The 115,343-nt window shown below is 45.0% G+C and carries 104 protein-coding genes, 1 tRNA gene, 1 other RNA gene, 1 pseudogene and 1 riboswitch (1 of these 108 running past the window's edge); of the genes and pseudogenes, 23 read left to right on the top strand and 84 right to left on the bottom strand.

Annotation, left to right across the window (positions count from 1 at the left end):
* The 17 genes from BUC50_RS06900 to BUC50_RS06820 all read right to left on the bottom strand — a co-directional run.
* On the bottom strand, positions 1-706 hold the 5' portion of the coding sequence (locus BUC50_RS06900; RefSeq protein ID WP_286677270.1) for an LrgB family protein. It extends 11 nt beyond the left edge of the window; only the first 706 of its 717 coding nucleotides appear in the window; the start codon lies at positions 704-706; its stop codon lies off the left edge, out of view.
* Positions 693-1,061: a CidA/LrgA family protein gene (locus BUC50_RS06895; protein ID WP_213700563.1), complete on the bottom strand. Its 369-nt coding sequence runs from the start codon at positions 1,059-1,061 to the stop codon at positions 693-695. The genes BUC50_RS06900 and BUC50_RS06895 overlap by 14 nt, the downstream gene beginning before the upstream one ends.
* A 167-nt stretch (positions 1,062-1,228) precedes the next feature.
* A complete protein-coding gene (locus BUC50_RS06890; RefSeq protein ID WP_286677269.1) occupies positions 1,229-2,536 on the bottom strand; it encodes a RidA family protein in 1,308 nt (435 codons plus the stop codon).
* A 64-nt stretch (positions 2,537-2,600) separates the two neighbouring features.
* On the bottom strand, positions 2,601-4,091 hold the full coding sequence (locus BUC50_RS06885; protein ID WP_013048679.1) for a tripartite tricarboxylate transporter permease: 1,491 nt from the start codon (positions 4,089-4,091) through the stop codon (positions 2,601-2,603).
* Positions 4,092-4,114: 23 nt separating this feature from the next.
* The gene (locus tag BUC50_RS06880) at positions 4,115-4,627 is read right to left on the bottom strand and encodes a tripartite tricarboxylate transporter TctB family protein (RefSeq protein WP_013048680.1); all 513 of its coding nucleotides are present in this window, start codon (positions 4,625-4,627) and stop codon (positions 4,115-4,117) included.
* Between the two features lie 134 nt (positions 4,628-4,761).
* Positions 4,762-5,742, bottom strand: a complete 981-nt coding sequence (locus BUC50_RS06875) for a tripartite tricarboxylate transporter substrate binding protein (protein ID WP_273313184.1) — start codon at positions 5,740-5,742, stop codon at positions 4,762-4,764.
* An 86-nt stretch (positions 5,743-5,828) separates the two neighbouring features.
* A complete protein-coding gene (locus BUC50_RS06870) occupies positions 5,829-6,749 on the bottom strand; it encodes a fumarylacetoacetate hydrolase family protein (RefSeq protein WP_013048682.1) in 921 nt (306 codons plus the stop codon).
* 46 nt (positions 6,750-6,795) lie between these two features.
* Positions 6,796-7,791 (bottom strand): isocitrate/isopropylmalate dehydrogenase family protein, encoded by a 996-nt coding sequence (locus BUC50_RS06865; RefSeq protein ID WP_013048683.1) that lies wholly within the window; start codon positions 7,789-7,791, stop codon positions 6,796-6,798.
* 77 nt (positions 7,792-7,868) lie between these two features.
* Positions 7,869-8,555 (bottom strand): GntR family transcriptional regulator, encoded by a 687-nt coding sequence (locus tag BUC50_RS06860; protein ID WP_286677268.1) that lies wholly within the window; start codon positions 8,553-8,555, stop codon positions 7,869-7,871.
* A 13-nt stretch (positions 8,556-8,568) separates the two neighbouring features.
* Positions 8,569-9,744 (bottom strand): iron-containing alcohol dehydrogenase, encoded by a 1,176-nt coding sequence (locus BUC50_RS06855; protein ID WP_286677267.1) that lies wholly within the window; start codon positions 9,742-9,744, stop codon positions 8,569-8,571.
* A 512-nt stretch (positions 9,745-10,256) separates the two neighbouring features.
* The gene (gene larAH6, locus BUC50_RS06850; RefSeq protein ID WP_273312941.1) at positions 10,257-11,564 is read right to left on the bottom strand and encodes a nickel-dependent malate racemase, LarAH6 family; all 1,308 of its coding nucleotides are present in this window, start codon (positions 11,562-11,564) and stop codon (positions 10,257-10,259) included.
* 3 nt (positions 11,565-11,567) lie between these two features.
* Complete coding sequence (locus BUC50_RS06845) at positions 11,568-12,842, bottom strand: TRAP transporter large permease (protein WP_013048687.1); 1,275 nt, start codon at positions 12,840-12,842, stop codon at positions 11,568-11,570.
* A 15-nt stretch (positions 12,843-12,857) separates the two neighbouring features.
* Entirely contained in the window at positions 12,858-13,295 is a 438-nt protein-coding gene (locus BUC50_RS06840) for a TRAP transporter small permease (protein ID WP_286677266.1), read from the bottom strand.
* A gap of 173 nt (positions 13,296-13,468) precedes the next feature.
* Positions 13,469-14,494: a TRAP transporter substrate-binding protein gene (locus BUC50_RS06835; protein WP_013048689.1), complete on the bottom strand. Its 1,026-nt coding sequence runs from the start codon at positions 14,492-14,494 to the stop codon at positions 13,469-13,471.
* Positions 14,495-14,558: 64 nt separating this feature from the next.
* Positions 14,559-15,809 (bottom strand): LeuA family protein, encoded by a 1,251-nt coding sequence (locus BUC50_RS06830; protein ID WP_013048690.1) that lies wholly within the window; start codon positions 15,807-15,809, stop codon positions 14,559-14,561.
* A gap of 30 nt (positions 15,810-15,839) precedes the next feature.
* Positions 15,840-16,805, bottom strand: a complete 966-nt coding sequence (locus tag BUC50_RS06825; protein WP_083775829.1) for a C-terminal binding protein — start codon at positions 16,803-16,805, stop codon at positions 15,840-15,842.
* An 89-nt stretch (positions 16,806-16,894) separates the two neighbouring features.
* Positions 16,895-17,599, bottom strand: coding sequence for a FadR/GntR family transcriptional regulator (locus BUC50_RS06820; protein WP_286677265.1), 705 nt, complete (start codon positions 17,597-17,599; stop codon positions 16,895-16,897).
* Between the two features lie 196 nt (positions 17,600-17,795).
* On the opposite strand from BUC50_RS06820, the gene BUC50_RS06815 reads away from it, so the two are divergent.
* Complete coding sequence (locus tag BUC50_RS06815) at positions 17,796-18,875, top strand: C45 family autoproteolytic acyltransferase/hydrolase (protein ID WP_013048693.1); 1,080 nt, start codon at positions 17,796-17,798, stop codon at positions 18,873-18,875.
* 97 nt (positions 18,876-18,972) lie between these two features.
* Here the strand turns inward: BUC50_RS06815 and BUC50_RS06810 are convergent, their stop codons facing one another.
* On the bottom strand, positions 18,973-20,658 hold the full coding sequence (locus BUC50_RS06810; protein ID WP_286677264.1) for a SulP family inorganic anion transporter: 1,686 nt from the start codon (positions 20,656-20,658) through the stop codon (positions 18,973-18,975).
* Between the two features lie 334 nt (positions 20,659-20,992).
* Here BUC50_RS06810 and BUC50_RS06805 point away from each other — a divergent pair, with 334 nt between their 5' ends.
* From BUC50_RS06805 to BUC50_RS06790, 4 genes are read left to right on the top strand one after another with little or no spacing between them, the layout of a single operon-like run.
* Entirely contained in the window at positions 20,993-21,565 is a 573-nt protein-coding gene (locus BUC50_RS06805; protein ID WP_013048694.1) for a 2-oxoacid:acceptor oxidoreductase family protein, read from the top strand.
* The gene (locus BUC50_RS06800; protein ID WP_013048695.1) at positions 21,562-21,888 is read left to right on the top strand and encodes a 4Fe-4S binding protein; all 327 of its coding nucleotides are present in this window, start codon (positions 21,562-21,564) and stop codon (positions 21,886-21,888) included. The genes BUC50_RS06805 and BUC50_RS06800 overlap by 4 nt, the downstream gene beginning before the upstream one ends.
* Positions 21,889-21,904: 16 nt before the next feature.
* Complete coding sequence (gene porA / locus BUC50_RS06795; RefSeq protein ID WP_013048696.1) at positions 21,905-23,071, top strand: 2-ketoisovalerate ferredoxin oxidoreductase subunit alpha; 1,167 nt, start codon at positions 21,905-21,907, stop codon at positions 23,069-23,071.
* 13 nt (positions 23,072-23,084) lie between these two features.
* Complete coding sequence (locus BUC50_RS06790) at positions 23,085-24,029, top strand: thiamine pyrophosphate-dependent enzyme (protein ID WP_273015318.1); 945 nt, start codon at positions 23,085-23,087, stop codon at positions 24,027-24,029.
* A 141-nt stretch (positions 24,030-24,170) separates the two neighbouring features.
* On the opposite strand, the gene BUC50_RS06785 is transcribed toward BUC50_RS06790, so the two are convergent.
* The 6 genes from BUC50_RS06785 to BUC50_RS06760 form a co-directional block, all read right to left on the bottom strand.
* Positions 24,171-25,091 carry an isocitrate lyase/PEP mutase family protein gene (locus tag BUC50_RS06785; protein WP_013048698.1) on the bottom strand — a complete coding sequence of 307 codons (921 nt, stop codon included), beginning with the start codon at positions 25,089-25,091 and terminating at the stop codon, positions 24,171-24,173.
* An 81-nt stretch (positions 25,092-25,172) separates the two neighbouring features.
* Positions 25,173-26,054 carry an isocitrate lyase/PEP mutase family protein gene (locus BUC50_RS06780; protein WP_013048699.1) on the bottom strand — a complete coding sequence of 294 codons (882 nt, stop codon included), beginning with the start codon at positions 26,052-26,054 and terminating at the stop codon, positions 25,173-25,175.
* A gap of 27 nt (positions 26,055-26,081) precedes the next feature.
* Positions 26,082-27,362 (bottom strand): TRAP transporter large permease, encoded by a 1,281-nt coding sequence (locus tag BUC50_RS06775; protein WP_013048700.1) that lies wholly within the window; start codon positions 27,360-27,362, stop codon positions 26,082-26,084.
* The gene (locus BUC50_RS06770) at positions 27,356-27,877 is read right to left on the bottom strand and encodes a TRAP transporter small permease subunit (protein ID WP_013048701.1); all 522 of its coding nucleotides are present in this window, start codon (positions 27,875-27,877) and stop codon (positions 27,356-27,358) included. Before BUC50_RS06770 ends, BUC50_RS06775 begins: the two co-directional genes overlap by 7 nt.
* A gap of 246 nt (positions 27,878-28,123) precedes the next feature.
* The gene (locus tag BUC50_RS06765) at positions 28,124-29,116 is read right to left on the bottom strand and encodes a DctP family TRAP transporter solute-binding subunit (protein WP_013048702.1); all 993 of its coding nucleotides are present in this window, start codon (positions 29,114-29,116) and stop codon (positions 28,124-28,126) included.
* 107 nt (positions 29,117-29,223) lie between these two features.
* Positions 29,224-29,904, bottom strand: a complete 681-nt coding sequence (locus BUC50_RS06760; protein ID WP_013048703.1) for a GntR family transcriptional regulator — start codon at positions 29,902-29,904, stop codon at positions 29,224-29,226.
* Between the two features lie 896 nt (positions 29,905-30,800).
* On the opposite strand from BUC50_RS06760, the gene BUC50_RS06755 reads away from it, so the two are divergent.
* Positions 30,801-31,997, top strand: a complete 1,197-nt coding sequence (locus BUC50_RS06755) for a CaiB/BaiF CoA transferase family protein (protein WP_013048704.1) — start codon at positions 30,801-30,803, stop codon at positions 31,995-31,997.
* Complete coding sequence (locus BUC50_RS06750) at positions 31,997-32,926, top strand: hydroxymethylglutaryl-CoA lyase (protein WP_013048705.1); 930 nt, start codon at positions 31,997-31,999, stop codon at positions 32,924-32,926. Before BUC50_RS06755 ends, BUC50_RS06750 begins: the two co-directional genes overlap by 1 nt.
* Positions 32,927-33,080: 154 nt before the next feature.
* Here BUC50_RS06750 and BUC50_RS06745 read toward each other — a convergent pair whose 3' ends face one another.
* The 6 genes from BUC50_RS06745 to BUC50_RS06720 all read right to left on the bottom strand — a co-directional run bounded on the left by BUC50_RS06745 (position 33,081) and on the right by BUC50_RS06720 (position 39,440).
* Entirely contained in the window at positions 33,081-34,169 is a 1,089-nt protein-coding gene (locus tag BUC50_RS06745) for an Ldh family oxidoreductase (protein ID WP_013048706.1), read from the bottom strand.
* A gap of 205 nt (positions 34,170-34,374) precedes the next feature.
* Complete coding sequence (locus BUC50_RS06740) at positions 34,375-35,115, bottom strand: outer membrane lipoprotein-sorting protein (RefSeq protein ID WP_273015502.1); 741 nt, start codon at positions 35,113-35,115, stop codon at positions 34,375-34,377.
* On the bottom strand, positions 35,112-36,386 hold the full coding sequence (locus BUC50_RS06735; RefSeq protein WP_013048708.1) for an ABC transporter permease: 1,275 nt from the start codon (positions 36,384-36,386) through the stop codon (positions 35,112-35,114). The genes BUC50_RS06740 and BUC50_RS06735 overlap by 4 nt, the downstream gene beginning before the upstream one ends.
* Positions 36,383-37,555 (bottom strand): ABC transporter permease, encoded by a 1,173-nt coding sequence (locus BUC50_RS06730; RefSeq protein WP_286677263.1) that lies wholly within the window; start codon positions 37,553-37,555, stop codon positions 36,383-36,385. The genes BUC50_RS06735 and BUC50_RS06730 overlap by 4 nt, the downstream gene beginning before the upstream one ends.
* A 1-nt stretch (position 37,556) precedes the next feature.
* Positions 37,557-38,255: an ABC transporter ATP-binding protein gene (locus BUC50_RS06725; RefSeq protein WP_213699953.1), complete on the bottom strand. Its 699-nt coding sequence runs from the start codon at positions 38,253-38,255 to the stop codon at positions 37,557-37,559.
* 27 nt (positions 38,256-38,282) lie between these two features.
* Complete coding sequence (locus BUC50_RS06720) at positions 38,283-39,440, bottom strand: hypothetical protein (RefSeq protein ID WP_286677262.1); 1,158 nt, start codon at positions 39,438-39,440, stop codon at positions 38,283-38,285.
* A gap of 244 nt (positions 39,441-39,684) precedes the next feature.
* Here BUC50_RS06720 and BUC50_RS06715 point away from each other — a divergent pair, with 244 nt between their 5' ends.
* The 3 genes from BUC50_RS06715 (at position 39,685) to BUC50_RS06705 (ending at position 43,723) form a co-directional block, all read left to right on the top strand.
* Entirely contained in the window at positions 39,685-42,072 is a 2,388-nt protein-coding gene (locus BUC50_RS06715; protein ID WP_286677261.1) for a helicase HerA domain-containing protein, read from the top strand.
* Between the two features lie 25 nt (positions 42,073-42,097).
* The gene (locus BUC50_RS06710; protein WP_286677260.1) at positions 42,098-43,267 is read left to right on the top strand and encodes an FprA family A-type flavoprotein; all 1,170 of its coding nucleotides are present in this window, start codon (positions 42,098-42,100) and stop codon (positions 43,265-43,267) included.
* Between the two features lie 99 nt (positions 43,268-43,366).
* Positions 43,367-43,723, top strand: a complete 357-nt coding sequence (locus BUC50_RS06705) for a DUF488 domain-containing protein (RefSeq protein WP_013048714.1) — start codon at positions 43,367-43,369, stop codon at positions 43,721-43,723.
* Between the two features lie 34 nt (positions 43,724-43,757).
* On the opposite strand, the gene BUC50_RS06700 is transcribed toward BUC50_RS06705, so the two are convergent.
* From BUC50_RS06700 to BUC50_RS06660, 9 genes are all read right to left on the bottom strand, one after another.
* Positions 43,758-44,879, bottom strand: coding sequence for a HigA family addiction module antitoxin (locus BUC50_RS06700; protein WP_013048715.1), 1,122 nt, complete (start codon positions 44,877-44,879; stop codon positions 43,758-43,760).
* 395 nt (positions 44,880-45,274) lie between these two features.
* Positions 45,275-45,403, bottom strand: a complete 129-nt coding sequence (locus BUC50_RS06695) for a hypothetical protein (protein WP_273015597.1) — start codon at positions 45,401-45,403, stop codon at positions 45,275-45,277.
* A gap of 75 nt (positions 45,404-45,478) precedes the next feature.
* Positions 45,479-48,538 carry an Eco57I restriction-modification methylase domain-containing protein gene (locus BUC50_RS06690; RefSeq protein WP_286677259.1) on the bottom strand — a complete coding sequence of 1,020 codons (3,060 nt, stop codon included), beginning with the start codon at positions 48,536-48,538 and terminating at the stop codon, positions 45,479-45,481.
* 383 nt (positions 48,539-48,921) lie between these two features.
* On the bottom strand, positions 48,922-52,119 hold the full coding sequence (locus tag BUC50_RS06685) for a helicase-related protein (protein WP_273312955.1): 3,198 nt from the start codon (positions 52,117-52,119) through the stop codon (positions 48,922-48,924).
* Positions 52,120-52,630: 511 nt separating this feature from the next.
* Positions 52,631-53,770, bottom strand: coding sequence for an MFS transporter (locus BUC50_RS06680; RefSeq protein ID WP_041459371.1), 1,140 nt, complete (start codon positions 53,768-53,770; stop codon positions 52,631-52,633).
* A gap of 367 nt (positions 53,771-54,137) precedes the next feature.
* Positions 54,138-54,872, bottom strand: a complete 735-nt coding sequence (locus BUC50_RS06675; RefSeq protein ID WP_013048719.1) for a M15 family metallopeptidase — start codon at positions 54,870-54,872, stop codon at positions 54,138-54,140.
* 12 nt (positions 54,873-54,884) lie between these two features.
* The gene (locus BUC50_RS06670) at positions 54,885-56,174 is read right to left on the bottom strand and encodes a TRAP transporter large permease (protein WP_013048720.1); all 1,290 of its coding nucleotides are present in this window, start codon (positions 56,172-56,174) and stop codon (positions 54,885-54,887) included.
* 1 nt (position 56,175) lies between these two features.
* A complete protein-coding gene (locus BUC50_RS06665; RefSeq protein ID WP_013048721.1) occupies positions 56,176-56,700 on the bottom strand; it encodes a TRAP transporter small permease in 525 nt (174 codons plus the stop codon).
* Between the two features lie 8 nt (positions 56,701-56,708).
* Positions 56,709-57,737: a TRAP transporter substrate-binding protein gene (locus BUC50_RS06660; RefSeq protein WP_041459372.1), complete on the bottom strand. Its 1,029-nt coding sequence runs from the start codon at positions 57,735-57,737 to the stop codon at positions 56,709-56,711.
* A 746-nt stretch (positions 57,738-58,483) separates the two neighbouring features.
* Here BUC50_RS06660 and BUC50_RS06655 point away from each other — a divergent pair.
* Together BUC50_RS06655 and BUC50_RS06650 are read left to right on the top strand one after the other, a co-directional pair.
* Positions 58,484-59,050, top strand: a complete 567-nt coding sequence (locus BUC50_RS06655) for a C45 family peptidase (RefSeq protein WP_013048723.1) — start codon at positions 58,484-58,486, stop codon at positions 59,048-59,050.
* Complete coding sequence (locus BUC50_RS06650) at positions 59,047-59,748, top strand: C45 family peptidase (protein WP_013048724.1); 702 nt, start codon at positions 59,047-59,049, stop codon at positions 59,746-59,748. The genes BUC50_RS06655 and BUC50_RS06650 overlap by 4 nt, the downstream gene beginning before the upstream one ends.
* Positions 59,749-59,972: 224 nt before the next feature.
* On the opposite strand, the gene BUC50_RS06645 is transcribed toward BUC50_RS06650, so the two are convergent.
* A complete protein-coding gene (locus BUC50_RS06645; protein ID WP_286677258.1) occupies positions 59,973-60,716 on the bottom strand; it encodes an SPL family radical SAM protein in 744 nt (247 codons plus the stop codon).
* A gap of 548 nt (positions 60,717-61,264) precedes the next feature.
* Between BUC50_RS06645 and BUC50_RS06640 the strand changes: the two genes are divergently transcribed.
* The 4 genes from BUC50_RS06640 to BUC50_RS06625 are packed head-to-tail and all read left to right on the top strand — an operon-like array spanning position 61,265 to position 64,935.
* Positions 61,265-61,873, top strand: a complete 609-nt coding sequence (locus BUC50_RS06640) for a TetR/AcrR family transcriptional regulator (RefSeq protein WP_013048726.1) — start codon at positions 61,265-61,267, stop codon at positions 61,871-61,873.
* Positions 61,870-63,021 (top strand): efflux RND transporter periplasmic adaptor subunit, encoded by a 1,152-nt coding sequence (locus tag BUC50_RS06635; RefSeq protein WP_273015443.1) that lies wholly within the window; start codon positions 61,870-61,872, stop codon positions 63,019-63,021. The genes BUC50_RS06640 and BUC50_RS06635 overlap by 4 nt, the downstream gene beginning before the upstream one ends.
* Entirely contained in the window at positions 63,018-64,223 is a 1,206-nt protein-coding gene (locus BUC50_RS06630; protein ID WP_013048728.1) for an ABC transporter permease, read from the top strand. The genes BUC50_RS06635 and BUC50_RS06630 overlap by 4 nt, the downstream gene beginning before the upstream one ends.
* A 1-nt stretch (position 64,224) precedes the next feature.
* Complete coding sequence (locus BUC50_RS06625; protein WP_013048729.1) at positions 64,225-64,935, top strand: ABC transporter ATP-binding protein; 711 nt, start codon at positions 64,225-64,227, stop codon at positions 64,933-64,935.
* A 169-nt stretch (positions 64,936-65,104) separates the two neighbouring features.
* Here the strand turns inward: BUC50_RS06625 and ssrA are convergent.
* The 4 genes from ssrA to BUC50_RS06605 all read right to left on the bottom strand — a co-directional run bounded on the left by ssrA (position 65,105) and on the right by BUC50_RS06605 (position 66,807).
* Positions 65,105-65,456, bottom strand: a transfer-messenger RNA (tmRNA) gene (gene ssrA, locus BUC50_RS06620).
* The gene (gene smpB / locus BUC50_RS06615; protein WP_013048730.1) at positions 65,457-65,918 is read right to left on the bottom strand and encodes an SsrA-binding protein SmpB; all 462 of its coding nucleotides are present in this window, start codon (positions 65,916-65,918) and stop codon (positions 65,457-65,459) included.
* Positions 65,919-66,042: 124 nt separating this feature from the next.
* Positions 66,043-66,120, bottom strand: a tRNA-Pro gene (locus tag BUC50_RS06610).
* 42 nt (positions 66,121-66,162) lie between these two features.
* Positions 66,163-66,807 (bottom strand): hypothetical protein, encoded by a 645-nt coding sequence (locus BUC50_RS06605; RefSeq protein WP_273015441.1) that lies wholly within the window; start codon positions 66,805-66,807, stop codon positions 66,163-66,165.
* A gap of 131 nt (positions 66,808-66,938) precedes the next feature.
* Here BUC50_RS06605 and BUC50_RS06600 point away from each other — a divergent pair, with 131 nt between their 5' ends.
* The gene (locus tag BUC50_RS06600; protein WP_286677257.1) at positions 66,939-67,490 is read left to right on the top strand and encodes a hydrolase; all 552 of its coding nucleotides are present in this window, start codon (positions 66,939-66,941) and stop codon (positions 67,488-67,490) included.
* 32 nt (positions 67,491-67,522) lie between these two features.
* Complete coding sequence (locus tag BUC50_RS06595) at positions 67,523-68,764, top strand: NAD(P)-dependent malic enzyme (protein WP_213700102.1); 1,242 nt, start codon at positions 67,523-67,525, stop codon at positions 68,762-68,764.
* Positions 68,765-68,828: 64 nt separating this feature from the next.
* Here the strand turns inward: BUC50_RS06595 and BUC50_RS06590 are convergent, their stop codons facing one another.
* The 9 genes from BUC50_RS06590 to BUC50_RS06550 all read right to left on the bottom strand — a co-directional run bounded on the left by BUC50_RS06590 (position 68,829) and on the right by BUC50_RS06550 (position 76,089).
* Positions 68,829-69,872, bottom strand: a complete 1,044-nt coding sequence (locus tag BUC50_RS06590) for an NAD(P)-dependent alcohol dehydrogenase (RefSeq protein WP_273015438.1) — start codon at positions 69,870-69,872, stop codon at positions 68,829-68,831.
* A gap of 372 nt (positions 69,873-70,244) precedes the next feature.
* Positions 70,245-70,808, bottom strand: a complete 564-nt coding sequence (locus BUC50_RS06585; RefSeq protein ID WP_013048735.1) for a methyltransferase family protein — start codon at positions 70,806-70,808, stop codon at positions 70,245-70,247.
* Positions 70,798-71,850, bottom strand: a complete 1,053-nt coding sequence (locus BUC50_RS06580) for a lysylphosphatidylglycerol synthase transmembrane domain-containing protein (RefSeq protein ID WP_041459635.1) — start codon at positions 71,848-71,850, stop codon at positions 70,798-70,800. The genes BUC50_RS06585 and BUC50_RS06580 overlap by 11 nt, the downstream gene beginning before the upstream one ends.
* 14 nt (positions 71,851-71,864) lie before the next feature.
* A complete protein-coding gene (locus BUC50_RS06575) occupies positions 71,865-72,443 on the bottom strand; it encodes a D-glycero-alpha-D-manno-heptose-1,7-bisphosphate 7-phosphatase (protein ID WP_013048737.1) in 579 nt (192 codons plus the stop codon).
* Positions 72,437-73,039, bottom strand: a complete 603-nt coding sequence (locus BUC50_RS06570; RefSeq protein ID WP_013048738.1) for a DUF8042 domain-containing protein — start codon at positions 73,037-73,039, stop codon at positions 72,437-72,439. Before BUC50_RS06570 ends, BUC50_RS06575 begins: the two co-directional genes overlap by 7 nt.
* A complete protein-coding gene (locus tag BUC50_RS06565) occupies positions 73,036-74,019 on the bottom strand; it encodes a GDP-mannose 4,6-dehydratase (protein WP_013048739.1) in 984 nt (327 codons plus the stop codon). The genes BUC50_RS06570 and BUC50_RS06565 overlap by 4 nt, the downstream gene beginning before the upstream one ends.
* A gap of 16 nt (positions 74,020-74,035) precedes the next feature.
* Positions 74,036-74,770, bottom strand: coding sequence for a nucleotidyltransferase family protein (locus BUC50_RS06560; protein WP_013048740.1), 735 nt, complete (start codon positions 74,768-74,770; stop codon positions 74,036-74,038).
* On the bottom strand, positions 74,763-75,335 hold the full coding sequence (locus tag BUC50_RS06555; protein ID WP_013048741.1) for a D-sedoheptulose-7-phosphate isomerase: 573 nt from the start codon (positions 75,333-75,335) through the stop codon (positions 74,763-74,765). The genes BUC50_RS06560 and BUC50_RS06555 overlap by 8 nt, the downstream gene beginning before the upstream one ends.
* 58 nt (positions 75,336-75,393) lie before the next feature.
* Entirely contained in the window at positions 75,394-76,089 is a 696-nt protein-coding gene (locus tag BUC50_RS06550) for a response regulator (protein ID WP_013048742.1), read from the bottom strand.
* 156 nt (positions 76,090-76,245) lie between these two features.
* Here BUC50_RS06550 and BUC50_RS06545 point away from each other — a divergent pair, with 156 nt between their 5' ends.
* On the top strand, positions 76,246-77,025 hold the full coding sequence (locus BUC50_RS06545) for a tRNA 2-thiocytidine biosynthesis TtcA family protein (RefSeq protein WP_213700160.1): 780 nt from the start codon (positions 76,246-76,248) through the stop codon (positions 77,023-77,025).
* A 68-nt stretch (positions 77,026-77,093) separates the two neighbouring features.
* Here the strand turns inward: BUC50_RS06545 and BUC50_RS06540 are convergent, their stop codons facing one another.
* From BUC50_RS06540 to BUC50_RS06525, 4 genes are all read right to left on the bottom strand, one after another.
* Positions 77,094-78,041: a SufB/SufD family protein gene (locus tag BUC50_RS06540; protein WP_213700161.1), complete on the bottom strand. Its 948-nt coding sequence runs from the start codon at positions 78,039-78,041 to the stop codon at positions 77,094-77,096.
* Positions 78,025-78,798, bottom strand: a complete 774-nt coding sequence (locus BUC50_RS06535) for an ATP-binding cassette domain-containing protein (protein WP_213700162.1) — start codon at positions 78,796-78,798, stop codon at positions 78,025-78,027. The genes BUC50_RS06540 and BUC50_RS06535 overlap by 17 nt, the downstream gene beginning before the upstream one ends.
* Before the next feature lie 72 nt (positions 78,799-78,870).
* Positions 78,871-80,268, bottom strand: a complete 1,398-nt coding sequence (locus BUC50_RS06530) for a phosphoglucose isomerase-related protein (RefSeq protein ID WP_213700163.1) — start codon at positions 80,266-80,268, stop codon at positions 78,871-78,873.
* Positions 80,269-80,317: 49 nt separating this feature from the next.
* The gene (locus BUC50_RS06525; protein WP_013048747.1) at positions 80,318-80,554 is read right to left on the bottom strand and encodes a glutaredoxin domain-containing protein; all 237 of its coding nucleotides are present in this window, start codon (positions 80,552-80,554) and stop codon (positions 80,318-80,320) included.
* Between the two features lie 263 nt (positions 80,555-80,817).
* Between BUC50_RS06525 and BUC50_RS06520 the strand changes: the two genes are divergently transcribed.
* The 3 genes from BUC50_RS06520 to BUC50_RS06510 are packed head-to-tail and all read left to right on the top strand — an operon-like array spanning position 80,818 to position 83,327.
* Entirely contained in the window at positions 80,818-81,654 is an 837-nt protein-coding gene (locus BUC50_RS06520; protein WP_213700164.1) for a sulfide/dihydroorotate dehydrogenase-like FAD/NAD-binding protein, read from the top strand.
* Positions 81,654-83,069, top strand: a complete 1,416-nt coding sequence (gene gltA / locus BUC50_RS06515) for an NADPH-dependent glutamate synthase (protein WP_213700165.1) — start codon at positions 81,654-81,656, stop codon at positions 83,067-83,069. Before BUC50_RS06520 ends, gltA begins: the two co-directional genes overlap by 1 nt.
* A 42-nt stretch (positions 83,070-83,111) precedes the next feature.
* Positions 83,112-83,327: a hypothetical protein gene (locus BUC50_RS06510; protein WP_273015649.1), complete on the top strand. Its 216-nt coding sequence runs from the start codon at positions 83,112-83,114 to the stop codon at positions 83,325-83,327.
* Between the two features lie 113 nt (positions 83,328-83,440).
* Here BUC50_RS06510 and fusA read toward each other — a convergent pair whose 3' ends face one another.
* The 11 genes from fusA to miaB form a co-directional block, all read right to left on the bottom strand.
* Positions 83,441-85,522: an elongation factor G gene (gene fusA / locus BUC50_RS06505; RefSeq protein ID WP_273015647.1), complete on the bottom strand. Its 2,082-nt coding sequence runs from the start codon at positions 85,520-85,522 to the stop codon at positions 83,441-83,443.
* A 164-nt stretch (positions 85,523-85,686) separates the two neighbouring features.
* On the bottom strand, positions 85,687-87,159 hold the full coding sequence (gene gatB / locus BUC50_RS06500) for an Asp-tRNA(Asn)/Glu-tRNA(Gln) amidotransferase subunit GatB (RefSeq protein WP_213700168.1): 1,473 nt from the start codon (positions 87,157-87,159) through the stop codon (positions 85,687-85,689).
* Positions 87,159-88,628, bottom strand: coding sequence for an Asp-tRNA(Asn)/Glu-tRNA(Gln) amidotransferase subunit GatA (gene gatA, locus BUC50_RS06495; protein ID WP_273311890.1), 1,470 nt, complete (start codon positions 88,626-88,628; stop codon positions 87,159-87,161). Before gatA ends, gatB begins: the two co-directional genes overlap by 1 nt.
* Position 88,629: 1 nt before the next feature.
* A complete protein-coding gene (gatC, locus tag BUC50_RS06490) occupies positions 88,630-88,923 on the bottom strand; it encodes an Asp-tRNA(Asn)/Glu-tRNA(Gln) amidotransferase subunit GatC (RefSeq protein WP_213700613.1) in 294 nt (97 codons plus the stop codon).
* A 2-nt stretch (positions 88,924-88,925) separates the two neighbouring features.
* A complete protein-coding gene (ligA, locus tag BUC50_RS06485) occupies positions 88,926-90,980 on the bottom strand; it encodes an NAD-dependent DNA ligase LigA (RefSeq protein ID WP_286677256.1) in 2,055 nt (684 codons plus the stop codon).
* Between the two features lie 17 nt (positions 90,981-90,997).
* Entirely contained in the window at positions 90,998-92,518 is a 1,521-nt protein-coding gene (gene lysS / locus BUC50_RS06480) for a lysine--tRNA ligase (RefSeq protein ID WP_213700615.1), read from the bottom strand.
* Positions 92,503-93,522 carry a tRNA dihydrouridine synthase gene (locus tag BUC50_RS06475; protein WP_286677255.1) on the bottom strand — a complete coding sequence of 340 codons (1,020 nt, stop codon included), beginning with the start codon at positions 93,520-93,522 and terminating at the stop codon, positions 92,503-92,505. Before BUC50_RS06475 ends, lysS begins: the two co-directional genes overlap by 16 nt.
* Positions 93,503-94,270 (bottom strand): type III pantothenate kinase, encoded by a 768-nt coding sequence (locus tag BUC50_RS06470; protein WP_273015663.1) that lies wholly within the window; start codon positions 94,268-94,270, stop codon positions 93,503-93,505. The genes BUC50_RS06475 and BUC50_RS06470 overlap by 20 nt, the downstream gene beginning before the upstream one ends.
* A gap of 35 nt (positions 94,271-94,305) precedes the next feature.
* A complete protein-coding gene (locus BUC50_RS06465; protein WP_286677254.1) occupies positions 94,306-95,730 on the bottom strand; it encodes a ComEC/Rec2 family competence protein in 1,425 nt (474 codons plus the stop codon).
* Positions 95,727-96,359 carry a helix-hairpin-helix domain-containing protein gene (locus BUC50_RS06460; protein ID WP_273311887.1) on the bottom strand — a complete coding sequence of 211 codons (633 nt, stop codon included), beginning with the start codon at positions 96,357-96,359 and terminating at the stop codon, positions 95,727-95,729. Before BUC50_RS06460 ends, BUC50_RS06465 begins: the two co-directional genes overlap by 4 nt.
* Complete coding sequence (gene miaB, locus BUC50_RS06455; RefSeq protein ID WP_273015637.1) at positions 96,352-97,674, bottom strand: tRNA (N6-isopentenyl adenosine(37)-C2)-methylthiotransferase MiaB; 1,323 nt, start codon at positions 97,672-97,674, stop codon at positions 96,352-96,354. Before miaB ends, BUC50_RS06460 begins: the two co-directional genes overlap by 8 nt.
* 154 nt (positions 97,675-97,828) lie before the next feature.
* Between miaB and BUC50_RS06450 the strand changes: the two genes are divergently transcribed.
* Entirely contained in the window at positions 97,829-98,311 is a 483-nt protein-coding gene (locus BUC50_RS06450) for a hypothetical protein (protein ID WP_273015638.1), read from the top strand.
* Between the two features lie 79 nt (positions 98,312-98,390).
* Here the strand turns inward: BUC50_RS06450 and BUC50_RS06445 are convergent, their stop codons facing one another.
* The 16 genes and pseudogenes from BUC50_RS06445 to BUC50_RS06370 form a co-directional block, all read right to left on the bottom strand.
* Positions 98,391-99,146 (bottom strand): transporter substrate-binding domain-containing protein, encoded by a 756-nt coding sequence (locus BUC50_RS06445; protein WP_013048763.1) that lies wholly within the window; start codon positions 99,144-99,146, stop codon positions 98,391-98,393.
* 167 nt (positions 99,147-99,313) lie between these two features.
* Positions 99,314-99,505 (bottom strand): annotated as a pseudogene (gene rd / locus BUC50_RS06440) (rubredoxin); the annotation flags it as partial.
* 66 nt (positions 99,506-99,571) lie between these two features.
* Complete coding sequence (locus tag BUC50_RS06435) at positions 99,572-100,678, bottom strand: M24 family metallopeptidase (RefSeq protein WP_286677253.1); 1,107 nt, start codon at positions 100,676-100,678, stop codon at positions 99,572-99,574.
* A 15-nt stretch (positions 100,679-100,693) separates the two neighbouring features.
* The gene (locus BUC50_RS06430; RefSeq protein ID WP_273015640.1) at positions 100,694-101,674 is read right to left on the bottom strand and encodes an AIR synthase-related protein; all 981 of its coding nucleotides are present in this window, start codon (positions 101,672-101,674) and stop codon (positions 100,694-100,696) included.
* Between the two features lie 5 nt (positions 101,675-101,679).
* Entirely contained in the window at positions 101,680-102,231 is a 552-nt protein-coding gene (locus tag BUC50_RS06425) for an epoxyqueuosine reductase QueH (protein ID WP_273015641.1), read from the bottom strand.
* A 7-nt stretch (positions 102,232-102,238) separates the two neighbouring features.
* Positions 102,239-104,185, bottom strand: a complete 1,947-nt coding sequence (locus BUC50_RS06420) for a transketolase (protein ID WP_273311881.1) — start codon at positions 104,183-104,185, stop codon at positions 102,239-102,241.
* 132 nt (positions 104,186-104,317) lie between these two features.
* On the bottom strand, positions 104,318-105,436 hold the full coding sequence (gene alr / locus BUC50_RS06415) for an alanine racemase (RefSeq protein ID WP_273015746.1): 1,119 nt from the start codon (positions 105,434-105,436) through the stop codon (positions 104,318-104,320).
* 109 nt (positions 105,437-105,545) lie between these two features.
* Positions 105,546-106,937: an alanine/glycine:cation symporter family protein gene (locus BUC50_RS06410; RefSeq protein WP_286677297.1), complete on the bottom strand. Its 1,392-nt coding sequence runs from the start codon at positions 106,935-106,937 to the stop codon at positions 105,546-105,548.
* A 269-nt stretch (positions 106,938-107,206) separates the two neighbouring features.
* A complete protein-coding gene (gene grdD, locus BUC50_RS06405; protein WP_286677252.1) occupies positions 107,207-108,358 on the bottom strand; it encodes a glycine/sarcosine/betaine reductase complex component C subunit alpha in 1,152 nt (383 codons plus the stop codon).
* Between the two features lie 19 nt (positions 108,359-108,377).
* Complete coding sequence (gene grdC / locus BUC50_RS06400; protein WP_273311878.1) at positions 108,378-109,907, bottom strand: glycine/sarcosine/betaine reductase complex component C subunit beta; 1,530 nt, start codon at positions 109,905-109,907, stop codon at positions 108,378-108,380.
* Positions 109,908-109,988: 81 nt separating this feature from the next.
* Positions 109,989-111,296: a glycine reductase complex selenoprotein B gene (gene grdB / locus BUC50_RS06395; RefSeq protein WP_273311876.1), complete on the bottom strand. Its 1,308-nt coding sequence runs from the start codon at positions 111,294-111,296 to the stop codon at positions 109,989-109,991.
* A gap of 25 nt (positions 111,297-111,321) precedes the next feature.
* Complete coding sequence (gene grdA, locus BUC50_RS06390) at positions 111,322-111,798, bottom strand: glycine/sarcosine/betaine reductase complex selenoprotein A (RefSeq protein ID WP_083775795.1); 477 nt, start codon at positions 111,796-111,798, stop codon at positions 111,322-111,324.
* A 49-nt stretch (positions 111,799-111,847) separates the two neighbouring features.
* Positions 111,848-113,134, bottom strand: a complete 1,287-nt coding sequence (locus tag BUC50_RS06385) for a glycine/sarcosine/betaine reductase component B subunit (RefSeq protein ID WP_013048777.1) — start codon at positions 113,132-113,134, stop codon at positions 111,848-111,850.
* Between the two features lie 27 nt (positions 113,135-113,161).
* Positions 113,162-113,479: a thioredoxin family protein gene (locus tag BUC50_RS06380; protein ID WP_213700424.1), complete on the bottom strand. Its 318-nt coding sequence runs from the start codon at positions 113,477-113,479 to the stop codon at positions 113,162-113,164.
* A 79-nt stretch (positions 113,480-113,558) separates the two neighbouring features.
* Positions 113,559-113,966, bottom strand: coding sequence for a GrdX family protein (locus BUC50_RS06375; protein WP_273015656.1), 408 nt, complete (start codon positions 113,964-113,966; stop codon positions 113,559-113,561).
* Between the two features lie 102 nt (positions 113,967-114,068).
* A riboswitch (glycine riboswitch) is annotated at positions 114,069-114,186 on the bottom strand.
* Positions 114,187-114,346: 160 nt separating this feature from the next.
* Entirely contained in the window at positions 114,347-115,225 is an 879-nt protein-coding gene (locus BUC50_RS06370) for a sodium-dependent transporter (RefSeq protein WP_502686063.1), read from the bottom strand.
* Between the last annotated feature and the right edge of the window lie 118 nt (positions 115,226-115,343).

The raw sequence follows: 115,343 nt of genomic DNA, 5'->3' as shown, positions 1-115,343 counted from the left end.
TAAAAAATGGAATAACCCACAAGAGAAGAGGCACCACAATTACAGTAACAACGCCACAAAGGCCTGTAGCAAGGCTGCTGAAGGCACCCTCTGTCTCTCCCATCTCGAAAGCCCGGCTCGTCCCTATAGCATGAGAACTAGACCCAATGGCCAGACCTCGAGCAATCGGATGATGAATCCCAGCTATTTTACAAAGGATGGGCGCCAGAATAGCACCAGTTACTCCCGTAATAATAATAGAAAACACTGTAACAGGAACTATACCCTCAATAATGCGGGCTATTTCGATTCCTATAGGGGCTGTCACAGATTTAGGAACCAGAGACAGAAAAAAATCATTGTTAAGATTTAAAAAACAGCATAAAAACCAAATACAGACAAAAGAAGTGAGAACCCCTGCAACTATAGAAAGCATTATCGGTTTCAGAATAGCTTTTAATCGTGACAATTCACGGTATATGGGCACAGCTAAGAGAACAGTAATCGGACCAAGCAACATAGCGATAATATCTCCACCGCGCCTATATTCTTCATAGCTGTAGTCAGTAAATGTCAGAGTGATACCGATCACTAGAGATGAAAATACTACTGGAGGCAAGAGGACAAATCTTGCTTTGTCACGAATCCAGCACCCCAAAAGATAAGTGCCAATGGTAAGAACTATGGCAAAAAGAGGGGTTAGAAATATTTCTTTAAAGACTGCCACTGGACTTTTCCTCTTTTCTTCGAAGAAGGTACTGTGCTGTTATGCCCGTTGCTACCATAACAAGAGACGTAGAAAGAACAATTATGAAAATTAGCTGTGGAACAACATCAAGTATTTTTTCTTTGGCCGCTACCACACCGACAACAACAGGCACAAAGAAAAACGCGAGATTTCCCAGGCAAAAGTCCGCCAGGTCCTTTAACGATTCAACAGAAATAACGTTACAGTACATAAGGACAAATAAAAGTATCATCCCTATAACACTTCCAGGAATGGGAATACCTGATAAGACCTGAATACTTTGACCAATAAAGAAAATGACGCATACAATGAACATTTGCCGTAAAAGATTCAAGGCAATCCCCCCTTAAACCTAAAATTCTGTCAGATTGTACATATAAATACGTGTCCGCACCATAAAATTTTTCTATGGTTACCGATAAAAATGTTTCCGGGAAGAAAAGTCTCCCCGGAAACATAAAAAAGAACTTTGATCTAAATGTTCTGTCAAACCCCAGAAAATTACGGTGCGTAAACCCAGAGATCAGTCAAAATTGTGCACCCGGGAATTGGCAACGGAGCGGGAACTTCAACTGCTGAAAAAGGCAGGGCCTGCCCTGGTAAACAATTTTGCCAACTCTGGTAAGCAGGGTAGAATTCGTTAAGATCAGTGTGGAACTGTTGGATGCGGACCACATTTTTCAAAGAAGTTCCTGCTGCCTGGCAAATCTTTTCTGCGTTGTTCAGAATATGCTCCATCTGACACTGAGCAGAAGAACCAAAATAGGGCTGTCTGGGATCAATCTCGCATCCTGGAGCAAGACCATTCTCATCAGCGGCCATAAGACCAGTAATAAAGAGAAGATCCCCTGCTCTGATCGCTACTGTCTGATCTTCATATCCTGTAAAGACATCGTGCTTGATGATCTCTTTTTTGGTTTTTCCGCCATCAGCAAGAGCCAAAACTGTAATTTCTATTGCCGCTTCAGAAATTGCGAAGCCTGGAGTAGCTGTAGGAATAAGTGTTGTTACCGGCGGGTTTTCAGGGAAATACTTATTCCAAACTTCTCTAAAGGCGGGGAAATCTTCTATGTCTCGCATATATACCTGAGCCTTAACGATATTGCCAAGGGATGAACCGCTTGCTCGCAATGCTGGCTCTAGTCTGTGCTTAATAATATACTCAGTCTCTAGTTTTATCTGCTTGCCCCGCCAGAGATAACCAGGTACAGGACGTGCTTCCGGCGGTATGCACTCATTTCTTCCTTTACCACTTGTCGCCATCATTCCCGCTACAAAAATAAAGTCACCTGCACGCACTGCCGGAGCATATCCGGAAGAGGCCGGCGCATCTATCTCAGGTGGTTTAATAGCTTCAACAGAGAAATCCTCGCTGGGAACAACCGCGATCATCTCTACCTCTATATCTGCATTATCAATAAGAAGGCCCTTTTGCAAAATAGAAGTGCTTGGAGGAATATAATCACCAAAGGCCGCTTTCCTCCCAACATGATATGGGTCTACTGCTTTCCAGGTAGTATAGTACTGATCTACTCGTACTACGTTAGACATGCCGCTTCCCGCACTAGAAAGCAAGGATTTGAGTCTGTTGAAAATGAAATCCGTTTCCTTTTCATTTTTAGGTTTGCCTGACCTCGGAAGACGAGGGTTGTGTACCTCCGGAGAAAGTCCCTGTTTAAAATCAGTAGCCATATGCCCCGTCGCAAAAATCCAGTTACCGGCTTTTATTGCCTGGGCATACTGTATTTTTCCTTTAGCAATTTCGACAGGGGACAAAAATTCCAATGTTTTCTTCTTTGTGTCATCCATATAAATTCTCCTTTCTCTTGCTATGTGGCAATTTTCAGATGTCAGTAATAATGGAAAGAACCCATCAAGCTGCTTCACATCTCCTACTTTTTATTTCTCGTCTCACACTAAATACTAAGAATAGGATAGCCGTTACTATAAAGGCCAGAGAATAAGGTCTGGTAAAAAATATCTTTATACCAGCATCTGGCAACATCAAAGATGCTCGTAGGCTTTTTTCCATAATTGGACCTAAAACCAGGGCCATTGCCACTGATAGAACAGGGAAACCGCCTTTTTCAAAAAAGTAACCAATGAGTCCGAAAACAATGGAGAGCCAGAAATAGTAAACGTGACCGTAGCTTATAGAGGGACCTACTATTGAGAGGACTAAAACAAAGGGGATCATATATTTGTTATCCACCATCGTGGCTAGCTTGCCTATAAAATTAGCTAAAAACAACCCCATCAACAAAAGCAACACATTAGAGATCATCATCGCTAAAAAGATAACGTAAACCAAATCCAGCTGGTCACGAAACAGGCTTGGTCCTGGGACCAATCCGTGGATCAGCATAGCACCCATCATCATCAGGGTATTGGAATCACCTGGAATTCCCAGTGTTAGCATGGGGACCAAGGCACCACCTGTTACAGAATTATTTGCGCTTTCGCTTGCCACAACACCTTCCTTAGAGCCTTTGCAAAACTCCTCGGGATTTTTAGAAGCCCTTTTAGCCTCACCATAAGCCATAAAAGAAGCCATGGTTGCTCCCAGCCCCGGCAGTATGCCAATTACTGTTCCAATAATACTGGATCTCAAAATATTAAACCACATTTTAGGCAAGTATTTGTACGCAGAGAAAACTCCTGTCACTTTATACCTTACAATATTAGAAGCAGCGGGGCGCCCCACCATTCTGAATGCTTCTGCAACACATAATAACCCTATAGTTGCCGGAACCTCAGGAATACCTATAGTGAGTTCTTGAATGCCGAAGGTAAATCTTGGGAAAGGACAGATTAAGTCTAGCCCAACTGTAGAAAGCAGCAAACCGAAGGACGCTGCAATAAAACCTTTGAGAACCGATTTACATGACATGGTAAATACTACTATTATGGCGAGAAGACAAAGAGAAAAATACTCCGGTCCTGCAAAAAGAGTCGCAATCCGTGCCAACTTTAACGAAAGAAAAATGAGGATAATACAACTGAAAATTCCACCAAAAGATGAACTATATGTAGCTAACCCTAATGCGGTGCCACCCTCGCCTTTTTGGGTCATAGGCCACCCTTCCATCGCTGTCACGGCCGCTGTCGGTGTTCCTGGAATGTTCATTAGAATAGCCGTTATGGATCCTCCATATATGCTGCCGCAATAGATGCCGCACATCATAATGAAAGCCGAATATTTTGACATCGTAAATGTTAATGGAATCAACAATCCGATAGCTATGGTCGAAGTAAGACCTGGAGCAGCACCGACCATTATGCCGGAAAACACCGATCCAACAAGAAGTAAAATTTGGGTTGGTTGAAATATTATTCCTAAAGCCTGTGTGATCATGCCATCCATTTTTAAAAACCTCTCTTCTTAGATCAATTCAAAAAATATTCCCAAAGCTTGCCTGTTGGAAGGTAAACCCCTACGACAATGGCGAAGATGTAATACAAGCCGCCACCTAAAGCGACGCTAAATAAAGTACTATTTAACATCTTGCTGCCAAGCACTCTCATTATGAGGAATATGAAAATGATCGTTGAAGGCAAAAAACCTATGGTGATAATAAGAGCCGGATATATTAAGCAAAGTAAAAAAGCGTAGGCTGTATTACGAATTAGAATCGATTCTTCATCTAAAGCATCTTTTTTCCAGACCACGTTTAGCTTGCTTAAGCTATCTAAAACAAAAGAGAATCCGCCATTATTTTTGAAAAGTGATATCATAAGAAGGAGTGCCCCAGATCCTGTAAAAATGGAAAAAACTCTCGGAAAAAGAGCGAGACCGCCCGGATCTGCGTTAATAACAGGAAAACTAAATGTCTGCACAAAAAATATCAAACTTACAAAGAATGTTAAAAGAGCTACAGCCCACTCCGCGATAATAGTCATGGTAACACCTCATTCTTACCAAGTAGGCCTGCCTATACCTCTGCCAAGGGCAGGCAGGCCTATATAGGTTTACGTACTAAAAGAGATCATTTTTAATCATCGAATCCCCTTTTGTAACTGCTTATTGTCAAAGGCTACTTGCTCTGCATCAAACTTAAAGCCTTGGTTATGTTTTCCTGCATCTTGTAGAGATGCTCTGTGTATGCCACACTATCCTTTTTGTAAACAGACTGTCCCAGCTTTTCAAGTTCTGCTCTGAACTCAGGAATTTCCCATACCTTCTTGTTGGCTTCTTCAAGAATTTTCTTTACGTCCTCAGGAAGTCCCTTGGGACCGCCGATGCCGTAAGGAATTTCCCATACGATGTCATAACCAAGCTCTTTAAATGTCGGAACGTCAGGGAAGTCAGGGTGTCTTTCGCTGCCAAAATAACCGATAAACTTCAGTACACCATCATTAACGTAGGGAATGGCGGGTCTAATGTAAGAGCTGACTACATCCACATGTCCACCCAGTATTGCAGCGTTCATTGCTGGAGAGCCGTCATGCGCTATGGCTTTGGCGCTGAATCCAGCCTGATCCATCCACAACAACAGCGGCTGATGGTGGCTTCCGCCTATATCAGAAACACCCATGGTCATCTTGTCAGGATTCTTCTTTGCTTCTTCAGCGAAGTCCATTGCTGTGTTCCAGTGTGATTTGCTCTGTGCCACTAGAACAGGAGACTGATAGCAGAAACTTCCTATAACATCGAAATCACTGATATCAAGGGGAGCGAGGTTCATTGGCTTATACTTGGGTAAATCTCCCTGGACGACAACGAGGGTATATCCATCAGGTCTGGCATTTTTGGCTGCGGCGTATCCTATACTTCCGCCACCACCAGTGATGTTTTCCACAACAATCTTCTGTCCAAGAATCTGCTCCAGATACTTCGTATAGATTCTGCTAGCAGTGTCTCCACCGCCCCCTGCTTGCCACATTACTATCCACTTTATCGGCTTACTGGGATAATTTGACTTTCCAGCTGCCATGGCAGGCTCAACGCAAACAGCGAACATCAGGGAAAAAACAAACATAACCAATACAGCGACAAATGCTCTTTTCTTTACCATTCTTTATTCCCTCCTTAGTTATTTAGAAGCCTAAAAGCTTTCATAGTAGCCAGGGGAACAAGCTAAATGATCTTATTCGGTTAATCCTATCTTTTCTCCGCAACAATCTTGTTTTCAAGAACGCCAAGGACATCGCATTCTATACGGCAAACATCGCCGGGGAACATGTGGGTGGGATTCTTGCTGAACTTAGCAATTCCGCCAGGGGTTCCAGTTGCGACCACATCGCCTGGTTCAAGGGTGAAAACCTCAGAAAGGAAAGCTACGAGTTTGGGAATTCCATAGAGCAAATTCTTAGTATTGGAACTCTGCAGCTGCTTGTCATTTACCCAGAGTTTAAAGTTCAGATCCATAGGATCAGCTACTTCATCTGGTGTGACAAGGGTAGGCCCCATGGGGGCGAAAGTATCAAAGGTTTTTCCTCTTAAGACCTGTTTGTCGAGGGTGGTAATATCACTGGCCGAAACGTCATTGAAGATGGTGTATCCTGCAATATAGTCATAAGCATCTTCCTCAGATACATAACGAGCAGGTTTGCCGACCACAAAGGCCACTTCAACTTCATAGCCAAGCTCATCTGTGGCATCTGGTTTAATAATGCAATCTTCTGGACCACACACACTGTTCTGATACTTTGAGAAAATTCTTGGCGCTGCAGGTGTGGGAACACCTGTCTCTTCGATAAAATCTACATAGTTGTGGGAAAGGCAAATTATTTTTCCTGGATCAGTGATAGGTGCCATAAGCTTTACTTCAGAACGCTCAAAAACCGCCTTATCATCTATGGTGCCCTCAAGCACTTTACGGGCAAGATCCATACCCCTCTCTTCTCTCGTGAGAAAACGCTTCATATCTGACGGCAAAAGGGCGTCCGCTACTACCTGGGGAGTGGGATCTCCTTCTTTGCACAGCTGTTTGGCGTAGGCAAGATTAAGATCGATAACTTTGTCTCCCACAAGCGCACCTAGTCTGTTGGTATTACATTTCTGGAAAGTTACTAAACGCATGCTCAAACCTCCTAATCGGTATCTTAAATGTCGGCTAGATCACAGATTACAATGCGTGGATTATGGCCTGTGTCATCTCTGATGTTTTCGCAGTTCCACCAAGATCTCGGGTTACAACCTTGCCTTCCCTTATTACGGTGGCCACTGCATTCTCCACTCGGTCTGCTCCTTCGCTATAACCAAGATGGCGAAGCATGAGACAAGCAGAAAGAATCATAGCGGTTGGATTGATTCTGTCTTGACCGGCATATTTGGGAACACTCCCATGCACAGACTCAAAGACAGCGATATCATCTCCGTAGTTCACTCCTGGCCCCACACCAAGGCCACCCACAAGACCTGCTGTAAGGTCGGAAACCATGTCGCCGTAGACATTGGGCATAACCATGACATCAAATGCTTCCGGCATTAGTACCAATCTCATACACAGAGCATCAATGATTACCTCGTCGAATTCGATTTGAGGATAATCTTTCGCAACTTCTCTGGCTGTCTTCAGAAAAAGACCATCAGTAAGTTTTAAGATATTGGGTTTTACTGAAGCCGTTACTTTTTTTCGCCCATTGGCGATGGCATACTCAAAAGCCTTACGAACTACCCGCTCCGAGCCTTTTTTTGTTATGAATTTCAGGGCTACAGCTACGTCGTCACTAAGCATCTGTTCTTGCCCGGCATAGGTGTCTTCCGTGCTTTCACGTACAACGATAAGGTCGAGATCTTTAAAGTTGGAACGTACGCCTTCGTAGTACTTGGCGTGGCGGATGTTGGCGTAAAGATCCAACTTGACTCTTAACGTTACGTTGGGGCTTCTAAATCCCTCCCCCACAATGTTTGTAAGGGGACCCTTAAGTGCAACCTTGTTGCGACGAATAGACTCCAGGGCTTTTTCGGGAACCGGTTCGCCGTATTCCGGCACTGCTACCTGTCCGGCTGCAACTTCTTCCCACTCTATCCCCAGCTTGAGGGCATCAACGACTTGGCGGGCTGCATTAACTACTTCTGGGCCTATTCCATCCCCTGGTATCAAGGTAATACGCGTCATATCGTTCTCCTCTTCTTATGTTTTTCCAAAAACGTTTGCACACATCGTTGTGCGCAAAAGAGCACTAAAACAACAATTTATTTATTTTTCTTGCCGATCTGATGTGTAACGCGATCCATGGCTTCAAAGGCATGCTTGTTTGCCGCTTCAAACGCTCCGACTGCATCCTTATTGAGCAATGCATCATAAATAGCCTTATGGCCATCTATTACATCTCCCCATCGATCAATGTTGCCAAGGGAAAGTTCCGCATATCTCCTGAGATTTTGTGAAATGCTGTTGTAGTATTGAGATAAAAGGCTGTTATCTATTGACTCTATAATCAGGCTATGGAAGGCCGTATTGGCAGAAACCATCCCCTCAAAGTCACCTTCTTCGATGTAACAACGGGATTCTTCGATGTTATTGGCTAGAGTCGCAAAATCCTCTTCAGTGAGCTTCTGAGCTGCTGCATAACAACCGTAGCCATCCAGCATGGCTTTGAGCTGATAATGTTCCTGAACATTTTTAAGGCGTATTACAGAAACCCTTGCGCCACGATAGGGTAAAAGTTCAACAAACCCCTCATGGGCCAACATTCTCAACGCTTCTCTGATTGGTGACCTGCTTACCCCAAACATATCTGCCAAAAACGATTCTGTAAGGCGCTGGCCCTCCTCTATTTCGCCATCAAGGATCTTCTCTCGAGTAACATCTGTAATGCGGCGTGCAATTTGCAAAATCTCAGGAATCTGCTGTGTCCCCATTTTATTACTCCTTATCATTTAAGTTTTTTACTTAAATACGAGCGTCAAAGGCCTCTGTGTATATCTTGGCAATATCCTCAACAGTCAAATCGCGTGCACATCGACCCAAAAGACGACGCTCCTGCCAGCCTGCCTCTGCCCATCTTCCTACTGCGGTGCGATCTGTAATACCCACCTCCGTTAAGCTAATGGGCATTTCCACACTCTTCATAAAGGCAGCCATTGCATCCAGGGCAACTTCTACTCCCTCTCGAACAGAAAACCCTTCCATATTTTCGCCCATAGCTTCTGCGAGAAGCATAAGACGCCTTCCCTTAGAGGCAGAAATGGCATTAAAGCAGGAGGTAAGCAAAACGCTTAATGAAACACCATGAACCACGTGGTACTCTCCGCCGATGGGATAGGCCAGAGCGTGTACCAGGCTTGTCCCGGCATTATTTAATACCATGCCCGCCATAAGGGAACCGAGAGACATCTGGTAGCGCGCATCTATATCATTAGGATCTGACCAAGCAACGCCAAGGGATTTTGTGATAATACGCACCGCTTCAAGAGCCAGTGCATCTGTAATAGGATTGGTTCTCTTGGAAACAAAGGGTTCTGCAGCATGAAGCCAGGCATCAAATCCGGAGGCACTAGTGACATTACGGGGGCTAGATACTGTAAGCATCGGGTCAACAATTGCTACGTTAGGAAGAAGAGCATCGGAAGCTACTGCTTTTTTTACATTGTTCTCCTGGTCTAAAAATATAGCGTGCTTCGTGATTTCAGACCCTGTTCCTGCGGTTGTTGGAATCATAATAGTGGGGCGCCCTTTGTGCTTTACTTTGTTCCGTCCAAAATACTCTCTTGTTTTTCCTGGGTTCGTCGTAAGGGCTGAGGACATTTTAGCTACATCAAGAATACTACCGCCGCCTACGCCGATAACCACATCGAAGCCGCCGTCTGAAACTATCTTTGCAACAGCCTCTGCCAAATCTGTAGTTGGCTCTGTTGTGGAACGTTGGAGCACGTTCACATCATAATCGATTTTTTCACTTTTAATTGGGGCAAGCACCTTATCAAGAATCCCTGCTGATTTTACTGATGGCCCCGTTACAACGAGAACCCTTTTACCATTAAGACTTTTCACTTTTTCTGCGACACTGTTGACGGAATCTATGCCAAAAGCAATGTCAGGCGTCACAAAAGCGATATTTTTCCACATATGAACTCCTCCTTAATTAAATAGTTTTTTAAATAAAATCGTTTTTTGGGGATATTTTTAGATTCCTTTGTTATAAATTTCTCACAGTGCTGCGTTCAACGTGGAATATTGTACATTATGTACGATCTCGTTGTCAAGTTGATGAAGTCTTGCAGAGCCAAGAAGCGTATATAAGAGGGATTACACTACTAATTTACTCAGGAATTTTATTGGGATTGCGCATGCGGAAGCATTGACGTTTAGGAGTTGGCGGCTGCTTTGACATCAAACAGTTTTCCAGATATGCCGTCTCATTATCGGCAAGGATGTATTCAGGTTTGCAACCGGGAGAGTATTCTCCCTGAGGGTTTCTGGAACGCGGGAACAACATAAACCATCTTGGAAAAAAACTTTAAAGAGTTTATAGCTCCTCAGCAAAAAAGGATGGAGTCTTCTGGTGAAACGAAAATCATAGAAGGCTACTCCAGCTCTTTAATAATGGCGTAAACCAGTGCGGAGTGATAGTAATAAAGCTACAACACTCCAATCATAGGGACAGTAAGACTCCCCACAGGCATAACCACACTGCTAAAAGAAAATCCATGTTTGTTTTTTACGAATGAAAGAGCTTCGTCGAGGTCATTGACTTTTTGAGCAAATAACATGGCTGTTTGCTGCTGATCAAAATTGGAAATCAGCAAAATCTCCTTATTCAAAGCAACGCGGGCAATACCAAACGCCTTGTGACCGCCTAAAACAAATTTTTGACGTATTTTCTCTATTACTTCCATTGGCGTACGAGACATCCTCAGAAAATTTTCAAAGGTTTCTTCTCCGAACCCCATGGGACATTCCGCTAACAAAACGATCGTTCCGCCCTTTTTTGTGATGCGGTCTGCATGGTCCAGAGCCTTTTGTGCCTGGTACATGTTTATGTCCCTGGGGAAACCCCCGCAAGAAACAAATGTCACATCTACTTCCTCTGGCAATGGAATCTCGTACATTTCCGCAGAAATTTTTACGCCTTCAAGCCATGCTTTTTCAAAGTCTCCCGCAACTACTTCAACTATTTCTTTTTGGCTGTTTGGAACTACATTAACAATAAAATCCAGACCTGCCAAACGAGCCCCTTCCACCATTTCAATGCTAAGGGGGTTTGTTTCCAACGGCGGCATGGAATCGAGCAGTTCCACCATTCTAGAATGATTTAATTCTATCGTTTCCCTTGAAGCCACTCCTGGCAGAATGGATTTTCTCCCTCCTGAAAAACCTGCAAAATAATGGGGAAGAATTACGCCAACTGAAATAAGAAGATCTGCTTCAAAAACCTCGCTATTGATGAAAATAGGAGTGCCGTAAGACGTCGCTCCAAGGTTTTTTACATTTTCGCTGTCACAATCATGAGAAATAAAACGGTACCTTTCAACAAGGTTTTCTCCGAATATTTGTTTGTTCTGCTCAACGGTGTGCGGTTCGTGTATCCCCGTAGCTACCAAAAAAGTGACCTGGTCTTCTTTCACACCTTCTCTGTGGAGTGTTTCAAGAATAGGGGGAAGAAGTATGTCATTTGGAGTGGGCCGGGTAAGATCATTTACCACAATAACAACCTTTTCAGGCTTTTTGTTTCGCACAATATGGGAAAGAGGCAGGGTTCCCAAAGGAGCCTTAAGTCTCTCACGCACTAATTGAATTGGAGATTTTACGCCTGGCCGTTCATTGGCGGTAATGATGTTAGCTTGAACAAGTTCCTCCATGTTTAAACACAGAGAACCCTTTCCATATTTTAATAACAAGTCTTTCGTCCCCCCTTCTTTATATTTTCCAGATTTCTTTTCTAACACCCTTTAAAAAAGAAGGCTCGGTAAAAAGGTAGTAATCGCCGGAACATAGGCCAAAATAAAAAGCCCTAAAACTAAAACAAGTAAAAATGGAATGACTTTTACTGTAATCTGACCTATAGAAATATCACTAATCGCACAAGTGGCAAAAAGAGAGATGCCAACAGGCGGAGTTGCCATTCCAATAGCCAGCGAAATAACTGTAACGACACCGAATTGAACCATATCGAAACCCAGCTGAGAAGCAATAGGTGCAAATATAGGAACCACAAGGAGTATAATTGCTGCCGTTTCCATAAATGTTCCGAGGATAAGATAGATTATGAGCATTAACGCATAAATTACTATGGGGTTAGTAGAGAAACCAAGAATAGCCGATGAAAAAAGCTGTGGAACTTGTTTAATCGTCATTAGCCACCCAAAAGGGTTGGCTGCGGCAATCAGAATCATGATCATTGCAGAATTGAGAGCGGCTTTATAAAAAATAGGCATAATATCTTTCCATGTCAGCTCTTTGTATATGAAGCAACTGACAAATAGGCCATAAACAACTGCTATAGCTGCGGATTCAGTTGGAGTAAAGATACCCGTCATAATGCCGCCAAGAATAATAACAGGCATTAAAAGCCCCCAGATGGCTTCTACAAAAGAGATTTTTCTTTCGGTCCATGATTTCTTTTCTTCCGTAGGGTACCCTAGCCTTTTTGACTGAATTCTGTTCATACCTAATAAAAGAAGGGAAAGAAAGATTCCTGGAATAATTCCTCCTATTAAAAGCTGTCCTACTGAAACATTCGCCACTGTGCCAAAAACGACCATAGTGATACTTGGAGGAATAATAACTCCAAGACAAGCAGCTGCCGCCACTACCGCTGAAGCGTAAGATTTATCATATCCCCGCTTCTCCATTTCCGGAATCGTCAAGCTACCCACAGCAGCGGCGGTAGCTGGCGTAGACCCGGAAATAGCAGCAAAAAAAGTACAGGCCACGATGGAAACGGCTGCCAATCCTCCCGTAATGTGTCCAACCAAAGTGCTAGCGAGAGATACTATGCGCTTTGACACGCCACCTCGCTCCATTATGGCGCCAGCTAACATAAAGAAAGGGATGGCTAACAAGGGGAAGGAATTCGCTCCGGCTACCATTCTCTGGGGAATAAGCACTATGGGCATACTTCCAGAAGCTATGAGACTCGCCAAGGATGCTATCCCCAAAGAAAAACCTATTGGGACATTGGCAATGAAACAAACAACAAGCGAAATAATTAAAGCAGATAACAAGGTTTTCCCCTCCCTCTACTCGACAATTTGACTGAAGTTTTTGCGCATTTGTTTTAGACAGTAATAAATATTTAAACAACCTGCAACAGGAATGGAAAGATACACCCAGAACATAGGCAGTCCCAGAGCAGGGGATGGCTGATTCTTCGTTGTTAGAGATATTTTCCAGCCGTAGTAAATGAGGTAGCCGGAAAAGACTATAAGGGCCGCATATACAAGAATCTCTACACTTTTCTGTATTTTAGAGGGAAGAAGGTTAACTACTACATCTATTCCTATATGAATTTTTTCTTCTATACCAATAGCTGCTGCTATGAAAGTACACCATATAAACAAAAACCGGACTAATTCTTCTGCCCATGATGGAGCATTATTAAAAACATAACGCATAACAACTTGGTAAAAGGTCAAAAAGGTGATGCCAATCATAAGAATGGCGAGAAACCATTTCACTAGGTAACTCATGCTAAAAGGGAGCCTTTGTTCTCTATGAGACATGGGAAACCACCTCGTAATATTCAGGAACATTGTTTTGACAACCATTTTAGATACAGTAAATAAAAGCGCGGTTAATTAGAAATCAGGGGACTGACACAGTAACGACAGCCCCCTATAAGTGAAATGTTTTACTTCGTGTTGTTGATCTTTTCTATAAGCTCTTTGCCGTAAGCTTCATCCCCGCCCCCTACAACACTGTAATAGGAGGGGTACAGTTTCGTCTGGGCTGTCTCGATGAAATCGGTTTTATCAACTTCATTGATCTCCATGCCTTTTTCTTTCAATACCGTTCTCATGGCTACTTCATACTTTGCCAGCTCTTCTCTCTGAATGTCACATGCGATCTTTGCACTCTCGGCAATAATTTTCTTATGTTCGTCGCTCAGAGTTTTCCACCAATTTTCGGAAGCAATATACTGCCTTGGGTAATAGAAGTGGCCGCTCAGAGAAAGATATTTCTGTACTTCATAGAATCTCTGGCTGAAAATAAGGTTAAGAGGGTTTTCCTGTCCATCAACAACACCTTGCTGAAGAGCCGTATAGAGTTCTCCAAAAGCCATGGGCACGGGAGATGCGCCAAAAGCAGCAAGAGTATCTATCATGACCTTGCTTTCCATAACACGAATCTTGAGTCCTTTAATGTCAGCCATGGTGTTAATAGGTCTTGCATTGTTTGTAAAATATCTGAAACCGCCGTCATTGTAGGCAAGGTGTCTAATGCCTACGCCTACATATTTCTCCTGTACCATCTGGCCAAGTTCGCCATCGAGCACCTTATGGGCATGGTCTATATCACGGAATATAAAGGGTAAATCCCAAAGCATTGCTTCTGGAACAAAACGCCCCATAGGGCCATTCTCAATGTCACCGATCTCAATGGTTCCCATTTGCACGCCTTCAACTATGGTTCTGGCGTCGCCAAGCTGGCCTGCAGGGTAAAGCTCTACCTTAAGGGTTCCGCCTGACTTTTCCTCTACCATTTCCTTAAACTTTGCACAAGCGATATTCTGGGGATCTTCCGGAATAGTATTACCGTTGTGGGCAAATTTGATAGTGATTGTTTTAGCTGCCTCTGCAGCTGTACCCACTGCAAAAACACATACGCAAATAACAAGTACTAAGACTGACAACATACTAATCCCTTTTTTAAACATTACTTCCTCCACCTCCAAGAAATAGTAAAAACGTAGTCCTTTGTACCGTGCTATTACCGTGCTATTACGCCTTATCAATAATGTTCCGTGCTATTTCCTCAAACTCCTGCTCAGTCAAAAGAGCGCTCTTTTCGAAAGCTTTTGCTTTTATGGCATTAACTATTTCCAGCTTCACATCAGCGTCTTTTACATCGAGTCCCAATTTATCAAGATAGATGTCAACAGTTGGAATGCCGCTCATCTTTCCAATAGTAACCTTTGCGTCTGGATGTCCTGTCAAACTGTAGAGATAAGGAGAAAGCTCAAGGGGAGCCTCATCATTGGCATTTTTAAACCATCCCGCCACAATTCCTGATTCAATGTCAGACACATTTTCGCCTACGATTCCCCTGTTCTGACGAACTTTAAGACCAGAAATACTCTGGAGATATTGAGAAAGTGGATAGAATTTATTGTACTTCAAACCTGTATCCACTCCGTACATGGTCAGAAGGGAGAGAGCCACATCTTCGTAAGGAGCGTTCCCCGCCCGCTCTCCGATGCCGGAGATAGTTGTATGGGCAATATCTGCTCCAGCTGCAAGGCCGGCAAGGGTATTCGCTGCACCAAGGCCAAAATCATCATGAAAATGGATGCCTATGGGTTTATCTGAAATTCGCTCTTTTACTTTCTTTATAAGGAAGGGGACGGCCTGGGGCATAAGCCCACCCATAGTATCTACTACTGTGAGTTCGTCCATATGGCCATTTTCTGCAATGAGCTCTATCAAATCGAGGTACTCATCGATGCCTGTTCTTGTTCCATCTATAGTGAAGAAAGAAACGTACATCCCATTATCACGAGCATAGAGGGTGGACTCTATGGATACGTCTATAGCCTTCTGAACTTCCCACCTATAGGCATATTTCAACAGATGATCACTTGTCGGAACTTCCATGACAATGCTCTTAACACCACAATCAAGAGCTCTTTTCACATCATCTTTCATACAGCGGGCGAAAGCAAAGATTTCTGGACCAAGGTTGCGCCTAACTATCTCTTTGATTGCCCCTTCATCTTGATCTGAAACTGCGGGCATACCAGCTTCTATTCTGTGAATACCTACTTCTGCCAGCTTTTCAGCTAAAGCAACTTTTTGATCTTTAGTGAAGATGAGCCCTGATTGCTGTTCACCGTCACGAAGGGAAACATCATGAAACTGAATTTTCTTAGAAAAGTCGAACCCCTTCCTTGCCTCTTCTGAAAAGTTCCAGGGGCTCGTGTACCATAGATCTGTCTTCCAAGGAGTGGGAGAATTGTTGAATTTTACTGTCATAGTCTTAGCTCCTCCTCATAAAAAGTATGATTAAAATTTATTTACCCAGTTTTTGGGATTATTGCCTGTCAATGCTCTTACTATTTCCTTGGCTGCCTTTCGTCTTAACTCTATTTCAGACTCATTTGAATAGAAAGCTGCGTGAGGGGTAAGAATGATGTTGTCCAGCCCGGCAAGAGCAAAAGGTGCCTCAGGAGGCTCTGTTTCCAGCACATCAAGGGCAGCTCCCGCTATACGCTTTTCAACTAAAGCCTGATAAAGATCTTTTTGATTTACAAGAGGCCCTCTCGAAGTATTAACAAAAAAAGTAGAAGGTTTCATAAGAGAAAGGGTTGATTCATTGATAAGATGATGTGTTTCTTCTGTAAGAGGCATATGAAGCGAGAAAAAATCAACAGTTGAAAAAATTTCTTCGATGCTTGCAACGCGCGTAATGCCCAGGGAGCTCAATCTCTCATCAGAGAGGTACGGATCGTACCCGTATATATCCATTCCAAAAGCCTGAGCTCTCGTGGCTACTTCTCTGCCTATGGCACCGCAGCCAAGAACTCCATATTTTTTCCCTCTCAAACGGGGAACCGGCTTCGCGAGTGTTACATCCCATTGGCCGCCTTTGACTTTCTGGTTGAGATAGGAAACCTTTCTTATCCCTGAAAGGAATAAGGCTATGGTATGATCTGCGACCTCTTCTATACAATAGTCAGGGACATTACATACCATAATCTTTTTTTCGGTAGCTGCATCCACATCTATATTGTTGACCCCTATTCCCGTTCGTACAATGATCCTGCACTTATCGAGCTTGCGAATCACCTCTTCGCCCACCGGTGCGTATACCACCAGCATTGCATCGCAATCATGCCCTTCAGTTATGAAAGCCGACGATGTTTTGTCAGAGGAAATTTGAAGTTGCGCGCCTATTTTAGCCAACTCCTCTTCTTCAATGACTGAGTCGGGGAAAATAGTATCTGTCATGAAAACCTTGAAATTAGCCAAAAGCATTGTCCCTCCTTCATCACAGCATTTTTTCTTTTACCCTACGACTAATACAAGTTTCCCTGTCCCACCTCCATTAACAACTGAGATCAATGTCTGCTAACAAGGTCCCTTATAGAACGTTCTATATCTTCCAAATGAGCGAGCATGGCTTTCTGTGCGTTATCTGCATCAAAAGAAAGAATGTAATAGAGTATTGAGGAGTGAAAATCCAATGCTCGCTTAATTTGTCCTTCACGCTCAATGACATACATATTTTCTGAAAGAGTTAAATCTCGGGTAGCATTCAACATTTCAACAAGCACCATGTTCTGGCTCATCTCTGCTATTTTTTCATGAAAAGCAAAATCCGCTTTCAAAAAAGGCTGTTCATCGTCTACAAGCGTCATCGCGTACTTATGCAGCTTTTTCAAGGCCTCTTTCTCTTCCTTAGAAGATCTTATCGTTGCAAGAGATACTGTTTCACACTCTATTATTTTTCTCGCTTCTACAAGTTCCCTTACAGAGCACTGCTTAAGAAGAAGAGAAATTTTAAAATGATCAGAGAGAAGTGAGATGTTTTCGGTCAGAAAAGTCCCCTCTCCGCTGTGGACTTCTAACACGCCCATATACCTGAGAGCTCTCATCGCCTCTCGTACAGATGCTCTGCTAACCCCAAAGCTCTCTGCCAAATCTCTTTCGGAGGGTAGTTTGTCTCCAGAAGAAATCTCTCCGTTAAGTATCTTTTGTTTAAAAGCCTCTACTATACTTTCTGTAACAGATTGTCGATTAATTTTTGTAAAAGAAATTCCCATCTCTACCACTCCTACAAATACGTGAATGACTTTTTAAAACATTTGAACTTCAATATTTTTTTAAAAATGCTATTATATTTATAAATTTCGTTAGTGGTAAGAGGTCAGACCACGAACTTGTATAAATTTACGCCACAAATTAATTATTGTCAAATGGGGGAATAAAAACACTATTTATATGGGGGGGTTACAGCCTATGACCAAAACTGGATATCCGTTTATACAGCTCGAGGGAAATCCTTTTGAGAGAGGAAGGATATACGGAAAAGAATGTTCCAATCTTATTCGAAAAAGCATTTCGAATTACTCTTTTATGTTTAAAACCTTTTCCGGAATGAGCTGGGAGGAGGCGAAAGAAAGAGCCAGAAGCTACATACCATTTATAGCAGAATACAGCCCACAGCTTATAGAAGAAATGAAAGGCATCGCTGAAGGGGCAATTTTGCATTTTGACGACATTGTCACCTTAAACTCCAGAAGCGAAATTGTTCTCGACAATACACTCGATGGGTGCACAGCCTTCGGAGTTTCTTCCTCCATTTCAAAAGATGGTGTTGCTTACGTGTGTCAAAACTGGGATTGGATTCGAAGACAGGGAGATACACTAGTCATTCTGCAAATTAAACAGGAAGAACCTCTGCCACAACTTTTATTGATTGCTGAAGCTGGCATTATAAGCGGCAAGGGGTTAAACTCCGCTGGTATCGGCGTTTGCTTCAACGCCCTTTCAACAGGCAAAGGGAAACCTGGAGTCCCTATTCATATTTTGCTGAGAGAGATTATGAGTTCCCCCACTTTAGGTGATGCTGTCGAAGCTGTAGCCAGAGCAGAACGGGCTAGCTCCGGGAATTTTTTAGTAGGGACTGCTGAGGGGGAAATTATAAACATTGAATCCGCCCCTTCAGATTTCGGGGTGCTCTACGCAGAAAAGGGATACCTGGCCCACACTAATCACTTTCTTTCTCCTAACATCATATGTAAAGAAAAAGACCATGGCAAAGTCATATTGCCAGACACCTTTCACAGGCTTGGCAGGATCAATGTGCTACTTAATGAAAAAGTTGATTCTGTAGACCAAAAGTTGTGCCAAAGATTTTTATCAGACCACAAAAATGCGCCTGATGCCATATGCAGGCACGAAGATCCTAGAGATCCAGAGGGTAAACAGCTGGCATCGGTATACTCTATCATAATGAATCTCATGGAGAGAACCTTATGGATCAGTGATAGCAACCCGTGCACGAGCGAATTTTGCTCATACAGTTTTAAAAAATAATACTGTTAACGGAGATCTAAATAAGGACAGGCTCGGTTGATTTTTACCGAACCTGTCCTTATTTATTTGAGAAATACCAATTAATTTGCTCCTAGACCTAATACCCCTTTGCGAGACCCAGCACTGCTCGGGCCCGCATTAAGGCCTCATCAATATCCTCGCAAAAATTTTCTGCCCCTACCTCTTCTATAAAGCCTGATCGTCTGAAGGCCCTTCTAGGCTGCGGCTGAACTCCTGAAAAAATAAGCTGCGTTTTTTCTTTCTGGCATCTATGATAAAGCTCTCGTAAAACATGAATAGCTGTCGCATCTATTGCTGAAACCTTTCTTGTTCGAATAATAAGTACAGGAACCGGTTTTTCCAGATTGCGCAGGGCATTTTTGAATTCATTAACCATGCCAAAGAAGAAGGGGCCGTTCACTTCAAAGACCTCTACTCCAACCGGCACTTTTCTTAAAGCTATGGCATTGGGATCATCTCCAAAATCCTCTTCTCCTCGTACTTCTTTGGTAATCATGCTCACATCGGTAATCTCCGACATTCTCCAGATAAAAAGAAGAGAAGCCATAACTACCCCAACCTGAACAGCCACTGTCAGGTCAACAAGAACTGTAAGGGCAAAGGTCAGAACCAAGACAAAAGCATCACTTTTCGGACCTTTAAAAATTGAAACAAAGTGATGAAGTTCGCTCATGTTGTAGCTGACCACGACAAGAATGCCCGCTAAAGCCGAAAGAGGAATAAGCTTGGCGATGGGAGCGCACAGCAAAAGCAGGAGGGCAAGGACAATGGAATGTATGATTCCGGCCACAGGAGTCTTAGCACCGCTTTTTACGTTTGTAGCCGTTCTGGCAATGGCGCCAGTGGCTGGAATGCCTCCAAATAAAACGCTGCCAATATTAGCAACACCCTGAGCTATAAGTTCTGCATTGGGCTTATGGCGCCCGCCTATCATTCCATCAGCTACTGTGGCAGATAAAAGAGACTCAATTGCCGCCAGCAAGGCAATAGTAAAGGCTGGTTTCACTAAAAGTCCGATTTGGGCAAGTTCGAACTTTGGTAATGAAGGAGCAGGCAACATGCGGGGCAAATCTCCGAAGCGGCTTCCTATTGTCGCCACATCCAAATGGAGAGCGGAAGCAAGAGCTGTTGCTGCAATCATGCCTATGAGCATGGCAGGCAGCTTGGGCCAAAAACGCCGCACCATCACAATTACAAGAATGGTTCCAAACCCTATTGCCACAGTTTGAGGATCAAAAGAACCCAGGTTCTTCAGATAAACTTGCCACTTCAGTAAAAACTCCGCTGGGACATTTTCAACATTGAGACCTAAAAGATCGCAAATCTGAGTGGAAAAAATGACTACTGCAATGCCCGTTGTAAAACCGGTAGTTACGGGGAAAGGAATAAATTTAATAAAACCGCCCATGCGAAACACACCAAACAATATGAGGAAAACTCCCGCTATAAGAGTGCAAAGTGCCAGCCCGGAATAACCATATTCAGTGGCGACGGCAGATACAAGCACTACAAAAGCACCGGTTGGACCACCTATCTGCACACTGCTCCCCCCAAGAGCAGAAATCAGAAAACCTGCTACAATAGCTGTAAACAAGCCTCTCTCAGGAGGCAACCCGCTAGCAATTGCAAAAGCCATAGCCAGCGGAAGGGCCACAATGCCAACAGTAATTCCCGCAAAAAGATCGGCAACAGCCTTCTCGCGAGAGTATTGCTTCAATTCACTCAAGAGCTTCGGCGTATACACATCAATCTTCCTTTTCATTTAAATAGATTTGGCCTTCTGGAATAAGCGGTAGGCAGGGCACAGGCCCAAATAAAAGCCACTATCAGTTTAACATCAACAGCGCCAAAATCAATGGTAATTTCTAAAAAAGACATGTTTATTTGTCTTAAATCTAAATTGTTCTGTCAAATTTCTTTTTATATTAACTACCGCCCGGAACCACTTGCCTATACACAGACCGACATTTGTTTTTAAGAGAAACACAGCACGAAATTATCATTATCTGATAATACTTTTTTATTACTTGAGTTGACGCAATCAAATTGCCATACTAAACTCTATTTTATGAATACTTGAAAGGAGTGATGCAGTAATGCCTCAGGCCATTGAGATCAGGTGGCATGGACGAGGAGGCCAGGGAGCCAAGTCTGGCTCAGCCATACTCTCCGAGGTGTTGTTCGGGGCCGGGAAATTTGTGCAGTCCTTTCCCGAGTACGGGGCGGAACGCCAGGGAGCACCCATGAAAGCTTATAACCGGGTGTCTGACCAGCCTATCCGCAAACGCTGCGGTGTACAGAATCCTAACGTGGTAGCAGTCATAGACCCAACATTGCTCGATGCTGCCCGCCCAACCGAAGGATGTGATAATAACACAATCTACCTTATCAACACCCCCATGTCTCCAGCTGATATTAAGAAGAAACTCGGCCTTCCAGATGCAGTCAAGGTTATCACTATCGATGCAACCAAGATCACCCTGGAGGAGTTTGGTCAAAACCGCCCCAACGCTCCTATGCTTGGAACCTTTGCTCATATCTTTACAGAGGTTCCCATTCAAGCATTCGTTGAACACTTCGCGCACAAAATGGCTAAATTGCCTGAAAAGGTACTATCCGCCAATCTCCGAGCCATCCGGAGGGGCTATGAGGAGGTACAGATCGGATGAGCGGCTGCAAGAATTGGAAAGAGATGAAGGATGTAGGCAAACCCAAAAAATGGCAGGATGTTCCCATGGGAGGAATTGCTTACGGAGCTTCGGCCGAAAACGTTGAAACTGGCCAATGGAGAAGCATTCGTCCCGTATGGAATGAAGATGAGTGTATATCATGCATGCTTTGCTGGGTTCAGTGCCCGGACCGTTCCATTACAACCGATGAAAATGGAAAAGTAACGGGTGTCGACTACTTCTACTGTAAGGGCTGCGGAATTTGCGCCCAGGTGTGCCCCAAAAAGGCCATAGAGATGCGGCCTGAGGCCGAGTTTGCGTAGAAGGGAGCAGAAGAAGATGCCTCGTAAAGAAATTACATCAGGAAACTGGGCTTTTGCTGAAGCAATGCGCCAGATAAATCCGGACGTCGTTGCGGCATATCCCATCACGCCTTCAACAGATATCATCATGAAATTCGCAGAATTTGTAGCCAACGGCGAGGTCGACACAAACTTTGTTACAGTAGAAAGTGAGCACTCTGCCATCACTGCCTGTGTAACGGCCTCAGCTGCGGGAGCTCGTGTCATGACAGCTTCAAGCGCAAATGGCGTAGCGCTCATGCACGAAATATTCCCTATTGCGGGTTGCTTCAGAACCCCCATAGTCTTTGGGCTAGTGAACAGAAGCGTAGGAGCCCCCATAAATATCCACTGCGACCACAGCGATAGCATGGCCCAACGGGATTATGGGTGGATACACCTATACTGCGAAGATGCTCAGGAAGTATACGATTCAGCCTTTATGGCCATACGGCTCAGTGAGAACAATGATGTTCTTACTCCCGTATTTGTCTGCCAGGACGGCTTTATTACCAGCCATGGTTTCGAACCTGTGGAGTACCTGGACGATGAAACTGTAAAGAAATTCATTGGAGAACGGACCCCCATAAACCCATTGCTTGATATTGAAAATCCAGTAACATACGGATCCTTTGCCATGTCCGAGTATTATTTTGAGATCAAGCGTCAGCAGATCGAAGCAAACAAAAAAGCCCTTGAGCTTTATGACGGAATTGCAAAGGAATATGAAGCCATATCTGGCCGCTACTACCCCATGATCGACTGCTACAAAACCGATGATGCCGATTACGTAATTGTTGTCATGTCCTCTGCATCAGGAGCAGTGAAAGATGTGGTAGATGAAATGAGGGAAAAGGGACACAAGGTAGGGTGCCTTCGTATTCGCATGTTCCGCCCCTTCCCCACTGAAGCAATAGCTGCTGCCCTTAAGGGTAAAAAAGCGGTTGCTGTTCTTGACAGAAGCCTGAGCTTAGGCGGAACCGCGCCACTTGCGGCAGAGGTCAGAAGCGCCCTCTACGCTGCCGGAGAATTAATCCCCACCAACAGCTGCATATATGGCCTTGGCGGAAGGGATTTCTTCCCACAGTATGCTGAGAATATCTTTATGGACCTCATAAATGGCAACATTTCGCCCGAAGAGCACTACATCGGCCTTCTAGAATAGGGGGATAACGAAGATGAGTATAAGAATAAAAGATGTTGTTCATAAAAAAAGCCCTATGACACAGGGACACCGCATGTGCCCTGGTTGCGGAGCCCCTACGGCTGTACACCAGGGACTCATGGGAGTAGATTTCCCCCTCGTAGTGGTTAACGCTACTGGATGCCTTGAGGTTTCTACAACTGTGTACCCCTTTAGCGCCTGGCGCGTGCCATGGATTCACACGGCTTTTGAAAATGCCGGAGCTGGAGTTTCTGGCGTAGAAGCAGCCTATCAGGCTCTGAAGAAGAGAGGGAAAATAGACAAAGAGATCAAGTTCGTCGCTTTTGGCGGCGATGGCGGAACCTACGATATTGGACTTCAGTCCCTTTCAGGTGCCCTCGAAAGAGGTCATGACTTTACCTACATTTGCTACAACAACCAGGGGTATATGAACACTGGAGCCCAGCGAAGCAGCGCCACGCCTCGAGGAGCCAATGCCACCACTTCTCCAGCAGGCAGCGTCATTCCCGGCAAACTGCAAAAGCCCAAAGATCTTACAAGCATCGCAGCGGCCCACCATGTCCCTTACGTGGCTCAGACAACGTTGTTCAATCACATGGATGTAGCCGCCAAGGTTAAGAGGGCTATTGAAACTCCAGGACCAGCTTTTGTAAATATTCTTGTTCCATGTGTTCTTTTCTGGAGAATCGATCCCGCCCTTCAGGGAGATATCTGCAAAAAAGCCGCTGATACTCGTTTCTGGCCCATTTATGAGGTTATTGACGGAGAATGGAAACTCTCATACAAGCCTAAAAAACGGGTACCTGTAGAGGAATTCCTGAAACCTCAGGGACGATATTCCCACCTCTTTAAAGGTGAGAAGACCAAAGCCCTTCTAGAACAGGCCCAAGCCGATATAGAGAAGGACTGGGAGTACATCCTCGACCGCTGCAAAGAAACCTGGGAACCTCAGGATTAGCTAATATTTCCATACAAAAAAGAAGCAATCTGATTTAACGTAAGAGCCCAGCCGCTGTTAATCGGTTGGGCTCTTTAACTTGCTCCCTGGGCTGCTCAAGCCTTTGGCTTAGCTCAATTGATTCCTTTAAACAAGGGCCTCTTATCCTACTATCTTCTCTTTGCCGTGGTATTTTTCCTCAATTACACTTTTAGGAAGATACTCTTCTTCCATTTTTCTGATATACTCAAGGTTAACCACTTCTGCAAATTCCCTAAACGATATAAGTTTATCAAGGTATCGATCGGATACTCCTTTTTCTTTGATTTCACTCATCACATCAAACATACCCTTTGCTGCTGAATAAAGGGTAGAAAGAGCAGGTACAACCCATTTATACCCCATCTCCTCTGCTTCCTCTATTGGGATGAGGGGTGTTTTGCCTCCTTCTATGAGGTTAAGCATTAGAGGAATGCCCCTAAGCTCTACGGCCGTTTTCTCGATCTGGTCGCGTGTTTCCAGGGCTTCAACAAACACCATATCCACTCCAAAATCAGCGGCTCTCTTAGCTCTGGTAAGTGCATCTTGGTACCCATTAACTGCAATGGCATCTGTCCGGTATATAATCACAAAATCGGGATCAAGATCCTTTTTTGCATCCATGGCAGCCCGGAGCTTGCCCTCCATTTCTTCATACGAGATCACTTGTTTGCCTTCCATGTGTCCACATCTTTTTGGGGCAACCTGATCCTCCATAAAAAGCCCTGCCGCCCCTGCTGCTATATACTCCTGTACCGTACGATAGGCATTGATGGCATTTCCAAAACCATTATCAGAATCACCAACCACAGGAATATTGACAGCTCTTGCTATGGCTCTGACCTGAGAAGTCATTTCGGAAAGAGTGAGAAGTCCAATGTCAGGCTGTCCCAATGTCGCAGCAGCTGTACCGTATCCCGAATGCTGAAGAGCTTCAAATCCAACCATTTCACATATTCTGGCACTTAGCGAATCATAGACCCCTGGTGCTAAAATAGCCCGAGATTCCTTAAGCCTCTTTCTGAGTAATGTTGATTTTTTCATGGCTACTCCTCCATCCAGTTGATTTTTTCGTAGCTAATCCTCAAAAGTTGAGCAATCACCCAGAAGATTAATTGTCCGCTGCTATTTCCCTTCGGTGGAGTATCGTTTCTCTATTTCACAAATAGCAGGTAATCCGATAAGTTTGTTGAACTCTTCAAAGGCTATCATCTTATCTACTATATTTCCCGTAGACCCCGTTTCTTTAAGGACTTTCATTACTTCTGACACTGCCTTTGCTATGACATAGGTAGAGGTCACAGGGAAAATTACCAGATCATAACCTATTTCTTCGAGCGCAGATACTGGAAGAAATGGGGTACGGCCATGTTCCACCATATTAGCGAGAACAGGAACAGAAAAACTGGAAGTAATTTGTTTCATTTCCTCTTCTGTTTCAGGAGATTCAATAAAAATAATATCTGCGCCAGCTTCTTCGTAGGCTTTGCCTCTTTCTATCGCTTCTTTGATGCCAAAACTGGTTCTGGCATCAGTTCGAGCCATAATCAAAAGCTCATCATCCTGTCTGGCGTCACAGGCTGCTTTTATCTTTCCTGTCATCTCTTCAATTGATATTATCTCCCTACCCAGCATATGACCACACTTCTTGGGTGCTACCTGGTCTTCCAACTGCAGGCATGCAACACCAGCTTTTTCATATTCCCTTACAGTTCTGGTCACATTCACGGCATTGCCATAACCTGTATCCGCATCTGCTATGACTGGGATATCCACAGCATCTACAAGTCGAGATGCCCTTGCCGCCATCTCGGTTAAGGTAAGTAATCCCACATCAGGTTTGCCCAACATGCTCGCAGAAGTTCCGTAACCCGTCATATAGAGAGCATTAAAACCCTCTATTTCAACTATCCTGGCAGTTAGTCCATCATGTACACCAGGAACTACTAATATTTCTTTTCTGGAAAGAAGTTTCCTCAATCTGATTCTGCTATTTTCCTTTTTCAAAACTACATCACCTGTCCACTTCCTGACTTAATGCATTATTGATGGCAACCAGAGACTCATTTGCGGGAATGCTATAGAAAGTAGCAACATGAATGCCATGAGTATGATGAAGGGCCATACTCCCTGGATGATGTCTGACATGCAGATGTCATCGCGCAGACCATTTATAACGTAAAGATTCATCCCTACGGGAGGTGTTATCAATGCCATGGTCATGTTTATGGTGAGGATAACAGCATACCAGATTGGGTCAATATTCAAAGCAAAGAGAATGGGAGTGACCAAAGGCATGGTAAGTAAAATGATAGAAACTGTTTCAAGTATCATCCCTAGTACTATCATAAACAGGTTCATAGCGAGAATGAACATAAGAGGCGACAAATTGTTCTCTATAATTAACTGAGTCAATTTTTGCGGTATCATAAGCATTGTCATGACCTTACCAAAGAGGACTGCTGCAGCAATTATGACTGCAATCATACAGGAAGTACCCACCGATTTCAGACAGATTTCGGGTAGTTCCTTCAATTTTATAGTTTTGTAAATCACTACGGTAATGATAAGGCTGTAGATTAAACCTACTGATGCAGCTTCGGTGGGGGTAAAAATCCCACTATAGATACCACCGATGATAAGTATCGGAAGAAAAATTCCCCAGATATTCTTTCGAGTTACCGCTAATCTTTCAGGCCAGCTGGTTCTCTCCATGGGAGTAAAGCCTCCCCTCATGCTTTTTATTACAGCATAAATAACAAAAATGGCGGTCAGCACGAGCCCAGGTATCACTCCTGCAATGAAAAGCTTTCCCACAGATTCCTCAGTAATTGCACCATAGAGAATCATAGGAATACTTGGGGGGATCAGAATACCCAGTGTTCCCCCGGCAGCAAGAAGTCCCAAAGTAAATTTTTTATCGTACCCTCTCTCTATCATTGCTGGATATGCCACCATTCCAATGGTAGCAGCTGTTGCTGCACCTGACCCTGTTATGGCTGAAAAGAAAGCACAGGCAAGGATAGTGGCAACGGCAAGTCCCCCAGGAAGATGTCTGACCCAGGCATTCATTACTTCAAAAAGGTCATCTCCGACCCTTCCATCCAAAAGAATTTGGCTCATCAGAATAAACAAAGGTATGGACAAAAGGGTAAAGCTTTCCATGCCTGAAAACATTGTAGTTCCAACAATCTTGGTAGGAAGACTATAAAGAAATATAAGCAAAACAGAAGTAGAGCCCAGAGAGAAAGCAACAGGAAGTCCCATAAAAAGAATTATAAGAAGAAGGCCTATAACCAAGAGGAAATTTAGCATTGATTTTCCCCCTCCTTTTTTTCATGTCCGCTAAAGGTAGGAAATTTAGCGCCTAAGATTATTATGAACTGAAGAGTGAGAAGGCCGAATCCCACAGGAAGGGCAAGTTGAGGAATCCACAGTGGAACTCTCAGCGGCGTCGCTGACAACTTATTATATTTAAGCGTAACCTTCAACATTTCAAAACCCTGTAATGTTACATAAGCAGAAAAGAGCATTCCCATGATACTAGTAAAGAATTCAAGGTAATTTTGAGTCTTTTCTGAAAATCTAATGACTAAGAGATCTATCCGTACATGTTTGCCTACTTGCAGCGTATAGGCAGCACCTGCTAACATAGTCCACATGAAGATAAAAACTGATATTTCTTGTGCCCAAATAGTTGGTGAGTTGAAGACGTACCTTGCTACAACTTCATAAAAAAGGATGATCCCCATTAGCAGAATACCTAAACCGCTGCTGTATCCAATCAGGAGATTTAACCTTTCTGCAAGTTTTTTTAAAGATGAGAACAAGACTACTCCCCCCGTCTTACTGAAAATAATTTTCTGAAAAACAAAAACACCATTGAACCTTTGGATGTCAAGAATTTCTCAACCTAACAAACTTGATCTTAATACTCTATTAAATTCAAGTTCCCCTCATTTTTACAAATAAAAGGTAGAACATTATGTTTTAGTGAAGGGAGAAGGTTGTGCACCCTTCTCCCTTCACTAAAATGATGCTAAAGTTTTTACTTTAAAAATTTATTTTCGTTGCTGTTAGTCAAGGGATGCTACGATTTCCATGAGTTTTTTACCGACTTCGCCAGTTTCCTTAACAAAGGCATCCCTTACAGGCTCTGTCGCTTTCATGAAAACTGCTCTTTCCTCATCATTGAGCTCGTAAATCTGAACTCCACCATCTTTAATAACGTTATAGGCTTTCTCTTCAGCTGCAGTTATTGATCCACGGATAAATGTGGCCGCATCTTCCCCGGCTTTAAGGAGAACTTCCTTTTCTTCATCCTTAAGTGAATCCCACCATTCCAAGTTCGCCTGGACGAAAAACTGGGCAGTAGTATAGTTCGCAAGGGTCATATACTTCTGAACTTCAAATATTTTTCTTGAAACAGCAGCAGGCATTCCTGTGGTGGCACCATCAACGGTGCCTCTCTGAAGAGCCATATACATTTCAGAAGAGCTCATCACTGCGGGGATACCGCCCAGAGCCTTTACTGTATCAGCTGTCCCCTTGCTAAAGGTTCTTATTTTAAGACCAGCAAAATCAGCAGGTTTCGCTAGTGGACGCTTGCTGTTATAGAATTGGACAAGACCGTAATCTACCCAAAAAACAACCTTTGCTCCCTTGCCCATAAATTCATTGTCAAGAATATCTCCTGCACCGCTCTCTATGAACTTTTTGGGGGAGTCAAGATCTTTGAAAATGAAGGGCATCTCAAAAACATCAGCTGCGAGAACCATCCCTGACCACTTGTTGACTGGTACCAAGGCCAGCTCAACAAGTCCTTCTTGAACAGCTTCTACGATCTCAGTATCCTTAAAAAGCTGTGCTGAGTGAAAAACCTCGACTTTCATTTTTCCATTGGAGTACTCTGCAACTTTCTGGGCAAAGCAATCCATACCCTCGGAGATGAAGTGTGATGGTGGAAGCTGGTTGGAAAGTCTCCATGCCGCCGCCATTGCTGGAAAAGCACAAAAAGTCATAATTAGTGCTACTACAATAGCTGTTGAAAAAAATCTCCCAAGTTTCATTTTCCTTACACCTCCATTATTTTATTCCTTGTTCAAAATAGCGATACTCTCCTATAACATATGAACTCTTGTTAACTGCCAATATCTTTCGACGTTCGCAAACAAAATTAACCTTTGGATTTAATGTTTTCTATCCTTCTTGCAAAAAGACTCCAGGATCTGCTCTCATTAAGTTTTTCGAGCTCCCCACTTTTTAAGAATTCCAAGATTTTATAATGATTACGAGCAGCTTCCTCAAGGTTTTTTTCATTGCTAAGATCGTCAAGCATTCCCAATTCCAGCTGATGATACAAGTCAGACAGAATATTCATTGTCCGAGGGCGTTCTGCTTTGAGCCATGTGAAGTAATGGAACTCTATATCTTTTTTAAAAAAGGCCAAAACCTTTTCATCAGGTGTCATCTCAGATCGTGCTATTTTCACCATTTGGTCAATGAGCCATGAGAGATAACTGAAATCCGATTCTTTCAGAAGTTCTTTTTTAACCAAAGCCTCATATATGCTCCCTTCCAAAAGGTAACGCAAGCCATAAATCTCTTCCATTTCTTCCACGGAAAAAGCACTGACAAAGGCTCCTCTTCGAGGAATGGTGGTTACCAGACCATGACTCTCGAGACGACGAAGAGCCTCCCTTACCGGAGCTCGGCTAATATTAAATTTTTCTGCGATTTTGGACTCAACTATCTTGTCCCCCTTTTTATACTTCTTTGAGACAAGAATTTGATTTCTTATGTAATTCACCACTTGAGATGTAATCGTTTCATCAGAACCGCATTTTTTATTGACCATATAATTTCTACTCCTTACAAGCCTCGATATAATTACAATTAGTCGACAGTTAACTACTATTATGTTTAATATACAGCAATAAGGGATCCTTTGCAACTAGGGCTAAAAAGCGCTTTTATAACTTCAAAACACCGCTAAAACAGCAGGATAAGAAACAAAAATTACCGTTTTTTGCCTATAGTGTCGACATATACTCTAAATAACTTCTTAAAATAAAATTTGACGACTAAAAAAGAAAACCCTGGTTTTTATTTTTCCTATTATTATTGTCATTTAGCACGCATCGTTTAGAGAATCTAATTAGCAGATTATCATTACAAAATATAAATATACGCGATGTAGTAAAAAACAAAGAAACTAGAAGACATCTGAGTTAAAAGAGCTCGTGCATCTCAATCATAGAGCGTATCCTCATTATCATCAGCTAGCTTTATTTTCATGATAGATAGGTGAAATGCATAATATTCCTTGTTCGACTTAATTGACAAAAAAGAATATAGATATATAATTTTGTCGACTATCAACAAAAGCGGTGACTGGATCTACCTGAGGTTTTTATTAGCAAAAATTTCTTTCCTGGAAGATTAAACCATTGCCCGCGAGATTGCAGATCACCTTAAAACAAGCAAAAACTTTATACTAGCCATCGCAAAGCAATGCGATTACTTCCTTCATGAAAATATGATTGCCAACAACCTCAATAAAAACTAGTTTCCCGTGAGAGTTTACCTTTCGAGCATTAAAATCGGATGCGTTTTTTATGAAACATTTAGATTGTGAGGAAAGAATATTACCTTAAATTTCACTAGTTCAATTTCCGAGGAGAATGAATGCTTTTCTATGTTTTTAAAATGAAACTTGTACTGTAAATATTACTGAAAGGGTGTGGAAATTTAATGGGGGTAAAAGGTGCACTAACAAATCTGAAGGTACTAGATCTCACGAGGGTATTGGCTGGGCCTTTCTGCACAATGATGCTTGCCGACATGGGGGCAGATGTTATAAAGATCGAGCAAGCAGGTCGAGGTGATGATACTCGTTTTATGGGCCCCTTTCAAAAGGGTGAAAGTGCCTATTATATAAACCTTAACAGAAATAAAAGGGGAATGACTCTTAATCTTAAAGATCCTGTGGGGAAAGAACTCTTTCTTAAAATGGTCAAGAAAGCAGACATTGTGACAGAAAATTTTCGTCCCGGCACAATGGAAAAACTAGGTATCGGTTATGAAACTCTGAAAGAAGTCAACCCACGCATCATTTATGCCGCTATTTCTGGATTTGGGCATACAGGGCCATACAAAATGCGCCCTGGATATGACATCATAGCCCAAGCTATGAGCGGTCTTATGAGCACTACTGGATGGCCTGGAGGAGAACCGACCCGTACAGGAACTGCAATGGGAGATGTTTTGGCAGGCCTTTCCTGTGCTATTGGCATTCTTGCTGCAGTCAATTCAAGAAATATAACTGGGATAGGCCAGAAAGTCGATATCGCCCTTGTAGACTCTGCAGTAGCGAGCCTCGAGATCATTAACATGATTTATCTTGTTGAAGGAAGGGTTCCACAAAGAATTGGCAATCGTTACGAGTCTACTTATCCTTACGATTCCTTCAAGGCTTCCGACGGTAGTCTTGTAATCGGAGCTGCTAACAATAAACTATGGCAAAGTCTTTGTCAGGTAATAGGAAAACCTGAGTTGGCAGAAGCCCCAGAATACCTTGAAGTCAAAGACCGTGTGGGGAAACACGAAGAACTCAAGGTTATTGTCGAAGAATGGACCATGAAACATACTGTCCAAGAAGCATTTGACTTAATAAATAAGGCTGGAATTCCTTGCGCTCCCATAATGACTATAGATAAAATCGTAAATGACCCCCACATAGCGGGAGACCGGGAAATGTTTGTTAAAACTAACCATCCGATAGCGGGAGAGCTGACGATAACTGGAAGCCATATTAAGCTTTCGGATACCCCCACCTCGATAAGAACTCACTCTCCTCTCCTTGGGCAGCATAATGCCGAGATACTAGAAGAACTTCTTGGCCTTGATATTGAAAAGGTCAAAGAATTAGAAGGGAAAGGTGTTCTTTAATGATGGACAAGCAGATCCCCCATTCGGCAACCATTCGTGAAGTATGTCCGAGAGACGGTTTTCAAAGTGTTAGGGACTTCATACCTACAGAAGATAAGGTAAAATTCATAAACACCTTGGTTGAAACTGGAATTTCAATAATGGAGGTTACATCCTTTGTAAGCCCTAAAGCCATCCCTCAAATGGCAGACGCAGCGGATGTAATGGAAGAGTTCAACAAGAGATGGAAGGACAAAGTAGATTCTGTAGTGCTTATTCCTAACCTTAGAGGCGCCGAAAACGCTCTTAAAGTTAACCCTGACTGGATCAACTTTGTACTGTCTGCCAGTGAATCTCACAACAAAGCAAACACCAAGAGAACCGTAGCCGAATCTCTAGAAGAGCTCAAAAGGGTAGCAGCAATAAAAGGAGAAACCAAACTATGCGTTTCTGTTGCTACCGCATTTGAATGCCCCTTTGAAGGCGCCGTTGATCCAGATAACGTGATCAGGGTTCTCGATGCCATATTCGAAATAGGAGTGCATGGAATTACACTTGCTGACACTATCGGAACTGCTAATCCATTCGAAGTGACTACGACACTTTCAAAAATCAGAGGAAAATACGGAAACTATCCATTCTTCCTTCACCTTCATGACACCCATGGAATGGCATTGGTGAACACTCTAGCAGCCTTGCATCTGGGATTCAACTGTTTTGATTCTGCTGCAGGAGGACTGGGTGGATGTCCCTTTGCTCCTGGCGCTGCTGGAAATGTTGCCACAGAAGACTTGGTCAATTTCTTAGAGAAAATTGGTGTCCATACTAACGTTGATCTTCTAAAAGTAATTTCTGCTGCAAGGAATATGAAGGCTTATGGCCTTAAAATAATGAGTCATCTTTCGGCAAGCAGTGTCGGGAAAGAAAGCGATAGTTGCCGTCAATTATAGATACGATGTAATCCAGAACACTTGGTAAAAACGAACAGGATGGGGCGGCTAGCCCCATTCCGGACTTTCACTGTATAGATACGTGCAAAAGAGCCCAGCCGCTGTTAATCGGCTGGGCTCTTTAACTTGCTTTCTATTTTCGTATATGCAGGTTTTAATTAAAGAGGCTGGGTATGTTGTAGTCCTTGGCAAAGCCCTCAAGAAGAGTGCACGTAGCTGCATCAAGAGGAACTCCATCCTTTATAGAAACAGCCCTGTTCCCCCATTCTTTTTCTCCGTGAACGTAGATTCTGTCATAGCCCGGTGCTCTTTCACTGTTCTGAATTTCAGTAAGAATAGAATCAACATGCTTTTTAATTTTTTCCGCATCTCCAAACAAATCAAGTCTGAAAACTGCAAAGAAATGGGCGGTTCCTGACCCTTCCCCACCTTGGAAAGTGTACCTGCTCCAGGTCCCAAGAGAAAGACCTGAACACAACAGCTCTACAAGAAGAGCAAGGCCATATCCTTTGTGACCGCCTAACATCTCGCCCTCTCCGCCAAGGTATAATTGCCCTCCAAAAGGCTCTTTAGAGAGAATAAGATCTTCAATATGACGGGCATCAGATGAGTTTTTACCATACTCATCCACGGCCCAGCCAATAGGCATCTCCTTCTTCCGTCTGCCATACACTTCAATCTTTCCGTGAGCAACTGTTGTGGTGGCCATATCGAGAAGGAATGATTCTTTATTATCTCTCGGTATAGCTACCGCTATAGGGTTTGTTCCAAGAAGCCTTTCTCTTCCCCCTGTTACAATGCCGCATTTAAGAGTGTTCGTGAAGGCCATGCCTATCATGTTGCGGGATGTCGCCATATCAGCCCAATAACCAGCTATCCCAAAATGGTTGGAATCTTTTACAGAACCAAAACAGACTCCTGATTCAAGCCCCTTTTTCAGGCACTTCTCCATAGTAAACTTTGATATATAGGGTCCTATTCCATGTTTCCCGTCTACAGAAAGAGAAACGGGGGTTTCATGAATAACTTCAGGTTCTGCTGCTGGCCTGGCGGATCCTCCCGCTACATTTCTCTTATACATCGCAAGGCGCGCAACCCCATGAGAAGGGATGCCCCTCGCGTCAGCTTCAACCAAAACCTTTGCGGTTATATCAGCCTGGGCCTGCGGGTAGCCAAAAGATTTAAGAACTTCAGTGGTAAATTCAAGCAACGTCTGAGCATCAACTTTTTTCAACTTCATCATTTATGCCTCCTCTGGAAGGGAATTCGCCCCTTTGGTTTCAACGTTCGTAGAATATCCTTGCCCCTAGGCCAGAATTTCTGGGCGATCAGGTAAACCAACAAGTTTTTCAAAAGCTTTCTTCGTGGATTCATCATCACCTGGCCCTTGTCAATGTCATCCCTTATTTTCTCTCCTTTGGGATAGATTGCCACTAACCACGTTCTGGCTATTTTCGCAATGATGCCTTAGAGAAGATGTAGTCAGGTATTTCAACGTTAAATTCAATAGCCTCTATGATAAATTCCGTACCCTCTCCTGAGGCCAGGGCATCTTTAACCGTAGCCTTCTTGGGATACCACCGATCTTGAACTTTGAAAACCTCGTCAATCAAAAAGGTTTTTAATAGTTTGCCGCTTTTGGCAAAACGATCCTCTCTCAGAGGAAGATAGTTTTCTTTATCTACCCACAATTTCCGAGAATGGTACGACAACCCTTCTTCTTTGGCAATGAGTTCAAGAACATAACAGTCTCGATTGCTGAAACTCTCTTCACCAACGAGCTCAACGTCGTACAAATTACTCAATTTGGGATCCTCCATATAATCTTCATAAGATATATCGGATCCCATCAAAGAACGCCTGAGCATATGGCCTGCTATTTTAATTGTACGGTCTGTGGTTGGCGTATATATCCATAGTTCATCGCCAAGCTTGAGCATTTTTGTCCCCTCGTCCCTGGGAGGGGAAAGGAATTCGCTGAACGCCTTATCCATACCCTGCACCCAGGATTGGGCCTGCATGGTTCGCGTGCCTCTACTTCCCTTTACGATCATGGTGCTTATAACCTTTCGGTTATCGGCAATATAGTTAGCATCCACTTTCTCAAGAATGCCAATGCCGGAAAGCTCTTCTCCGTAGGCAATGGCACAGTGGGTTATCAGTAATAACAAAAGGATCAATTTCTTCATATTTCCAGCTCCTTAATAAGTTGGGCCGTTTCTCTCTTATAGATGCCTATGCCAGCAAACATGGCCCCCAGAACAGAGGCAAAAACTCCCGGCAAGAATCCTATAATGTAACTGGCTGGCGTCACCTGGGCTCGTATGACATTTGATATGAACATGCTGGATTTAGGCATCATTTCACCAAAGTCTATTCCCGTGTATTGCATGTAATACGAAATGGCGAGTCCTAAAGCGGTTCCTAAAATTGACCCTATGAGCCCAATGATCAATGATTCAACTATCATCCCGCGGTATAAATGCCCCTTCGATTCACCCATGGCAAGGCGAACCCCAATTTCTCCGTATCGACGCAGGCCATTCATCAAACCAGAGTTCCAAAGAACAATAGACATGGCCAAAACAAAAATACCAACAATAATACTTGCTACGGCTCCGGCATATCGCAAGTATTCCTCAAAATTATCCTGCTGACCAAGGGATGTCATTAGAGGAGAAAAATCATTATCTTCCCTTGCAAATTCCTTATTAAACCGCTGAGCCACCTTTTTCATACGATCATTTGAGTAAAGCATATCCTGCGTATACCCCACGATTTCACTTGCGCTATCCGCCATGTCAAGAGCATTTTGCACATCTCTGATATCAGCGATTACAGTGCCTCTATCCATGGGAATCATGCCGAAAAACACCGTCCCGGCAACTTTAAAGTTATAAAATGCCATAGATCCATACATGGTTGATCCAATAAGGGTCACGGTGCCGCCTATATCCACACCAAGTTTTTTTGCAAATTCATCGCTTATCAATATTTCGTTTGGCTGGCTGGGGTAATGGCCTCGCACAATGGATTTCTCTATATTGAAAAGTTCCTTTTCGGGAGTGTTTTCGCCAAAAAGATCTATTCCCAGGCCAAAGGCGGGACCCTGAGCCTTCGTTTCTCCCCTTTCGTCTGGGATATCAAGAAGCCCTCCAAAACGAATTCTCGCAGTCCATAACATGTTCTCTTCATTGTTTTTCAGCCAAGAGAGCAGGTCTTCTACTCCCATGATGGCCAAATCATTGGGGATCTGGTCTGAGAGTTCTTTGTATGCTTTTGTCATAACCTTTACATGGCCCGTATCAAACTTCGCCGTGGAGCTTATCAAATCCCCCATGGCTCCTTCCATGAAACAGTAGAGGAATACAGTTAAGAAAACCCCGGCGGTGACCATAAGAACGGGGAACAGGCTGCGTGAGCGGTCTCTCATTAATCCCTTCAGAATAAAAATAATCATGATATTTTCCCCTTTAACGCTTCTGTGGGCTGGAGCTTTGCGATTTTGCTCGAGGGCAAAAAGCTGATAATCGTTACGATCACCATAAGAAAGACCATTGTTCCTAAAACAAGCTCTGCTGAGTATATGGGGTAAAGTTTATCTGAAAGGGCGAAACCATATCCCTCTACTATCTGGGGTATAGACAGCCCCTTTTCAGAGAGGAAAGATAAAAGAGGCATTCCGAAAATCAATGAAACGCAAATCGCCAGCACTCCCTGAATCACGCCTTCCATAGTAAAAAGCATAACTACCTGCATTCTTGTCATGCCTAAGGCTATTAATGTTCCAATCTCCTTTTTTCGCCTGAAGATAGAGAGCACCTGTGTATCAAAAATTGCGAGCATGCCCAGGAATAACAAAATTATGTAAATAATTGAAGCGGAAATTCGTTTCGTCTTTATCATTTCGGTAAGGTCTCTTATTAAAAAGGCCTGCGTATTAAAATGCCATGGGGGGAACGTTTCTATCTGGTCGATATTCTGGCTAACGACGACTATAGAGGCTTCATTCTCCAAAGCCGTCATTTGACGCAGCTCTTCAAGGGGCACCCACAAGATTCCGCTATCAATAGTGGGAACCTGAGTGTCCATAATGTGCACTACTCTCCCTTCCATGGCATCAAAGGTTCCGTGAACATCCCTCCAGCGTATTGTCACATAGTCGCCAATGGAAAGGTTTTTGTTCTTCGCCATTCTTTTACCTATAAGGATGGGCAATTCGCCCTCTTTACCATAAAGGGTGTGGGAAGGAATGTTTAAAATTGTCTGTGAAGGCTCGATGCCTCTAAGCTCCGCAGCCTGGGCTCGCCCCAAAAGATAGATCGTCGCCTGACGGATAAGGATGGGCACAGCTTTTTTATTTTCTATCATTTGCACCAGACCATTTGGGATAATGCCGTGGCCATCATCAATGGACAGCACATCGTATGGATCATAATTCTGGTGCCAGTATTGCCCTCCAGCCACCTCATCTTCGATCATAACTCTGGAACTTTGGGCAAGAATGCCTGTGTAGAGGCCCTGAAAGCCCACGATAACAATAAATGTCAGGGCAAGAACAGCCACATTGAGCCACGTTCTGAGGCCAGCCTCTTTAATGTTTCTGAACGCCAGTTTCGCGCCAAGCATCCTAGTGGGCTCCTTCAGAAATTATTTCATCCTGCGCGACCCGTCCATCGAACAAATGGATCTTCCTCCTGAGATATTTCATCACCTTTTCATCATGGGTGGCAAAAATAAAGGTGGTTTCAAGTTCTTTGTTGAGCCTCACCATCATTTCCAAAATATTGTAAGAGTTTTCACTGTCGAGATTAGCGGTAGGTTCATCAGCTAAGATCAATTCTGGTCGTTTCACTACGGCCCTGGCCACCGCCACCCGCTGACACTCCCCTCCAGAAAGCTGCGAAGGCCTCGAATCGATCTTGTCTGTCAAGCCAAGCCACTCCAGGGCATCAAATATCTTTTCCTTCCTTTCCTTTTGAGGCATTTTAAGAAGCAATAGGGGAAATTCTATATTTTCGTAAACGTTATAGACAGGAAAAAGGTTGTACGTCTGAAAAATAAAACCGATATGGTGGTTCCGCAATTGAGCGGATTCCTTATGGGACAAGTTTTCTACATTCCTGTCTATTACAACAACGCTGCCCTCTGAGGGAGCATCAAGAGCGCCAATAATGTTTAACAGCGTAGTCTTGCCAGAGCCGCTGGGCCCAATCAATCCGCAGAATTCACCCTTTTTAAATTCGAGATCGACGCTGCTGAGAGCCGTAAACGTATGATCCCCCATAGGATACCTCTTTGTCAGCCCTTTTATATTCACTATCGGCATCAACAGACCCCCTTTATGCCACGTACGTTAATAATTATACAATATAGTGCACATTATGCCTGTTCCGGAGTAAACGCTCTCAGTATCACAGCTATTGTGAAAGGCAGTCACGTTTATAAGCCAGTCGTCGTAGGTGCGCTGCCAGCTCAGGTTGGGGTACAGCTCGTCTTTTTGCCAGTCATAATATGCAATGAGTGTAATGGTATCGAGAACACTCGTGCTGAAATCCACTGAGATTGCCGATATTCGAGAGTCGGTTTCCAGTTCCCTTATACCGCTGCCAGTGGATCGCAAATAATGTTCCCCGAGAATGTGAACGCCCGGGCCAATATCGAAGGTATAGTCGGCCCCAATAGTGAGATGCCTCGTCCAAAGGGAATGACTGGAATCCTTTTTTAACTCACTGAAAGCAGCTTCGAACCATAAGCCTATGCCAATATCAAAGCTGCCGTCTATAGCATAACGGTTCTCCACTCCGCCCATAAGTATGTCTGGCTGAATTCTACTCCACCAGTGTTTATCAACCCGTCTGTTGTGGTACGTAAAAGCCATTTCCCCCTTTGGAACAGGAAACTCATACCTGAAGCCATACTCCACCCTATCCCCATCTGTTTTAAAGGTTTCCAGCCCTTTTAGATCATCATTGCCGTATAGCCCCCATATCCAGATGTTCGAGTTGTTGAGAAAGTAGTATCGGCCAAGAAGGGCATATACACCATCTGTAATATTCAATGGATCTCGCGGATCAAGCTGATCAAACCATTTGAGAGAACGGAGTATGCGGGCCGGTCCGAAATTTATCCTCTGAAGACCAAGGCGCACCTCGTATCGATCGCCGGATAATCGCCCCCAAGCTCGGTACAAATCTACGTCAAAATTATCCCCCACCTCTTTAAATGAATCGAAGGTGGTGTGCGTATGAATATCCAGGGAAAGAAGGGCATCAATCGTAAGCGCATCGCTAATACTCCCGCTCCAGGTCACCTCAGGAATATATCTGAACCCCATTTGCCCGTCTATGTTGTCATTATAAACTCCCCAGAGGGAGACCTGCCCTTGATGTTCAAAAGCGTTAACGGAGGCAAAGTGAAGAGGCGAAACAAAAAGAAGCACAAAAACAAGCGTTGTTCTCATATATTTTCGCTTATCTTTTCTATCTGAAAAAAGCTTCTTTAAGGATTTCATGCACACAAGACCCTCCTATTTAATTTGCAGGCAAGATCTTTAAAGAATATACACGAGGCGGATATGAAGAGTTGTGCCGTTCAACGTACAAGACATAGCACAGAGAATTGTTTATGTAAGAATATCACTCTGAAACCATCTTGTGCAAACTTTGTTAACTGATATAAATATGGTACTTTATAATAAATATTAGAGAAATAGATTATAGTAGTGCATAGACATTGGAGTAACAGGAGGGATGATGATGGAAAACTTCGAACTCATGGGCAAATTCTATCTGGGGAAAGAAATAGAACCCCAAAGTGGTAAAGTGAGCGATAATTTAGTGCTTTATGATTCAAAGGACCTGACAACCCATGGAATGATCATAGGGATGACAGGCAGCGGAAAGACCGGCCTTGGCATAGCCCTTCTGGAAGAAGCCCTCATGGATAACATTCCCGTAATAGCCATCGACCCCAAAGGGGACATTACCAACCTTCTTCTATCATTTCCAGAACAGCGGTCAGAAGATTTTCTGCCATGGATCAACATAGAAAATGCGACTGCAGAAGGTTTTCCCCCTTCTGAATATGCTGCCAGGGAGGCAGAAAAATGGAAAAAGGGCCTTGCCGGGTGGGGAATAGACGGTGACAGAATAAAAAAGATGAGGGAATCTGTCAGCTTCAGTATCTATACTCCGGGAAGCAATTCTGGCATAAAAGTAAACGTGCTCGGGTCTTTCAGATGCCCCTCTGAAAAAATCATCAACGATCATGACCTTTTTTTAGAAAAGGTTCAAAACACTACATCCACACTCCTCTCTCTTCTAAACATTGAATCTGACCCCCTCTCCGGAAGGGAACACCTTCTCATATCAAAGATATTTGAGCAAAGCTGGAGAAACGGCAAAGATGTAGATTTGCCAATGATCATAAATGGAATTCAGACCCCTCCTTTTGCCCAAATTGGAGTTATGCCCACAGACACCTTTTACCCCCCAAGCGAGCGGTTCAAACTGGCACTTGCTCTGAACCAGATATTGGCGTCCCCAGCCTTTAACCAATGGATGACCGGAGTTCCCCTTGAAATAGGCAGCTTCCTTCACTCTCCCGAAGGGAAGCCCCGGGCCTCGATATTTACAGTTTCACACCTCTCTGACAACGAAAGAATGTTCTTTATTTCCATGGTCCTCAACGAAATAGTCGGGTGGATGCGAACTCAGACCGGAACCCCAAGCCTTCGAGCCATTCTTTACATTGATGAGGTATTTGGGTATATGCCTCCCGTAAAAGAACCACCTTCAAAAAAACCTCTCATCACCCTGCTCAAGCAAGCTAGGGCCTTCGGTATCGGAGTTGTTTTAGCTACCCAGAACCCCGTGGATCTGGATTACAAAGGACTTTCAAACATAGGAACCTGGTTTATAGGGCGCCTTCAGACCCAGCGAGATAAAGACCGCGTACTCGAAGGGTTGGAGCGGCTCGAAAATGCGTCAGGGTATGACCGCCAATTTCTCGACAAGGCCATAACGGGTTTGAAGAAAAGAGAGTTCCTCCTCAACAATGTTCACGAAAACAGCCCTTCTATTTTTACTTCACGATGGGCCATGTCATATCTCAGAGGGCCGCTCACCCGGGAGCAGATATCTTCTATTATGGAAGAAAGAAAAGAAGAACCCCATGTTGAAGGGGCTAAACCGGCCATGGAAAGAACCAGAGGCGTAAAAGGATACACCTCCCCTGTTAAGCCGGCCATCTCACCTGATGTCAATGAATTCTTTGTTGATCTTCCTGTCACATCCGATTCCTGGGCATATAAACCCTTTATCGTAGGTAGCGGTGACATTTACTATTCGAACCCAAAACTGGGCATTGAAGAAAGAATCGCCTGCCTATTGGGGGCAGAAGCCCCACACAATACCCTTGAACCAAACTGGGAGAACGCCCTTGAACTTGATGAGGGGGATCTTTGCAGAGAGGGCAACGAGCAATTGAAGTTTCTTGAGCTTCCGGCAGCTATGGCTAATCCCAGCAATTATAAAAAGTGGGAAAAAGCCTTTCAACGATGGATACGTCAGAATAAACCTCTTGTAATCTTCAAAAATCAGTCTTTGAAACTAGCCAGTTCACCCGGAGAAGGCAGAGGGGATTTTGAAATACGGGTTGAGGAAGCCCTGAGAGAAAAAAGGGATATGGAAATTGAAAAACTAAGAAAAAAATATGACAGTAAAATGGCGACCCTCCAAAAACAGCTCATGGCGGCAGAACAAGCCATTGCAAGAGAAAGCGAACAGGCCAAGAACAGAAACATCGATACTGTCATATCCTTTGGCTCAGCCATTGCAAGCGCTCTGCTCGGCAGAAAAAGCCTTACTGCCACTTCCACTTATAGAATGGGCTCCGCCCTTTCAAAAGCGGGCAAGCTCAAAAAAGAAAAGATGGACATAGCAAGAGCCGAAGAAAAAACCCAATTCATACAAGAACAATTAGCCGCTCTTGAAGCAAGTTTGAATGAAGAAATAGAGAAACTTACAGAAAGCATGGAGAAATACAGGGAGGCAACCCAGGAACATCTTGTCCGTCCCCAAAGCACCAATATTAACATCAAGGTCTTTGGGCTCGCCTGGGTTCCTGTGGAAATAGAAAACTGAGAAAAGAGAAAGGGAGGCAGTGCCTATGAAGCCGAGGAACATAAGCGACAGAGTTCAATGGATGGGAGCAATTGACTGGAACAGAAGACTTTTCGATTCTCTAATCCCCCTACCCGACGGAACCAGTTATAACGTCTACTTTGTTCAGGGGTCTGAAAAGACAGCCCTAATCGACACAGTAGACCCTGCCAAAGTAGATATTCTGCTTGAACAGCTGAAGGATATTCCCCATATTGACTATCTTATATCCCATCATACCGAGCAGGACCATTCTGGATCCATTCCTGTGATTCTTGAAAAATACCCTGAGGCAAAACTGGTCTGTTCACAGAAAGCCAAAGAGTTGCTCATCGATCACCTATGCGTTGCCGAAGAAAGAATCAAAATCGTTGAAGATGGCGAAACCCTATCACTGGGAGACCGCAACCTGACCTTTATTTACACCCCCTGGGTCCATTGGCCCGAAACCATGGTTACATACCTGAAGGAGGAAAAGATTCTTTTTACCTGCGACTTCTTCGGATCCCATCTTGCGACATCAGACCTCTACGCAGGGGACGACCCCTATGTGTGCGAGGCTGCAAAACGCTACTATGCGGAGATTATGATGCCCTTCCGCACAATAATCAGAAAAAACATGGAAAAGATCGAGAATCTCGACTTTGAGCTTATCGCCCCCAGCCACGGCCCAATCTACGATAAGCCCCAATGCATCCTCGACCATTATCGCGACTGGATTTCTGACAAGGTCTCTAACAAAGTGGTAATCCCCTACATCTCTATGCATGGAAGCACAGAGAGAATGGTGGATTACCTTGTAAGCTCTCTAGCGGAGCGGGGTATCAAAGTTGAGAAATTCGAGTTGTCCTCAACGGATATTGGCAAGCTTGCCATGGCCCTGGTGGACGCTGCCACCATCGTAATCGGAACGCCGACAGTGCACTACGGGCCTCATCCTGTAGTCTTCTCTGTAACCCAGCTCGCCAACGCATTAAAACCAAAGGTTAAATATGCGGCTATTATCGGTTCCTACGGCTGGGGAACCAAAGCGGTGGAACAGATCGCCGGATTAATTCCGAATCTGAAGGTAGAAGTGCTCGACACCATCATGTGCAAAGGCTTCCCACGGAAAGAAGACCTGAAAGCATTAGATGCCCTTGCCGACAAAATAAAGGAGAAACACTCACAGCTATAGACAAAACCTGCTTGCAAAACAGCGCGTAGATAGAGGCCGCATGAGCCAGTGGTGCGGCCTCCTTTTTAAAGCAAGCACTTCAACACCAGGAGGAAGAACATGGTTATATCGCTGAAAAGAATCTATGAAGAGCCAGATGTCAATGATGGATACCGCATTCTTGTGGATCGCCTGTGGCCCAGAGGCCTATCAAAAGAAAAGGCAAAAGTGGATGAATGGATGAAGGAAGTCGCCCCATCTAACAGCCTTCGCAAGGCTTTCCACAGCGGAGACCTTAGCTGGGAGGATTTTGAAAAGCAATACATAGAAGAGCTAGAAAACCAGCATGACACCCTTCGTGCCCTTGTAATTCGCGCAAAATCTGAAAAAGTAACCCTGCTCTACAGCTCAAAAAACAATGAACAAAACAACGCAACTGTGTTGAAAGAGTATGTGGAGCGGATGAGCATGAAATAAAAGAAAAACCTTGTCCAATGGCGTACTCCTTGAGCTAGGTGAAAATTATCGTATATTTTGTTTTTAAATAATTAAATTTGCTATAATGCACATACTCATCTTTTTGCAGTCTTCCAAGCACAATACCCGGGTGTACATCAATCATTTCGGCAAATCGTTTTATGCTCTGCTCAGTAAAAATCCGAGATTGTACGTACTCAAGATATTTTCCCCTAGGGATGAGAGTCTCCCTTGCGAATTCATCTGCTTCAGCTTCTAATTTCCGAATCAAATTCCCCGTCTGAGACATACTATCTTCTGTCACTATAGTCATCGTTTTTCTTCGTTGTAAAACATGTTTTATCTCATGAAATAAAGAAAACCAGAAAATATCAGATGATTTCAACCTATCGCTTATTGCTAACAACACTTTTTGATCGTTGTACCACTTCACTGCTCCATGTATTCCAGAAGATGGCAGATGAGGCAAGGTTACAAACGCAACGCCACAAGATTTGAAAATTCCATTTAGCCTTGGATAAAATACTTGAGGGTCTTTTATAGTCATCGTTCTTATTTCTGGAATTTTAGATTCCAGTTTCTTTTTATCATATGGGGCCACATCGATTTCTTTTCCAATATTTATAGCCGTCTGGAGCCATGCATTGGAATTAACCCTATTTTTTATATTTGGATTCTCAATGTTGTTTCTAAAATCGACTAGGAAATGCTCTTGGCTCAATAGAGAAAGAGAGGATATCTTAAAGTACTTACAAAGATTCTTTATCTTCTCTGTAACTCTTCTCTCTTCTGGCACTACACCTAATGCCGCAAAATACTTATATTGAATCATTTTGGCATATTCTTTTTCTTCTTCTAATTTCTTTTCTTCTTCGATTTCGATACATTTCTCTTCGTATTTAGCTTGCAAATTTAACCATAGACCTGCACTCGTACCAAGCATTATGGATAACTTCATCGCCAGGTTTTCAGATAAAGAAGCTGACCCGGCCAAGACATTACTCAAATGTTTTGGAGATGTCCCCACCCTTTTTGCAAATTCATCCTGTGTTATTTCCATATCATCAATTAGTTCTTTCAAGTAGCAACCCGGATGAAAAGCTAAAATATCACCATATTCTATTCTGCTCGCATCGATAATTTTAGTTTTACTCATAATGAGGACTCACCTCCAAAATCTCCACCACTTTTATCATTTTCCAACCAACTTTTATTACCTATTTGGTAATATTTTCTTATATATTTTATCATAAAAAAAGCACAGACATGTAAAAGACTATTTCAAAACTTGGCTATAGATTCACGCCATTGGAATAATAAAACGATCTCTGAGAAAACAAAACAAGAGGGGGCGTTGAAACTTCCCAAATGGGAATTTGGCCCTAGCGCTGATGCGGCAATATTTTGCCGCATGGCATCGACGAAATGGGGCTCAAGGAATATATGGATATGGAGCGACTCAACAAACATATTGGTTACTATATTACCTCTTTAGACACTTCTAAGTGTGCCTCGATAATCTTATCCAGCCGCAGTTTAATATTCTTAAAATCAGTGTTTAAATCGAGTGTTTTTACACTGATTTGATTCCCGCCCATCATACTTTTCATCTGTCCAGTGCTCAGGAAAGTATTGTTTACAGGCAACAATAACAGCAACCAAACTGTCGCTATTAATCATCAATGCCCCTCCTCTATTTTTTCTTGCGACATTAGGTATGCCTCATAACTGATCTTTTCAGATCTTCGTAATTAGTTATAAAGAGCCGCTTCCTTCCACAATGGCTATTTCTTCAGGGGTAAGGTCGTAGAGTTTATAGACGAGCTGATCGATTTGTTTTTCCAGCTCCTGTGTATCAACACTTATGATTTGTTTTTTAGCGGTTAATATTTCGTCCGTTAACTCTTCTATCTTATCTATAACAGAACTGTTTTGAGGAATAATCGGAAGGACTGGTAGAAGCTCCACGTATATTTTTTTCCATCTGTTAGTTCCTGTTCCTGAAGAGGCGCAAATCGTATCAAAATACCAGTTTATAAGAGATGAGTTCAAACATCCCGCCAAATATTTGGATCTCGAATGTGTCATCAAAAATGTTGTTGCTTCTGTATAGATTCCACTTTCAACACAAGAAAAACGCCCTTCATCAACAAGCTCAATCCAAACAACCTTCTCTTTCTCAAATTCAGAGTAATATGCAATAGTATCTTGTGTTTCAAACCACTTGTTATTCGTTAATTTACGAGCGTTGATGTTCAGTTTGGGGTATTTTTTACCGGATTGCTCTAGTTGTCGAATATCAAAATTATTGAGCAGATAATTCTTAACAGCAGGGTATTCTTCGATATCTAAATGTAAAGATGGAAATGTTGCTATCAACCACAATCCCGCCCACTCATAGCTATACCGTTTGATATCCCGTCCCCTTAATATTGGCTTTAGAATTTCTGCACTTTTGGGGTCTTCCGCAACAAGCCGGTCACGGGTTGCCGTGTCAATAATAAAAGCTTCGTTAAGACCTGTTTTTATACCATAATTGATTTTTACATCCCATTCCCTCAAGGGCTTGCCCATTCTTTCTATTTTCTCTCTTAGCTTTAGCTCTGCATTACTGCCTATAAACCAGGTATCCTGGCTAAGATCCTTTAACGTCACACCGTTTGTCTGTAAAGCTGACAAGATATTAAGGTTAGAATCATCTTCACGAGAAAGAGTTGCTGCTTGCAAACTATTTTTATTCTTATTTTTTTGGATAATCAATATATTGGTATCTACTGTTGCAGAATCAAAAATACCCGGCCCCAGATCTATTAATTGCAAAGGATTGTATTCCAAAAAAAAGCGCCGGAGTTTTTCCCCATAGGCAGCACGCATCCATTTGTTGGAAGTGATAAAAACGAGGTGTCCGCATTTTTTGAGTATATCCATGCCTTTTTCATAAAAAAGGCAGTATATGTCGCCATTGGCATTATGAACTTCAAAGTTTTGACTCTTATAGGCATTTTGCAGCGGATTACCTCGTAATTTTTGGAGTTGAATATATGGTGGGTTGGCAATTACAACATCAAAACCGCCATTTTGACTGAAAACTTCAGAAAAATTGATCTTATAATCTATGGTGATTTTATAACCAAGGTTTCCTTCAGTGTTTTTGAAAAGGCCGAAGATAGCCTCGTCTATCCTATTGCGCAAGTTCCGTTTTTTATTTGGGTCAACTTCATCAAAAAACTGCCTCTTGAACTCTTCCACTTTGTCAAGCCCTCTTGGTGTATAGGGATAACCTAATAAAGAATCACCGCAAACAATCTTATAATCAAGGTTAGGAAGAGGTTTAATGTCATCCATATCATCTTCATCCACAATGAGGGAGAGCCACAGACGCAATTTAGCAATCTCAACAGCGCCTGGATCAATATCTACACCATAGAGAGTGTGTTCAATACAGTGGCGCTTGAAGTTGTATTTTGTACGAGGGCCTTCTTGAATGAACGTTGAAAGTACTTTTCGTATTCTCACTATTTCGTTCATCATCCCAACTGGAAAAGCACCTGAGCCTACTGCTGGGTCGCATACGGTGATCTCTGCTAACTTCTGATCGATCAGGGCTGCGTTATTGCGGATAGCTTCGGGCATTTTGTGCGAGTACGTACGTGTTTCTCTTCCTTCATTTATAACGCGGGCTTCGTTTTGTCTAACCTGTTCGCCGCTATAAATAAGAGTTTCAATATCTTTCCTGCCTATTTTAGGTATGGTTCTATCTTCAACAGTCAGATTTAACTGCTCATTTCCAAAAGCGAAAATTTGAGTTCCGTCTTTTCCGTGGTAAGGAGCTTCTTTATTCAGCTCGGTATAGAGATAATTAACGAGACTTTGCTGGCACATATAATGAACAATTTCACGGGGGGTGTAATAAACTCCGAATTTTTTATTAAACTTGGTTTCCTCGCCACTTTTGCCGCTCTTCAATGCTTTTTTAAACTCATCGAAATTATCAGGGCGGATTGCATTGAATTTTTCATATGTCTTGCCCAGCAGTTCCGGATCAATGGCTACTTCTTTTTCCAGAGGCTCATCTTCCTTCACGGTAAAGTTATAGCGATCGAAGATATCTAAAATTCCGTCGCCGATATCTCCCTCTCTGGTTTTCCTGGTATTTGAAAACAAGGTATTAGGGAGGTTTATATCAGTGTGTACCCAATCGTAATTGCCGATAGGATCGAATAAACCACCATTTAGAAAGGGAATCTTGCAGTCAAATCGGCTGTAATAATCATCGGAGGAACTGCGATCAATACGTAAAGCTTCATAGAAGAGAGGCTCCAGAACATCATTAAAAAAATTGTTATACTGGCAACGTTTTTTCTCAAATAATTCACGAAGAAAATGCTTGGAACCAGTTCCCCAATCTTCATCGCGCCCAACACCGAACCAGCCTTTTTTCTGAAGAAAGTAAAGAAATACGATTTGGCCAAGCAATTTCTTTGCGAAGTTTACCGTATCTACACCATTGGCTTCAAAATTTTCTTTGATTTTCAGGTCTTTTTTTACAATGCGGTCTAGTTCTTCTTTAGTGCGGATGAAAAGGTCACGGTATTTAAGGAAAAACTCTTTGGTAACTGTTTCTATGTCAAAAGCATTTTCCAGCTCTTCAAGGCTGGGGGCATGTTCGTCATTTGCCAGTATGGTTACCAACCGGCTCTGGGCGGTATGGCTTTTTTCATTGACCCCAACGAGAAATGACCATCTCCTGGCTGGAGTAAATTCTTCACTTACACTTACACTTCCGGAAGGTAGTTGTTTAAACGTATAGTCCATTCTGACCAGAGAAAAGCGCCAGTCCTCTTCTTCTGGAGAAACATAAGCAACAAGGGCCGCATCTTTTATGCTTTTTCTGCCATATTTTCCCTGGAGGTATCCAGCGATAAAATTTCGTTGCGCAGTCCTGGCACGCTCAATAGATTTCTCTTTCTGTAAAGTGACGATAAGAATATCAATCCGATTTTTGCCATCGCTGTACGTTCCTACCCGTTCATATTTTCTGATGTGCTGCTTGTAGGCATCACGGATGTACTGACCATGAAGGTTAAAAGGATCCTCCTCTATTCTATTCAAAAGGTTTTTGATGAAATATATAAACTTGTTTCTATCAAAAGCACTCTCAAATGTTGTTTTGATAATATCCCGCGCCTGTTCTTTGTTCATTCTTTCTCACCTGCCAAATATAATGACAAAATCACTTCTCGCTTACCTGAAGCTGCTGGATTTTGCTCTGCATAATGGCTTTCGAGCAGCCCCGCAGGAATATTTGCCTGAAGCACGGCCAAAACCTTTAAAGGATTTACCAATTCTTTTCGCAGGGATTGCAACGCTTGGAGCGTATTCTTTGTGGTTTGTTTAGGCAGACCGCCTTCTTCAAGCTGGGTGAATACTTTTCTCAGGTAGTCCTCCTGGTCTTCGGTAAACTTCTGGGTATTACTCATCGTTGCCTTTAAAATCTTAAGGATGTTGGCGGCACTATCTTTTCCTTTTCCTCGTTGCGGCTTTGTTACTTCTTCTGTTGTGGCGACGATAAAGGCATTTTTGTTCTTGTCTAACAAGTCGTATATTTCTCCTGGGATGTGCTTTCTTTTTTCCTCTGGATTGCTTTCAAGCAATTTTGCAGCGGTCATAAAATCAAGTTCTTGCGCTTCATCTTTGTCTTTCGACATAAAGAACTTTTGCAACTTTCCCAGTCGGAAATAGGTTATAAGTGACCCGGCAGATTCAAACTTCTGTTTTGAAGTGCGAGCCTTTTTAGGCAAGCGTTTTATCCTTTCAAAAAGTTCGGCATTCTTTTCTCGAATATCCTGAATGACCCGTAAATATTTGAGTTCGCTTTCTTCACTCTCATCGTTGCCTTCCAGTGTTTTTGCAGATGTCAGCCGATCAAACAGTTCATGAGACCCTATGGGTTCGCCTTCTGTTAAAAGTTCCGCGTCACCACCAAGAAGAGTCAAAAAGGCATTGATTTTGCCTTCCGCTGCTTCTTTAAGCTTAATTTGGTCATTGGATTGCGTAGTGGGAAAGAAATTAAAGGTGTGAATGACATCGAAGGGAGTATCTACTCTGTTGATTCGGCCCACTCTCTGCATCATTCGCGTTGGGTTCCATGGGATGTCGTAATTAACTACCACATTGGACCGGTGCAAGTTTACACCTTCCGATAGAACTTCAGTTGATATCAATATGCGATAATCGCCTTTTTTGGAGCGCGCACGAGCGTCAAAATTGGCGATCACTTTGTCTCGAACGGCTTCTTTCGAATCGCCTGTAAATAAAAGGACCTTTTTAGGATATTCCTTATTGATTTCTTCAAACAGATAATTGGCGGTTTCTTTAGATTCAGTAAAAATTATGAGATGATTTTTTTGTAAGGTGGCATTTGTCGATAATTCTTTTTTAAATTTAAGAAGTTTTGGGTCTCTATCTATCTGTTCCCATAACCTTTTTATTTCCATAAGAATGGCGCGGTCATGCTCCAGGTCAGTTCTTAGTTCGTCTTTGAAATCTTCACTGCTATACCGTTCAGCCTTGCCTTCATCTATCAATTTCTGCAACGCTTCGTCGTCATCGCTTTCCAGCAGTTCAAATATTTTATTGCTATATTTCTTGCTGACGTAGATAAAACCATCATCCAGTTCTTTCAAGAACATGTTGTAGGAATTAAGAAACCTCTGCCCGGTATTTCTAAATGCAAAAAAACTACTTTCAAGACGCTTAACAAGCAGTATTTTCATAAAGCGCCCCATGTTGCGCTGAGATTGTCTTTCAAGTTGATTAAGCTCATTTTTGTAATAAAGCATGGGCATATAACGGGCATATTTAAATTGGTTGGCGATATGTTCAATTGTTCTATTAAAAATAAAATCTTCTTTTTCATTAAGTTCATAAAATAGAGGGACTGGTTTTGCTACCTTCGGGAATTTCAAACCCTGCTCTTTGATATCACGAGAAAAATATTCTTCAATTTCTGCTCTGGTGCGGCGAACCATGAGATACTTCAAAACCTTATTCCGTATCTCACGAGCATTCTCTTTTACGGTTTCAATATATTTATCGTAATCTTTTTTGCGATCTAATTGTTTAAGTTTTTTATCGAGGCTGTTAAAAAAAGATTCAAGGTTGGGCAAGTTAGGAATGGTGCTTTTTTGGCCTTTTTGAAATAATTTCAAAAGGCTAAGTATGTCTTTGGGAGAGTTGTTATAAGGAGTTGCCGTAACAAGAATGACCCTTTTCCCCCGACATATTTCTGCTAGTTTTTCATAAGTTATTGTTGTTTCTGTACGAAAACGGTGAGCTTCATCAATAATAATGTTTGTGTATTTTTCAGTTCCCCTCTCAATAAGATTGTCTAGTCTACCAATGGATTCATAGTCTGCAGGAACTCTAAAGTCTGAAAACACATTGGGCCATGACCCTGGATTAGTCTTTTCTAAAAGCACTGGAGGGGCAATAACGAGGGTTCTGCCATCAAGCTGCCCTGCCAACATGGCTGAAATGTATGTTTTACCAAGGCCCACTACATCCGAGATAAAAACTCCGCCATATTCCAGCACAATCTTTTTGGCGTTTAAGACTGCTTGTTCCTGGTACTCAAGTCTTTTAAACTCCTGAGGAAGGTACCTTACAAAAACCTCATCGGTCTGACTTAGCTCATCTTTGAAATATTCGTAAAGAAATTTAAGGTACAACTCATATGGAGTGACATTTTGAGTCAGCCAGGTTTTATCCTGGATTGTTTGTACATATTTTTCGCTTACATCGACAGCGTCAGCCCATAATTTATCAAATTTATTTTTCGCGAATTCATAGTCGCTTCTGTTTTTCAGTTCCACGTTGAACTCTAAATTATCGACTAGCCCTGCCTGGGTAAAATTACTCGAACCTGTGATAACCCGTCCCCTGTCTCTATCGTCTTCACTAAATGTCATTATATAAAGTTTGGCGTGGATCTTCTTTGATGGATAAGCTCTTATCTCAAGCTTACCTGTCTTAATCCATTCTATGAATTTATGTACCCCTTCTTCTACATTTCTGTTATCCTCAGATTCTTCCATTTCTGCCAGCACAAGATTTTCAACTTCTTGCTTTGTTTCCGCATGGGAAAAGTCGAATAATTGCTGTGTTGCTTTATTCGCTTCTTCCATCACGTTAAATGTCTCTCTGTTTGTGCTAATGCCAATGAGAATTCTTATTTTCTGCGTGTCCTCGAGGGATGGGTAAATAGCATGGAACCCACTGGAATAAAAGTAGCCCACCAGACAATCGAAAAAGTCTGTGCTCTTGATCAGTATCTTGAACCGTTCTTTGAGATTTTGATTTTCTTCGTTGGTGATAAAAGAAAGGTCAGTGCTCATTTTTACTCTCCTTTATTAAACCCACGCCTCTTTGATTAAATTACGCTAATTCAAAACCACCTTTATAATTCGAATGAACAATATTTGGGCCAAAACCTTATTATTCATAAACTTGATCTTTATGACGTTAACTTTCTTTGCTATAGCAATTATTTTTAAAGTTTTACAATGCGATGGAAACCCATTTCAAGACTCTATAGGACACGCTTATTGATTTTTCATAATCATGCGACATTTTATTGCCATACTTGAACAGTCAATAATTACCTTTGAAAATTACATAACACTATTAAAATTAATTGTATTGTACCATTTTTACATTTTTAGTGTTATGAATCCCGGAAGTGTATCTGCTTTTCTTGCTGTCTTTTCTTGTATTGACAGTTACTCTACGTCTAAGAACACTACAACACCCTAGCCTGCACAAAAACTCAAAATAAACATTAACGCCAAAAAGCAGGCCACTCGTAAGAAGGTTACTTGTTAAGTACCCGCTGGCTTTCCTAACGGACTAAAGAGCCTTCTTTTGGAAGAGGATTTTAAGGAGAACAAAGATCGCACTGACAATTGTTGTAATGGCAACAAAGAGATAAAGGAATCGAGTGGAGGGATTCTGGAAGAGAGTTCCTACACATTTCTGGAAAATGGGAGCCAAAAATTGCCCCAAATAGATGGTGGCCGATACGATGGCAGTAGCTCTGATGGAATATTCCGAAGGCACTCCCTGAGTGGCCTTGTAAAAGAATATGGGATATATGGAACGGTTAGAAAATCCTATAAGTGATGCCCCGATAAAAACCATGCCTATGAATGTGGAAAAGTAAAGGAATAAAAATCCGGCGCTTATTATGAACAGCATGACTGGCATAAAGAATCTTCCCGTAATTTTAAGGGTTCTTGGCAAAACAAAGCCCGACATGGCGCCAAAAAGGGTTGTAAATGCTATGGCAAAGCCAGCCATTCTAGAATCACCCAATCCATTGTTTTTAAGAAACAGGGCCATGGTAGGTGTTATAACAAAAAACAGAATACTGAAGAGAAGCATTATGAAAGCTACCTTGTAAACATGGGTAGGGAATTTCCCAGATGCCGATGTTGCCTTCTGTGATTTCCCGTGATCATCTGGAAGGGCTCGAAGTATTAAGAAGAAGACCGGCAATCCACATAGATAGATCAGAAAAGGGAGTCTCCATGATACGAGGGTTAGGTAACCGGAAAGAATAAGGGCAAACATCCCTCCAATCATATTTAGGGATGTGGACAGTCCAAGCATTTTCTGCCTTTCTCCCTCATCAAAAAAATCTGCTATCAGAGAAGTCGAAAATGGAACAACCATTCCAAGGCTAACACCTAATATCAAACGAAGTGCTAAAAGAACATATATGTTGCTGACCGCCCCGCCTAAAATTCCTGATACGGTAAAAGTAAGCAACCCGGCAAGAAGTACTTTTTTTCTTGAAAATCTTTCCGCAAGCCATATGGCCGCAAGAAGAGAGGGAACAATGGCAAAAGCATGAAGAACAACCACGAGTTGAACGAGAAAAATTTCTGCAGAAGAGAAATAGTCTGCCATCTCTGCAAGGGCAGGCGAAACGGCCGAGGTGGAAATGATGGTAAGGAGAGACAGTGAAAGAATTGCATATTTCAGCATTTGTGTCATTTTATCTTCCAATCCCAGGGAAATATGTTTACATCAAATTCTGGAAAACAAGATCCATTTCATTCTAACAGATAATAGAGATTAAATATTCTGATTCATTAACTTGTTTCCTGAACTGTGATGTTGCACTTGGTTGTTAAAAATTGATACAACCGGAATTTAAAGACATTGCCACTTCAAAAAGGGCTAGTTTTTGCATCGCAGAGACGAGGGAAAAAAGTATGTAACAGCATTACACAAAAAATCCTCCTTCAGTTTTGCAAACGCAACTGAAGGAGGAAAAACATATAGGGCTATTAAGCCTTTATAGTAAAAATTTTATCCAGAACTGATGCCGATATGTACTTATTCTAAAAAATTATGGGGTTCTCCACGCGAATCTCGGAGAAGCTGGCCCGTAGATTGCGTTTTTTGCTCCAGTAATCAACGCCCAATTCTGATTGCCATAGTCGAAGTGCCACCACTCCTCCGGATAGTTTGTAAAGCCAGCCTTTTCCATAACGGCATGTAGCATTCGACGATTGCGCAATACAAACAGTTCTCTTTCTGAAAGAGTTTCACCAGCTTCGAGGCGATCTTCCAACCAGCGGGATTTTGAGCGATTAGATGTTTCGTCAAAGTCAGCTCCCATATCAAGCATCACGCCATCTTCATCAGCGATAGTACAATCCACTGCTCCACCTGTAAGGTGGGGGGAAGGGCGTGCTGGATCCTTTGACGGAAGTGCCACATATTTTGAAGCCATTTCCTGCAGGGTTTTCTCTGAGGCATCTGGATACTCAGAGCGAAGTCTTTCCACATAGGCGGAAAATAGCCCTTTCTGGAGCTTAACAGGCCTCCATCCATCGAAAAGCACAAATCGATAACCCTTTGGTAGATTCCTAGCTGCCGATACTAGCCTTCGAAAAACTTCTTCTCGAAGGTAGGCCTCGGGGAGTGCCCCTTTGATGCCCTCGAGATAATATTGTTGCAACACAACAACACGGTCAGGACAGAGACCTACAGGAACAACTGGCTCTCCGCTTTCCACTATGGGTAAAGTATATGCCTTGCTAAAGGAAAAATCGAACCGTGAAATAGGTTTGTCATACATAACTTGTCCCTCCTAAAGACCAAGCAGCCGCGGTATGAAGGTCGTAATCGGCGGAAATGCGATGATTATTAACAACACAAGCATGGAAACGCCGATGAAGGGCCAGATGTGAATAAACACATCCGAGAGTTTAACGCGACCAATAGCGGCAACAATATAATTGCACGCTCCCATGGGAGGCGTTATCAATGCTATCGTTACATTGAGTGTCATCACCACTCCAAAATGAAGGGGATCTATTCCAGCCTTTATCGCCAGCGGAGCGAAGATTGGTGTCAGCAGCGACAATGTGGAAACTTCCTCCATGAACATGCCGATGGGGAAGATTATGGCTGAGAACACGATCATTAGCAGAAAAGGACTCTGAACAAGCCCGCTCTGGGTAAGGAACATGGCAAAGCGCTGGGGCACCTGATCCCATTTGAGGAGCCATCCTATAATAGTAGCGGCGCCCATAATGAGAAAGATGGAGCTGGTTAATCGGGCTGTTTCATAAAGCGATTCCCAAATGCCCTTTAAGGTTAATCCCCGTGTAAGGAAGACACCTACAATAAGACAATATGCGACAGCCAGTGCACCAGACTCGGTGGGCGTCACTATGCCGGTCACTATTCCACCGATAATAATCACAGGGGCTAAAATGGCGCTAAAGGATCTTTTGAGAGTTTTCCCTGCCTCTGCGCGAATAGCCTTAGAGTCTAGTATTGGCATATTGTTCTTGCGAGAGTAGAAATAGTTCATAACCATAAAGGCACCACCCAAAAGAAGCCCAGGGAGAACACCTGCCGCAAAAAGCCCGCCAATGGAAGTATTCGTCATTGAGGCGTAGATAATCATGAAAACGCTCGGCGGGATAATCGGACCTATGAGCGAGCTGCCAGCTGTCAACCCCGCAGCATATGGAGGTGAGAAACCATCCTTGACCATAGCCGGAATAAGAAGCGTTCCTAGCGCGGAGGCATCAGCTGCTGCTGAACCGTTAACGCCTGCCAGAACTATTCCTGCTACAACATTCACGTACCCTAACCCTCCACGAACAGACCCCACGAGCAGGCGGCTAAATTCCAGCAGACGATCCGTTAATCCTGATTTATTCATCAGAATGCCTGTAAGGACAAAGAATGGTATAGCCATTAAAGCAAAGGAGTCCATGCCTCCATAGAATTGTTGTGCAAGCACTCGGATCAGAGACCAGTCTCCTAAGGCTATTATGCCGGTAAGTGCTGTAGTAACCAGGGATAGATACAATGGCATCCCTGAAAACATTAATATGAAGAAAGAACCCAGCATTATCAAACTCATATTATGGGGAGACCTCCTTCTCCGCGTCCTCGCACATGTGCGATGAAGCATAGGAAAGATGCTTAAATACAACAGCTATAAGCAATAAGAAAAAACCTACGGGAATCGATAGAAGTGGGTAGGTTTTGGGAATATTGAGGGCCATGGTTTTCATGTGCGACATACCCATGGCATTTTGGTAGCTCAGGTATATCATAAGACACAATATCCCTGCCGTTATGACAAAAAGCAGTTGTGACGCAAGTTTCTGTAACGCCAAAGGCAACTTTTTAATAACAAAATCGATAGTCATATGGTCCCCGTGCAAAAAGGCGCCGCATGCACCTAGCATAACCAGCCATAAAAGCGCAAAACGAGCAACTTCCTCGGTCCATATCATAGAACTTCCAGTAAAATATCGTTGAAAGATACCAAACAGAATATCCGCGATCGTAAGAGTGAGGAACGCCACAGCGCCCCAGGCGCTGAGGCGTTCCAGTCTTGTGATCCAAACGGATACCCCTGGTTTCTGGGTAAAATCCGTCATGAAATTTATTACTCCTTTGCTTTTTCGTTGGCAACCTTCGCACTCTCAAGGGCGAGGTCTATCCACTCCTTGCTCATCTTATCACTTAGCCACTTCGCAAAAGCGGGCTGGCCTATGTTACGGAAAGAATCCATTTCTTCAGGGTTAGGAGCATAAGCTTTCATCCCTTTATCTACAAGGAACTGGACATAAGCTGCATCCTGCTCTTCCATGGCTACCCTGTTCAGAGCATTAGCTTTTTTGGCCGCTTCTGTAATAATTTCTCTTGTTTCTGGGGAGAAACTGTTCCACATATCGCCGTTTGCAACGAGGAACTGGTCAGAATACTGGATGTTTGCGAGTGTGAGGTAATCCTGCACTTCATAAAGGCTTCCCATCTTAACGTAGACTGCTGGATTCATCTGTCCATCAACAACACCAGTTTTGAGTGCCATGTAGATTTCTGTCCATGGAATCGGAGTGCCGCTGGCACCAAAAGCCTCAAAAAGAGCAACCTGTCCTTCATCCATGCCACGGAATTTAAGGTTTTTAAAATCTTTAGGGCTTTTGATTTCTTTCTTATTGTTTGTGAAAGCAAGGAATCCGCCTTCTTCAACGGCTTCAAGTAAAACAATACTGCTTCTCTTCTGGAATTCTTCCTTGGCCTTTGCCCAATATTCGCCCTCGTCAAAGAAGTAATGAGCGGCCTTATAGCTATCGAACATAAAGGGAACAGCCGATGCATAAATCTCAGGGAAAACGGGGGCAACACCAGCAAAGGACGCAAGGTTGAACAGTGGCTGATTCATCCCCTGTTTGGACATAAGTTCAATTCGTTCTTCTTCGTTTCCAAGCTGGCTATCAGGGAAGAGTTTTAGAGTAATTTCTCCCTTTGTTCCTTCTTCGACAAATTTCTTAAAATTGACAGCGTAAAGGTGCAGACCGTTGTTCTCCTCATCTGCGGGACCTGTATAGGCCATTTTAATTTCCGTTGCCGCAAAAGCCATTCCACATGTCAACATAACGATACTAAGTGCTAATACAAAAAGCCGTTTCATATTTACCACTCCTCTACATTATGATAATGAAATTTTGCAGATTACCTGGCTCCTGGCACAGAACTAATCTGCTACCAAGGTACGAAAAGCCTATGAATACTAGTTTCTGAGCAAAATTACCCTCAGAAAAGTTTTCTTGGAGCTTTCTAGAAAATTACCAGATTTTTGCGGATGCCAAATAGGCAAATGAGCCAAAATAAACAATAACAGCAACCAACAATTCATACGACAGAGAAAAAGCACAGCCTTACTGAACAAGTTTGCCCTATTAAGCTTGGCACAAAAAGGCACTTCAAGTCTCTCGTTATAAATTACTTATGGGGCGTTCTTGTTCGGAAAGACCACAACCCAAAATCCATGCGCTAAATACTTTTTCATAATGTAACTCTTCTTCTCTCAGTGCAGACGCAACGTTTTTCCCATAGCCTATACAATTTCTATTTCTATTTTTAGCAGATTAGCCGCATCACATCTGGAATACTAACACAAAAAAGCACAATATTAGTGTTAGTACAAACAACAAATAAAATTTATGCAACTAAATTTAACCACACTATTTTTACAAAAGGAACAATATCTTCAAAAGAAGAAGCGCACTTTTTATGCGTTACTATCAAAGCTAGATGCTTTTTGTGTATCAAGGTGCCGTTGCCAAAAGAAAATTATTATGAATTTATGCCTGACAGCGGTAGTTCAGCGAGATGGTCAATTAAGATTACTTACTACTTGAAAGGGAGGCATTATTTATGAACACTCGCATTTCCATGATACGGCGCGTAATATTCTGTATCCTGCTTTTTTCTTTTGTATTGATGGACGCCTTCACACCACTGCACACTTTTTTACCCCCAGCCTATGGGGGGGAAACCTCTCAAAATAAAGAAGCGCTTATTTTCATCGATGAGTTTGAGGGGGGGCGGGCATACGTGACTAAAACCGGTCGCTATTCCGTTCTCCAACTGAACGGGTCGTGGCATCAGATGGGGCGCCAGTACGGCGCTCTGGTTTTCAAGAATTTGCAGGAATTTCACCATTCCATCGTAGCCGACATGGAGAAAAGAGGCCTCTGCAAGAAACAGATCTCTGGCATTTACGAAATATATTCAGGATACTCACTGCCCATGAAGGAGCTCTTAGCGGGCATGGCTGAAACATCAGGGCTTACTTTGGAAGAACATATACTGCTTGATGGATCTTTTTATACGTTGCCGGAATTCGAATTCATGAACCTCCCAGGCCAAAACGAGAATAGGGAGTTTCATCACCCAGAACCGCAGACGGCAAACTGTACTTCGCCCGTAACTGGGACATGACCCCCGATGCCATGCGACCATATCTCAAACACCTTGCCTGTGTGGTGTTCAATCCTGAGGAGGGCCAGAGTTTTGCCAATATCCGACCAATCGGGCAGGTGTACGTTGAAACAGCATTTAACGAGTCAGGAGTATTTGTAGAAATGAACAATGGCGGGGCATCTGATCCAGGCATAAATCCTGATGGTACCTTTGTTGTTACGAAACTTTTCGACCTGATTCATGAGAACGGTACGCTGGAAGCAATGGTCCGGGGGTTGCAAGAGGCTAAACTTGACCAGTCTTCCATCATTCAGGTGGCCGATAAACAAAGGGCCGTATCTGTAGAGATTCCCACTTTTGGATTCCGCGTGCTTGAACAGCAAAATGGTGCCCTCTACGCACTGAACAACTTTGCCCGCCCAACTCCCCTCGAATGGAAAGGGTGGGTTGTGGAGATTCCCGATGGACAGTACGACGATCGACAATTGAATCTGGACCGCTTGTTCGCTTCCCCCCAATGGCAATCGGGTGTTACCCTCGACATGGTCAAAGATATGATGAACAAAAAGATTGAAGACGGAGGAGCGGCACTCTATATGCCGCCTTTCGGTACGGTCATCCAGGTAATCACAGTTCCCGAAGACATGGTCGTGTACTTCCGAAGCTACGGATATTCCAATTGGGGAAAGGTTGATCTATCGAAGTTGTTTGAATGATGTGAGCAGTAACGTCTGACCAACCTGTTCCTCGACAAAATGCAGCCCTCGAAGAAAAGGCAAAAGAACTTATCGGCGCGGACAGATATGAAAGAACTGAAGACCGAAAATTTTAGATAGCAAATTTAAATAATTTGAAGATGGTCACCCATGTTCATTTGTAATATCGCAGTCATAGATCTGAAACCACACACTGTAAACGTATCTTGCCCGTTGCACAGCTTTTAGAACACTACCGAGCACTCAATACCCAAACGAAAGCAATCAGACCTGATCTGCTGGCTTACCCGGGTGAAATATTCCTCTGTCATATACTCTTCCAAACCATATTTTTTATAGACAAAGTCTGCATAGTGGTAGTTCATACGATCTACCAAAATGTAATCAATAGTCCCAGCCAGCAGGTTAATCAGTTTTTCCGCACCCGGAAGAAGTGGAGCAATCATCGCATAGGTCCGGATTCCCTGTCGATGTAATTCTACAAGAGCGTTTATTCGCTCAGGTATAGACGGCGCAGCTGGTTCAAACAATCTTCTTATGCCGTCATCTGCGGTCGTTATGGAGAACCCTACTTCTATATTTTTTGCTCCTCTGAGGATGTCCATATCCCTAAGGACCAATGGAGAGCGGGTCTGAATCACTACAGGCCAGTCTTCGCGAACCAATATCTGCAAACATTGCCTCGTGAGCTTGTATCTTCTCTCTAAGGGCTGATATGGGTCACAGACGCCACTAATCCAGACTGTCGCCTTCTTTTTCTTACATATCTCTTTCTGCAGCAACTCTGCAGCATTAACCTTCACATCAACAAACGCACCCCAAGGTTCATTGTGACCAGTGAACTTTTTCATATACCGGGCGTAGCAGTAGGTGCAGGCATGCTGACAACCGACATAGGGGTTGATGACATAGGGGTAGATTTTTGAGGCTGAAAGAATGCTCTTGGCTTGTATTTCCCGAATAATCATGAAAGCCTCCTTATTTGCATAGGTTCTGCGCTGCTGGCAGGTAATCTGCGTCAGGGTATTCCATGCCCTTACAATCCATATTGCCCCACTCACCGTTTGCAAAAGTCACCTAACAAAAAACTGCTATTGCAAAGATTATCGCACGACCTTGATCAACGACAGAACTCTATCTGGTGAGACGAGGGGATTTGAGAAAGCTGAATCAAAAAACAACCACACAACACCAGAATAAACCCAATAATATTGCCATAAAGCTCGACTGAAAGTCCACATATCGACACCAACTCTTGAAGCCAGGCTCCTACAATAAACGGTACAATCCCACCCAAACCGAAAGTTTCGCTTGGGGAAGCAAAAGCGAAAGACTATACTCCGTGCTCAAAATGCTATCCCGCTGACTGAAAGAAATGAAGACGAGCTGAAGACTAAAAGTGCAGAGCGGGTTGTAAAGAAGACCACCCTTTAGCATTAATAGTTTAAAAAACGGTTGACAAATTACTTCTTATGATAAAAGATAGTAATTGATTACTTTCTTTGTGGAGGTTTATATGAGTTCATCAAACAAATATCTTTCTAAAGAGAAACGAAGAGCGATGACGGTAGAAGCAGTAGTCGAGTTGGCTGGGGAACAGAATCCGAGCGAAATTACCACAGCTGCCATAGCCAACCGCATGGGATTGACTCAGGGTGCTCTTTTTCGCCATTTTCCAAACAAGGATGCTATCTTGCAAGCAGTTATGGAATGGGTAGCCGAACGGTTAATGTCTCGCATCGAAAAGGCGGTAGACGCAAAATCCTCCCCTCTTGGCGCACTTGAAAGCATGTTTATGGCGCATGTAGATTTTATAACAGAGCATCCCGGTATTCCACGTATGTTATTTAGTGAATTGCAACGTTCTGAAGAAACTGCCCCTAAGCAGATGGCACAAACACTCACTCTGCGTTATAAAGAGCGCCTCAATCATTTGTTTGAACAAGGGAAAAACTGTGGCGAGCTTGACGAAAAGCTTGATAGCGAAGCTGCGGCTACTCTCTTCATAGGCTCTATTCAAGGATTGGTCATGCAATCGTTGATAGCTGGAGATGTGAGCCATATGCGCCGCAATGCTCCGAAAGTTTTTGCCATCTACCAGCGGGGCATAAGGAGTGCACTATGAAAAGATTGCCTATCAAAATACGTACACTGGCACTGATATCTATACTTGTGCCTCTGTTTGCGCTTTTTGTCTATGTTGCCTTTCGCTCGGGGCCACTTGCTCCTGTATCTATTGTGTTGACCACAGTCGAGAATAAGAGCCTTTCACCAGCACTATTCGGCATCGGAACTATTGAAGCTCGTTACACTTACAAGATTGGCCCAACGTTTGCGGGCCGGGTCAAAAGTTTGGATATACACGTAGGTGAGCATGTGAAGGCGGGGCAAGTGCTTGGCGAAATGGATCCGGTAGATCTTGATGGACGTATCAAGGCTCAAGATGCCACTCTGAAGCGAGCGAATGCTCAAATAAGTGAGGCGCAGGTGCGTAAAAATTATGCGAAGACACAGGCTTTACGTTACGAGCAGTTACTTAAAGCGGGTTACACCAGTGAAGAGGTGGCAGACGCTAAACGACAAGAACTGTTGGTTGCGGAAGCAGCGCTGACTGGAGCACGTGAGGAGCTATCTCGTGTACGTTCTGAGCGAGAGGCATTAGAGGCGCAGCGCAGCAATTTGTCTCTGATTGCACCAGTTGACGGATTGATCGTATCACGTGATGCCGATCCTGGAACCACCGTAGTTGCTGGCCAGACTGTCGTAGAACTGATCGACCCGTACTCACTATGGGTCAATGTCCGCTTCGATCAAATTCGAGCGCGTGGTCTCGCCGCCGGTTTATCAGCCCAGATCAGGTTACGTTCCCAGGCGGGAGAAATGCAGACAGGGCGTGTTCTGCGAGTCGAACCATTGGCAGACGTAGTTACTGAGGAAGTATTGGCCAAAGTTGTATTCGATCAAATTCCTGATCCGATGCCACCAATCGGTGAACTGGCCGAGGTCACGATTACCCTGCCAACGCTTGCGGCAGCGCCAGTTATCTCTAATGCCGCTATCCATCACATTGATGGCAGATTGGGCGTGTGGCAGGTTATAGATGGTGATCTTCGCTTTACACCAGTTTCACTAGGGATCGCTGATTTGGAGGGCCGCGTACAGGTACGAGAAGGACTCAAAATTGGCGACCAGGTAGTGATCTACAGCGAAAACCCATTGAATGAACACAGCCGAATTCACATTGTTGACCATATTCCAGGGGTGACACAATGATCAATTTGGCAGGTCGCGACATTATGCACTCCTGGGGAAAGTTCGTCTTTACCGCCATGGGGCTTGGCCTGCTGATCGGCGTTACTCTATCCATGGCTGGCATCTATCGCGGCATGGTGGATGACGCTAAGGTACTACTCGACAACAGCGGTGCTGATCTCTGGGTGGTACAAAAGGACACGCTTGGTCCTTACGCTGAATCATCAAGCATCTACGATGACACCTGGCGCGGGATACGAGGCATGCAGGGCGTGGATCAGACAGCGAACATCACCTACCTCACCATGCAAGTACGCAAAGAAGTAAGAGATGTACGCGTCATGGTTACCGGCATCGCACCCGGAGAACCAGGAACACCAGGCTGGCCGCCTTATCTCGTAGCAGGACGTCAGATCACCCGGAGCCATTACGAGGCCGTTGCCGATATCGCCTCGGGATTTAAACTTGGTGAACACATCCAGATTCGACGTAACCAATACACCGTGGTTGGCCTGACTAGAAGGATGGTTTCTTCCAATGGTGATCCCATGGTGTTTATTCCACTTAAAGATGCTCAGGAAGCCCAGTTTCTAAAGGATAACGATGCCATACGAGAACAGCGCCGACGAACAGCTGAAAACCCGGCTTTCAACCAGCCTGGAGTGCCTGCTTTGCTTGATGCGGTTATTGCCTCGCAAAGCACCAACCCTTACGTCAACGCTATTTTGGTGCGGGTTGAAACAGGTCATGACCCAGAAGAAGTCGCTGAATCGATCCGCCGCTGGAAGCGCTTGACGGTCTACACTCGCAGTCAGATGGAGGAAATTCTTGTCGGCAAGCTGATCGCCACCTCATCAAAGCAAATCGCGATGTTTCTTGTGATCCTTTCGATTGTGAGTTCGGTTATTGTCGCCTTCATCATCTACACGCTGACACTTGGCAAAATAAGGGAAATCGCCGTGTTAAAACTGATCGGCACAAAAAATCGCACCATTGTCGGTTTGATTGTACAACAGTCTATTGCTTTGGGCTTGATCGGTTTTGTGGTTGGGAAGATCTCGGCGACTCTGTTGATGGCACCTATTTTTCCCAAATATGTGCTGCTGGAGCCTCTCGACTCAGTTCTTGGTTTTATCGCCGTGATTATGATCTGCGTCATGTCGAGCATTATAGCCATTCGTGTCGCTCTTAAGGTCGATCCGGCCGAAGCCATAGGAGGTTAATATGACTGGTAAAGGCATTCGCATCTCAGGGTTGAGAAAACGCTATGGAAGCGGCGATACTGCTGTTGACGCTTTGAAGATGGTAAACATGCACGTTGCGCCTGGGGAAGTCGTTGGGCTGATTGGACCTTCAGGTTCTGGCAAGAGTACGTTGCTTAAATGCTTAGGTGCTGTGATAGAGCCGACTGCTGGGCAAATGATGCTCGGAGATGACGTTATTTATCACGATGGCTGGAAGGTCAAAGATCTTCGCGCGCTACGTCGTGACCATATCGGCTTTGTATTTCAAGCGCCGTATCTGATCCCTTTCCTAGATGTTACCGACAACGTCGCACTGCTGCCTATGCTGGCGGGGAAACCTAACGCCGAAGCGCGTCAACAAGCAATAGAATTGTTAAAAGCGCTTGATGTGGAGCACCGCGCCAAGGCTATGCCATCTCAACTCTCTGGTGGCGAACAACAACGAGTGGCCATTGCACGCGGTTTGGTCAATCGCCCTCCGGTAATATTGGCCGATGAACCGACTGCCCCCCTTGATAGTGAGCGTGCGCTGGCGGTCATCAGAATCTTGAACGATATGGCCCAAAGGTTCGAGACTGCTGTTATTGTCGTTACCCACGATGAAAAAATAATCCCCACCTTTAAGCGCATTTATCATATCCGTGACGGAGTAACCTATGAAGAGGAAGGTCAAGGGCGCAGTTTTGAGTAAAAGCTTCTCTGTAGCAGGCGGTTTTAAAAAACGTCCGGTGACGGCGGCACCGTACGATAGCCTAAGACAATCGTTAAAAGCGGCCACAAGCTAGGGCCCAAATTTATGAAGAAAGAAAACCCGCCTACCCAGAGAATTACTCTGGAGAGACGGGTTTGTCTTTTATAATTGGTGGAGGCGCGGGGACTTGAACCCCGGTCCGACAAGGGCCAGCCGTGGAAGCTCTACGAGTGTAGTTCCTGTTTTAGTGTCGGATGCAGCCCCCCAGGAACAGGATGCCGCACTCCCTAGCCCCTTTATCTTTCTCACAGAGCCAGAGGCACTCTCCGCGAGGCATTCACCTAATTGTGACGCCTGTCAGCAGACCGGTGACTAATCTACTGAAGACGTGGCTGAACTAAGCAGCCAGTGCGTAATTATTATTGTTGACGTTTATTGTTGTCCCGCCGTTTAACGAGGTTGCGGAGTCCTCGACCCGCTCTTCCAGACCCTCCATCTTGCCGTCGAAACCAGTCGCCCCCCTATTCTCTATCTTCTCGCCGCAAGGCTCTCGCCATAGATCGTTTTGCATCTCGCTCCGCTATGGTGTCCCGTTTGTCGTGTTCTGCCTTTCCCTTTACCAGTGCCAACTCTATTTTTGCATGCTGCCCGTTTTTTATATAGATGGAAAGGGGCACGAGGGTTAAGCCTTTTTCGCGAATTTTGCTGTTCAGTCGTATTATCTCTGCTTTATGAACAAGAAGCTTTCGATCCCTTTCTGGTTCGTGGTTATAATAGCTTCCCTTCTCATAAGGGGAAATATGTACGCCAATAAGCCACATTTCGCCATTTCGAATGAGAGCGAAGCTGTCTTTTAAATTGACCTTGCCGGCTCTCACCGACTTTATCTCTGTACCAGTGAGTACAATGCCGCACTCAAAGGTGTCAAGTATAAAGTAATCATGCCTGGCTTTTCTATTCACTGCGACTTTATCTATGGCCAAATTATTTCCCTCCACGGCTGATTCTAGCAAAATAGTCAGTATTAGTCAATTTATTTTTTTGTCCCTTAACTGGTGGTTATAATAAAAAAATCCTGGCCCAAAAAGCCAGGATCATTCTTCTATATGGTCGGGGCGAGAGGATTCGAACCTCCGACCTCCTGGTCCCGAACCAGGCGCGCTTACCAGGCTGCGCTACGCCCCGAACGGCGAGATTGTATCACGCCCCAAAGAGGTCGTCAAATCCCTAATGAGCTCTGTCGTCCTCTCCGCCAGAGCTGTTGCCATTTGATGTTTCCTGGGAGCCCTTGCGTAAGTTACGCCAATTTAAGCGACCGCCGGGATTTGTGCTGTCTCCCACTGGAATCTCTGTCCAGCCCCACGGAGTCACCATAATAAACCTGAAGACCACGCCCTGCCCGAAGAGGGTCTTGATATGGGCAGAATAGCGCAGCAGGTCGGAAAGCATATAGCTGTCGCAGACAAGCCATACCCGTTGGCACACGTCCCGGCCAAAGAGAGATGCGTAATCGATGGCCATGCGAATGCCATCCTCAAATTGCGCTGGACCAAGGGCAAGCACAATGGCATCGTCATGCCCCTTAGGTTTGTGAATCGATGGGATGACATCGGCAAATTCTTCGGCCCACTCAAGGCGAGAGAAGAGGTTATCCATATCCACCTCAAAAGGCTCCTCAAGATAGGGCATCAATATTTCTCTTTCATTGTCTCTTAATTCTTCTCCTGCCAGTATGTCTTCCATCCAAGACTGGACATCTGTTATAAATTTCAGCAGATAGGTGGGATATCCCTTTCCAGACATGGCCACAAGTACATCCCTTACTGTCCACTGATCTTGTTCCCTTTTGTTTTCGCCGTTAGGCTTGGTCATTCCCCTACCTCCAAAGTACCCTTTGCATATTGTTGATGAACAGCATAACATAAAGTGTGTAGGTTTACACGATTTATATTACAATAAACTTTGACAAATAAAAGATTATTTTTATCACAAGGAGGAACGAAATGACTTATTTGAAACTATCTCGTAAGAACACTCAGTTTCTTATGATCGACCTTCAGGAGCGCCTTCTCCCCGCAATACATGGATTTGAAGAAATAAAAACCAACGCTCTCCGCCTTGTAGAAGGAGCAAAAGTGTTAGAAGTTCCCTTCACTTACACAGAGCAGTATCCTAAAGGATTGGGAAGCACAGATCGTCAGCTTCTCGAAAAAATTGAGGGGAAAACCGCTTTTCAGAAATTGACCTTTTCCTGTTGCGACGAAGAGGGATTCATCGATATCTTAGAAAAAAATGATAAAAAACAGATTGTCCTATGGGGTATAGAGATCCACATTTGTGTTCTGGCAACAGTCATGGATCTGATCAAGGCAGGTTTTACCGTCTGGGTCGCCGCAGATGCCTGCGGAAGCCGCAACAGGAACAATCATGACCTTGTCCTGAGAACTATGACACAAATGGGAGCAATAGTCGTTCCAACAGAAACCGTGCTCTACCAGTTAATGGGACGGTCTGGCACTCCAGAATTTAAAACGTTGCTGCCTCTTTTTAAATAAAAAAGCAAGAGACGTTCAAAGGGGGGCTTTTTATGACTGTGGAACGGCAGAAAGCATTAGAATTGCACCGAAGAGCACGGGGTAAAATAAAAATGTACCCCACCGTAAACATCAGAAATGAAGAAGATCTTGCCGAAACTTACGTTCAGGGAAGCGCTTACGCTGCTGCAGAAATACAGGAAGATCGTGACAGATCCTATGAATACACAGGGAGAAACAACCGCCTGGCGGTGATTACGGACGGAACATCTGTTTTGGGAATGGGCAATATCGGCCCACACGCCGCGCTGCCTGTTATTGAGGGGAAGTGTCTTCTTTTCAAAAAATTCGGAGATATAAGTGCTATCCCTATTTGTATTGAAGCTCAGAGCGCTGAGGAAATAATCGAAACGGCAAAACATCTGGCCCCTACCTTCGGGGCTATTGATATAGAAGACGTATCAAGCCCAAATATATCTAACGTTGTAAAAGCGCTGCAGTCTATTGAAATACCTGTCTTTTCTGACGATCAGCAAGGGTCTTCCGCTGTGGTTTTAGCTGCTCTGACAAATGCTTTAGCTGTAGTGGACAAGAAAATAAGCGATATAAAAGTTGTCATACACGGGGCTGGCGCCGCTGGTATTGCTGTAACTGACATGCTTCTCTATGTAGGGGTCAAAAACATTGTCTTGCTGAACAGCAAGGGTATTCTCGGTCCGCAAAATCCTTCTATGAACTCTATTCAGCGGAGTATGTCAGAACGGGTCAATCCTGAGGGATTAAAGGGAAACCTTGATGATGCAATTGAAGGCGCGGATGTGTATGTTGGCCTTTCCTCCAGGGGAAAGTTTTCCTGCGACCAGATCAAAAGGATGAATTCTTCATCCATAGTATTTCCTCTTTCGGTGCCTTACCCTGAAATAACTGAAGAGGAAGCCCGATCAGCAGGAGCACGGATAGTAGCCATGGGGCTTACCTCATGCAAAAATCCAATGCCAAACCTTCATATTTATCCGGGGCTGGTACGGGGACTTCTCGACGTTCGAGCCACAGGTCTCAATAAGAATGTGCTCATGGCTGCCGCGAAGGCTGTTTCAGGAGTGGTTGATAAACGGCGAATGAACGAGAACCACATTATGCCCGACCTTTTCTCAGATGAAACGGCCCCATGTGTAGCGGAAGCTGTGGCGCAATCTGCCATTTCTGAGGGGCTCGCCAGACGTTCGGTGCCGCCCAAGAAGATTTACGATGATACGTGGCAAAGGCTTTTTGGAGGATATTCCCTTCGCGCTTAGTTTAAGACAGAAGGAGGCCCGTTAAAAAGGCCCCCTTCTTTTTTTAACTATGTGGGAAAAGCAGTTACTCTAACACAACTACAGGTTTAATTAAGTCTTTTGGTTTGTCTTTCATCAGTAGCAACGCTTCTTCCATTTTATCAAAACTATTAAATTCATGAGTAAGCAACAAAGAAGGATCCAGGCGTCCATATTGAACAAGGTTTGCTAAGTTTTCCATACGAACTCTTCCTCCTGGGCATAGCCCGCCGCGGATGGTTTTATGCGCCATGCCGCAGCCCCACTCGATGCGAGGAATGAGAAGATCTTCGCCTTCGCCAAAATAGTTGACGTTAGAGATGACAGAACCGGGTTTAGCCATTTTTACTCCCTTTTTAATCATGTCAATGCCGGGAGCGGCAACAATTACTCTGTCTACTCCCTCTCCATGGGTCAGTTCTATAATCTGATCTACAATTTCTCCATTCCTATAGTTGATGATATCCGTAGCGCCATAGGCCTGGGCAACTTCGACACACTTTGGTCTGCTTCCCACGGCAAATATACGACCTGCGCCAGCAAGAGCCGCCCCAGCCACAGCCATAAGTCCTACCGGGCCAATTCCAATAACAACAACACTCATGCCAAATTGGATCTCAGCCAACTCTACTCCGTGAAATCCAGTTGTAACCATGTCTGTTATCATTACAGCAGCTTTGGGCGAAATCCCATCTGGCAACAACGCAAGGTTCATATCGGCGTCATTAACATGGAAAAACTCTGCGAAAACGCCGTCCTTAAAATTAGAAAATTTCCATCCCGCAAGAAGACCATTTGAATGTTGAGGGAAACCGCGCTGTACAGCTATGGAACGCCAATCGGGAGTAATAGCAGGAACAATAACTCTGTCTCCTGGTTTGAAATCCTTAACTTCTGTCCCAACTTCTTCCACTACCCCAACTGCTTCGTGACCGAGGATCATATCTTTTCTGTCTCCGATAGCCCCTTCAAAAACAGTGTGGATATCAGACGTACAAGGAGATACCGCAAGGGGACGAACTATGGCATCAAAAGGACCTGCAACAGGTTTTTCTTTTTCAATCCAACCTGTCTTTCCAATACCTAACATAGCGAATGCTCTCGTAATGTATTCCTCCTTTTTAATTTAAACGGGGGTAAAAAGGCATGTTTCATTTGTGATTTTTTAAACACACTTCTAATTTAGTCATTATAGACTAAATATTATAAAAAACAATAGAAAAGATATTTTACTATTGTTTTTATTTAGAATTAACCATCTTGTTCTGGGGTTTAAGGAGGGAGTTAGTCTCAAGAAAAGAGATCTATTTTCTTTTTTCGGTATTGAGAAAGGATAGCAACTACCCATACTAACTAAAACATAGCCTCAAATAAGCAAAAAGCCCTCAGAGAAAATTCTCTGGGAGCTCGCTGTTTTAAATGCATTTTGAGTTTGTTTAAGTAGCTTTTGAAAGAAATTTTTTTACCACTTAAAGCGGGAAAGAAGAAGGGCCGTCCCCGCAAGGGTAATCCATAAAGAGTGTCTTTCACTTCTCCAGACGATGGACCAGTCATAGGGTCCATGAAGACGATCCCCTGGCCAAAAAGAAGGAATAAAACGGCCTGTAGATTGACAATACGCGGAGTAGGCTTCTCCAAATTTTTTTTCGAGGAAAGATTCTTCGTAGGGAACTATCCATACCCCATAGATAAGAAAGAATGAGGTTAGGAAAAGAGCTACAACTAACGGCCCTGCTAATAGAGCCCATCCAAGGCCAATGAGGCCATTTCCCACATAGAGAGGGTTTCTTACAAAGGCGTAAGGGCCCCAGGTCACAAGTTGTTCTGCCCCTACTTTTTCTCCCCTGTATTTCACAATACAGCCCGAAGCCCAAAAACGTATAAGTTGACCTAACGCAACAAGAAGCAGTGACGAGACCAATCTACTCTTCTCTGGGCTAGCCAAAAGTAATATGAGGAGGTAAAGTGCCGTCCATAAACCTCCTCGCAACTTGAAGATGAGGGCACGAAGGGCATCACGCGTCATTTTCAAACTTTCCTCTTTCTTCTATAAAGATCTGTTCGCTTACTCCCCATCCTAAAAAATGAATAGCCACAGCCGCTCCCATGCCAATTGCCAGATACTCCGTAAAAAAACGCCAGAGAATGGCCATTACCCCTGCTATATGCCAAGGGACAAGTAGTCCAAATAGAGCAGCGCCGCCGCCTTCTGCTACTCCGCTCGCCCCTGGAGTTGGAACGAAGTAGAGTACAAACATGAACACTGCTTGGGCCATGAAGGCCTGCAAATAGTGAACAGGAAGCCCTACAGCCCAGATCAGGCAGGGCAAGACGGAGAAGAGACAAAGAAGATGAAGAGCGGAGAGAAAGACCGCCCAAATGAAATGTGGGAACCCAGACGAAAAAAAGAGGCGGAAATTTTCACTGTAATTATCTATCTCAAGATTAATCCGTCTGATAACGGCAAGAACCTTGAGACGTTTCACTATACCAAAACGTTTGAGCCAGAGGGTCAGTATTTGCCCCCATTTTTTCATAAGCTTTGGCCTCGTAAGGCTAAGAACGACCAGTATCCATGAAACCCCTACAAAAACGGCCACGTAGGTGAAGATGCTTTTTATAAAGAGACCCGTGCCCAAAAGTTCAGGTTCCAAAAGGATGGCTAGAGGCACCACTATGCCTAGCAGAAGAAGAGTAAGAAGGGTGCGGGTGAGGGTAATTGCCACTCCCTTTCCTATAGGCATATCCCTTTTATAGAGCACAAATACCTGAAAGGGCCCCCCGCCGCTTTGCATGGGCGTTACCGCACAGCCAAAGTAATGGAGCCAGGTCAAAACCAGCCCAAGACGAAAACTTATATGTTCTGAAGCTGCTTTGGCAATAGCACAAAAACGCATGGCATCACAACACCAGGCGCATATCACAAGAGCAAAGACGAGAAGCAAAACAGACTTCCGTGCTGATAACAGCATTCTGACAGTACCTTGATCCACGCTAGATACAAGAACCAAGGCGCTGACTCCAAATGTCAATGTTAAAAATATCAATAGTCCTTTTCGTAATGACACAGGAGACACACCTCTCATTCAATCCCATGGACTCTTTCAATATAACATGCCGCTTCGTAGAGCCCATTTACAACTTTTACAGACGAACACCTTCTCTCTTGCTCGAATTCAGCGCCATAACCTGTTCGCACAAGTATAAAGGGACATCCGGTGTTCTCGGCTAAAAGAAAATCTGGCTCATTATCCCCTATGATCCAGCTTCTTTTCAAGTCTATGGAGAAATCTTCAACCGCATTAAGCACCATGTCAGGGAAAGGCTTTCGGCATCTACACTGCCGCCTGTAACGACCTATCGTTGCTTCCGGATGGTGCGGGCAATAATAAAAAGCATCGATAGAAGCTCCTTCTTTCTCTAATTCACGCTGTATAAACCGGTGACTTTTTTGCACAAAGTCCTCTTCGAAATAACCTCTTGCTACACCGCTCTGGTTGGTTACCACAACGAGCAGATATCCTAATTCTTTCATTTTTTTAAGAGCTAAAGCAGCTTTAGGGATAAGCTTTATCCTTTTCAGATCGTCTAGATAAGGAACATGCTCTATCAATGTTCCGTCTCTGTCAATAAAGACAGCCGGTACCATCTTTTCTACCATGCTTTCCCATGGGCAAGGGAGCGAAGATTTTCTATATAGGAATGGAGGCCATCAAGTGATGGGTTTATTTTTTCACGTATTATGCCGGCTGCTTCCGCATGCTTCCGTTCTTTCATAAATTCCGAAGTTCGCTCCAGACCATCTATCAAAGTTTCTCGATGCGCTTCAAACTCTTCATCCATTCTTTCTCTCTCTTCTACCGAAAGAAGAATCTGCAATTGGTATATGGTTTCCAACTGCCAACAGATGCCTTCCACTGCATCTATCAATGCCGTCATAGCGTCATCTGCCTGTTTTTTTTCTAAAGCGCAAGCGCTCTTATCCATAGCGTCAATTATTGTTATAAGGTATTTTTCAGAGTTTTCCAGAGATTCCATAACAAGTTCCTGAACAGATATGCTGATAAAATTGACCATAACAATTTCTCGAAGGGCTTTAAATGCTTCCTCTTCTATAGCCACACCATCAGCCTCAATGAAGCGAAGCACTTTTCCTTCATTTGAAAGAATCTCTTTCACCTCTCTGAGCAGGTCTTCCCTATCTCTTGATTTGCTCGAACGTAAAGATACCCTTTTGTCATCAATGGATGTAATCAAACTTTATTCCCCCCTTCTGGTGCTTTTGAGAGTTCTGTTTTCCACCATTCGATCATGTCCTCTACGGTTTCTCTCAAAGCCCGATGAGGTTTCCAGCCTGTGTGTCTCTCTATTTTTGAAAGGTCATTCCAATAGATAAGTTCGTCTACAGATCTGACTAGAGATAAGTCCCGCACAACTTGCACCGATTTCGAACATCCTGAAAGGACGACATCAAGAAGTTGCTGCATAGATACAGCATCTGCACCGGAGATATTATAAGCTTCGCCGCCTTTCCCTTTTTCCTGAAGGGCCCAAAACCCCTCTACTGCATCGCGAACGTCGAGGAAAGCACGCTTCGTATGAAGATTGCCCACATGAAATTCCGGGCCAATAATACCAAGGTCGATCTGCGCGCGCCTTCGGGTAAAATCCGAAACAACCTCTCCAGTGCGGCGAAGCCCAACACAATTTCCAATTCTCAATCGGATAATATCCAGGCCATGGGCATTAAAATACGTAGACCCCAGCAAGTCCTGGGCTGCTTTCGACATACCGTAGACATGAGCCGGGCGGAAGGGCTGGCTCTCTGTGACAGGAGCCTCTGAAGGGTCTATAAACCCGTATGCAGCCGTTGAAGAAGCCAGAAGTACCCGTGTTCCTCGAAGGTCGAGATGAAGCATGGCTTCAAAGAGGTTCAACGTGCCCATTACATTCGACTCAACGGTATATTCAGGTTCTTTATAGGAAACCATTGGATAACTTTGAGCCGCAAGGTGGTATACGACATGGGGACGCACTTTCTGAAGAGCGTCCTCAAGGTGGGAGCGCTGTCTGACATCAATATTGAAGAGTCCCTTCGCATAAGATGCTGGAACGCTCATATCGTTAGTAGGGCGAAAGTAAGAACCCCATACCTCACAACCTTTTTTTGCAAGAAATTCAGAGAGATGGCAGCCAATAAACCCGCCAATACCTGTAATAAAAACCCTTGTCACCATTTTTATAAACACCTTCTTATGAGCTAAGGGAATTTATGAACTGAGGAATCTCCATCTGACTTTTTTCATAATCTTCAGGAACGCCAATATCGATAAAGTATCCCTTCGCTTCAAAAGCATATACATCCTTCCCGTCGTTAAGCAATGAGGGCAATACGTTTTTTTCCCAGGAAAGCCGCCCTTCCGGGAGAGGTTCCAATATGGAGCGCTTTACAATATACATGCCGCCATTTACAAGCCAATGGCCATCACACCCTGCCTTTATGGAAGGGTTTCCAAAACGCAACACCCGATTCTGTTTGTCTACCTCTACTGGATCGGTTCTTTCTATGGAAGGCCATTTACGCAACGCAATGAGTACATCAGAGTCAAGTTTTCGACTCTGGTAGAACATTTGTTCTATGTTTACGTCAAGCAATGTATCCCCATTAAGGAATAAAAAACGCTCTTTTTGAATGAGAGGAAGGGCGTACCGCAAGGCCCCTCCTTTATCAAGTGGCTTTGGCTCAAGGCTATACTCTATAGAGAGCCCCCATTTCTCGCCATTCTGGCAGTACTCAATGATTTGCTCTGATTTATATCCAAGAAGCAAGACACATTGACCTATCCCTTTTTGTCGAAGGAAGAGGAAGAGCCAATGCAAGAAAGGTTTGCCGTCTATTGGGGCAAGGGATTTGGGACAATCTGATACGACACGTCTGAGACGCGTCCCCAGCCCACCCGCAAGGATAACAGCAAGTTCATCACCCATTGGAACAAAGGGCCTCCTCTATTAAACCGCAGATTATATGTCCCCACGTAATGTGAAGCTCCTGAATTCGGGGGGTGTGAGACGATGGGGCTGTAAGAAGAAGAGAAGCGATCCTTGCTAAATCTCCGCCATTTTCACCAGTCATGGCTATTGTCTCAATACCCTTCTCTTTCGCCCACGTCAGAGCTTTGACTACATTGGGACTTGCGCCGCCTGTAGAAATTCCAATAACGATGTCTCCTGGCGCGGCCAGTGCTTGCAGCTGTCTGAGAAAGATATTTTCATATCCGTAATCGTTAGCAAGGGCTGTGATAGTGCTGGGGTTTGTTGTTAATGCCACGGCTCGCAACGCTTTTCTGTTTTTTTCAAAGCGACCAACAAGTTCTGCTGCTAAATGCTGCGCATCTGCCGCTGAACCGCCATTCCCCAAAAAGAAAGCGGTTCCTCCGTGAGATAGCGCTTGTATTATCAATTGGGAAGCTGATGCCACTTTTTCTGCTAAAGATAAAGCCGCAATTTTGACGTTAATCGATTCCTGAAGTTGCTTCTGCACTTTTTCGATCATGTAACCAATCTCCTCCAGCTCTTCTTCGAGGGCTATTCTACCACGTAGTGAAATAAAGTTACCTTTCTATAAAGGCACCCCCATTTACTATTTGGTGCAAAGATTCAGGCTGAAGCTGGGCAAAGCCTATGCGCCACGCCAATATAGCGGCTTGGGTCCTATCGCGCAAATCAAGTTTTTTCAGGACGTGGCTCACATGGTTTTTTACAGTTTTTTCTGAGAGAACCATTTTACTTGCCACTTCAGAATTGCTTAGGCCCTGAGCTAGCCAGTAAAGAATCTCTTTTTCTCTGGGGGTCAGTTCATAGAGCTGGTCATTTTCTTCCTTGCGTCTTGAAAATGACGTTAGAAGCTTTCCTGCTACCTGGGGATCTACATAAGGCTGGTTTCGATTGGCAGATCGAATGGCTGATAATAGTTCTACCCTTCCGGATGCCTTAAGGACAAAGCCTAAAACTCCTACAGAAGAAAGAGCTGAAAGACTGTCTTCATCGTCTTTAGCACTAACAGCAACAAATTTAATGCCATGAGATAAGCTATTCAGTTCTCTAACTAATTGTATTCCATCTTTTTTGGGCATATTTATATCAAAAAGAAGGATATCCGGTTTTTTTTCTCGTACAACCTTAAGAGCTTCTTCTCCATCGCCAGCTTCGCCTATGACCTCAATATCGGACTCGTACTCTAATAATTTCTTTACCCCATCCCTAAAGAGTCTATGGTCATCCGCTATTACAAGGCGTATAGAATCCATGATTCCACCTCCGCATAATACTCTGTGAGCCTATTCGCGCCTATGATATAGTGTAAATATAGTGGTGAAAAAAATTTTTAAAAATTGCATCTTTAGGCTAGGCCCTTAGTCCCAATTATATTACCACATTCCATAATAGAAGAAGAGAGATAGAACATGATAGACAACATACAAGAGAAACGGGTTTTTCAACTTCAGCCTATGCTGCGCAAACGATTTGGGAAAGCCCTCGGCGATTTTTCCATGATCGAAGAGGGGGATAGAATACTAGTTGGGCTTTCTGGAGGCAAGGATAGCCTGTTTCTCCTCGCTGCCCTGGCCGCCTTTCGAAAAAAGTCTCCCCGCCGCTTCGAATTAGGGGCATGTACTGTGGATATTTCAGGCGGGGAGATGGCAACCCGACCCCTTTCTGAATTCTGCCGCAGCCTTAACGTAGAACATTTCGTGACCATTTATCCTATTTCAGAGGTAATAAAAAAAAGAGAGGAGAAATCACCTTGCAGCTTCTGTGCCAACATACGACGGGGCATTATAAGTTCAGAAGCTGTGGAACGTGGGTATAACGTTCTCGCATTGGGGCATAACCTTGATGACGTAGCCGAAACAGTGCTCATGAACCTTTTTCAGACTGGCCGGTTTAAAAGCTTCAAGCCCAAGTTCTGGCAGAGCCGAACTGGTCTGTGGGTTATCAGGCCCCTTATATATATTGGAGAAAAAGATATTATGAAGGAGGCCCAGCGGCTACATTTGCCGGTGACAGAAGATAAATGTCCCTTTTCCCTTCATACTCAGCGAAGCAGAACTCGTACGCTTATAGAAAACCTTGCAAGAGAGAATCCAAGTATTAAAAAGAACATTATCCACGCTCTTTCGTCAGTTCGACTTTCAGATGTCTGGAAAATAGAACAGGAGAGTCAGATGAAAAACGAGGGATAAGACGAAAAAAGAGCCATCTCTGAAAATGAGGCGGCTCTTTGCTTATGTTCGATTTTGCAGTTCAATGCTTATTTTAAAAGTCCTGAGACGATCATATCGATGGCCTGGTCTGAAGAAAGACCCTTCGCCATAAGACCAGCTATTTTATCATCTGCGATACGTCCAATGGCCGCTTCGTGGGTTACTTCCGCTTCAGGATGGGATGCCCTCACCACTGGGGAGGCATCGGCCACGGCTTCTCCTTGAACTACTTCTGTGCAATCCACATGGCCTTTGGCTCCAGGGGCCGCACCATCTATCATACCGAGGAAACTTCCCACACTGCGCCCCTTCAAAACTGTCCGGGTTTTTATAAGGGCTGAACTATTCCGTCCAGAGAGCTTTACCACATCCTGAATCTTTATGGTGTCATCATCCTTGCCATAGACCTTCGACGTCAATTCTACTCGACTTCCTTCTCCCGCGGCATCTATGTCGATTTTAATATCGAGAGAGCCTACCCTTCCCTCGATAAGTGAGAAGTCGTTTACATAACGTCCGCCTTTTTCGACCTTCACTTCTGTGACAGGACGAACCTCCATCTGGCTCTTTGGGCCATGAAAATGAAGTTCTTTGTAGGTTACGTCAGCTCCCTCACCTATTTCTACCACACCCTTCATGGCGTGAAGAAACTTTTCCGCATGGGGAAAGACGCAATGGGCTAAAAATTCAACATGTGCTCCACGGCCGACAGTGATGTGGCTGTCTATAATTTGACGACCTTCTTTTCGGACATCGCCGAAGCAAAGATGGACAGGATCTGTTAAGCGAGTCCCTTCCTCTACTTCTATAACAGCCCTTACCCCGTCCTCCGTTTCATAGGCTTCGATATGAACGCCCTCTACTTCATGATAATCAACAACCTTGTTTGCGCCGATGAGAGCATAGGCTCCCTTCCGATGGTTGAAATAATTGTACCCAGGGACACTGGCCGCTATGGTTAATATTTCTTGAAATTCTTTACTGATTTTTGGCACGGCCCATCACCTCATCAAGAACTCCCTTTCGGCTTATCTGCTCTCCCTCGCAGCCTTCGCAGGGCCGACACTGAGACATGAAATATCGCTTCACGGCAGCAGCGCTTCCCTCGAGAATAATACGCCCATCACACATGAGATAGGATCGGTCACACCCGGCGGCTACGTCTTCGCGGTGGGTTATGACCACAACGCCGCTCCCCTGGTCCGCAAGAAGACGTAAAAGCCCCAAGACTTCTCTCAAGGCAAGAAGGTCTACTCCTGAATCCGGTTCATCAAGAATGGCAAGGCGCGGTTTCATAAGGTAAATGGAGGCCAGCTCTATTCTTTTGCGCTCCCCGCCTGATAAACTTTTATCTATGGCTCTGTCGAGAAAGAGAGGGCTCATCTGTACAAAATCCATGGCCTCTTCAAGGTTCCGTTCAGAGCTGTTTTGAGGCCCTATACGCAAATAATCCCGGATGGAAATACCCTCGTACCGCGCCGGCATCTGCCACGCCAATGTCAGCCCAGCCTTGGCACGATCAGTTATAGACCAGCTCGTAATGTCCTCTCCGTGAAAAGATATAGAGCCCTTCACAGGAATATAGTCTGGCAACCCCATTAGAGCATAGGCAAGACTTGATTTTCCGGCCCCATTTCGGCCAAGGACGCCTGTTACTTCCCCTGTCTCCACTCGCAAACTTATATCTTTAAGTATGGTTGCGTTATCTCTACGCACCGTTATGGAATCAACTTTGAGGAGAGATGTATCCACGTTTCCCCAATCCCTTCTTTTATGAACTGAACTTCGAGAAATTTTACCCTCTCAAAACACAGGAGTATTGTATCACTTTTCCTCTATTGAAACGGTAATAGTCCGGGAAGAAAGGTTCTTTGAAAAACGGGCAACTTCTTGAGCCTGTACTTCGAACCCAGACCTTCCCATCAAGGCAAAAGTATACTCTTTGCCAAGTTCTACCCCCGGCTGATCGAATGGGTTGATATCCATGATAAACCCGGTAAGGGCTGTTGCATACTCCAACAGATAGATCAGAGCTCCAAGGTAGAACGCATTCAACTCCGGAATCTCCAGCCAAAGAACAGGCCGCCCTGCTTTTACAAGGGATGACGCCGTGGAAAGCTGTTCTGAATATCGCAACATGTTCATTGACTGGCCAAAAAGATAGGAAAGAGAAGCGAGGCTTTTCTCTTCCGCATGTGGAATAACGATATCTTCCTTGAGAGAACTTACGTGCAACAGCAAAAATAATTTATCATCAGGGCCTTCTGTATAAAGCTGCAATTGTGAGTGCTGATCGATAGTTCCGAGGGCTTTTATTGGCGTTGACCCCTTTCCTTCCTTTCCGAGGCTTTCCCCCCAGAGCTGGGCAAACCATTCGCTCAACATAGAAAGGCTGTCAATATAAGGCATAAAAACGATCATGTTTCTTTTTCGGATAAAATGAAGCCATGAAATGGCGGCAAAGACCCAGGCAGGGTTTTCTTCCATGTCATGTTCAGCTGTAAGAAAGTCTGCTATTTTCCGGGCTCCTTCAAGAAGGCTATCTGTATCCGCTCCCAGAACCGCCGCAGAAAGAAGCCCTACTGGAGAAAGCACTGAATAGCGCCCCCCTACATTGGGAGGAACAGGCAAAACGGCGCAGCCTCTTTCTTTCGCAAACTCACTGAGTACCCCTTTTTCGGGGTCTGTGATAATGATTGTCTGGCGAGCGGCCTGCTCTGCCCCTACAGTTTGTTTCATTTCTTCCCAGAAGAAAAGGAAATTGGCCATAGTTTCTGCCGTAGTGCCAGACTTGCTGACAACGATCAGGGCCGTATGGCGAGGGTCTACTCGATCCCAGATGGCTCTATTCTCTTGGGGATCAACATTATCAGCCATGTAGAAACGTGGACGGTGAAGAGTTGGACTCATCTCATTCCAATAGGGAGGCAAAAGGGCGTTATGAAGCATCATGTTTCCCAAAGCCGACCCTCCAATACCTATCTGAATCACATCAGTCATAGAAGAAAACCGCGCAGCTAGATCATTGATTTTTTTATCTTTTTTGTGGGGAAGAAGAAGCCACCCCGAACCTTCAAGTTTCAGCTCGGAGCGGCTTTTCAATAAAGCATCTGCCTTTTTAATAAGAGGAGCAAGATTCAGGAGCTCCTGGAAGGTCGTTACACCTGATGTCAGATGTTCGCCTAACGCCGCTCCATAATGAAGTTTAAGCAAACTCTTCATACCACACCCTCCCTCTTATTTTTAAGACAGAAAAGTTGTCCTTTCCATATTACTTTCCTATCTTGGCGAGTTCAGCGTCAATAGCCGTTCTGTCAAAACCTACAATGTATACATCGCCAAACTGAACAACGGGCACTCCCATCTGCTTGGTTCTTTTTACCATATCCATAGCGGCTTCTCTATCTTTTGCTACGTCAACGACTTCAAATTCTACGCCTTTTGAAGTAAGATACTCCTTGGCTTTTGTGCACCAGGGACACGTGGGTGTTGAATAAACCTTGATCATTATTTACATCCCTCCGTCTGAACGGTTTTTATATATACCCCTAATAGGTATATTACAAGGCCGTCCTTCATTCGTCAAGCCAGAAAGCGTGTCTTTTATTTTTGTACAAAGCCACAAACAAACGGGCTTTTTTGATGTTACAATGGAACATATTTTGTATTGACAAAATAAATATAACATATAATGTATCAACTTGAGAGCAGATAACATAACCCCTAATAACATAACCCCTAGTATATCTTCGCAAACAAGGAGGAAATAAAGTGTACAAAATAATATCAAAAAAGCTTGTCGTTCCCAAGGAGTTCGATGTATGGGTCGAGGCTCCAAGAGTGGCGCGGCATGTTAAGCCCGGGCAGTTCGTCATTATTCGCACGAACCCCCAGGGAGAGCGTGTCCCTCTCACTGTAGCAGACTATGACCGAGAGAAGGGTCTGATTAGAATGATTTTTCAGACCGTTGGAAAGACCACAGCTGAGTTCGCCGATATGAACGTGGGAGACTGTTTGACCGATATTCTTGGCCCTCTGGGGATGCCCAGCGAGATCAAAAAATACGGTACAGTTCTTATGGTCGGAGGCGGAGTTGGCATTGCAGCCCTTTTTCCCATTATCAGAGCGTTGAAGGAAGCCGGAAACAAGGTTTACACGATTCTTGGCGGAAGAACTAAAGATCTCGTCATTATGAAAGAAGAGTGTGAGAAATACTCAGATGAGCTTCTCATCACCACAGACGACGGATCTGCCGGTAAGAAGGGTGTCGTTACCGATGCTATGGTGGAGCTTGCTGAACGTGGAGTGAAAATTGACCAGTCATGGGCTATCGGCCCCTCCATCATGATGAAATTCGCCTCATTGAAAGCGAAAGAGCTCGATATTCCCATGTTCGTGTCATTGAACCCAATCATGATCGATGGGACAGGCATGTGTGGCGGTTGCCGGGTAACCATTCATGACCAAATCAGATTCGCCTGTGTCGACGGACCAGAATTCGATGGCTGGGGCGTGAACTGGAACGAGTTTATGAACCGCATGCGACAGTACAAAGACGAAGAGAAAATGTCTTTGGAAAAATATAAGGCTGAAATGGGTGAAGAGTAATGGCTTTAGATATTGCCCCGAAAAGACTTCCTGTTCCTGAGCAGTCCGCTGAGGAACGAATTAAGAATTTTAACGACGTTGTTATTGGCTATAGCATTGAAGAGGCAGTGGCCGAAAGTGCTCGGTGCCTTCAGTGCAAGAATGCACCCTGCATTAAAGGCTGCCCCGTCAGTATTGATATTCCCGGATTCCTGAAGGCCATTAAAGAAAAAGACCTTGAGAAATCATGGGACATTATCAGTCAGTATACGAACCTTCCTGCTGTCTGCGGCCGTGTTTGCCCCCAGGAAAAACAGTGTGAAGGTGTTTGTACTGTAGGGAGAATCAAAGGATACGAACCTGTTTCCATTGGCAAAATGGAGCGGTTCATAGCCGACTGGAAAGCAGAACATGGCAGCAAGGTCGCTCCTAAAGTTCCTGAGCAGACAAAGGGCAATGTGGCCGTTGTGGGATCAGGGCCTTCAAGCCTTACAGTAGCCGGAGACCTTGCCAAGATGGGCTACAAGGTTACAGTCTACGAAGCACTTCACGCGGCTGGCGGAGTGCTGATGTACGGTATTCCCGAGTTCCGTCTTCCCAAAGCTATTGTGCGCAGGGAAATAGAGAACATCAAGGCCCTTGGTGTGAAGATCGAGACTAACGTTGCCGTAGGACGAAGCGTCACCATCGAAGAGCTTCAGAGCCATTTCGATGCTGTTTACATCGCTACAGGAGCTGGAACTCCTCACTTTATGGGGGTTCCCGGAACGAGTTTGAACGGTGTCTATTCCGCAAGTGAGTATCTCACCCGAATAAACCTTATGCACGGATACGAGTTCCCCAAATATGACACCCCCACCAAAGAATCTGAAAAGGTGGTCGTTGTGGGCGGCGGAAACGTAGCCATGGATGCTGCCAGATCTGCTCTTCGCCTTGGCGCAAAAAGCGTTCAGGTTGTCTATCGCCGTTCTCTTGAAGAGCTCCCCGCTCGTATCGAAGAATATCACCATGCAGTGGAAGAAGGCGTGGTTTTCAACTGGCTTACCAATCCTGTGGAGTATGTGGGAAGCGAAACTGGAAACATAGTTGGAGTGAAATGCATCCGCATGGAACTTGGCGAACCTGACGCATCTGGCCGCAGACGGCCTCAGGAAATCAAGGGCAGCGAGTTTACAATCGAAGCAGATACCATTATCGAAGCTATTGGTCAGGGCCCCAACAAAGTGCTGCTTAGTGCCTTCCCAGAGTTGAAGCTCAACAAAAAAGGTTACATTGACGCTGATCCCGAAACGGGCCAGGCAGATCCTGAATGGGTCTTCGCCGGCGGAGATATTGTAACAGGTGCCGCTACTGTCATTCTTGCCATGGGTGCAGGAAAGAAGGCTGCAGAAGCCATAGACAAGTACATTACAGAGAAAAAAGCTGCTGGCAAGTAAGAGAAAAGTCTTCTTTTACAGAAGCTGAGGAGGGATGCTGAGATGTCTATTGATGAGAAAAAGGCTTCAAAATGGGAAGATTTTCGCGTAAGGACATTGGAGATAGCAGCTCAGCGTAACAATTCGGACTTTGAAAAGTATATTGGGTCTTTAACAGAACGAGCGTGGAAACATGTGCTATCTGAAGGAAAGCTTAATCCCGATCTGGCAGAAGAAACCATGTGGAAATTCTTCTGCGAAGATCAGAAAAACCGATAACTCTACTTTTCTGAATAACTCAACTAAAAAGCATAACGAATAAGAACCAGGGCCTCGACTTAAAAGTCGAGGCCCTGGTTCTTTATATTCATTTTTAAGAAAAATGTCCTATTTTATTCCTCTTCTTCTTCTTTCTTATGCTCTTCAATAACTTTCTTTGAAACATCTCCAGGTACTTCTTCATAATGGTCGAATTCCATTGTAAAAGTACCTCTTCCGGAGGTCATAGACCGAAGCACTATGGCGTATTTAAACATTTCAGAGAGGGGAACCTGAACTCGAACCACCTGCAGACGGCCATGGCTGTCAATTCCAAGAATTCGTCCGCGGCGGCTGTTCATGTCTCCCATGACGTCGCCAAGGTAATCTTCCGGAACAACGACTTCCACTAGCATAATGGGCTCAAGGAGTACAGGGCTGGCTTCAAGAATGCCTTTTTTGAATGACATGGAAGCCGCTATCTTAAAGGCCATTTCAGAGCTGTCTACATCGTGGTAAGACCCGAAGAAAAGCTCTGCTTTGAAGTCTACTGTGGGGAATCCAGCCAGTGGTCCTTTGACCAGGGCCTCTCGCAATCCTTTTTCTACGGCTGGTATAAAGCCCTTGGGGATGGCCCCGCCTACTACCTGGTCTTCAAATACAAATCCCGCGCCCCGTTCGAGAGGTTTGTAGCGAATGTGGACATCGCCGTACTGTCCCCGTCCACCAGTCTGTTTCTTATATTTCCCCTGGGCTTCTGCTGTTTTTCTGATCGTTTCTCTATAGGGAACCTGAGGTGTTCTGGTTTCAAGTTCCACTCCATATCTTTCACGGATACGGGAGAGGAGAATTTCAATATGCATATCACCCATGCCGGAGAGGACATTGTCTCCTGTCTCAGGGTTCTTAGCGAATGTAAGAACGGGGTCCTCTTCCAGTATTTTGTGGAGTGCATTGGAAAGCTTATCTTCATCTGCCCTGCTCTTTGCCATAACGGCAACGCTATAGACAGGTTTAGGGAACTTGATTGGGGGGAAGATATAAGCGGTACTCTTCACTCCCAGCGTATCCCCTACCTGTGTGCTGTGGAGCTTGGGAATGGCAATGATATCGCCGAGAATGATTTCTTTTTCATCCTGGCCATCTTTACCCCTCATGGCCTTAAAGGAACTGATACGCTCCTCTTCCTCCCGAGTAACATTATAAATACTGCTGTCACTGGATAGATGTCCTGAATTAACTCTGATATATGAAAGTTTTCCTACATAGGGGTCGACCATGATCTTGAAGCACAGGGCTGAGAAAGGAGCTTCAGGATCAGGATCGATATTAATAACTTCATCGCCCTTAAGAGCCTGGCGGGGGCGTGATTCCAGAGGGGAAGGAAACATGTCGCCCAGGAAATCGAGAACCTGGTGGACACCTATATTGGCTGTCCCTGACGCAGGGAGAACTGGGAAAATCTGACGTTCCCGAATGGCTTTTCTTGCAACTTTAACGATTTCCTCATGAGAGATCTCGTCTCCTTCGAGATACATCATCATAACTTCATCGTCAGCTTCTACAACAGATTCTATTAGGGATTCCCTGGCAGCTGATACTTCATCAACCATCTCTGCAGGGATAGAAATCTCTTTGAATGAACCTGACCCATCTGTAACGTACTCATAGGCCTTCTGGTTCAATATGTCCACAACCCCCTTGAATGATGCTTCTTTCCCTATGGGGAGGAAAAAGGGGACTGCCTTGTCAGATAACTGTTTTTTAATATCGTCTAGAGTTCGTGCATAGTCCGAGTTCTCGCGGTCAAGCTTGCTTACTACGAAAGCAACCGGAATAGAAAAATCCTCAGCATACTCGCAGGCCTTTCCTGTCTGGACTTCTACACCATGGAGACCGCTCACTACAGCTAAAGCAGAGTCTGAGACTCTCATAGCTGAACGCATTTCACCAATGAAATCAGCGAATCCTGGCGTGTCGAGAAGATAGAGTCTTTTCCCGTTCCGCTCCAATGTAACAAGTGCAGTATTAATGGAAATCTGTCGCTTCTGCTCCTCTGCTCCAAAATCTGCGACGGTGTTGCCGTCTACGACATTCCCCATACGGTTTATGTCGCCATTTGAAAAGAGCATCGCTTCTACAAGGGATGTCTTTCCGGCTCCACCGTGAGCTGCAATGGCAACACTTCTAATGTCTTCAGGTTTGCGCGTTCCCATTCCCTACTACCTCCTCTATTACACCCGACTGCTACCACTTCAGCAACTCAGACAGCAAGCCGGCAGATTTTTTTGTTTTGATTTACACCGTATCATCTTACGCATAGCTATAAGGATAGTCAATAAAGAGAAGGACAGGGAACGGGCTCCCTGCCCTTTCTGCTCTATTCTTCTAGAAGTTTCGCCAAAAGTGAAGCAGCTTCTCTGGGATCAGTCTGTCCTCGGGCTTCTTTCATAATGAGTCCCTGAAGGAATTTCTGCTTTTTACCCTTTTTATCCTGGCCGCTCTTGATGGTTTCCACCACATCAGTATTGTTTACAAGGATGTTGCGTATCATTTTCTCAAGATCGGAACCAGAAATTCCCCCTTCCTCTACTCCACAGATTTTCATGGCTTCCTCAAAATAGACCTTCTTTGCCGCCATTGTATCAAAAACTTCTCTCGCAGCGGTTGTTGAAATTTTGTTGCCATCAACTTTTGCAATAAGTTGGGCAAGCGCAGCAGCATCTACTGGAAATTCCGTAATATCAATTTTTTGCTCGTTCATGACTCGCAGCACTTCCGTTCGAACCCAGTTAGAGGCTCGAAGGGGGCTTGCACCGGCCTTGACGCAAGCTTCATAAAAATCTGCAAGAGCCATATGCTCTGAAAGAATCATGGCATCGGTTTCATTCAACTCATAAGAAGACATAAAACGCTCCATCTTCTGCCATGGAAGTTCAGGCAACGTGTTTCTAACTTTCTCAACATACCCTTCCGGAAGAATCAAGGGGGGAAGGTCTGGTTCAGGGAAATAGCGGTAGTCATGAGCTTCCTCTTTGCTTCGGGTTGCCCTTGTCACCCCTTCCACATCATCCCAGTGACGGGTTTCCTGAGTTATTTCCTCCCCCTCCGCCAAAAGCTGACTCTGTCGTTTTATTTCATATTCGAGAGCTCGCTCAAGGGCTCGAAGGGAGTTCAGGTTCTTTATTTCTGCGCGGTTCCCCCATCGTCCATCGGAACATTTGACTGAGATATTGGCATCCACCCGCAAAGACCCTTTTTCCATGTCGCCATCAGAAACGCCGAGGTACCGAACAAGCTGGCGAAGGCGTGTTACATACTCCTTCGCTTCTGCCGCAGACCTGATGTCGGGCTCCGAAACTATTTCTGCCAGGGGAATGCCGCCTCTGTTGTAATCCACAAAAGACTGATCGGCTCCTACGAGACGCCCGTCTGATGCCTCATGTACAAGCTTTCCAGCGTCCTCTTCAAGGTGAAGTCTCGTGATGCCTATCCGGTAATTTCCCCCTTCTTCTGTGGAAACATCCACATATCCTTTTTCAGCGATGGGGAGATCATACTGGCTGATCTGATAGGCTTTGGGCAAATCCGCGTAAAAATAATTCTTCCTATGGAACCGCGTAGCTGTATTAATAGTGCAGTTCAGCGCCAAGGCTGCCTTAACTCCGTATTCTACCGCTTTGGCATTAAGGGCTGGTAGGCTGCCGGGCAAGCCTAGACAGGCTGGACACACATTCGTGTTCGGGGCGACTCCAATATAGTCTGTGGAGCAAGAGCAGAAGAGTTTGCTCTTTGTAGCAAGCTGTACGTGGATCTCAAGACCAATTACAGGTTTAAAAGTTAAATCAGCCATTAGCGAACACCTCCCTGGGCAATAGGTGCGCAACCGAAGGTTTTCTCGTGTAGAGAAGCTGTGGACAGCAGCCCTTCTTCATCCCACCACTGGCCGATAAACTGTACTCCGAGAGGCCGGCCGTCAGCGGAGAACCCCGCGTTAAGAGAGAGGGCTGGAAGTCCGGCCAGGTTGACTGGCAATGTAAAGATATCGGCCATGTACATCTGAATAGGATCGTTGATGAGTTCTCCTTTTTTAAAGGCAGGTGATGGCGCTGTAGGAAGAAGTATGGAATCCACAGAGCCAAAGGCTTTTACAAACTCCTGTTTTATGAGCTGCCTGGCCTTCTGGGCCACCAGGTAGTAGGCATCATAGTATCCCGAACTTAACACGTAGGTCCCCACCAGAATACGCCGTTTGACCTCAAGGCCAAATCCCTGGGCCCTGGTCTTCGTATAGAGATCGAGAAGAGACTCTGCATCGGTGCTCAAGCCATACCGCACCCCATCAAAGCGAGCCAGGTTAGAACTTGCTTCTGCCAGAGCCAGAATGTAGTAACAGGGCAAGCCGTATTCCACCATTGTGGGAAGTGTGATCTCAACAATTTCAGCCCCCTCCCCTTCGCAAAACTTCAGTGTCTGATCAAAAGCCTTCCTGACCTCGCGGTCTATGGCATACTCCTGTATTTCTTTTATAACGCCGACCCTTCTCCCTTTGAGGGATTCTGCATTGAGAGCCTTGGTATAATCTGGGCGAGGACGGCAACTGCATGTGGAGTCAAGCTCATCTTTCTGAGAGATGGCGTTGAGTACGAGGGCCAGATCCTCCACTGTCCGGGCAAAGGGACCTATCTGGTCGAGGGATGAAGCAAAAGCCGCAAGACCCCGTCGGCTTACTAGCCCGTATGTCGGTTTGAAACCATAAATACCGCAAAAAGCGGCTGGCTGGCGAATAGACCCGCCTGTATCGCTTCCAAGGCTGAAAGGAACATATCCTGCGGCAACAGAAGCTGCGCTTCCGCCTGAACTGCCGCCTGGGACGCAGTCAAGCTTCCAGGGGTTGGACGTTGCACCATAAACAGAGTGTTCCGTAGTTCCCCCCATGGCAAATTCGTCGAGGTTGGTCTTTCCCATAAGTACTGCCCCAGCTTCGGCCAACAATTCTATAACTGCCGCGTTATAGGGTGGTTTCCACTGCATCAGCATTTTACTGGCGCAGGTGGTTGGAATTCCCTTGGTACACATATTGTCCTTTACTACAAAAGGAACTCCCGCGAGGGGAGGAAGTTTTTTCCCCGACGCCACGGCTTCGTCTACAGCCTTGGCCTGGGCCATGCCTGACTCTTCAGTGATAGTGAGCATAGCCGATATCTGGGGCTCTAGCTCCCTTGCCCTGGCCAAACATGATAAAAAGACCTCACTGGCTGAGAATTTCCCCTCATGAATGCCCCGGGTTATTTGGGCGGCGGAAAGTTCATAGAGCTTCATGTCACTCCTCCTCCACTATCCGGGGAACCCGGAAGAAATCTTCATAACGGTGAGGAGCTTCAGCCAAAACATCCTCCCGTACAGAGCTGTCTATAGCTCTGTCTTCTCTCCACGGAATATTTTCTTCCACCTTGAGGGCAAAGGCATCTATCCCTTCGAGGTCAAGTTCATTAAGCCTATTGAAATAAGTCATTATTTCTTCAAAATGCTGGCGCATGGCCTGAACTTCGTCTTCTGTTATTTCAAGACGGGCAAGGGCCGCAACATGCCGAATATCATCTGCTGAGACCGCCATGGTCACTCCTCCTTCTCAATACTATCCGTATGTTTCGAAAATACCCTCTCGTAAGGGCGAATCATTTGTAAGAACTCTTCCTCATTTATAATGGTTATGCCAAGTTCCCTGGCTTTCTGCAGCTTGCTGCCAGCACCTGGACCAGCCACCACTATCGACGTTTTCTTGCTTACACTGGATGAACTCGCCCCTCCAAGGTTCTTTACAAGGGCTTCAGCCTCTCCCCTGGACATGGATTGGAGTTCACCTGTAAAAACAAAACGCTGGTCTTCAAGGGGCCCCTCCCCACTTGACATGCTTTTTTCTTCTGCCATCCGAACTCCAGCGTCCTTAAGGCGCGAAATCATCTCTTTGTTCGCTTCATCGCCAAAAAAAGCCTTTATAGAAGCCGCTATCTTGGGACCAACCCCATCTATAGAAGAGAGTTCCTCTTCCTGGGCTGACGATAAAGCATCAAGGCTATGAAAACGATCGGCAAGTATTTCTGCCACTTTTTTTCCGACAAGACGAATTCCCAGAGCCGTAATGAGATTTGAAAGAAATCTGTTCTTAGAAACACTCAAAGCTTGCAACAGGTTTGAAGCAGATTTATCCCCCATTCTATCCAGGGAAAGCAAGTCTTCACGCTTCAACGTGTAAAGGTCAGCCATGTTCCTAATAAGCCGCCTGTCTATAAGCTGCGTAATGAGTTTATCTCCCAGTCCACGAATGTCCATGGCTGCTCTTGAAGCAAAATGAGCAACTCCTTCTCGAAGCTGGGCCGGGCACGATGCCCTGTTAGGACACCGCAGGGCAACTTCGCCAGGGATTCGCATGACATGGGATCCGCAGGCAGGACATGTATCAGGCATCTGGAACTCAACTTCATTTCCATCCCGTTCCTCTGTCAGAACCCTTACCACTTCCGGGATGATCTCACCTGCTTTACGAACAACTACTTTATCTCTTATGCGGATATCTTTTCTGCGAATTTCATCTTCATTATGCAAGCTGGCCCTTCTCACTACAGTTCCTGCAAGATGGACCGGTTCGAGGTGGGCCACTGGAGTGAGAGTCCCTGTGCGGCCCACAGAAACCTCTATATCAAGGATTCTGCTTGTTTTTTCCTCTGGCGGATATTTAAAGGCAATAGCCCAGCGAGGAGCTTTTGCTGTGGTGCCCAGATCTTCCCAAAAATCAACCTGATTGATCTTCAGAACTACACCATCAGTACTATAGGGCAGGGAGAATCGCTTTTCCCGCCACTCCTCTATAAATGCGTCAATATCCTGCCGTGTGCTGCATACCCCCCATGCACTCTGCACTGGAAATCCCAAATGCTGAAGCCAATGGAGAACCTCTTGCTGGGTCCGTAATCCATGCTCCTGGGGATGGGCTACATAATAGAGAAAGATTGAGAGTTTTCTCGACGCTGTAATTGACGAGTCAAGCTGACGAAGACTCCCGGCTGCGGCATTTCTCGGATTAGCGAAAAGAGGCTCTCCCCCTTCTTCCCGTTCCTGGTTCAACGCCGCAAACTGTTCCCTCGTCATCAACACCTCTCCGCGAACTTCCATGCGGCCCAAAACCTTCTCTCTGAGACGAAGAGGCAAAGAACGGATCGTTCTCAAGTTTGCCGTTACATCTTCCCCTACCAGCCCATCGCCGCGAGTGGCTCCCCGGATAAAAACACCATCCTCATAAATAAGAGAAACAGCCAAACCATCTATTTTCAGTTCGCAAAGATACTCCAGATTGCCAAGCCCCAACCCAGAAAAGACACGGTCACAGAACGACCATACCTCTTCTTTAGACAAAGCGTTATCAAGGCTGAGAAGGGGGCTCTCATGAATCACTTTCTCGAAACGGTCAAGGGGGGCTCCTCCAACGCGGTGTGTGGGAGAATCAGGATCGTCAAATTCAGGGAAAGCTTCTTCTAAAGTGGCCAATTCACTGAAGAGAGCATCATACTCATGGTCTGCTATTTCCGGGGTATCAAGAACATAGTAGAGATGGGCATGGCGATTGATTTCTTCCCGCAGAGCTTCGATACGTTGCAGTGCTTCCCTCCGATCCACTGAAACAAGCCTCCCCTTTACGCTTTTGGACGCATGGCTGGGAAGAGAATGACGTCTCGTATTGAGCGGGAGTCCGTTAAGAACATGACAAGACGGTCAATCCCTATGCCAAGTCCCCCTGTAGGAGGCAAGCCGCATTCAATTGCGTTAATGAAGTCCTCATCAAAAACGTGGGCTTCCTCATCTCCCGCTTCTTTTTTACGAAGCTGGTCAAGAAAACGCTCTCTCTGATCGAGGGGGTCGTTCAGTTCGCTATAGGCATTTGCCACTTCTGAGCCACAAATAAAAAGCTCAAAACGATGGGTGTAATCAGGATCTTCAGGGTCTCTCTTCGCCAGAGGGGAAATCTCTGTGGGGTGACCTATAACAAACGTAGGCTGAACAAGTTTATCCTCTACGTAGGCTTCGAAAACTTCGTTCAGTACCGCGAACCGGCTCTCCGAGCCCTTGAGCTCCACTCCCTTTTCATCGGCAATCTTCCGCGCTTCTTCATCTGTCTTTATGGTTTTGAAGTCTATTCCCGTATACTCTTTAACAAGGTCGAGCATGGTCACCCTGCGAAAGGGTTTGCTGAAATCGAGCTCGATTCCCTGATAATTGACAACAAGACCATCAACTGCCAACGCCGCATTTCGAACGAGCTCTTCAGTAAGATCCATCATGTCGGAGTAATCAGCGTAGGCCCAATACACTTCCATGAGAGTAAACTCAGGATTGTGCATCGTGTCAATGCCTTCGTTCCTAAAGTTTTTGCCAATTTCAAAGACTCGGCCAAACATCCCCACCACAAGACGTTTGAGGTATAGCTCCGTAGCGATGCGAAGGTACATGTTCGCATCAAGGGCATTATGGTAGGTCTGGAAGGGACGGGCATTCGCTCCTCCAGCCAAAAAAGAAAGAATGGGCGTTTCAACTTCCAGAGTCCCATGATCTATAAGGGTCTTTCTCATAGAAGCAATAATATCGGATCTTTTTCTGAAAGTATCTCTTACATCAGTGTTAACCATTAAATCGAGATACCGTTGACGATAGCGAACCTCTGTGTCTTTCAGACCATGCCATTTTTCCGGAAGAGGACGGAGGACCTTGGAAAGAAGGGTGCACTCCTTTACGAGAATTGTGAGCTCACCCCGCCTTGTTCTGAAGGGGATGCCAACAACGCCAACAAAATCTCCGTTATCCACCCATTTTTTTGCGAAGTCATAAGCTTCTTCTCCCATGGCATTAAGCTGGAAATAAAGCTGCATGGTATCTGTTTCGTCCTGGAGGTTCGCAAACATGGCCTTTCCGTGTTTGCGGAGGGTCATTACACGGCCTGCTACAGAAAGGATTGCATCCTCATCTGCTTCATCTATTTCAAGATGATCAAAGCGTTGGCGAACATCATTCAATAGATCTGACCGCTCCCATCGCTCTATAAGGAAAGGATCATAGCCCTCCTCTTCTCTTAGCCTTGCCAGTTTTTCTTTTCTTTGACGAAAAATTTCTTCCTCTGGCAGAGCGATTTCTTCTGTTTTGATTTCTAAGTTGGCCGACACAACATGTCTCTCCTTTCGAAATAGTGCTCGCAGCCGCTCATGAGATCCCGAAGTGCGTTCCAGCCATGTAGACATGCGCAGTCCCTTCGAAGTTCTGCTATTCCAGGAATGCTCTTAAACATACCGGAGAGAAGCCGCTTTATCAAAAATTCAGCCAGTCTGGGGCTGGCCATTTCTGCTATATGGTCCCCCAACTCAACAAGCAAAGATATTTGCAACCCTATTGAAGGACATAACAATCTATTATCTACCGAAAAGCCCAAAGCTGCCAGTGTCTGTGGAAAAATAAATGGATCTTTCAAGGCCCCTCGGGCTATAAAAACGGAAACGCATCTTTTTTCCAGATATTCCAAGGCTTCGTGGGGGGTAAAAATATCCCCGCTGGCACTAATCATGTCTGGAAAGGTTTCAGCCAGATCAAATACACTCTGGCGATTAGCCACCCCCGCATACCGCTGGGAAGGGGTACGACCATGTACACAGACGTTATCCGCTCCGGCAGAGAGCAGCTTTTCACAAAATGACGCCGTCATAGAAAATCCCCGCTCCGAATATATTCGGGTTTTAACCCAGACAGGGGCACCCAGTTCTTTCAGTGATTTCACCATAGATGTCGCTTTTTCTGGGTCTTCGAGCAAGCGGGAACCTGCCCCCTTTTTAAGAACTTTGGGCATAGGGCAGGCCATGTTGATCCCTAGAGCGGCGAATCTGCCAGGCGCTTCTGATATGGCCTTCTCCGCCGCTGTTAAAAGAGTTTTCGTATCACCGGCAAAGAGCTGCAGGATCACAGGTTCTTCCTTATGGCAAATCTCGAGCATATTCCCGGATTTAGTGTTGCTTCGTATCAGCCCCGCGCAGCTTACCATCTCTGTATGGGTTGCGGCTGCCCCGAGCTTTCTAAAAAATAGCCTCAAAGGAGGAATGGTTACCCCTGCCATGGGGGCTAAAATAAGAGGAGATTCAAGAGTTATGCCGCCTACCGCCTTAGGAAATGTTTCTTTCATATATGATTCGCAATCCTTCCAACGTTAGCCACTGATCTACCGTTTCAATGGTTTCTGATATTTTAGCAATAGCTTCCGCATGACCGCCGGTAGCTACTACTTTACAACGGGTACCCAGGCTTTCCCAGGTTTTACGTACAAGAAAATCCACGAGGCCGGCATTTCCGTACATAAGTCCAGCCTGTATGGACTCCATGGTGTTTTTGCCTATAACATTTAACGGAGCCTCCAGAGAAACCTGAGGCAATTTAGCAGTACGACCAAAAAGAGCTTCCATTCCAGAAACCAGTCCCGGGGAAATAGTTCCTCCAAGATAAGCTCCATCTGGTGAAATGATGTCGAGAGTTATGGCCGTTCCAAAATCAATAACGATAAGTGGTGCTCCGTAACGGTCTCGGCCTGCCACTGCGTTGACCAGACGATCTGCCCCAACTTCATGAGGGGCTGCGTAGCGCACTTCCATGCCCAGGTCGAGGGTGGAGGAAACTCGCAAACATTCAATGCCATTGAAATATTGCGAAACTCCCTCTTGAATGACACAGTCAAGGGAGGGAACGACACTCGATAAGATCGCCCCATGAATATCTTCATGGGGGATAGAGGCGAATTGCATCAAGTTCCGCAAATATATTCCCAATTCATCAGAAGTGTGCCTTTCAGAAACAAGGCGCCAATGGACTATAAGGGTTTTTTGACTATAAACACCAACAACAGTGGTTGTATTGCCTACGTCTAAAACAAGCAGCATCCTCGTCACCCCCCAGGGGAGTTTTGATTAAAACATTACATCACTATCCATAACATAACACATTGTAACAGCAATGATGCCGCCAGAGAATGCCTCCAAGAAAGCCTCAGGGAACGAGCTATCAAAAGAGGCAGAAGCCCTGCCGCAAAGGCAGTCCAGAAGGGAGTCCATGGAACATAGACCGGAATAAGCCGACTAATGGAATCTGCCCAAGTTTCCCAAAGGATAAAAAGTCCTTCCGCCCCTTGTGACGCCCAATTTCCCCATGGCAAAGCCAGAAGGGAAGGCAATGCCAAAAATGAAGCCAGAGGATAAAGGACCCCGAACACCGGCCCGGCAGAAAGATTGATAACAATGCCGGCCAGAGGTACATCTCCGAAGATTGGCGCTGCCAATGGAAGGGTAGTTACCCAGATAGCTGGCCCCACACTCAGCCACCACACAGGGGAAAGACCCCGTTCGAGGGCAGCAGCTATAATAAGAGCAGCCACCATGGAAAGCTGCCATCCCAGGTCCCAAAACCACCATGGGCGCCAAAAAAGGAGGGCCATTCCTGCCAAAGAAACAGTATTGACAGCTTGCGACGGCCTGCCGCGACATCGCCCAATAAGGGCAATTTGCATCATTAAAGCAGCTCTCAGAGCGCTCGGCGCTGCTCCGGCTATCAATACATAGCCCCACATTGCACAAGAAATAATAAATCCTCTTCCTAAGCATGAACGCAAAAGAAGGAGCAGGCCGGAAACAAAGAGGGAAACATGAAAACCGGAAACAGCAAGAAGATGGCTTGTCCCCCACCTCTCATGCTGGCTGCTCAGCAAAGGCGACTTCATTCCTGTCCAGGCAGCTGCAAGATATCCCCGAGTGCGGGGAGGCTGAGTCAGGAGTATTCTCTTTACTAACATATTCCGCCAGCCTGACAGAGAAAACTGACGGCAGGATTCTATTTTCTCCACCTTGCCTATAACGATCTCTGCCACCGCCCCTCTCGCCTTCCAGTATCTATCTTCATGAAAAGAACGGTTTTTTCCCGAAGAGGGAAGAGAGAGCATCGTCCCAGCTACCTCTACAGTGTCACCGGCAATAAATCCATGTTGTGATGGTATCTTTGCCAGGAGCGTTCCTTTTTTAGTTCGTATAAGGAGGGCACGTCTTCTTCCCCAGGGACGCTCGAGTAAAATGTACCCTTGCCCTTGAAATGTTTCCCCAGGGTAAAGAAAATCTATAGAAAGCCTTGAAGAGATGTAGGCGCTCCCAATCCCCGCGACAAGAACAACTAACGCAACTCCTTTCCAATAGCCCGGCTTTTCCTGAGTGGTAAAAAGGAGAACGAGTGCCAATGTACCAGACATGGCTACAAGGGGAAAGATAAAAAGGGGTATTCCCTGTTGCAGAACCCAAAGAGCCAGACAAATGCCGGCAAGAGAGAATAAGGCCGGCATCCTGCCGGGAGCCGTCATTGATTCACTGTTACCAAGTGACGTATTTTTTCAAATTTAGCCGGGCCTATACCTCGAACTCGCAACAAATCTTCTATTCCATTGAATAACCCCTGAGATTCTCTATAACGCACAATAGAACCAGCTGTGGAAGGCCCTACTCCAGGAAGAGCCTGCAGCTCTTCTTCTGAAGCTCTGTTTATGTTTACTTTTTTCCCAGCTGAAGAATCTGAGTTCTGCCCCGACGACGGCGATGCCGGCTTTTGCCCGGCGCCTTCCCCTTTGCCTGGAACATGTATATGCATCCCATCCTCTAGAGGGGTGGCAAGGTTGACTGCCTCAGGATCAGCTGATGATGCAAATCCCCCAGCCATATCGACGGCATGATAAACCCTTGATGCCGGTAAAACATGGTAGACGCCAGGTCTTTGTACGTGTCCAGTAATATATACTACCCATTCACTGCTTTGGGGAAGAGCATCTGCTGCCTCCTTTGTTGCTGGTGAAGTTACAGGCAGAGCCCCAGCAACAACAGTAGGTGAGCCAGCTTCCCATCGTCCCTTAAAGGTCGCTATGAGAAGGCCGGCTAATGCAAGACAGAGAACACCCGCCGCAAAAAAAAGCAGGGCTTTCGTTCTTTCATTAATCAATGATCGAAATCACCTCTCCATGAAGACACCAATTTTCTGCAGATGTAATGGAAACCAGGGCAAACCGGCCAATGAACTCTTCCGTCCCCTCCATTATTACGACTTTATCGCCAGGTGTCCGGCCCTGAACAAGAGATTCTCCCTTAGGAGCCCAGTCATCAATGAGAATTTTATATCTTTTACCAACAAGACCCCGGTTTATCTGAAGGGCAATCTCTGACTGTACCGCGTTTACAGTATTGAGCCGTTTCATTTTTACGTCCTGGTCAATCTGATCTTCCATTGTCGCAGCCGCTGTTCCTTCCCGTGGGGAATAAGCGGCCGTATGGACAAGGTCATACCTAAATTCATGCAAAGCAGCTACAGAAGCCTGAAAATCTTCTTCTGTCTCTCCTGGAAACCCTACGATAAGGTCACTTGTAAGGCCTACTTCGGGAAGGGCGTTTCGGATAACAGAAACAGTTTCTCTGTATTTGGCAAGAGTATATTTTCGATTCATTTTTTTCAGAATACGGTCACTGCCCGATTGAATGGGAAGATTTATCGATGGACAGATTTTAGGATAATGGGCCATCACTTCCACTATATCTGGAGTGAAATCCTTTGGATGAGACGTTACAAAACGAAGAAGAGGCAATCCGTCAATGGCGGCTACATCCCGCAGGAGGGAAGAAAAAGTGTAACCATTCTTAAAATCCTGACCGTAACTATTTACATTTTGTCCGAGAAGGGTAATCTCTTTAACCCCATCCTCTACAAGTCCCCGTATTTCCACGAGTATATCTTCAGGAAGGCGGGATACAAAGCGCCCCCTTACATAGGGCACAATACAATAGGTACAAAAATTATCGCAACCATGGGCAATGGTTACATAGGCTTTCCATAGATTTACCCTCTCTATAGGAGGAACTGCAAGGTCTACAAAAGCCCTTGGGTCTTCATCAAGAAGGCTCACTCTCTCTCCCGCCATTACACGCTCAAGTGCTTCAGGAAGATCGCCGATATGGCGAGGACCGCCCACCAGGCGCACCCATGGGAAACGGGTCATCATGGCACTTCCCAGGCGCTGGGCAATACATCCTGTTACGGCAACAAAGGGTTTCTTTTTATCGCTCCAGCTCTCTCCATAACGGCCAAGTTCACTCCACACTTTATGCTCCGCCTTGGCTCGAATGCTGCAACCATTGAAAATAACAATATCCGCTTCATTTTCTGGTGTTTCCTGCCAACCGTTCCGGATCAGGGCTGTACGAAGCTTATCGCCATCATAGACATTCATCTGACAGCCATATACTTTTAAAATAAAACGATACACAGGTATTCCTCCTGGTCATAGAAATTCTAATATTGTAACATGATAAATACTAAATTGGAAAATGATAGCATGATTTTAAGATGGACAAAAGGAAGGGGAACAACTATTTTGATAGAATGGCAACAAAGGAGTATTCATGAAAGAAGGGAAAATAATGACATTTTTTCGCAATATTATTACTTTAACTCTTATAACGCTCATGGCCATATCAGGAACGGGTTGGGCAAAAGTCACAGATCTGCCAGAACTGGAGGGATGGGCAGGCGGCCCCCTTTTTTCTCAGCCTCTGACAGCTCCCTCAGGAAATTATGGCATCTGGCTGAAAAGATCCTATGTCGCACAAGACAGACGAAATTTTGACGTCATTTTGCTCTCCGGTACCGGAAGTGGCGATCTTTACCTCCCAGATGCCCAAATTGACACAAACGACCGCCCTATAGGTTTTGGCGCTACGTATCGAACCCTTTCGGTAGAAAAACATGAGGCCTTGCTTGAATGGTATCCCCATATAGGCGGTGCCCTTTCTGTTCGTCTTCCTGAACAGACCACCCTCATTGTAGAGAGCAAATGCCTTTCTGAAGATGAACTTATGGCGATAATGAAAAAAATCATCACTGAAGTAGAAAAGACCTTATAAAAAAAGAGGAGAAACTGCTCTTATGCACAGTTTCTCCTCTTCAACTATCTCTCTTTAAAAAATTTTTACAGTGATAAACTTATTCTTCCATCCACTTCTTTTCCAGTTCAGCAAGAGTTCCGGATTCTTTAAGTTCATCTAGAGCCTTATTGACTGCCTCAAGGAACTGGGGATCGTCTTTGCGCAGCGCAAGGGCCATGCCTTTATCAATGCGAAGTTCGAAAACCTGTTTGAGCGTTCCTGTAAAATCTTTGTTCTCCTTCAGGTTTTCTTTCGTTACCGTTCCATCTACCACGGCAAAATCAGCCCGGCCAAGAAGGACTTCCCTGAAGGCGTCGTCAGTTTTTGCAAAACGTTTCACTTCTTTCAGATCAAGCTGAGTTACATAAACATCCTGAATCGTCCCCATCTGAACGGTAGCAATTTTGCCCTTCAGATCCTCTTCAGCAGTTATACCTGTCTCTTCAGCCTTAACAACAACTGCTGAGGGTGTAATGTAATATACATGAGAGAAAGAAACACGCTTGGCCCGCTCTTCTGTTGCACTCATTCCCGCTGCTATAATGTCAATTTTTTTAGTCAATAGTGAAGGAATAAGAGAATCAAAGGCTGCATCTACAATTTCCACCTTTTTCCCTAATTTTTCGGCAACCATATTAATAAGATCGATGTCAAACCCAACCACTTCATTCTTGACATTTCTAAATTCAAAGGGACGGAAAGTGGATTCCGTTCCAACACGAATTACGTCTTTATCGAGAGCAGACTCAGCCATAGCACCAGCAGCACTTACAAATACAAAAATAAAAGCAAGCAGAACCACTAATTTCTTCATAACCTTTCCTCCTTATATAAACTGAAGTTAAATATGTTCAAAAATTAAAACATTTGTTTAACGTCGCTCTATTATAGTTTATAAAACGAAGAAGTCAAGAAAAAAGGAGGGGCAATTCCCCCCTCCTTTTTATTAAAAAGACTTCTCTTTACAAGGCAGATTGAAATTTATTCTTCGGGCTCGAACATATCCTTTTCCACAGCACAGACGGGGCAGACCCAATCATCCGGAAGGTCTTCAAAAGAAGTTCCTGGGGCTATTCCGTTATCGGGATCTCCTTCTGCAGGATCGTAGATATAACCACAAACAGTACAGACGTACCTTTGCATGCCTTTCCCCTCCTTCATGGTATAGCTAAAGTGTCCACCACATTATATCTTTGACTCTCTTCAAAATGCAATATCTAAAAGGATCTCATTAAGATGTTAGAGAAGGAGCAGGCCCTGTTCCAAATTCCCTGACAGCCGTTCCGCTCCTGACTCTGTAATGAGATAATCGTCCTCAATACGCATGCCGCCAAAACCTGGAATGTATATTCCCGGTTCTACTGTTGTCACATCGCCAACCTGAAGAAAGTCTTCTGACAATGGCGATAATCGTGGATTTTCATGAATTTCCAACCCGAGCCCATGGCCAAGACCGTGGGTAAAATATTCTCCATAACCCCCATCCGCAATTATTCTTCGGGCTATTCCATCAATTTCCTTACCACTTACACCAGGCTTTAAGGCTATAGCAGCTTCTTTATGGGCATTGAGCAAAACCATCTCTATCTCCCTGGCCCTGGTGTCTGGCTTTCCGAGACAGAAATTACGGGTAATGTCTGAAAGATACCCACCCACCATGGCTCCAAAATCAACGGTTACCCAGTCTCCCTTTTGGAAGCTCCTATCTGTAGGCACCCCATGGGGTAATGCGCTTCTAGGACCTGAAGCAACTATGAAACCATGATTTCCCCAACCGCCTTCAGCGCCAAGTTTTTTCACCGTGTATTCAAGAAGAGCATCAAATTCCTTTTCTGTCATTCCCTCTTTGACCTGGGCGATAACAGCTCTGTAGGCATTGGAAGCTATCATTCCGGCTCTTTTTATCAGATCTGCTTCGTCGCTGTCTTTTGCGCGCCTCAACATTGGCAATAGTTGAGAAGCGTCTTTCCATTCCACGTCCCTTACCAAACCCTGGATCTGTTCGAAAGTTTTGGCTGATACTTTCTCTTTTTCCAAACCAACGCGTCTACAATCTTTTTGTTTAAGAAGATCGCCCATGGCCTCGACCAGTGATCGCTGCCCCTGAGGAATCAGTGTAAAGGGCGATTGCTCAGAGGCTTGGGTCATATAGCGGCCATCTGTAATAAGACAGGTTTCTTGCTCGGTTATAAGAACGCCAGCACTGCTTCCGCGAAACCCGGAAATATAATAGACACTCTGCCAGTTGGCGCTTTCAAAGACAAAAAGGACTACCCCGTCTATGGCAAGAGAAGGAAAGGCCTTTCGCAACCTTTCTGTACGGCGGAGAATGTTTTCTGTTCTCAATAATCGCGCCTCCTTCTACAGGGCAAGGAGTCTCCAAAGCTCCTCTTTGCTATCCAGCTCGCAGTTTCCTCGTCCTTCCTCTACTATTTTTCCAATAAGAGCTGCTGGAATCTGTTTCTCCTCAAGTCGCTTCAAGGCCGTTTCAATCTTCTCTTCAGGGACGACCACCACAAGCACGCCCGAGGAGATAAGGTGGTAAATATCCGCACCTAAAGCTTTTCCTACTTTGCGGGTCAAGGGGTGTATTGGAATAGCCTCCATGTCAAGATGGAGATTCAACCCGCTTAAACGGCATATTTCCGCCAAACCTCCGAAAAGCCCCCCCTCCGTGGGGTCATGCATGAAACGGGCTAGATCTCGCACAGCTGCAGCTTCTTTCAACACTGAAATAGAGGATATCCACGACGTGATGCTTTGTATTTCTGCATCGGATAAATGAGGCTTGAGAAGATCGGGACGATCATGGGCAAGTATGGACATTCCTTCAAGCCCTACATGCTTTGTCATGATAACGCCATCTCCTGCGCAAATATCCGTTGCCCGATAAAGATAGGACGTTTGCCCCATCATGGTTCCCACTACTACCGGTTTTTTATATCGATCTGTCAGTTCCGTATGCCCGCCTATCACTGCGATCCCCATTTTCTTACACGCATGATGGATCTCTTCCATGATCATTCTGGCGAAGGGAAGCCCCTGCTCCACAGGGATAATAAGGGTAATGATAAAATAAGCCGGATCACCGCCTTTGCAGGCAATGTCGTTTGCATTTATATGGACGAGAAAGGTTCCCGCACCCTTTGAAGCTCCCACTATGGGATCAGAAGAAACAGCTAAAAGTTTCCCTTCTGGAAAACGAATAAGAGAGGCGTCTTCGCCTATGCCGGGACCTACGAGGACATCCGGTCGACTGGCTCCGCTGAATTGCAATATATGTTGTTCAAGAATGTCTGGTGGAAGTTTTCCCACAGGTAACTTCCTTAGTCCGTCCTCCATAAAGGTCATCTCCTCGTTTCTGTAGTTTTAGCGCTGTAAGAACAGCCGCAATAGTTCTGACGGTATAGGCCCAATTCGTGACTTGCCTTGACGGACCGCACAAAACCATTGTTCTTTCTCCAAACCTTGTGGAGCCAACGCAGCCCATAACGGGTTGCTACGGCCTCTCCCAAAGCATTGATTCTTTCCGGATTCTTGTGGGGACTTATAGTCAACGTGGTGCACAACCAGGAATAAGAGAGTTCTGCCGCCTTTTTTGCCGCGCCTTCCAACTGAAGTTCAAAACATAACGCACACCGCGCCCCTCCTTCAGGCTCAGAAGCCAGAAGGGCCGTTCGTTTAAACCAGATCTGAGGGTCATAGGGTTCTATTGCCAGTGGTCGCGACAGGGAAGAGGCAAGTTTTTCCACTGCCTCTTCCCGTCGTATATATTCTGCTTCAGGATGAATATTATGGCCATAAAAGTACCCCGTTACATCGTATCCTTCTTCTATGAGAACTGTCCATGGAATAGTCCCATCTGGAGCACAGCAAATATGAAGCAACAGGCTCTTCATCCTATATTTATTTCCTCTCCTTCAAGCAAGCCTCCGCTTTCGCCGCTATGCTTGCTCCATCAAGGCCCATTGCTGCCACAACATCTTCTGACCTGCCAGAAGCGCCATAAGAACGGACTCCAAGAGGAACAAGTTTTCCATGGAGATTCCCTTCCGCCATAGCCAAGGCGAGACTTGCACCTAAACCGTTATGGTAGTGATGATCTTCCACCGAAAGGATGAGGCCAGTAGCAGATGCCTCTTCGAGAGCCTTCTGATCTATTTCAAGGGGCGTGGCGACAGAGAAGAGTTTGAAGTTCAATCCTTTATTTCGGAGGAGTTCCCACGCTTCAAGGGCTCTCCACGTCATTGCGCCAAGAGCAAAAATGGCTCCATCTTCTCCATCCCGAACCTTGGCGGCCTTTCCATATTCAAAGGAGTAGTCGCCAGCGAAAAGAGGTTCTCCCCCTTCATTGGTAATAACAGGGAGCTTGCTCCTTCCCATGGCAATACATACATTTCCTGCCTCGCGGAGTGCCCATCGCGTAGCCCGGTCGGTCTGGTTGGGGTCGGCGGGGACCAGGAGTTTCCATCCAAACATATTCCGCATCAGGCCAACGTAATCAATGGCTTGGTGGGTCATGCCGTCTTCTCCTACATCCAGACCCACATGGGTTAATGCCAGTTTGAGATTTGTTTTGTTAATATCATTCAATCGCTGCTGATTATACACTTCACTCAGGCCGAACACGCCGAATCCGGCCCAAAGGCTGGCCACGCCGGCTACTGAGGCTGCTCCTGCTGTCGTAGCCGTGGCGTGCTCCTGTATGCCAGTCTGAACAAACCATTCCGGACAGTTTTTTGCGAAATCCGATGTTTTGACCGATCCGGCCAGGTCGCAATCGAAAACAAGAAGGGGCATACTCCCCTCTCTTTTATAATTTAAAGTCCCTACATCTGCCAAAGCGTTTCCAAAAGCCGATCTATTGTCAGTCTTTTTCTCGCTGCCATAGGTGCGAGGTTCTCCATAAAGGAGGTTATTTATTGTAGAAACGATCTTCCTCCCTGAAGGGACAGGGTTCCCACGACGGGCTTTAGCCTTTTCAAGGTAGTCTAGGTTCCCGCCAAGTTCCCTTACAGCCTTCTCATACTGGTCTCTGTTTGGAGCCTTTCCGTGATAGTCAGGAACCCCTTCCATATAAGAAACATCTTTCCCCATTTGAGTATGACAAATTATCACTGTGGGAACTTCGTCATTTACACCATCTCGCAAAGCCGTGTAAAGTTCTTCAAAAGAATGGCCGTCGCATTCTAGAACTCCCCAGCCGTCAGCTTCCCACAAAGCTCTCACATCTACAGGCATTACTTCTTCTGTGCGGCCAGAGATCTGAATATGATTGTAATCGATAAGAGCGGTAATATTTGAAAGCCCTTCTTTAGCCGCGATGCGGCGAGCTTCCGCTACCTGCCCTTTTGTCTGCTCCCCATCGCCCATCAAAACAAAAACCCGGCCACCGTGGGCTCTAGCCTTCTGAGCGAGAGCGAAACCTACTCCCGCCGCAAGCCCCTGTCCGAGGTTGCCGCTTCCCCAATCTATGCCCGGAACATTTCGCTCCACGTGCCCCTGGAAAGGACTAGAGCATAACCTGAAGTTGGCAACGGCATCAAGGGGCTTGAAAAAACCCCATGCGGCTAATGCTGCGTAAGCTCCGGGCGAGGTATGTCCATGGCTGATAACCACATAATCACGATCGACACTATTACAATTTTCTGGGGTCAGATTGGCAACTCCGTATGTTGTCAGATACATTTCCAAACTGGAAAGAGAGCCCGCGGGATGGCCGCTTTCTGCAAGGGTCACCATTGTGAGAACGTCTATACGGGCCTTTCGGGCTGCTTCTTCTAGAAGTTTTACGTTTCCATGGCTCAACGACTCTGCGGAAAAATCGCGAAGAGACGGTAGATTATTCTCCATTGATTTTAAGTCCTCCTTTGGTCTGATTACTTGTTAGATTATATCCATTTTTTCTATTTCGGCATACTTTATATGTAAAAAAGAGGCTGCCCCTTTTTTGAGGCAGCCTTTACTCTCATTATTTTACGGTAATCAGCGAATGTAGACCCTGGGGACCCTCTTTGAGAACATTATGGGAATTTCATAGTTTATGGTACCTCGCGTTGGGGCTATTTCTTCCGGTGTAATGACTTCCTCCCCCTGCCGGCCAACAATTACCACCTCATCGCCAACTTTCACATCTTCTATGTCGGTAACATCGATCATTGTCTGATCCATACAGATATTTCCCACCATGGAAACCCTTTTACCGTGGACAAGAACTGGAACTTTCATAGAAAGGCATCGAGAGAAACCATCACCGTACCCTATTGGTAAAACAGCTATTCTTTCTGTTCCCCGAGACATATATCGAAGTCCATAGCCCACACCGCTATTAGAAGAAATTTCTTTAACGGCTGCAATGGCCGTTTTAACTTCAAAAGTGGGTTTAAGCTCTATGGGCCTGATACACTCGCTTGAAGGGTACATGCCATAGAGAATAATTCCCGGTCTAACGGCATCAAGATGTTTTTCTGGAGAATTCAACACGGCTGCGCTATTGCACACATGGCGCAAAGGAACTCTTACCCCCTTGCTTTCCAGAAAATGATAGACCTTCATATAACGGGCAAACTGTTGATTTGTATAATCGAGACGTTTCTCATCTGCCGTTGCAAAATGAGTGAAGAGCCCTTCTAACTTTATGCCGGGCAATTTTAAAATATCGTCAATGATGCCTGGAATCTGTTCTGGCAAAAACCCTATTCTCCCCATCCCCGTATCGATCTTCAGATGAAGCAAGGCGGTTTTACCCTGATTCACCGCTTCACGGCTCATCATTTGTGCGAAAACCAAATCTGTAAGGGCTGCTGAAATATCGTGTTTAACATAGGCTGATGCCGCATCGTAAGGAGAGGGGCCCAGAACCAAAATAGGGTCATTTATCCCCGCTTCTCTCAATACCACTGCTTCATCAGGTGTAGCTACCGCAAAACGCTGACAGCCCGCCTCGATAAGAGATTTTGCCACTTCTACAGCTCCGTGACCATAGGCATCCGCTTTCACTACTGCCATGATCTGGGGGCCAGCTCCCACATGCCGGCGAATCGTCTTGAAATTAGACTGAATGTTAGCCAGATTGACCTCCATCCTCGTTGGGCGAAGAAACACAGCTATTCCCCCCTAACCTTTTATTAGTTTTTATTACATGAGACAGGGGCGGTAAAACCGCCCCTGTCTCACATGATACAAGAGTTGAGAAATTTGTCAAAATCTCAGTTTATTTAAGCGCTCCGGATTTTTTCTTTGCGTCAAAATCTTTGACAAGGCGTCGAATTTCGTTCGAAAGCAGCAACAAAGCTACGAGGTTGGGGGCCGCCATGAGTCCGTTCAGAGTATCAGAAAGATCCCAAAGGTTTGTTAGGAACGCAGCTGCGTCGCCAAGAAGGGTTCCGCCGGCAGCTCCGAGGAATACGATGATAATCCATACAATTTTTATTCCGGGAATGGCTCTGGCTCCAAAAATATATTCACCAGCGGTTTCACAATACCAATACCAACCCAAAATGGTCGAGAAAGCAAAAAGAGCCAATCCTATAGAAAGAATCATGGTTCCAGTTCCGCCAAGAACTGCCTGGAATGCGGAAAGGGTCAGCTGTGCACCGGACAGTTCGGCTTTTCCTGTAAGAACACCGCTTGTAATAATGGCCAAAGATGTGAGTGAGCAGATAACGATGGTGTCCACAAACACCTCGAACAAACCATACATTCCCTGACGGACAGGATGGTCAACAATGGCCGTGGCGTGAACCATGGGGGCGGATCCCAGGCCAGCTTCGTTGGAGAAAACACCCCTGGCAATGCCCTTGGTCAGAGCTAATTTAACAGTCCAGCCAGCTACCGCTCCAGGCATGGCCATTGGGTCGCTGAAAGCGTATTTGACTGCACTTGACAACGCCGCCGGAACTTCTCCAATATGAACAAAGACAACGATGATGCCGCCGATAATGTAGAAAATAGCCATGAAGGGAACAAGGTAGGTTGTAACATCAGAGATTCGTTTTAATCCGCCAACAATAACAAGGGCTGTTAAAACTGCCACAGCAACACCTGTCCAAATTGGAGGAATTCCAAAGCCAAGGAAAAAACCTTCTGCCGTAGAGTTGGACTGAACAGCGCAGCCTATGCCGAAGGAAGCAAAAAACGCGAAGAGGGCAAAGAGCCAGGCGAGCCATTTTTGTTTGGCGCCTTTTTCAAGGATATACATGGTGCCGCCACGCCAGTTCCCCAGCTCATCCTTTTCGCGGAAATGAACGGCCAGAATGACTTCACACATCTTCGTAGTCATGCCAAACACTGCTGAAACAAGCATCCAGAAAAGGGCTCCGGGCCCGCCTAAATGGAGGGCTGTCGCGACACCGGCAATGTTGCCTGTTCCAATAGTGGAGGCAAGAGCTGTGGAAAGAGCAGCGAAAGATGAGATGGTTCCCTCTCCCTCTTTCTTTTTTCCAAGGTTCCCAAATACTTCTTTAAACATAAAAACAAAATACCTTATCTGCGGGAAACCGAGAATCAGAGACAGGTAAACACCCGTTCCCACTAATAACGTTAGCATCCACGGTCCCCAAACGATACCATTAATAACCCCGTTCAGTTTCATAATAGCATCCATTGATGCAATTCCCCCTTTCGTCATGAGAGAAAGCCTGTTTTTATAACAACTCTTTCTCTCTGCGCAAATACACCACTTAAAGTGATACACTAACCAAGGAGCGAAAAGCATGTGCTACACTGAACTTTACATCACCTCCCACATTTCGTTAGATTTAAAACAATCTAAACTTATAAAATTATATCACTAAATTACGCATAAAAAAAACGGGATAATGATTTCTCATTTTCCCGTTTTCCCGTTTTTATTGAATAATTACCACAAATGTATTACAAATATCCGTTGGCCTTCAATATCTCTTTTGCTTTCTCCGTATATTTTGCTGGCAATTTAACTACTGGACCGGTACAGCCCATGGCTGATTCCGCATAAATATTTTCTTTCCATAGAACCCTCACAGCATCCTCTATTGAAAGAACATCTATGCCGTGTATTTCGTCGTCAGTTGGCTCTGTTGGAGGAGGAGCTATCTCCTCAGCCGCGGCTGAAGGCTTGGGCTGCAATCCGGCAATGATGTCATCAAAACCCGCACGCTTCGCTTTCGCCATTTCCTCAGCTACTTGTGCCGGAAGGTTACCACGAACAGCAGCAGCATTATAGGCCAGGGCATTGGCTATGACAGGAGCGCCTGAAGCCCTTGAAATGATAGAGATGACATGGGGCCAGCCTTCCCCGGCTGAAGGCCCATACCCCCACCCAAGAGCTTCATAGGTCCCCCCTGAGTTGAAAGAAGAAAACATCTTCATTAGAACATTTCCCGTCAGTGTATCTGCCACACAGACATCGACTGCTCCAGCAAGGATGTCATTTCCTCTCAGCACCGAGCCTCCATCCTTCCGGATGCTTGTGCCAAAGGCAATGTCATACCCCTTTTCTTTTAATTGGCTCAGGGCCCTGAAGACAAGCTGTGCTCCTTCTACATTCAATATACCCACAGTGGGATTTCGCTTCCCTATGGATTTTGCCACCGCTATGCCATAGATGGCATTCCTGACCATGGCTTCCACCCTCTGTATAGCAGAGGTACCTGTAGAAGAAGCTATAATCATATCTTTTCCCTTAGCAGGTGTTACAACCCGTCCTATGGTCGTTACACCCATGGGGAAAGGATAGTGCATGGCCACTGCCCCTTGGATAACTCCCTCCTTAAGGGCTTTTTCCATTGCCAAAGCGACGTCCGCATCACAATTAGGAGTTTCGATCCACTCTAGATCATCATATCCAGCACATTTCGGTCCAATCATTACAACTTTAACGTTAGGATACTGTCCCTGAGCCAGAAGACCGGCTTGTGCCAGTTCTTCCGCTCCATGTTCACTACCCGTCGCCATAAGTCCGACGCTTATGCGCGGTCCGCCACTTACAGCAGTTTCTACTATCTCAGAGAGCGCTTCTCCGACTAGACGCCTGATCTCACTCATACAGCTCACCTCGCTCCTTTTACTGGAGCTTTTCCGTGATCTCAGAAAGAACCTCGAGAATCAGCGCTTTCACATCTTCCTTGCTCACGGCAGCTCCAGCACCACCGCTGCTCGGCTCTATAAAGAAAGAAGCTCCGTCAGCCAGATTGGTCAATCGGGCAAGGAATAGACTTCCTTTACCGATAATCATGGCCCGTTTCATTGTTCCCGCCTTAATTGCTTCACATGCCGGCCCGACAAAAGGCACTCCCGATGGAATATGTCCCTGCGTATGAGCATAGCCTTTAAGGCCTCTCTCTTTTACAAAATCCATCATATCTGCTTTTTCTATAGCTTTTTTCATCACTGCCAGAGCTGCTATCATCTTAATGCTGGCAAGGGGGACATCACCAGCCCCGGCAGGAAGAGTTATTTCAGGAATATGAAGTTCGGCAGCGTATTTATCCACATCTGCAAAGGAAATGCCTAGCTGCTGAAGGGGTTCATAGACAAGGGCAGAGGTAACGGCCTGGGGAGAAGCTCCTGATCCCACTGAGTGTTTCCCTACCGCATCAAGGCGCATGACCGGGTTTGTCCCATCGTCAGGAACGAGTAGGACTGCAAAGTTCCCAAGGCAATCTTCAAGGGCAGGCATGCCTTTTTTAACGTGATCGCGGCCGTTCATATACAGCTTGGGGATAGCCCCACCCGCTACGACCACACAGTTCTTTCGGAGACCTGAAGCAACCTGTGATGCCGCCGAAAGCATGGCATTTACGGGACCGGCACAAAAACCTCGAACGTCGCAACCACTGGCATTGGCGCATCCGGCAATCTCTGCAATGGCCTTGGCAAAATTGCCGCCCCCCCGCTGGTTCATATCACCAGCAGCCTCCTCCGAACATTCGATAACAAAATCGATGTCTTCTGAAGCAACTCCCGTATTTTTCAACAAGTGAAGAAGGGATAGAACGCCACCGGCCTTACAGGCGATATTCTCGAGCAATACATAGGGGAAAAGACACTCATCCACTTCGTGACCGCTTCGTGCGCATCCCACTACTTTGTTGTTGAAATAAAGGGGCAAAGCTGAATGTTTTTCAACTTCGTTCTCAATCTCAGAAAGATCGTGGCCAGTCTCAAGTCTGGCGAGGACGTGTTCATTGATAACAGGATTCTGGGCCAGCTTCTCTTTTACTGAAGCGGCAAAATCCTTCTCAAGCCAAATGATGTCGAATACGTCGCATATATCAATGAGTCCAAGGAATTCATCCTCAGGCATGATTTCTCCAAATTTACCGTAACGGCTAGACCCTGTCAAACGATTCTCGATCCAGGGCTGCTGCTTCGCCTCAAACTCTTCAAGGGTAATGCCGCCGATATAGGCCTGGTTCGGAGCAAAATCCCTTGCATCTTCAAAGGACTGCATATGGTTGGGCAGGGCCTTTAAAAACTCGCTCTCTCCTTTATGATGGTGTCTCTCTACATAAGGGGTATTACCATAATGGAGACCAAGTTCGGGGGCATGGTTAAGGCAGTACGCGTAACCTTTAATACCAACACTGGACATGGCTGCAAAAACCTCCTCATTCGCATTCTCTTATAATAGAGGGGCCCAGGGTGAACCCTGGGCCCTTTGTTACAGTTAAAACTAGTCTGCAAAGACTGTCTGTTCGTCGATTTCTGTCTGAAGGGCCTTTAAAGCTTTCTCTACAAGGTGCCGACGAAGTTCTTTTTCTTCAGCAAAAGGCTTCGTTGGGTCACCCAGTGGATGAGGAATAGCAATTGCAGGTACTATTCTGTTGGCTCCAACAGTTAAAGAAATAGGAACTATTGTACATACATGAACAACCGGGAAACCGGCACGTTCAATTTCTTTTACCATCGTTGCACCGCAACGAGTACAAGTTCCTCAGGTGGATGTTAAAATAACCGCGTCGACGCCGTCTTTCTTAAGTTTTTCAGCAATTTCGGCACCGAAGCGTTTTGCGCTGGCAACGGCTGTTCCGTTACCAACAGTTGTATAGAACTTATTGTGAAGCTTCTTGAATACTCCAGCTCTCTCCATTTCTCTTAAGACGTCCACGGGAAGAACACGGTCAGCATCCTGGTCTGCGTAGGTAGCATCATATCCGCCGTGAGCAGTGCAATACTCATCAGCTGTAAGATCATCCACTCCGGTAATGTCGTATTCGCCATATTTGCTGGCGCTGGAAGCTTCAATGTGATCAGGGTTGCCTTTTGGACAAATGCCGCCGGAAGTAACAAGGGCTATTGTGGCATTTTTAAGGTCTTTAACGGCAGGTTGAGGCGCAACCCTATCAAAAACAGGCATAGGATACTCTGTAGTAAAGGGCTTGCCCTGCAGCTTGGCCACAAACATATCAACTGCGCGCTCAGCGGCAAGTTTTTCGTAGAACTTGTTTACTCGAACACCGCGCTCATGGTAACCCTCTTCTGCTGGAAGACCGATCTTTTCTCCCTTAAGCTGCTTAAGAAGAAGTGCGGTCATGGCTGGAACTGCTTTGCCCATGCCACGAGCACTATCGGCAGCTTCCACAATGTAGAGGTTCTTTTTGTACATTTCTACGCCGGGGTTTTCCTGGTACATAGCGGAAACTACAGGAATACCCAGCTCCTTAGATACGGCAGAACAAATCGCACCACAGGCAGTGCCGTAACGGCCGGCGTTAAATGCCGGGCCAGCTACAAAAGCATCGGCGTTGCACTGCTTGACCATATCAAGAATTGTTTTTGTTGCTTCTTCCATATTGGAAGCAAAGTATGTATCTCCGCAAATGACGGTAGCAATAACCTCAGCTTCCCCTTTAAATGCAGCGTTAAGGGCCATACCCGGACCTACTACACCTTCACGAAGTTCCGGCTGATAGTCTGCCTTTTCCTCACCGCCAATTCCTGCGAAGAACTGATTTATATAATGAACGACACGGTAAGTCATATGCCCCCCTCCTTTCATTAAGGATTTACAGCGTATGCTGGCTAAACTGTTCTCTCATAGATTTCACAGCAGCGGAAAGGGCTTCTGGATCCAGAACCATCTCCATCATGCTGATTTGATCTTCCCAAGCCGCTTCATCGGCTTCATCACGAATTTCCTGCTCAAATACATGGTAGACTGGGAGTCCCAACGGAACTCCTGCCAAGGGACCTGCAAATGTAGGGTCGCCGTTCGTTACGGTCTCTGCATAAATTTCTGCGCCTTCCGCATCGGAAGAACCAAGAATGACCACAACGTTTTCAGCGCCATACTTTTCAGCAGCATCTTTAACACGCTGCTGGTTCTGCAGATCCATGGCTCCTGCAGCCGTTCAGACGAAACACTCGGTTACTGAGAAAATAACCTCAGCTCCGCTGTTTTTGAAGCATGCTTCCATGGCAGGTCCCGGCACGCCATCGCGCTCACCGAGAAAAAGCACTTTTTTTCCAGCCAATTTGCCCATGCTTCACACCTCCTTCTTAATATTTGTTTTAAATTTTTTAAATTGCTTATTAGATTGTGTAGGCCCCAAGCTTTGTATAGCCAAGCTCGCTTGTTGCGCCAAGAATTGCCTGCAGCTCAACAGTGATCGTGCCATCTTCAGCAAGAGAACCCTGCCAGCCGCCGGCAATGACATTTGCTTCTTCAGGGAAGCCAATGACTTTCTCCATGGGAGGAAGTACTATTACTTCATTGGCGTTACCAGCAGTAACACAGGCGTCCCCCTCTTTGCAGGAATCGGCAAGAGACTGGCTTGCGCCATCCTGTCCGGCATATTCGTCTGTAAGAAGAGTGGTCTTGATGCCCGCCCGCTCAGCTTTCCAGCAGTTCATAACAAGGTCTGCATCCGGATTGCCAAAACCTTCTTCGGAAATGAGAAGACCATCTACGCCAAGGGTTCTGGCAAGCTTGACTGCGTAGGAAGAGCTTCTCTTTTTATCGCCAAGAGTAACGTTCTCGTTGGTAATGATACAGCCAATGAAATTGAAGTCTTTTCCGTGCCGATCAAACATAGCCCTGATAATCGGATTGTTCATGTGAACATAGGAGTTGTTCTTATCACAGGCGGAAACGCAGTTTCCCGAAACGATAGCTCCATCAAAAACCTCTGTAGGATTGATGAGTGTCGGGAGAATCTTTTTAGCGTCGACACCATAAACATAGGTGTCGTGAAGAAGTCCCTGGGACTGGAGCATGTAAAGGTAAGCCACTTTTGGAAGCTCCGGGTATGCATTCATAGCCTTATCTAAGGACGGAAGCTCAAAAGCCTCCACTTCATCAGCCTTAACCTCTGTACAACTCTGGGCGAGATAGACAGCTGCCTTAAGGCCGGCCATGCGGCATGCGGCTTCGTGATCATGCTTCTCAAGACCTTCTACAGGAGTAAGGACAAGCACAACGTTGTTGGTCTTGGAATAAGGCGTGTACTCTGCGCCAGGGCCCATCATATCAATGATGCCTTCCTGGAAACGGACGATCTGCCCGGTTGTCACAACGGCAGCACCTTTCAGAACGAGGGTTTTGCCTTCGCCAACGGTGTCTACATCGCCGACAAATCCGGGGAAAACTTCATTGGAACCCTCAAGTTTGCATCGGGGCTCGATAACATCCTTCACTGGAAGAATGCGGACGCTCTCGCCAGGCATGGCAAGATCGACATCCACCTTAACAAGGCGTTCGTCATCAGAAAGCTTGGCTAAAAGCTCTTCTTTATTGACATAAAGAACGCCGTCTTTAACAGTCGTCTTGTCACCCCACGCAAGTTTATTGACTTTTACGTTATGGAGTTCTAATTTCAAATAACTCCCCCCCTTTCGCGGATTTGCTTACAGCAGTTTCTCTACGTTTTCTTTGATTTTTTCAAGAGTAACCTCAGCACCACTGATACGTGCAACCTCTTCTCCATTTTTCCAGAAAAGGAATGTGGGCAACCCCATCACCCTGCAATTGATGGCTACACGGCGATTCTGAGAAACATCGACGGAACAGAACTTAACTTTTCCTTCAAACTCTTCTGCCATCTTGTGGACATTGGGAAGAAGAGCCATACAGGGTCCACATTTAGGACCCCAGAAGTCAACCAGCACAGGAAGGCTGCTCTCCTTCACTTCCGCGTCAAAGTTATCTTTCGTCAACTCTACCATTGCCATACATTCTCACCTCCTTTCCGCGATTGTTAAAAATCTCACTATTACGATAACACTAACCCCTATTTATCCCTGCCTATTCATTAGCAGAGAGAAACATTGAATATTTTTCCAGACTTTCTCTTATGAGTTCCTTATCAAGAAATGAATAATCATCTATCATTTCATCTGTGAGAGACGAAACTAGAAGTATTCTCTCTTTACAGGAATCATATATGGAAATGGCATTTTCAATAAGTTCAAGAGAATAAGTATCGACGTTTCTGGGCAGTGCCCCAGATGGAACCTGTAATAGGATGGAGCGAAATGGATGCTGGTAGGGACGCAAATTCCCATAAAGAGGGTGTGTTAAAAGAGACCAACCCTTGTGGATGTAATTGCGGACATAAACAAGAACGTCGAAAGACGTTCCCTCTACTAATTCGACATTTTTTACTCTTTTGCAAAGAGTTCTATTATTTGTAACGAGGAGCATGCGACCCATCGTTCTGCCTCCTATATTACTACTATAGGTTAGACAATCTCTGTCGCATAGCCCCAAAGCGAACAACGTCTACAAGAAGGGCGGCTAACTATTCCAGAGACCCGTCCAGCCACAATCCTTCTGCCTGAGAGTTTCCATTTTCAGGCTCCCAAACCTGAAAACATTGCCCCTTCGGCGCCCCTCTACTTAATGTAAAAAAGGACTCTCTTGCGGCCTTCCTCCGGTAATCCGTAATGATTCTACACTATATGGCATGATAGTCAATAGCTTGTGAAACACAAAACTTTCTTCCTATTTGTTATATTATGCAAAATGCGGGGAGGGAAAACCCTCCCCGCAACAGGTTAACATCATATCTTTTCTTTAAATATGAACGGTTTTTACCACTTCAAGCCCTTCCAGAAAATAACAGCAATGGCCAAAGGAGCAATTGTTCTGCAAACCCAAATCCATGCATCCATCAGCCCGAACTCATATGTGCCATCATTGGAAACCTCTTTTCGGGCTGATTCTGTCCACACCCAGCCTACAAAGAGAGCAATCAGCATACCCCCTAAAGGCAACAGGACGTTAGAAGCCAAGAAGTCCGCGGCGTCAAGAAAGTCTTTGCCTGCAATCTTCAAGTTGCCCGCAAGTGATATAGAGGAAGGGATGCCCAGTATGAAAATTGCCAGACCCATTAGCCATGCGGCTTTAGGACGCCCCCATCCCATTTCGTCAATAAAGTAGGCGGAAACAACTTCAAGCAGTGAAATGGCAGATGTCAAGGCTGCAATGAACAGGAGTAAAAAGAAAAGTGATGACCAGATCGGACCGCCAGGCATTTGCGAAAAGACAGACGGCAATGTAACAAACGTCAGGCCGGGACCCGCTCCCGCTTCCACGCCAAAGGCAAAAACAGCCGGAAATATAACGAGACCGGCGAGTAAGGCCACCATGGTGTCAAGGAAGCAAATCTGCCCCACTGCGCTTGGGATCGTAGTATCTTTTGTCAGATAACTGCCGTAGGTGATCATACATCCCATTCCCAGGGAAAGTGAGAAGAACGCCTGCCCCAAAGCTGCCAGGAACGTATCACCGGTAATTTTTGAAAAATCAGGTTTAAGATAGAATTCCAATCCCTTCCCGGCCCCCTCAAGAGTCACTGAGCGGACGATAAGAATCAAAAGAATGCCAAACAGGGCCGGCATTAAGATTTTGCAGTACTTTTCAATACCCTCGCCAATGCCGCGATAAACAACCCATATGGTAGCCAGCATGAAAATGGCCTGGTATAGAAGGTAGTGCGGAAAATTTTGTGTAAACATCCCCGAGCCGGTCTGTAACCATGAATTTAGCGGATTCTTCGTTCAACAGAGCAGTTTCACCCTGTCGCCG

It is taken from the genome of Aminobacterium sp. EBM-42 (assembly GCF_001896635.1).
In the GTDB taxonomy this organism is placed as follows: Bacteria; Synergistota; Synergistia; order Synergistales; family Aminobacteriaceae; genus Aminobacterium; species Aminobacterium colombiense.
The sequence above is the reverse complement of the archived record's forward strand: the minus strand, read 5'-3'. Positions and strand labels throughout refer to the sequence as shown.

Coding starts and splice junctions, on each gene's coding strand:
- BUC50_RS06870 (WP_013048682.1), bottom strand. CDS start 6,749: ATGCGTTTAGTAACTTTCCAGAAATGTAATACCAACAGACTAGGTGCG.
- BUC50_RS06855 (WP_286677267.1), bottom strand. CDS start 9,744: ATGTGGAAAAATATCGCTTTTGTGACGCCTGACATTGCTTTTGGCATA.
- BUC50_RS06830 (WP_013048690.1), bottom strand. CDS start 15,809: ATGACAGTAAAATTCAACAATTCTCCCACTCCTTGGAAGACAGATCTA.
- BUC50_RS06875 (WP_273313184.1), bottom strand. CDS start 5,742: ATGGTAAAGAAAAGAGCATTTGTCGCTGTATTGGTTATGTTTGTTTTT.
- BUC50_RS06370 (WP_502686063.1), bottom strand. CDS start 115,225: ATGCTGGCTACCATATGGGTTGTTTATCGCGGCATTGGCGAGGGTATT.
- BUC50_RS06450 (WP_273015638.1), top strand. CDS start 97,829: ATGACATTTTTTCGCAATATTATTACTTTAACTCTTATAACGCTCATG.
- BUC50_RS06545 (WP_213700160.1), top strand. CDS start 76,246: ATGATAGACAACATACAAGAGAAACGGGTTTTTCAACTTCAGCCTATG.
- BUC50_RS06645 (WP_286677258.1), bottom strand. CDS start 60,716: ATGATTATTCGGGAAATACAAGCCAAGAGCATTCTTTCAGCCTCAAAA.
- BUC50_RS06805 (WP_013048694.1), top strand. CDS start 20,993: ATGCCTCAGGCCATTGAGATCAGGTGGCATGGACGAGGAGGCCAGGGA.
- BUC50_RS06665 (WP_013048721.1), bottom strand. CDS start 56,700: ATGACGGATTTTACCCAGAAACCAGGGGTATCCGTTTGGATCACAAGA.
- BUC50_RS06880 (WP_013048680.1), bottom strand. CDS start 4,627: ATGACTATTATCGCGGAGTGGGCTGTAGCTCTTTTAACATTCTTTGTA.
- gatB (WP_213700168.1), bottom strand. CDS start 87,159: ATGGCTGATTTAACTTTTAAACCTGTAATTGGTCTTGAGATCCACGTA.
- BUC50_RS06715 (WP_286677261.1), top strand. CDS start 39,685: ATGGAAAACTTCGAACTCATGGGCAAATTCTATCTGGGGAAAGAAATA.
- BUC50_RS06810 (WP_286677264.1), bottom strand. CDS start 20,658: ATGAAAAGGAAGATTGATGTGTATACGCCGAAGCTCTTGAGTGAATTG.
- BUC50_RS06680 (WP_041459371.1), bottom strand. CDS start 53,770: ATGCTGAAATATGCAATTCTTTCACTGTCTCTCCTTACCATCATTTCC.
- BUC50_RS06695 (WP_273015597.1), bottom strand. CDS start 45,403: ATGATTAATAGCGACAGTTTGGTTGCTGTTATTGTTGCCTGTAAACAA.
- BUC50_RS06740 (WP_273015502.1), bottom strand. CDS start 35,115: ATGAAGAAATTGATCCTTTTGTTATTACTGATAACCCACTGTGCCATT.
- BUC50_RS06420 (WP_273311881.1), bottom strand. CDS start 104,185: ATGGAGAATAATCTACCGTCTCTTCGCGATTTTTCCGCAGAGTCGTTG.
- BUC50_RS06675 (WP_013048719.1), bottom strand. CDS start 54,872: ATGTATGACAAACCTATTTCACGGTTCGATTTTTCCTTTAGCAAGGCA.
- BUC50_RS06475 (WP_286677255.1), bottom strand. CDS start 93,522: ATGAAAGAAACATTTCCTAAGGCGGTAGGCGGCATAACTCTTGAATCT.
- BUC50_RS06730 (WP_286677263.1), bottom strand. CDS start 37,555: ATGCTTGGCGCGAAACTGGCGTTCAGAAACATTAAAGAGGCTGGCCTC.
- BUC50_RS06710 (WP_286677260.1), top strand. CDS start 42,098: ATGAAGCCGAGGAACATAAGCGACAGAGTTCAATGGATGGGAGCAATT.
- BUC50_RS06670 (WP_013048720.1), bottom strand. CDS start 56,174: ATGAGTTTGATAATGCTGGGTTCTTTCTTCATATTAATGTTTTCAGGG.
- BUC50_RS06745 (WP_013048706.1), bottom strand. CDS start 34,169: ATGATGAAGTTGAAAAAAGTTGATGCTCAGACGTTGCTTGAATTTACC.
- BUC50_RS06775 (WP_013048700.1), bottom strand. CDS start 27,362: ATGCTAAATTTCCTCTTGGTTATAGGCCTTCTTCTTATAATTCTTTTT.
- BUC50_RS06865 (WP_013048683.1), bottom strand. CDS start 7,791: ATGACGCGTATTACCTTGATACCAGGGGATGGAATAGGCCCAGAAGTA.
- grdC (WP_273311878.1), bottom strand. CDS start 109,907: ATGTCCAGTGTTGGTATTAAAGGTTACGCGTACTGCCTTAACCATGCC.
- BUC50_RS06555 (WP_013048741.1), bottom strand. CDS start 75,335: ATGATCGAAAAAGTGCAGAAGCAACTTCAGGAATCGATTAACGTCAAA.
- gatA (WP_273311890.1), bottom strand. CDS start 88,628: ATGAAGCTCTATGAACTTTCCGCCGCCCAAATAACCCGGGGCATTCAT.
- BUC50_RS06700 (WP_013048715.1), bottom strand. CDS start 44,879: ATGAGTAAAACTAAAATTATCGATGCGAGCAGAATAGAATATGGTGAT.
- grdD (WP_286677252.1), bottom strand. CDS start 108,358: ATGAGTGAGATCAGGCGTCTAGTCGGAGAAGCGCTCTCTGAGATAGTA.
- BUC50_RS06760 (WP_013048703.1), bottom strand. CDS start 29,904: ATGGTCAATAAAAAATGCGGTTCTGATGAAACGATTACATCTCAAGTG.
- BUC50_RS06790 (WP_273015318.1), top strand. CDS start 23,085: ATGAGTATAAGAATAAAAGATGTTGTTCATAAAAAAAGCCCTATGACA.
- BUC50_RS06705 (WP_013048714.1), top strand. CDS start 43,367: ATGGTTATATCGCTGAAAAGAATCTATGAAGAGCCAGATGTCAATGAT.
- BUC50_RS06585 (WP_013048735.1), bottom strand. CDS start 70,808: ATGACGCGTGATGCCCTTCGTGCCCTCATCTTCAAGTTGCGAGGAGGT.
- BUC50_RS06690 (WP_286677259.1), bottom strand. CDS start 48,538: ATGGACTATACGTTTAAACAACTACCTTCCGGAAGTGTAAGTGTAAGT.
- BUC50_RS06785 (WP_013048698.1), bottom strand. CDS start 25,091: ATGAAAAAATCAACATTACTCAGAAAGAGGCTTAAGGAATCTCGGGCT.
- BUC50_RS06655 (WP_013048723.1), top strand. CDS start 58,484: ATGAACACTCGCATTTCCATGATACGGCGCGTAATATTCTGTATCCTG.
- BUC50_RS06530 (WP_213700163.1), bottom strand. CDS start 80,268: ATGAAGAGTTTGCTTAAACTTCATTATGGAGCGGCGTTAGGCGAACAT.
- BUC50_RS06470 (WP_273015663.1), bottom strand. CDS start 94,270: ATGCTGCTTGTTTTAGACGTAGGCAATACAACCACTGTTGTTGGTGTT.
- porA (WP_013048696.1), top strand. CDS start 21,905: ATGCCTCGTAAAGAAATTACATCAGGAAACTGGGCTTTTGCTGAAGCA.
- BUC50_RS06445 (WP_013048763.1), bottom strand. CDS start 99,146: ATGAAGAAATTAGTGGTTCTGCTTGCTTTTATTTTTGTATTTGTAAGT.
- BUC50_RS06525 (WP_013048747.1), bottom strand. CDS start 80,554: ATGATCAAGGTTTATTCAACACCCACGTGTCCCTGGTGCACAAAAGCC.
- BUC50_RS06885 (WP_013048679.1), bottom strand. CDS start 4,091: ATGGATGGCATGATCACACAGGCTTTAGGAATAATATTTCAACCAACC.
- BUC50_RS06800 (WP_013048695.1), top strand. CDS start 21,562: ATGAGCGGCTGCAAGAATTGGAAAGAGATGAAGGATGTAGGCAAACCC.
- BUC50_RS06430 (WP_273015640.1), bottom strand. CDS start 101,674: ATGGAGGACGGACTAAGGAAGTTACCTGTGGGAAAACTTCCACCAGAC.
- BUC50_RS06625 (WP_013048729.1), top strand. CDS start 64,225: ATGACTGGTAAAGGCATTCGCATCTCAGGGTTGAGAAAACGCTATGGA.
- BUC50_RS06640 (WP_013048726.1), top strand. CDS start 61,265: ATGAGTTCATCAAACAAATATCTTTCTAAAGAGAAACGAAGAGCGATG.
- gltA (WP_213700165.1), top strand. CDS start 81,654: ATGGCTTTAGATATTGCCCCGAAAAGACTTCCTGTTCCTGAGCAGTCC.
- BUC50_RS06750 (WP_013048705.1), top strand. CDS start 31,997: ATGATGGACAAGCAGATCCCCCATTCGGCAACCATTCGTGAAGTATGT.
- BUC50_RS06550 (WP_013048742.1), bottom strand. CDS start 76,089: ATGGATTCTATACGCCTTGTAATAGCGGATGACCATAGACTCTTTAGG.
- BUC50_RS06630 (WP_013048728.1), top strand. CDS start 63,018: ATGATCAATTTGGCAGGTCGCGACATTATGCACTCCTGGGGAAAGTTC.
- BUC50_RS06755 (WP_013048704.1), top strand. CDS start 30,801: ATGGGGGTAAAAGGTGCACTAACAAATCTGAAGGTACTAGATCTCACG.
- gatC (WP_213700613.1), bottom strand. CDS start 88,923: ATGGCGGTCTCAGCAGATGATATTCGGCATGTTGCGGCCCTTGCCCGT.
- BUC50_RS06860 (WP_286677268.1), bottom strand. CDS start 8,555: ATGATAAGGAGTAATAAAATGGGGACACAGCAGATTCCTGAGATTTTG.
- BUC50_RS06465 (WP_286677254.1), bottom strand. CDS start 95,730: ATGACGGCTCCCGGCAGGATGCCGGCCTTATTCTCTCTTGCCGGCATT.
- BUC50_RS06605 (WP_273015441.1), bottom strand. CDS start 66,807: ATGACCAAGCCTAACGGCGAAAACAAAAGGGAACAAGATCAGTGGACA.
- BUC50_RS06600 (WP_286677257.1), top strand. CDS start 66,939: ATGACTTATTTGAAACTATCTCGTAAGAACACTCAGTTTCTTATGATC.
- BUC50_RS06410 (WP_286677297.1), bottom strand. CDS start 106,937: ATGGATGCTATTATGAAACTGAACGGGGTTATTAATGGTATCGTTTGG.
- BUC50_RS06735 (WP_013048708.1), bottom strand. CDS start 36,386: ATGATTATTTTTATTCTGAAGGGATTAATGAGAGACCGCTCACGCAGC.
- BUC50_RS06375 (WP_273015656.1), bottom strand. CDS start 113,966: ATGGGTCGCATGCTCCTCGTTACAAATAATAGAACTCTTTGCAAAAGA.
- BUC50_RS06660 (WP_041459372.1), bottom strand. CDS start 57,737: ATGAAACGGCTTTTTGTATTAGCACTTAGTATCGTTATGTTGACATGT.
- BUC50_RS06425 (WP_273015641.1), bottom strand. CDS start 102,231: ATGAAGAGCCTGTTGCTTCATATTTGCTGTGCTCCAGATGGGACTATT.
- BUC50_RS06510 (WP_273015649.1), top strand. CDS start 83,112: ATGTCTATTGATGAGAAAAAGGCTTCAAAATGGGAAGATTTTCGCGTA.
- BUC50_RS06765 (WP_013048702.1), bottom strand. CDS start 29,116: ATGAAACTTGGGAGATTTTTTTCAACAGCTATTGTAGTAGCACTAATT.
- fusA (WP_273015647.1), bottom strand. CDS start 85,522: ATGGGAACGCGCAAACCTGAAGACATTAGAAGTGTTGCCATTGCAGCT.
- BUC50_RS06650 (WP_013048724.1), top strand. CDS start 59,047: ATGACCCCCGATGCCATGCGACCATATCTCAAACACCTTGCCTGTGTG.
- BUC50_RS06890 (WP_286677269.1), bottom strand. CDS start 2,536: ATGGATGACACAAAGAAGAAAACATTGGAATTTTTGTCCCCTGTCGAA.
- BUC50_RS06685 (WP_273312955.1), bottom strand. CDS start 52,119: ATGAGCACTGACCTTTCTTTTATCACCAACGAAGAAAATCAAAATCTC.
- BUC50_RS06835 (WP_013048689.1), bottom strand. CDS start 14,494: ATGTTTAAAAAAGGGATTAGTATGTTGTCAGTCTTAGTACTTGTTATT.
- BUC50_RS06720 (WP_286677262.1), bottom strand. CDS start 39,440: ATGAAATCCTTAAAGAAGCTTTTTTCAGATAGAAAAGATAAGCGAAAA.
- BUC50_RS06380 (WP_213700424.1), bottom strand. CDS start 113,479: ATGGTAGAGTTGACGAAAGATAACTTTGACGCGGAAGTGAAGGAGAGC.
- BUC50_RS06590 (WP_273015438.1), bottom strand. CDS start 69,872: ATGTTAGGTATTGGAAAGACAGGTTGGATTGAAAAAGAAAAACCTGTT.
- BUC50_RS06565 (WP_013048739.1), bottom strand. CDS start 74,019: ATGGTGACAAGGGTTTTTATTACAGGTATTGGCGGGTTTATTGGCTGC.
- BUC50_RS06820 (WP_286677265.1), bottom strand. CDS start 17,599: ATGGGAATTTCTTTTACAAAAATTAATCGACAATCTGTTACAGAAAGT.
- BUC50_RS06560 (WP_013048740.1), bottom strand. CDS start 74,770: ATGGGTGATGAACTTGCTGTTATCCTTGCGGGTGGGCTGGGGACGCGT.
- BUC50_RS06815 (WP_013048693.1), top strand. CDS start 17,796: ATGACCAAAACTGGATATCCGTTTATACAGCTCGAGGGAAATCCTTTT.
- BUC50_RS06635 (WP_273015443.1), top strand. CDS start 61,870: ATGAAAAGATTGCCTATCAAAATACGTACACTGGCACTGATATCTATA.
- BUC50_RS06575 (WP_013048737.1), bottom strand. CDS start 72,443: ATGGTAGAAAAGATGGTACCGGCTGTCTTTATTGACAGAGACGGAACA.
- BUC50_RS06725 (WP_213699953.1), bottom strand. CDS start 38,255: ATGCCGATAGTGAATATAAAAGGGCTGACAAAGAGGTATCCTATGGGG.
- BUC50_RS06595 (WP_213700102.1), top strand. CDS start 67,523: ATGACTGTGGAACGGCAGAAAGCATTAGAATTGCACCGAAGAGCACGG.